This window comes from Micrococcus sp. 63XJN7_6_ISO-PGPR-S23-444 (genome assembly GCF_058072765.1).
Genome location: NZ_CM176516.1, coordinates 225,165 through 338,593, shown reverse-complemented (window position 1 = coordinate 338,593; position 113,429 = coordinate 225,165). Strand labels below are relative to the sequence as shown.

93 protein-coding genes, 6 tRNA genes, 1 other RNA gene, 1 pseudogene and 1 riboswitch (2 of these 102 cut by a window edge) are annotated in these 113,429 nt (G+C 73.8%); of the genes and pseudogenes, 61 read left to right on the top strand and 40 right to left on the bottom strand.

Annotation, left to right across the window (positions count from 1 at the left end; translation table 11 throughout):
• On the bottom strand, positions 1-1,117 hold the 5' portion of the coding sequence (locus AC3RJ9_RS01565) for a sensor histidine kinase (protein ID WP_144826599.1). 113 nt of this gene lie to the left of the window's left edge; only the first 1,117 of its 1,230 coding nucleotides appear in the window; it begins with the start codon at positions 1,115-1,117; its stop codon lies beyond the left edge, outside the window.
• A gap of 163 nt (positions 1,118-1,280) precedes the next feature.
• On the opposite strand from AC3RJ9_RS01565, the gene phoU reads away from it, so the two are divergent.
• Positions 1,281-1,949 (top strand): phosphate signaling complex protein PhoU, encoded by a 669-nt coding sequence (gene phoU / locus AC3RJ9_RS01560; RefSeq protein WP_036316039.1) that lies wholly within the window; start codon positions 1,281-1,283, stop codon positions 1,947-1,949.
• A gap of 62 nt (positions 1,950-2,011) precedes the next feature.
• Here phoU and AC3RJ9_RS01555 read toward each other — a convergent pair whose 3' ends face one another.
• Positions 2,012-2,770, bottom strand: coding sequence for a phosphoglyceromutase (locus tag AC3RJ9_RS01555; protein WP_123244285.1), 759 nt, complete (start codon positions 2,768-2,770; stop codon positions 2,012-2,014).
• A gap of 49 nt (positions 2,771-2,819) precedes the next feature.
• Here AC3RJ9_RS01555 and AC3RJ9_RS01550 point away from each other — a divergent pair, with 49 nt between their 5' ends.
• Entirely contained in the window at positions 2,820-3,662 is an 843-nt protein-coding gene (locus AC3RJ9_RS01550; RefSeq protein ID WP_123244286.1) for a class I SAM-dependent methyltransferase, read from the top strand.
• 25 nt (positions 3,663-3,687) lie between these two features.
• On the opposite strand, the gene AC3RJ9_RS01545 is transcribed toward AC3RJ9_RS01550, so the two are convergent.
• The gene (locus AC3RJ9_RS01545) at positions 3,688-3,984 is read right to left on the bottom strand and encodes a DUF2516 family protein (protein WP_063189348.1); all 297 of its coding nucleotides are present in this window, start codon (positions 3,982-3,984) and stop codon (positions 3,688-3,690) included.
• A gap of 140 nt (positions 3,985-4,124) precedes the next feature.
• Between AC3RJ9_RS01545 and AC3RJ9_RS01540 the strand changes: the two genes are divergently transcribed.
• Genes AC3RJ9_RS01540 through AC3RJ9_RS01530 form a run of 3 tightly spaced genes read left to right on the top strand, consistent with a single transcriptional unit; the run spans position 4,125 to position 7,034 of the window.
• Positions 4,125-5,132, top strand: a complete 1,008-nt coding sequence (locus AC3RJ9_RS01540; RefSeq protein ID WP_123244287.1) for an IS481 family transposase — start codon at positions 4,125-4,127, stop codon at positions 5,130-5,132.
• Between the two features lie 55 nt (positions 5,133-5,187).
• Entirely contained in the window at positions 5,188-5,847 is a 660-nt protein-coding gene (gene tmk / locus AC3RJ9_RS01535) for a dTMP kinase (protein ID WP_002858064.1), read from the top strand.
• Entirely contained in the window at positions 5,844-7,034 is a 1,191-nt protein-coding gene (locus tag AC3RJ9_RS01530; RefSeq protein WP_123244288.1) for a DNA polymerase III subunit delta', read from the top strand. The genes tmk and AC3RJ9_RS01530 overlap by 4 nt, the downstream gene beginning before the upstream one ends.
• A gap of 29 nt (positions 7,035-7,063) precedes the next feature.
• On the opposite strand, the gene AC3RJ9_RS01525 is transcribed toward AC3RJ9_RS01530, so the two are convergent.
• Entirely contained in the window at positions 7,064-7,798 is a 735-nt protein-coding gene (locus AC3RJ9_RS01525) for an HAD family hydrolase (RefSeq protein WP_489727672.1), read from the bottom strand.
• A gap of 182 nt (positions 7,799-7,980) precedes the next feature.
• Between AC3RJ9_RS01525 and AC3RJ9_RS01520 the strand changes: the two genes are divergently transcribed.
• Positions 7,981-8,054, top strand: a tRNA-Thr gene (locus AC3RJ9_RS01520).
• Positions 8,055-8,128: 74 nt separating this feature from the next.
• Here AC3RJ9_RS01520 and AC3RJ9_RS01515 read toward each other — a convergent pair.
• Positions 8,129-8,578 carry a hypothetical protein gene (locus tag AC3RJ9_RS01515; protein ID WP_063189344.1) on the bottom strand — a complete coding sequence of 150 codons (450 nt, stop codon included), beginning with the start codon at positions 8,576-8,578 and terminating at the stop codon, positions 8,129-8,131.
• Positions 8,575-9,636: an NAD(P)H-quinone oxidoreductase gene (locus tag AC3RJ9_RS01510; protein ID WP_081097720.1), complete on the bottom strand. Its 1,062-nt coding sequence runs from the start codon at positions 9,634-9,636 to the stop codon at positions 8,575-8,577. The genes AC3RJ9_RS01515 and AC3RJ9_RS01510 overlap by 4 nt, the downstream gene beginning before the upstream one ends.
• A 136-nt stretch (positions 9,637-9,772) precedes the next feature.
• On the opposite strand from AC3RJ9_RS01510, the gene AC3RJ9_RS01505 reads away from it, so the two are divergent.
• The 3 genes from AC3RJ9_RS01505 to AC3RJ9_RS01495 all read left to right on the top strand — a co-directional run bounded on the left by AC3RJ9_RS01505 (position 9,773) and on the right by AC3RJ9_RS01495 (position 15,039).
• Positions 9,773-9,860 (top strand) — tRNA-Ser (locus tag AC3RJ9_RS01505).
• A gap of 142 nt (positions 9,861-10,002) precedes the next feature.
• Positions 10,003-12,267: a bifunctional metallophosphatase/5'-nucleotidase gene (locus tag AC3RJ9_RS01500; protein ID WP_063189342.1), complete on the top strand. Its 2,265-nt coding sequence runs from the start codon at positions 10,003-10,005 to the stop codon at positions 12,265-12,267.
• 27 nt (positions 12,268-12,294) lie between these two features.
• The gene (locus AC3RJ9_RS01495) at positions 12,295-15,039 is read left to right on the top strand and encodes an ExeM/NucH family extracellular endonuclease (RefSeq protein WP_186315069.1); all 2,745 of its coding nucleotides are present in this window, start codon (positions 12,295-12,297) and stop codon (positions 15,037-15,039) included.
• Between the two features lie 84 nt (positions 15,040-15,123).
• Here the strand turns inward: AC3RJ9_RS01495 and AC3RJ9_RS01490 are convergent, their stop codons facing one another.
• The gene (locus tag AC3RJ9_RS01490; RefSeq protein WP_123244402.1) at positions 15,124-17,079 is read right to left on the bottom strand and encodes an FAD/NAD(P)-binding protein; all 1,956 of its coding nucleotides are present in this window, start codon (positions 17,077-17,079) and stop codon (positions 15,124-15,126) included.
• A gap of 291 nt (positions 17,080-17,370) precedes the next feature.
• On the opposite strand from AC3RJ9_RS01490, the gene AC3RJ9_RS01485 reads away from it, so the two are divergent.
• Positions 17,371-18,249 carry a PRC and DUF2382 domain-containing protein gene (locus AC3RJ9_RS01485; RefSeq protein ID WP_123244401.1) on the top strand — a complete coding sequence of 293 codons (879 nt, stop codon included), beginning with the start codon at positions 17,371-17,373 and terminating at the stop codon, positions 18,247-18,249.
• A 197-nt stretch (positions 18,250-18,446) separates the two neighbouring features.
• Positions 18,447-18,538: transfer RNA gene (locus tag AC3RJ9_RS01480), tRNA-Ser, on the top strand.
• Between the two features lie 77 nt (positions 18,539-18,615).
• Here the strand turns inward: AC3RJ9_RS01480 and AC3RJ9_RS01475 are convergent.
• A complete protein-coding gene (locus AC3RJ9_RS01475; RefSeq protein WP_489727671.1) occupies positions 18,616-19,467 on the bottom strand; it encodes a hypothetical protein in 852 nt (283 codons plus the stop codon).
• A gap of 350 nt (positions 19,468-19,817) precedes the next feature.
• Here AC3RJ9_RS01475 and AC3RJ9_RS01470 point away from each other — a divergent pair, with 350 nt between their 5' ends.
• Positions 19,818-20,843: a polysaccharide deacetylase family protein gene (locus AC3RJ9_RS01470; RefSeq protein WP_233569933.1), complete on the top strand. Its 1,026-nt coding sequence runs from the start codon at positions 19,818-19,820 to the stop codon at positions 20,841-20,843.
• Between the two features lie 45 nt (positions 20,844-20,888).
• Here the strand turns inward: AC3RJ9_RS01470 and AC3RJ9_RS01465 are convergent, their stop codons facing one another.
• A complete protein-coding gene (locus AC3RJ9_RS01465) occupies positions 20,889-22,040 on the bottom strand; it encodes an MFS transporter (RefSeq protein WP_255419543.1) in 1,152 nt (383 codons plus the stop codon).
• 141 nt (positions 22,041-22,181) lie between these two features.
• Between AC3RJ9_RS01465 and AC3RJ9_RS01460 the strand changes: the two genes are divergently transcribed.
• On the top strand, positions 22,182-23,657 hold the full coding sequence (locus AC3RJ9_RS01460) for a phosphomannomutase/phosphoglucomutase (protein ID WP_123244170.1): 1,476 nt from the start codon (positions 22,182-22,184) through the stop codon (positions 23,655-23,657).
• Between the two features lie 10 nt (positions 23,658-23,667).
• Here AC3RJ9_RS01460 and AC3RJ9_RS01455 read toward each other — a convergent pair whose 3' ends face one another.
• Positions 23,668-25,863, bottom strand: a complete 2,196-nt coding sequence (locus AC3RJ9_RS01455; RefSeq protein ID WP_159832833.1) for a RecQ family ATP-dependent DNA helicase — start codon at positions 25,861-25,863, stop codon at positions 23,668-23,670.
• 71 nt (positions 25,864-25,934) lie between these two features.
• Between AC3RJ9_RS01455 and AC3RJ9_RS01450 the strand changes: the two genes are divergently transcribed.
• Together AC3RJ9_RS01450 and AC3RJ9_RS01445 are read left to right on the top strand one after the other, a co-directional pair.
• Entirely contained in the window at positions 25,935-26,393 is a 459-nt protein-coding gene (locus AC3RJ9_RS01450; protein WP_041102859.1) for an RrF2 family transcriptional regulator, read from the top strand.
• Between the two features lie 95 nt (positions 26,394-26,488).
• The gene (locus tag AC3RJ9_RS01445) at positions 26,489-27,679 is read left to right on the top strand and encodes a globin domain-containing protein (protein WP_041102857.1); all 1,191 of its coding nucleotides are present in this window, start codon (positions 26,489-26,491) and stop codon (positions 27,677-27,679) included.
• Positions 27,680-27,747: 68 nt separating this feature from the next.
• Here AC3RJ9_RS01445 and AC3RJ9_RS01440 read toward each other — a convergent pair whose 3' ends face one another.
• Positions 27,748-29,592, bottom strand: a complete 1,845-nt coding sequence (locus AC3RJ9_RS01440; protein WP_123244172.1) for a phosphoenolpyruvate carboxykinase (GTP) — start codon at positions 29,590-29,592, stop codon at positions 27,748-27,750.
• A 244-nt stretch (positions 29,593-29,836) separates the two neighbouring features.
• On the opposite strand from AC3RJ9_RS01440, the gene AC3RJ9_RS01435 reads away from it, so the two are divergent.
• Positions 29,837-29,910, top strand: a tRNA-Arg gene (locus AC3RJ9_RS01435).
• Between the two features lie 79 nt (positions 29,911-29,989).
• On the opposite strand, the gene AC3RJ9_RS01430 is transcribed toward AC3RJ9_RS01435, so the two are convergent.
• The 3 genes from AC3RJ9_RS01430 to upp all read right to left on the bottom strand — a co-directional run bounded on the left by AC3RJ9_RS01430 (position 29,990) and on the right by upp (position 32,483).
• Positions 29,990-30,514, bottom strand: coding sequence for a SixA phosphatase family protein (locus tag AC3RJ9_RS01430; protein ID WP_002854135.1), 525 nt, complete (start codon positions 30,512-30,514; stop codon positions 29,990-29,992).
• Positions 30,515-30,584: 70 nt separating this feature from the next.
• Positions 30,585-31,373, bottom strand: a complete 789-nt coding sequence (locus tag AC3RJ9_RS01425) for a winged helix-turn-helix domain-containing protein (RefSeq protein ID WP_036316068.1) — start codon at positions 31,371-31,373, stop codon at positions 30,585-30,587.
• A 474-nt stretch (positions 31,374-31,847) separates the two neighbouring features.
• Positions 31,848-32,483, bottom strand: coding sequence for a uracil phosphoribosyltransferase (gene upp, locus AC3RJ9_RS01420; protein WP_119217943.1), 636 nt, complete (start codon positions 32,481-32,483; stop codon positions 31,848-31,850).
• 83 nt (positions 32,484-32,566) lie between these two features.
• Between upp and AC3RJ9_RS01415 the strand changes: the two genes are divergently transcribed.
• Together AC3RJ9_RS01415 and AC3RJ9_RS01410 are read left to right on the top strand one after the other, a co-directional pair.
• Positions 32,567-33,073, top strand: coding sequence for a nucleoside deaminase (locus tag AC3RJ9_RS01415; RefSeq protein ID WP_123244173.1), 507 nt, complete (start codon positions 32,567-32,569; stop codon positions 33,071-33,073).
• Positions 33,074-33,147: 74 nt separating this feature from the next.
• Positions 33,148-33,238 (top strand) — tRNA-Ser (locus AC3RJ9_RS01410).
• A gap of 66 nt (positions 33,239-33,304) precedes the next feature.
• Here the strand turns inward: AC3RJ9_RS01410 and AC3RJ9_RS01405 are convergent.
• The gene (locus AC3RJ9_RS01405) at positions 33,305-34,393 is read right to left on the bottom strand and encodes an alpha/beta hydrolase (protein ID WP_123244174.1); all 1,089 of its coding nucleotides are present in this window, start codon (positions 34,391-34,393) and stop codon (positions 33,305-33,307) included.
• Between the two features lie 105 nt (positions 34,394-34,498).
• Here AC3RJ9_RS01405 and AC3RJ9_RS01400 point away from each other — a divergent pair, with 105 nt between their 5' ends.
• From AC3RJ9_RS01400 to AC3RJ9_RS01365, 8 genes are all read left to right on the top strand, one after another.
• On the top strand, positions 34,499-34,957 hold the full coding sequence (locus AC3RJ9_RS01400) for a 23S rRNA (pseudouridine(1915)-N(3))-methyltransferase RlmH (RefSeq protein ID WP_174232859.1): 459 nt from the start codon (positions 34,499-34,501) through the stop codon (positions 34,955-34,957).
• On the top strand, positions 34,954-40,008 hold the full coding sequence (locus tag AC3RJ9_RS01395; protein ID WP_123244175.1) for an ATP-dependent helicase: 5,055 nt from the start codon (positions 34,954-34,956) through the stop codon (positions 40,006-40,008). Before AC3RJ9_RS01400 ends, AC3RJ9_RS01395 begins: the two co-directional genes overlap by 4 nt.
• Before the next feature lie 137 nt (positions 40,009-40,145).
• The gene (locus AC3RJ9_RS01390) at positions 40,146-40,658 is read left to right on the top strand and encodes a VOC family protein (RefSeq protein WP_230260187.1); all 513 of its coding nucleotides are present in this window, start codon (positions 40,146-40,148) and stop codon (positions 40,656-40,658) included.
• A gap of 14 nt (positions 40,659-40,672) precedes the next feature.
• Positions 40,673-41,614, top strand: coding sequence for a DNA-formamidopyrimidine glycosylase family protein (locus AC3RJ9_RS01385; RefSeq protein ID WP_237069367.1), 942 nt, complete (start codon positions 40,673-40,675; stop codon positions 41,612-41,614).
• A gap of 76 nt (positions 41,615-41,690) precedes the next feature.
• Positions 41,691-42,941, top strand: coding sequence for a glucose-1-phosphate adenylyltransferase family protein (locus tag AC3RJ9_RS01380; RefSeq protein WP_206495905.1), 1,251 nt, complete (start codon positions 41,691-41,693; stop codon positions 42,939-42,941).
• 46 nt (positions 42,942-42,987) lie between these two features.
• Complete coding sequence (locus tag AC3RJ9_RS01375) at positions 42,988-44,034, top strand: pseudouridine synthase (RefSeq protein WP_095353565.1); 1,047 nt, start codon at positions 42,988-42,990, stop codon at positions 44,032-44,034.
• Positions 44,031-44,636 (top strand): DedA family protein, encoded by a 606-nt coding sequence (locus tag AC3RJ9_RS01370; RefSeq protein ID WP_036316081.1) that lies wholly within the window; start codon positions 44,031-44,033, stop codon positions 44,634-44,636. The genes AC3RJ9_RS01375 and AC3RJ9_RS01370 overlap by 4 nt, the downstream gene beginning before the upstream one ends.
• Before the next feature lie 2 nt (positions 44,637-44,638).
• Positions 44,639-46,834 (top strand): TspO-related membrane protein, encoded by a 2,196-nt coding sequence (locus tag AC3RJ9_RS01365; protein ID WP_206495906.1) that lies wholly within the window; start codon positions 44,639-44,641, stop codon positions 46,832-46,834.
• A 12-nt stretch (positions 46,835-46,846) separates the two neighbouring features.
• Here AC3RJ9_RS01365 and AC3RJ9_RS01360 read toward each other — a convergent pair whose 3' ends face one another.
• Entirely contained in the window at positions 46,847-47,170 is a 324-nt protein-coding gene (locus tag AC3RJ9_RS01360) for a hypothetical protein (RefSeq protein ID WP_036339857.1), read from the bottom strand.
• 125 nt (positions 47,171-47,295) lie between these two features.
• Here AC3RJ9_RS01360 and AC3RJ9_RS01355 point away from each other — a divergent pair, with 125 nt between their 5' ends.
• The 11 genes from AC3RJ9_RS01355 to AC3RJ9_RS01305 all read left to right on the top strand — a co-directional run bounded on the left by AC3RJ9_RS01355 (position 47,296) and on the right by AC3RJ9_RS01305 (position 59,799).
• Positions 47,296-48,423 (top strand): NADH:flavin oxidoreductase/NADH oxidase, encoded by a 1,128-nt coding sequence (locus AC3RJ9_RS01355; RefSeq protein WP_206495907.1) that lies wholly within the window; start codon positions 47,296-47,298, stop codon positions 48,421-48,423.
• Between the two features lie 56 nt (positions 48,424-48,479).
• Positions 48,480-49,019 carry an NUDIX hydrolase family protein gene (locus tag AC3RJ9_RS01350; RefSeq protein WP_036316089.1) on the top strand — a complete coding sequence of 180 codons (540 nt, stop codon included), beginning with the start codon at positions 48,480-48,482 and terminating at the stop codon, positions 49,017-49,019.
• Between the two features lie 2 nt (positions 49,020-49,021).
• A complete protein-coding gene (locus tag AC3RJ9_RS01345; RefSeq protein WP_225941407.1) occupies positions 49,022-49,921 on the top strand; it encodes a DUF6707 family protein in 900 nt (299 codons plus the stop codon).
• A gap of 117 nt (positions 49,922-50,038) precedes the next feature.
• On the top strand, positions 50,039-50,611 hold the full coding sequence (locus AC3RJ9_RS01340; RefSeq protein WP_489727670.1) for a GNAT family N-acetyltransferase: 573 nt from the start codon (positions 50,039-50,041) through the stop codon (positions 50,609-50,611).
• A 74-nt stretch (positions 50,612-50,685) separates the two neighbouring features.
• Positions 50,686-51,480: a glutamine amidotransferase gene (locus AC3RJ9_RS01335; protein WP_100059247.1), complete on the top strand. Its 795-nt coding sequence runs from the start codon at positions 50,686-50,688 to the stop codon at positions 51,478-51,480.
• Between the two features lie 31 nt (positions 51,481-51,511).
• Positions 51,512-52,471 carry an ornithine cyclodeaminase family protein gene (locus tag AC3RJ9_RS01330; RefSeq protein ID WP_152744311.1) on the top strand — a complete coding sequence of 320 codons (960 nt, stop codon included), beginning with the start codon at positions 51,512-51,514 and terminating at the stop codon, positions 52,469-52,471.
• A gap of 200 nt (positions 52,472-52,671) precedes the next feature.
• Positions 52,672-55,944: a type ISP restriction/modification enzyme gene (locus tag AC3RJ9_RS01325; protein WP_206495909.1), complete on the top strand. Its 3,273-nt coding sequence runs from the start codon at positions 52,672-52,674 to the stop codon at positions 55,942-55,944.
• Positions 55,944-56,480 (top strand): hypothetical protein, encoded by a 537-nt coding sequence (locus tag AC3RJ9_RS01320; protein ID WP_036316098.1) that lies wholly within the window; start codon positions 55,944-55,946, stop codon positions 56,478-56,480. The genes AC3RJ9_RS01325 and AC3RJ9_RS01320 overlap by 1 nt, the downstream gene beginning before the upstream one ends.
• Before the next feature lie 97 nt (positions 56,481-56,577).
• The gene (locus AC3RJ9_RS01315) at positions 56,578-57,105 is read left to right on the top strand and encodes a DUF3800 domain-containing protein (protein WP_012750724.1); all 528 of its coding nucleotides are present in this window, start codon (positions 56,578-56,580) and stop codon (positions 57,103-57,105) included.
• 179 nt (positions 57,106-57,284) lie between these two features.
• Positions 57,285-58,610, top strand: coding sequence for a tRNA guanosine(34) transglycosylase Tgt (tgt, locus tag AC3RJ9_RS01310; RefSeq protein ID WP_078025372.1), 1,326 nt, complete (start codon positions 57,285-57,287; stop codon positions 58,608-58,610).
• A gap of 247 nt (positions 58,611-58,857) precedes the next feature.
• A complete protein-coding gene (locus AC3RJ9_RS01305) occupies positions 58,858-59,799 on the top strand; it encodes an endonuclease domain-containing protein (protein WP_123244220.1) in 942 nt (313 codons plus the stop codon).
• Between the two features lie 100 nt (positions 59,800-59,899).
• On the opposite strand, the gene AC3RJ9_RS01300 is transcribed toward AC3RJ9_RS01305, so the two are convergent.
• A complete protein-coding gene (locus AC3RJ9_RS01300; protein ID WP_020624825.1) occupies positions 59,900-61,114 on the bottom strand; it encodes an acyl-CoA dehydrogenase family protein in 1,215 nt (404 codons plus the stop codon).
• A gap of 126 nt (positions 61,115-61,240) precedes the next feature.
• Between AC3RJ9_RS01300 and AC3RJ9_RS01295 the strand changes: the two genes are divergently transcribed.
• Positions 61,241-61,846 (top strand): TetR/AcrR family transcriptional regulator, encoded by a 606-nt coding sequence (locus tag AC3RJ9_RS01295; RefSeq protein WP_036384906.1) that lies wholly within the window; start codon positions 61,241-61,243, stop codon positions 61,844-61,846.
• Positions 61,847-61,856: 10 nt separating this feature from the next.
• Here AC3RJ9_RS01295 and AC3RJ9_RS01290 read toward each other — a convergent pair whose 3' ends face one another.
• The 3 genes from AC3RJ9_RS01290 to AC3RJ9_RS01280 all read right to left on the bottom strand — a co-directional run bounded on the left by AC3RJ9_RS01290 (position 61,857) and on the right by AC3RJ9_RS01280 (position 63,376).
• Positions 61,857-62,492, bottom strand: a complete 636-nt coding sequence (locus AC3RJ9_RS01290; RefSeq protein ID WP_044659065.1) for a GNAT family N-acetyltransferase — start codon at positions 62,490-62,492, stop codon at positions 61,857-61,859.
• Between the two features lie 99 nt (positions 62,493-62,591).
• Complete coding sequence (locus AC3RJ9_RS01285; protein ID WP_010079505.1) at positions 62,592-62,915, bottom strand: putative quinol monooxygenase; 324 nt, start codon at positions 62,913-62,915, stop codon at positions 62,592-62,594.
• Positions 62,912-63,376 (bottom strand): DUF4126 domain-containing protein, encoded by a 465-nt coding sequence (locus tag AC3RJ9_RS01280; protein WP_044659066.1) that lies wholly within the window; start codon positions 63,374-63,376, stop codon positions 62,912-62,914. The genes AC3RJ9_RS01285 and AC3RJ9_RS01280 overlap by 4 nt, the downstream gene beginning before the upstream one ends.
• A gap of 131 nt (positions 63,377-63,507) precedes the next feature.
• Between AC3RJ9_RS01280 and AC3RJ9_RS01275 the strand changes: the two genes are divergently transcribed.
• The 3 genes from AC3RJ9_RS01275 (at position 63,508) to AC3RJ9_RS01265 (ending at position 66,041) form a co-directional block, all read left to right on the top strand.
• Complete coding sequence (locus AC3RJ9_RS01275; RefSeq protein ID WP_020624820.1) at positions 63,508-64,353, top strand: hydroxymethylpyrimidine/phosphomethylpyrimidine kinase; 846 nt, start codon at positions 63,508-63,510, stop codon at positions 64,351-64,353.
• A 56-nt stretch (positions 64,354-64,409) separates the two neighbouring features.
• A complete protein-coding gene (locus AC3RJ9_RS01270; protein ID WP_020624819.1) occupies positions 64,410-65,465 on the top strand; it encodes a hypothetical protein in 1,056 nt (351 codons plus the stop codon).
• Positions 65,466-65,555: 90 nt separating this feature from the next.
• The gene (locus AC3RJ9_RS01265; RefSeq protein WP_020624818.1) at positions 65,556-66,041 is read left to right on the top strand and encodes a hypothetical protein; all 486 of its coding nucleotides are present in this window, start codon (positions 65,556-65,558) and stop codon (positions 66,039-66,041) included.
• 250 nt (positions 66,042-66,291) lie between these two features.
• Here AC3RJ9_RS01265 and AC3RJ9_RS01260 read toward each other — a convergent pair whose 3' ends face one another.
• Together AC3RJ9_RS01260 and AC3RJ9_RS01255 are read right to left on the bottom strand one after the other, a co-directional pair.
• Positions 66,292-67,551 (bottom strand): sensor histidine kinase, encoded by a 1,260-nt coding sequence (locus AC3RJ9_RS01260; protein ID WP_123244236.1) that lies wholly within the window; start codon positions 67,549-67,551, stop codon positions 66,292-66,294.
• Positions 67,552-67,572: 21 nt separating this feature from the next.
• On the bottom strand, positions 67,573-67,746 hold the full coding sequence (locus AC3RJ9_RS01255; protein ID WP_002856694.1) for a hypothetical protein: 174 nt from the start codon (positions 67,744-67,746) through the stop codon (positions 67,573-67,575).
• Between the two features lie 151 nt (positions 67,747-67,897).
• On the opposite strand from AC3RJ9_RS01255, the gene AC3RJ9_RS01250 reads away from it, so the two are divergent.
• Complete coding sequence (locus AC3RJ9_RS01250) at positions 67,898-68,581, top strand: response regulator (RefSeq protein ID WP_002856693.1); 684 nt, start codon at positions 67,898-67,900, stop codon at positions 68,579-68,581.
• An 11-nt stretch (positions 68,582-68,592) separates the two neighbouring features.
• Here AC3RJ9_RS01250 and AC3RJ9_RS01245 read toward each other — a convergent pair whose 3' ends face one another.
• From AC3RJ9_RS01245 to AC3RJ9_RS01230, 4 genes are all read right to left on the bottom strand, one after another.
• Positions 68,593-69,426, bottom strand: coding sequence for a thermonuclease family protein (locus AC3RJ9_RS01245; RefSeq protein ID WP_020624816.1), 834 nt, complete (start codon positions 69,424-69,426; stop codon positions 68,593-68,595).
• A gap of 117 nt (positions 69,427-69,543) precedes the next feature.
• Complete coding sequence (gene gcvT, locus AC3RJ9_RS01240) at positions 69,544-70,710, bottom strand: glycine cleavage system aminomethyltransferase GcvT (protein ID WP_113914151.1); 1,167 nt, start codon at positions 70,708-70,710, stop codon at positions 69,544-69,546.
• A 13-nt stretch (positions 70,711-70,723) separates the two neighbouring features.
• On the bottom strand, positions 70,724-73,660 hold the full coding sequence (gene gcvP / locus AC3RJ9_RS01235) for an aminomethyl-transferring glycine dehydrogenase (protein ID WP_113914150.1): 2,937 nt from the start codon (positions 73,658-73,660) through the stop codon (positions 70,724-70,726).
• A gap of 162 nt (positions 73,661-73,822) precedes the next feature.
• Positions 73,823-73,939, bottom strand: a riboswitch (glycine riboswitch).
• Between the two features lie 218 nt (positions 73,940-74,157).
• Positions 74,158-75,429 (bottom strand): Nramp family divalent metal transporter, encoded by a 1,272-nt coding sequence (locus tag AC3RJ9_RS01230; RefSeq protein WP_080694971.1) that lies wholly within the window; start codon positions 75,427-75,429, stop codon positions 74,158-74,160.
• Positions 75,430-75,628: 199 nt separating this feature from the next.
• Between AC3RJ9_RS01230 and AC3RJ9_RS01225 the strand changes: the two genes are divergently transcribed.
• Together AC3RJ9_RS01225 and AC3RJ9_RS01220 are read left to right on the top strand one after the other, a co-directional pair.
• Positions 75,629-76,000: an ectoine synthase gene (locus tag AC3RJ9_RS01225; RefSeq protein ID WP_036338798.1), complete on the top strand. Its 372-nt coding sequence runs from the start codon at positions 75,629-75,631 to the stop codon at positions 75,998-76,000.
• Between the two features lie 83 nt (positions 76,001-76,083).
• Complete coding sequence (locus tag AC3RJ9_RS01220) at positions 76,084-76,824, top strand: YoaK family protein (RefSeq protein WP_036338795.1); 741 nt, start codon at positions 76,084-76,086, stop codon at positions 76,822-76,824.
• On the opposite strand, the gene AC3RJ9_RS01215 is transcribed toward AC3RJ9_RS01220, so the two are convergent.
• Positions 76,799-78,007 carry an acyl-CoA dehydrogenase family protein gene (locus AC3RJ9_RS01215; protein WP_123244235.1) on the bottom strand — a complete coding sequence of 403 codons (1,209 nt, stop codon included), beginning with the start codon at positions 78,005-78,007 and terminating at the stop codon, positions 76,799-76,801. The two genes, AC3RJ9_RS01220 and AC3RJ9_RS01215, sit on opposite strands and share 26 nt — an antisense overlap.
• A 150-nt stretch (positions 78,008-78,157) precedes the next feature.
• On the opposite strand from AC3RJ9_RS01215, the gene AC3RJ9_RS01210 reads away from it, so the two are divergent.
• Positions 78,158-79,939 (top strand): AMP-binding protein, encoded by a 1,782-nt coding sequence (locus tag AC3RJ9_RS01210; RefSeq protein ID WP_123244234.1) that lies wholly within the window; start codon positions 78,158-78,160, stop codon positions 79,937-79,939.
• A gap of 78 nt (positions 79,940-80,017) precedes the next feature.
• The gene (locus AC3RJ9_RS01205) at positions 80,018-80,575 is read left to right on the top strand and encodes a MarR family winged helix-turn-helix transcriptional regulator (RefSeq protein WP_115165445.1); all 558 of its coding nucleotides are present in this window, start codon (positions 80,018-80,020) and stop codon (positions 80,573-80,575) included.
• Positions 80,576-80,604: 29 nt separating this feature from the next.
• Here the strand turns inward: AC3RJ9_RS01205 and AC3RJ9_RS01200 are convergent, their stop codons facing one another.
• A complete protein-coding gene (locus AC3RJ9_RS01200; RefSeq protein WP_123244233.1) occupies positions 80,605-81,378 on the bottom strand; it encodes an SDR family NAD(P)-dependent oxidoreductase in 774 nt (257 codons plus the stop codon).
• Positions 81,379-81,557: 179 nt separating this feature from the next.
• On the opposite strand from AC3RJ9_RS01200, the gene AC3RJ9_RS01195 reads away from it, so the two are divergent.
• From AC3RJ9_RS01195 to AC3RJ9_RS01180, 4 genes are read left to right on the top strand one after another with little or no spacing between them, the layout of a single operon-like run.
• Complete coding sequence (locus AC3RJ9_RS01195; protein WP_123244232.1) at positions 81,558-83,084, top strand: CoA-acylating methylmalonate-semialdehyde dehydrogenase; 1,527 nt, start codon at positions 81,558-81,560, stop codon at positions 83,082-83,084.
• A 34-nt stretch (positions 83,085-83,118) separates the two neighbouring features.
• Positions 83,119-84,036, top strand: coding sequence for a 3-hydroxyisobutyrate dehydrogenase (gene mmsB, locus AC3RJ9_RS01190; RefSeq protein ID WP_041102792.1), 918 nt, complete (start codon positions 83,119-83,121; stop codon positions 84,034-84,036).
• Positions 84,033-84,830, top strand: coding sequence for an enoyl-CoA hydratase (locus AC3RJ9_RS01185; protein WP_041102790.1), 798 nt, complete (start codon positions 84,033-84,035; stop codon positions 84,828-84,830). The genes mmsB and AC3RJ9_RS01185 overlap by 4 nt, the downstream gene beginning before the upstream one ends.
• Positions 84,827-86,014 (top strand): enoyl-CoA hydratase/isomerase family protein, encoded by a 1,188-nt coding sequence (locus AC3RJ9_RS01180; RefSeq protein ID WP_061867544.1) that lies wholly within the window; start codon positions 84,827-84,829, stop codon positions 86,012-86,014. Before AC3RJ9_RS01185 ends, AC3RJ9_RS01180 begins: the two co-directional genes overlap by 4 nt.
• Before the next feature lie 88 nt (positions 86,015-86,102).
• Here the strand turns inward: AC3RJ9_RS01180 and AC3RJ9_RS01175 are convergent, their stop codons facing one another.
• Positions 86,103-87,236, bottom strand: coding sequence for an acyl-CoA dehydrogenase family protein (locus tag AC3RJ9_RS01175; protein WP_159833663.1), 1,134 nt, complete (start codon positions 87,234-87,236; stop codon positions 86,103-86,105).
• A gap of 165 nt (positions 87,237-87,401) precedes the next feature.
• On the opposite strand from AC3RJ9_RS01175, the gene AC3RJ9_RS01170 reads away from it, so the two are divergent.
• On the top strand, positions 87,402-88,346 hold the full coding sequence (locus AC3RJ9_RS01170; RefSeq protein WP_061873266.1) for a PaaI family thioesterase: 945 nt from the start codon (positions 87,402-87,404) through the stop codon (positions 88,344-88,346).
• Positions 88,347-88,482: 136 nt separating this feature from the next.
• Here the strand turns inward: AC3RJ9_RS01170 and AC3RJ9_RS01165 are convergent, their stop codons facing one another.
• Genes AC3RJ9_RS01165 through AC3RJ9_RS01155 form a run of 3 tightly spaced genes read right to left on the bottom strand, consistent with a single transcriptional unit; the run spans position 88,483 to position 92,028 of the window.
• Complete coding sequence (locus AC3RJ9_RS01165; RefSeq protein ID WP_240335710.1) at positions 88,483-90,159, bottom strand: cytochrome b/b6 domain-containing protein; 1,677 nt, start codon at positions 90,157-90,159, stop codon at positions 88,483-88,485.
• 52 nt (positions 90,160-90,211) lie between these two features.
• A complete protein-coding gene (locus AC3RJ9_RS01160; RefSeq protein WP_144879291.1) occupies positions 90,212-91,249 on the bottom strand; it encodes an electron transfer flavoprotein subunit alpha/FixB family protein in 1,038 nt (345 codons plus the stop codon).
• Positions 91,246-92,028: an electron transfer flavoprotein subunit beta/FixA family protein gene (locus AC3RJ9_RS01155; protein WP_144879293.1), complete on the bottom strand. Its 783-nt coding sequence runs from the start codon at positions 92,026-92,028 to the stop codon at positions 91,246-91,248. Before AC3RJ9_RS01155 ends, AC3RJ9_RS01160 begins: the two co-directional genes overlap by 4 nt.
• Positions 92,029-92,207: 179 nt before the next feature.
• On the opposite strand from AC3RJ9_RS01155, the gene AC3RJ9_RS01150 reads away from it, so the two are divergent.
• From AC3RJ9_RS01150 to AC3RJ9_RS01140, 3 genes are all read left to right on the top strand, one after another.
• Positions 92,208-93,122, top strand: a complete 915-nt coding sequence (locus AC3RJ9_RS01150) for an NUDIX hydrolase (RefSeq protein ID WP_206495840.1) — start codon at positions 92,208-92,210, stop codon at positions 93,120-93,122.
• 184 nt (positions 93,123-93,306) lie between these two features.
• Positions 93,307-94,725 carry an L-serine ammonia-lyase gene (locus AC3RJ9_RS01145; RefSeq protein WP_036336757.1) on the top strand — a complete coding sequence of 473 codons (1,419 nt, stop codon included), beginning with the start codon at positions 93,307-93,309 and terminating at the stop codon, positions 94,723-94,725.
• A 107-nt stretch (positions 94,726-94,832) separates the two neighbouring features.
• Entirely contained in the window at positions 94,833-95,930 is a 1,098-nt protein-coding gene (locus AC3RJ9_RS01140) for a YihY/virulence factor BrkB family protein (RefSeq protein WP_227717929.1), read from the top strand.
• Positions 95,931-96,023: 93 nt separating this feature from the next.
• Here AC3RJ9_RS01140 and AC3RJ9_RS01135 read toward each other — a convergent pair whose 3' ends face one another.
• Positions 96,024-97,007: a thermonuclease family protein gene (locus tag AC3RJ9_RS01135; RefSeq protein WP_206495841.1), complete on the bottom strand. Its 984-nt coding sequence runs from the start codon at positions 97,005-97,007 to the stop codon at positions 96,024-96,026.
• Between the two features lie 150 nt (positions 97,008-97,157).
• A complete protein-coding gene (locus AC3RJ9_RS01130; protein ID WP_102708205.1) occupies positions 97,158-98,090 on the bottom strand; it encodes a TspO-related membrane protein in 933 nt (310 codons plus the stop codon).
• A 114-nt stretch (positions 98,091-98,204) separates the two neighbouring features.
• On the opposite strand from AC3RJ9_RS01130, the gene AC3RJ9_RS01125 reads away from it, so the two are divergent.
• Both AC3RJ9_RS01125 and poxB read left to right on the top strand, forming a co-directional pair.
• Entirely contained in the window at positions 98,205-99,101 is an 897-nt protein-coding gene (locus AC3RJ9_RS01125) for an HAD family hydrolase (protein ID WP_152744008.1), read from the top strand.
• A gap of 129 nt (positions 99,102-99,230) precedes the next feature.
• Positions 99,231-100,946, top strand: coding sequence for a ubiquinone-dependent pyruvate dehydrogenase (gene poxB, locus AC3RJ9_RS01120; protein WP_049146688.1), 1,716 nt, complete (start codon positions 99,231-99,233; stop codon positions 100,944-100,946).
• A gap of 87 nt (positions 100,947-101,033) precedes the next feature.
• On the opposite strand, the gene AC3RJ9_RS01115 is transcribed toward poxB, so the two are convergent.
• Both AC3RJ9_RS01115 and AC3RJ9_RS01110 read right to left on the bottom strand, forming a co-directional pair.
• Positions 101,034-102,596 (bottom strand): alanine/glycine:cation symporter family protein, encoded by a 1,563-nt coding sequence (locus AC3RJ9_RS01115; RefSeq protein ID WP_061867552.1) that lies wholly within the window; start codon positions 102,594-102,596, stop codon positions 101,034-101,036.
• A gap of 217 nt (positions 102,597-102,813) precedes the next feature.
• Positions 102,814-102,899, bottom strand: a tRNA-Ser gene (locus AC3RJ9_RS01110).
• A gap of 155 nt (positions 102,900-103,054) precedes the next feature.
• Here AC3RJ9_RS01110 and ffs point away from each other — a divergent pair.
• Positions 103,055-103,151: signal recognition particle sRNA small type (ffs, locus tag AC3RJ9_RS01105), an RNA gene on the top strand.
• A 16-nt stretch (positions 103,152-103,167) separates the two neighbouring features.
• Positions 103,168-104,154: pseudogene (gluQRS, locus tag AC3RJ9_RS01100) on the top strand (tRNA glutamyl-Q(34) synthetase GluQRS).
• A 39-nt stretch (positions 104,155-104,193) separates the two neighbouring features.
• Here the strand turns inward: gluQRS and AC3RJ9_RS01095 are convergent.
• Complete coding sequence (locus tag AC3RJ9_RS01095) at positions 104,194-104,859, bottom strand: malonic semialdehyde reductase (protein WP_049146682.1); 666 nt, start codon at positions 104,857-104,859, stop codon at positions 104,194-104,196.
• Positions 104,860-104,937: 78 nt separating this feature from the next.
• On the opposite strand from AC3RJ9_RS01095, the gene AC3RJ9_RS01090 reads away from it, so the two are divergent.
• Positions 104,938-108,366, top strand: coding sequence for a DNA polymerase III subunit gamma and tau (locus AC3RJ9_RS01090; protein WP_480221452.1), 3,429 nt, complete (start codon positions 104,938-104,940; stop codon positions 108,364-108,366).
• A 115-nt stretch (positions 108,367-108,481) separates the two neighbouring features.
• Positions 108,482-109,081, top strand: a complete 600-nt coding sequence (recR, locus tag AC3RJ9_RS01085; RefSeq protein ID WP_480221451.1) for a recombination mediator RecR — start codon at positions 108,482-108,484, stop codon at positions 109,079-109,081.
• A gap of 43 nt (positions 109,082-109,124) precedes the next feature.
• On the opposite strand, the gene AC3RJ9_RS01080 is transcribed toward recR, so the two are convergent.
• Both AC3RJ9_RS01080 and AC3RJ9_RS01075 read right to left on the bottom strand, forming a co-directional pair.
• Positions 109,125-110,381, bottom strand: a complete 1,257-nt coding sequence (locus AC3RJ9_RS01080; RefSeq protein ID WP_377681074.1) for an ABC transporter permease — start codon at positions 110,379-110,381, stop codon at positions 109,125-109,127.
• A complete protein-coding gene (locus AC3RJ9_RS01075) occupies positions 110,378-111,391 on the bottom strand; it encodes an ABC transporter ATP-binding protein (RefSeq protein WP_377681073.1) in 1,014 nt (337 codons plus the stop codon). The genes AC3RJ9_RS01080 and AC3RJ9_RS01075 overlap by 4 nt, the downstream gene beginning before the upstream one ends.
• A 228-nt stretch (positions 111,392-111,619) precedes the next feature.
• Between AC3RJ9_RS01075 and AC3RJ9_RS01070 the strand changes: the two genes are divergently transcribed.
• Positions 111,620-112,906 carry an aspartate kinase gene (locus AC3RJ9_RS01070; protein ID WP_095347647.1) on the top strand — a complete coding sequence of 429 codons (1,287 nt, stop codon included), beginning with the start codon at positions 111,620-111,622 and terminating at the stop codon, positions 112,904-112,906.
• Between the two features lie 238 nt (positions 112,907-113,144).
• Here AC3RJ9_RS01070 and AC3RJ9_RS01065 read toward each other — a convergent pair whose 3' ends face one another.
• Positions 113,145-113,429 carry the final stretch of a S8 family serine peptidase gene (locus AC3RJ9_RS01065; RefSeq protein ID WP_440314672.1) on the bottom strand. It continues 2,700 nt past the right edge of the window, so only the last 285 of its 2,985 coding nucleotides appear in the window; its start codon lies beyond the right edge, outside the window; its stop codon occupies positions 113,145-113,147.

The window sequence follows — 113,429 nt, the reverse complement described above, 5'->3', positions numbered from 1 at the left end:
CCCACTCGGGCAGGCGGATGGTGAAGGTCGACCCGCGGCCCGGCTGGGACCAGAGGGTGACCTCCCCTCCGTGGTTGATGACGACGTGCTTGACGATGCTCAGCCCCAGGCCCGTGCCGCCCGTCTGACGCGACCGCGCCGCGTCCACGCGGTAGAAGCGTTCGAAGACCCGCTCCTGCTCCTCCGGACTGATGCCGATGCCCTGGTCCGTGACGGTGACCTGGGCGAGCCCGTCCACGGAGCTCAGGCCGATGCCCACCGTGGTGCCCTCCGGGGAGTAGCGCACCGCGTTGTCCACCAGGTTGCGCACCGCGGTCATCAGCTGGTCCTGGTCCCCGTGCACCACCGCGTCCACGCGGCCGCCCACGCGCAGCGCGATGCCGCGGTCCTCGGCGGTCAGGCGCAGGCGGTCCACGGCGTCGGCGACGACGGCGTTGAGGTCCACGGGCCCCCCGTCCTGGACCACGTCCTTGGCCTGCAGCCGGGAGAACTCGATGATGTCCTGCACGAGGGCCGAGAGCCGGCGGGACTCGACGCCCAGGCGTGCGGCGAAGCGACGCACCGCCTCCTCGTCCTCCGCGGCGTCGCCGATGGCCTCGGAGAGCAGGGAGATGGCGCCCACCGGCGTCTTGAGCTCGTGCGAGACGTTGACGACGAAGTCGTGGCGCATGGCCTCGGTGCGGGTCACGTCCGTGCGGTCGTCGGCGAGGATCAGGATGTACTCCTCGTCCAGCGGGGCCACGCGCAGCTCGACGACGAGGCTCGACTGCCCGAGGGGTCCTCGGGACAGCTCCATGCGGCGCTCGACGATGACACCGTCGGCCCGCACGGTCCGCGTGAGCTCCCGCAGCTGGTCCTGGACGAGCGAGTGCCCCCGCACGAGACCCAGGGCGTAGGCCGCGGGGTTCGCCCGCACCACGCCGTCGACGTCGTCCACCACCGCGTACGCGCGGCCGACCACGGAGAGGACCTCGGCGGCGCCCGGGGCGAGGGTGGGCTCGCCGACCGTCAGGTCCACCGTCCGCGAGCGCTCGGACGCCCGGAAGGCCAGCATGGAGGCCACTCCGGTGAACAGTCCGACCGCTCCGCACAGCAGGCCGATGATGACGGGATCCACGGCACCAGACTAGCCTCTGGCGGCCCGGAGACGGGCTGCCCCGGCGTCGCCAGACGCCGGACGATCGGCGTTCATGGGCCGTTCATCTTGCCCTGCCAGGGTGGACCGTTGCCCCGGGGAGTCGGGGGCGGCGGCGCACGGGCGTCGCCGGGGAGAGGAGACCATGCGCGAGCTCTACCGAGCCGACCTCGAACGGCTGGGCCGCGACCTGACCGAGATCGCCCGCCTCGTGCACCGCGCCATGATGGACGCGCAGGCCGCCCTCGAGGCGGCCGACGTGCACGGCGCCGAACGGGTCATCTCGGAGGACGCGCGGATCGACCAGCTGCAGGAGTCCCTCGACGAGCAGGCCGTGCGCATCCTGGCGCTGCAGGCGCCCGTGGCCACGGACCTGCGCACCGTCGTCGCCACGCTGCGGATGAGCTCCTCGCTCGAGCGCATGGGCGACCTCGCCCGCCACGTGGCCCAGCTGACCCGGCTGCGCTACCCCGAGCACGTCATCCCGGAACAGGTCCGGACCGTGATCACCGCGATGTGCGACGCCGCCGTGGAGGTGGCCGAGGAGGTCGTCCTGCTGCTCGAGACCCAGGACCTGGCGCACGGGGACCGGATCGACGCCCTCAACGAGGACGTCAACGCGCTGCACCTGTCCGTCTTCCGCGCGATCGCCGCCCCGGACTGGAGCGCGACGCCGGCCACCACCACGGACGTCACGCTGGCCTCGCGCTACCTCGAGCGGTTCACGGACCACGGCCTGTCCGTGGCCGCCAAGGTGCGCTACCTCGTCACGGGCGAGTGGGCGACCCACCGCCCGGACGCCACCGGCTCCTGACCGTCCCCGACGCCACGGGCCGGGCCCCCAGGCGGGGTCCCGGCCCGTCGTCGTCGGGCGCGTCAGTGCGCGGAGCCCTGGGCGGCCACGGCGGCGGCGCCGGCCGCGGCGGCCTCCGGGTCGAGGTAGCGGCCGTTCGCGGTGATCGGCTTGAAGTTCTGGCCCAGCTCGTAGACCAGCGGGATGCCCGTCGGGATGTTCAGGCCCGCGATGTCCTCGTCCGAGATGCCGTCCAGGTGCTTGACCAGCGCGCGCAGCGAGTTGCCGTGCGCGGCGATCAGCACGGTCTTGCCGGCCTTGAGGTCGGGCAGGACCTGCTCCTCCCAGTAGGGCAGCAGGCGGTCGATGACCTGCTTGAGGGCCTCGGTGCGGGGGGCGTCCTTGCCCAGGTCCGCGTAGCGCTCGTCGCCGACCTGGGAGAACTCGGAGTCGTCGTCCAGGGCGGGCGGCGGGGTGTCGAAGGACCGGCGCCAGACCATGAACTGCTCCTCGCCGAACTCCTCCTTCACCTGGGCCTTGTCCTTGCCCTGGAGGGCGCCGTAGTGACGCTCGTTCAGGCGCCAGCTGCGCTTGACCGGGATCCACTGGCGGTCCGCGGCCTCGAGGGCCAGGTTGGCCGTGGTGATGGCGCGCTTGAGCAGGGACGTGTGGACCACGTCCGGGCGGATGCCCTCCGCCTCCAGCAGCTCACCGCCGCGGGCGGCCTCGGCGCGCCCCTTCTCGGTCAGCGGGACGTCCACCCAGCCGGTGAACAGGTTCTTCTCGTTCCATTCGCTCTGACCGTGCCGCAGCAGGACCAGCGTGTACGTGGTGTTCGCCATGTCACCATCCTAGGCGGACCCGTCCCGCCGCTCCCCTACGCTGGAGCCCATGGTGGAGAAGGCCCGGCGGCTGCGCGCGCGCACGACGCCCGGCCCCGGCCCCGCCCGGGGCCCGCAGGGCCACATCACCCGCGGCACGACGGCGGCGCAGCGGATGCGCCGGGTGGACCGCTGGCTCACGGACGTGCACGGCCCCCTGCTGCGGCGCACGCCCCGCCCGCTGGCCGTGGACCTGGGCTTCGGCGCGGAGCCGGTGACCGCCGTCGAGATGGCCCAGCGGCTGCGCGTGCAGAACCCGGCCCTCGAGCTGGTGGGCCTCGAGATCGACCCCGCTCGGGTGGCCCGGGCGCGGGAGCGGGCCGGCGGCCTGCCGGGGGTCACCTGGGCGGTCGGCGGCTTCGAGCTGCCCGTGCCGCGGCCGCCCACCGTGGTGCGCGCGTTCAACGTGCTGCGCCAGTACCGGGAGGAGGACGTGCCCGCGATCTGGTCCCTGCTGCGCGCGGGGCTCGCCGACGACGGCGTCCTCGTGGAGGGCACCTGCTCCGAGGACGGCCGGCGGGCGGCCTGGGTGGACCTGCGTCGGGACGGGCCGGCGAGCCTGACCGTGGCCCTCCGGCTGGGGTCCTTCGCCCGCCCCTCGGACGTGGCGGCGCGCCTGCCGAAGGTCCTCATCCACCGGCACGTGCCCGGGGAGCCCGTCCATCGGCTCCTGGCGGAGGCCGACGCCGCGTGGGCCGCGCACGCCCCGCTCGCGGCCTACGGGACGCGGCAGCGGTGGCTGGCGACGGTCGGCACGCTGCGCGCGGCGGGCTGGCCCGTGCTGGGCGGCCCGCACCAGTGGCGGCGCGGGGAGCTGAGCGTGCGCTGGGCGGCGGTGGCGCCGTCGTCATGAGGGCCGCGCCGGCGGCGCGGGGTCCTCAGCGGCGCAGGGCCGGGCCCATGTCCTGGCGGGGGCCGGCGAGGTAGACGCACGCCACGCACGCGGCCACGAGGCCGAACATGCCCATCCCGCCGCCGGCGAGCACGCCGAGGAGCCCGACGACGGCGGCGACGCCGGTGAGGATCAGCCAGAAGCTCCTGTCCCGGCCCCCGATGCGGGCGAAGTCGTCGGGGCGGCGCCGGACGACGTCCACCAGCGCCCAGACCTCGAGCACGAGCGCGGCGATCGCCAGGACGCGGAACAGCCAGTGGTCGACGAGCAGGGCGAAGTGCATGGGGGCGCTCATGCCGGTCAGTCTAGGTGTTGTGGGTCATGAGGTTCTTGGCACGAGGCCCGGGCTGAGATGAGACGAGCGGGCCCCGCCCGGCAGGATGGAAGTTCCTCAACAACCCCTCCGCTGGAAAGAGCCCGCTCATGACCCACGCTAACGCACCCCTGACCCCCACCGGCCGTCTCAGGATGGTCCACCGCCACCTGAACGACGGGATCCCCCAAGCCCATGTCGCCGCCGAGTTCCGCGTCAGCCGCCCCACGGTGGCCACCTGGGTGGCCCGCTACCGCGCCGAGGGCGAGGCAGGACTGCAGGACCGCTCCTGCCGGCCACGACGCTCTCCCGCCCAGCTCGACCCCGAGGTGGTGGCCCAGATCCAGACCCTGCGTCGCAGGGAGAAGTGGTCAGCCCGCCGCATCCATCACCACCTCGTCTCTGAAGGCCACCGGGTGTGCCTCCGAACGGTGGGCAGGTGGCTGCACCGGCTGGGCATCTCCCGGTTGCCAGACCTCGCGCCCACGGGTGAGGACCTGCGCCAACGACCCCAGAAGATCACCGCGAGAGGGCCGGGGCACATGGTGCACCTGGACGTGAAGAAGATCGGGCGCATCCCTGACGGGGGCGGCTGGCGTGCTCACGGCCGGGACTCCGAGAACGCGCGAGCGGCCAAGCGCGGGCCTGGCCGACGGGTCGGGTACACCTACCTGCACTCGGCGATCGACGGGTACACCCGGCTGGCCTACACCGAGGCGTTGGAGGATGAGCGGACGGTGACCACGATCGGGTTCTTCTGCCGGGCGAGGGCGTTCTTCGCCGCCCACGGCATCACCGTGGACCGGGTGGTCACGGACAACGGGAACAACTACCGGGCCGTGGACTTCACCGCGAAGGTGGTCTCGCTCGGGGGCCGGCACCACCGGATCCGCCCATACACCCCGCGCCATAACGGGAAGGTCGAACGGTACAACCGGCTGATGGTGGACGAGGTCCTCTACGCCCGCCCGTATACCTCAGAGACAGCTCGGCGTGAGGCGCTGGCCGTGTGGGTGAACCACTACAACTACCATCGGCCTCATACCTCCTGCGGGGACGCCCCTCCGGCCTCGTTGGCCCCGGCCCGAGTCAACAACGTCATGACCTCTTACATCTAGGCGGTCGGCCCGGCCGGGTTCCCTCCCCGTCCGGGGCGGCGTCTAGGCTCGAGGCGTGAGCACCCAGACCGAGCATCGCGGCCTGTTCGTCGCCGTCGAGGGACCGGACGGATCCGGCAAGTCCACCCAGGCCCGCGCCCTGACCGAGGCCCTGCGCGCCGCGGGCCACGAGGTGGTGCTCACGCGCGAGCCCGGCGGCTCGGACCTGGGCGAGACGCTGCGGGAGCTGCTGCTGGACCCCGGGCACGCCCCCGTGGACCCCCGCACCGAGGCGCTGCTGTTCGCCGCGGCCCGGTCCGCCCACGCCGTCCGCACGCTGCGCCCCGCGCTGGCCCGGGGCGCCGTCGTCGTCACGGACCGGTATGTGGACTCGTCCGTGGCCTACCAGGGCGCGGCGCGCGGGCTGGGCGAGGCGCGGATCGCCGCCCTGAACGAGTGGGCCACGGACGGCCTCGTCCCCGATCTGACGGTGCTGATCGACGTGGACGCGGCCACCGCCGCGGACCGGCGTGACCGGCGCGCGGCGGGGGGCGAGGGCACCCCCGACCGCATGGAGCGGGAGACGGCGGACCGGCACGAGGCCCTGCGCGCCGCCTTCCTCGCGCGCGCGGCGGCCGCGCCCGAGCGGTACCTCGTGCTCGACGGCGCGCTGCCGCCGCAGGAGCTCACCGCCCGCGCGCTGGCCCGCGTCACCGCCCAGGCGGCCGACCGATGACGGCCCCCGCCCCCGCCGTGTTCGCGGACCTCGCGGGCCAGGAGGCCGCGGTGGCCCAGCTGCGCCGCGCCGCGGCCGAGGACCGTCCCACCCACGCCTGGATGTTCACGGGCCCGCCCGGCTCCGGCCGGTCGACGACGGCGCGTGCGTTCGCCGCGGCCCTGCAGTGCGAGGTCGCAGACCCGGCGGCGCGCGGCTGCGGCGAGTGCCACGCGTGCCGCACCGTCCTCGGCGGCACCCACCCGGACGTGACCGTGTTGGCCACCGAGGCGGTGAGCTATCGGATCGAGGACGTCCGCGCCCTCGTGGAGGCCGGCCAGTCCACCCCCGCCACCGGGCGCTGGCGGATCTTCCTCATGGAGGACGCGGACCGCATGACGGAGCGCGCCACGAACGTGCTGCTCAAGGCCATCGAGGAGCCGCCGGCCCGCACGATCTGGATGCTGTGCGCCCCGTCCCCCGCGGACGTGCTCCCCACCGTCCGCTCCCGCTGCCGGCTGATCACGCTGAGCATCCCCGCCGTGGAGCAGGTGGCGGAGCTGCTGCACCGCCGCGACGGGCTGGACCGCGAGACGGCGCTCACCACCGCCCGGATCTCCCAGTCGCACGTGGGCATGGCCCGCCGCCTCGCGCGGGACCCGGAGGCCCTCGAACGCCGCGAGCGCATCCTCTCCCTGCCGCTCCAGGCCACCGCCGTCTCCGACGCGATGGCCCTGGCCGCCACGTTGGCCGAGGTGTCCAAGGCCGAGGCCGAGTCCGCCGCCGAAGCCCGGGACGCCGAGGAGCTCGAGGCACTGCGCCGCTCCCTGGGCCTCGAGCCCGGCGAGCCCGTCCCGCCCAAGCTCCGCCACCACGTCAAACGGCTCGAGGAGGACCAGACCCGCCGGCGGCGCCGCGCCGTCCGGGACTCGCTGGACCGGGCCATGATCGACGTCATGGGCCTGTTCCGGGACGTGCTGCGCGTGCAGCTGGGGGCCGACGGCGAGCTCATCAACGAGCACCGTCGGGACGAGATCGAGGCGTACGCCCGCGGCGCCGCCGGCGACTCGGCCGAGGTGCTCGCCCGGATCGACGCCGTCACCACGGCCCGGGAGCGCATCGCCGCCAACGTGCCGGAGCAGCTGGCCCTCGAAGCCATGATGCTGGCGCTGCTGCCCCGCCGGGTGCGCACCCCGCGACGTCGCTGAGCGGCCGCGCGGGGCGGGCCGGCGCCGGCTCAGCGGGTGCGGACCACCAGGTCCGGCACGGCGGCCAGGCCCGGCACCACCCGGTCCGCGCCCGCCGCCAGCAGGACGTCGTCCGCGTCGCGACCCGTGCGCACGCCGACCACGAGTCCGGCCCCCGCGCGGCGCCCGGCCGTCATGTCCTCCGCGGTGTCCCCGACCACCAGGACGCTGCGGACGTCGTCGAGGTCGAGACCGAGCAGGGCGGTGAGGATCATGTCCGGGTAGGGGACGCCGCGGCCGGCGTCGTCCGGGGAGAGGCTCAGATCCGCCAGGCCCATCCACCCCAGCGACTCGAGGATCATGTTCTGGGTGTGGCGGGCGTAGCCGGTGCAGAGGCACACGTGGAGGCCGAGGGCGCGCAGGCGGACGAGCGCCTCCTCCGCGCCCGGGACGGCCTGGACGCCGTGCTCGGCCAGCAGCGCGTCGAAGGCCGCCTCGAACGTGCGGGTCGCCGCCGCGGCCACCGCCCGGTCGGCGAACACGCGGGGGAACACGGCCGTGCGCGAGGTGGGCCGGAGCGCGCGGAACCGCCGAGCGGCGTCGTCGTGCTCCGGCGTGCCCGCCGGGACGCCGTGCTGGTCCAACGTGCGGGCGAACGCCGTGTCCTGGAGCCCGTGCTCCACGATGGACGTGCCGGACATGTCCACCACGGCCAGGCGGAGGGGCGCGGCTGACGAGGCCGCGGCGGGGGGTGCCGGGGTGCGAGGGGCGTGGGGCAGGCTCATGCGTCTCCCGTCGACGGTGTGTGCCCACCAGGGAACCGTCCCCGTCTGGCCGCGGCGTGGCCTGGGGGTGAACGCCTGCGGAAGGCGCGGGCCACAGTCGGTGGCCCGCGCGCCCGGCCGCGCGGTGGAATCGGGGCCGCGAAACCGGTATGCTCGTCAGCCGTGGCCGTTCACGGTCACGTGCCTCCTTAGCTCAGCTGGCCAGAGCAGCTCCCTCGTAAAGAGCAGGTCGCCGGTTCGAATCCGGCAGGGGGCTCCCCCGGACCCCGCCGCGTGATCACGCGGCGGGGTCCTCTCGTCTTCGGGCCGGCCGTCCGGGGCGCGCCGCCGTCAGAGCCCGGCTCCCAGCTCCTCCGCCCGGTCCAGGTGGCCGAGGGTGCGTTCGGCGTGCCGGCCGACCGACTCCGCCGAGCCCTGGCCGAGCCGGTACAGGGCGAGGGCCTGGGCGGTGGCGGCCAGCTCGTGCGCGGCGCGGGAGAGCTCACGGTGGACGTCGGCGGCCTCGGCCGGGATGTGCTCGCCGTCGCCCTCGTGGTCCCGGTGCAGGCGGACGCACAGGGCACGGACCGCGGGGAGCCGTTCCGTGAGGACGTTGCCGGCGTGGACCACGCCGTTGCGCTCCTCGGGGCTCAGCACGTCCGTGCCCCGCTGGCCCTCCAGCACCTGCCAGTAGCGGTCCAGGGCCCGGCTGAGTCGGTCGTGGGCACGGCGCCACAGCCCCGTGCCGAGCTCGCGGTCGTCGGCACGCTCCTGACGGAAGCGTGCGAAGGGCCCCCTCATGCGCGGTCGCCGGACGGCCGGCGCGCGTCGGCGGGGTCGGTGACGAGCACGACCTTGCCCGTGCGGGTGGCGGAGTCGAACCAGTCGAACGCCTCGGCGGCCTCGGCGAGCGGGAAGCACGCCCCGACGCTCGCGTCGATGCGGCCCGCCGCCACCAGGGGCCACACGGCACGTTCGGCCGCGGCCACGATCCCGGCCTTGTCCACGACCGAGCGGGAGCGGAGCGTCGCCCCCGTGAGCCAGCCGCGCTTGACCACCAGCTTCATGATGTTGAAGTCCTCCGGGACGGCGCCGCCCTGGACCGCGAGCGTCACGATGCGTCCCTCGGGGGCGAGCGCGGACACGTTGGGCGCCAGGTACGGGGCGCCGACGACGTCGAGGATGACGTCCGCGCCGTGGCCGTCCGTGACCTCCTTGACCCACGGGGCGAAGGCACCGGACTCGGCGGCGCGGTGGTCGAACATGTGCTCGGCGCCCAGCCGCCGACCGAGCGCCACCTTCTCCGGGCCGCCGGCGGTGCCCAGCACCCGTGCACCGAGCGCGGCGAGGAACTGGACGGCGAAGGAGCCGATGCCGCCGGTGGCGCCGTGCACGAGCACCCGGTCCCCGGCCTGCACGCCCGCACGGCCCACGAGCGCCGAGTGCACCGTGCAGGCGACCTCCGGCAGGGCCGCCGCCTCGACGAGGCCGACGCCGTCGGGGACGGCCATGAGCTGGCCCGCCGGCACGGCGACGTACTCGGCGAAGCCCCCGCCGGCCAGGAGAGCGCACACCCGGTCACCGACGGCGAAGCGCCCCTCCCCCGGCATCCCGGCCTCGGGTCCCAGCGCCGCCACGGTGCCGGAGACCTCGAGCCCGGGGATCTCGGAGGCGCCGCGCGGCGGCGGATAGCGGCCCTCGCGCTGCGCGATGTCCGCGCGGTTGAGACCCGCGGCGGCCACGTGCACCAGCACCTCGCCCGGGCCGGGGTCCGGCACGGGCTCGTGGCCCACGCGGACGACGCCGTTGTCGCCGGCACCGGTGAATCGCACGGCGCGCATCTGTGCGGGGACGTCCATGGGGGTCTCCTCCTCTGGTCGGGGGTCGAGGGTCCATCCTCGCGCGCGGGGGCCGGACTCGCCACCGGCCGCCCGCCGGGCCACGGGCTAGAGTGGGTCCTCGACGCGGCGGCCCACACCGTCGCGGTCAGGCCCGGGATGGTTGTCCGAGCGGCCGAAGGAGCCGGTCTTGAAAACCGGTGCGCGGTGACCCCGTGCCGAGGGTTCGAATCCCTCACCATCCGCGTGCACACGACGAGAGGCGGCGGGCCGGACGGCCCGCCGCCTCTCGTTCACCTGGAGGCCACCTGGATGTGATGGACTCCCCGCGTCACCCCGCCGTCCACCGGCGGCGCACCTCTGTCATCACGCATCCCGGGGAGAGCCATGCCCAGCCTGTTCCGCCGCCGTGCCGTCACCACGGCCGCCTGCACCGTCCTCGTCCTCGCGCCCGCGAGCGCGGCGCCCGCCCTGGCCGTCGAGACGGCCGCCGCGGACGAGACCACCATCTCGATCCTGTCCTTCAACGACTTCCACGGCGCGCTGTCCGCGGACTACATCGGCACGCAGTTCGCGGACACCGTGGAGGACTACCGCACCGCGTTCGAGGCCGAGCACGGCGCCGGCTCCACGCTGCTGACCAGCGCCGGCGACCTGATCGGTGGCTCGAAGTCCGTGTCCAACGTGCAGCAGGACAACCCGACGATCGACGTGATGAACGCGCTCGGCCTGGACGCGCTCACCGCCGGCAACCACGAGTTCGACAAGGGCCTGGACGACCTGCAGGGCCGTGTGGAGTCCCGGGCCCAGTTCCCGGTGCTCTCCGCCAACCTGGTGGACCCGACGAGCAAGGAGCCCGTCCTCACCTCGCACGCCGTCTTCGACGTCGACGGCGTGCGCGTCGCGGTCATCGGCGCCTCCCCCAACGAGCTGTACGCGACCACCACCGGCGCGGGCCTGAAGGGCAACGAGGTCCTCGACGAGGTCGCCGCCGTGAACGCGGTCGCGGACGAGCTGGAGGCCCAGGACGCCGCCGACGTGATCGTGGCCTCGTACCACGACGGCGCCGCCGGGGCGGGCGAGCTGGCCGCCGAGCGGGCGGCCCGGGCCGAGTTCGACCGCATCGTCGGCGAGACCTCCTCCGCCGTGGACGTCATCTTCAACGCCCACACCCACCAGCTCTACCAGTACGACACCACGGCCGGCGGCGCCCACCGCCCCGTGATCCAGGCGGGCGCCTCCGGCAGCCACCTGGCCGCCGTCGAGCTGACCGTGGGCGCCGACGGCGAGGTCACCGGGCTCACCCCGCGCCTGCTGGCCCGGTCCACGCAGGCCCCCGCCGAGGCCGCCGCGGAATCCCCCGTCACCGCCCAGGTGTACGCGATCGAGCAGGAGGCCGTCGCGGTCTTCGAGGACCTGCAGGGCGAGGTCGTGGCCGACCTGTCCGCCTCCATCACCACCGACTACCAGAAGCTCATCGACGCCGGCGGCTCCTGGAAGGCCGGCGGCACGCGCGCCGCCGAGACCACCCTGGGCACCTGGGTGGGCGACGCCGTCAAGCACGCCGCCGAGCAGGCGAACCCCGAGGTGGACCTCGGCGTGACCAACCCCGGCGGCCTGCGCTCCGAGCTGCTGACGGACCGCTTCACCGACGGCGGCGCGTTCCCGGCCAAGCCGGCCGACCTCGTCGGTCGCCTCACCCTGGGCGAGCTGCTCGACATGGCGCCGTTCGGCAACACCATCACCTACTTCGACATCCCGGGCTCCTCCATCAAGCTGGCCCTCGAGGAGAACTGGCGGAACGACGTGCGCAAGTTCACCCTCGGCTGGTCCGAGGAGCTGACCTGGACCTACGACGAGTCCCGCCCGCAGGGGGACAAGGTGACCGGCGTGTGGATCGACGGCGAGCCGCTCCAGGCGGACCGCATGTACACGGTGGCCAGCCAGTCGTTCCTGGCCGACGACACCTGGACGACGCTCGGGGACCCGACCAAGGCCCCCGACGGCTACACCGCCTTCGCGACCGGCCGCCAGAACTTCGTGAACATGGGCCTGTTGGACTCCCAGGCGATCACGGACTACGCCCGCGCCCAGGACGCGGCCCACGGCGCCGTCGCCCCGGACTTCGGCAAGAACGGCGTGCCGGTCACCGACGCCCCCGCCTCGGTCGAGGCCGGGCAGGCCGTCGGCCTGACCCTCGGGGACCTCGTGGTGGACTCCGACGGCGCCCCCGCGGCGACCGCGGTCGACGTCGCCTTCCGCACGGCCGACGGCACCGAGACCGCCCTGGGCACCGTGGCCGTCCCCGCGGGCTCCGAGACCGTCACGCTCTCCGGGATCACCGCCCCCGCCGCGGCGGGCACGGGCGAGCTCGTGATGACCGTGCGCTACGCCGACGGCAGCACGACCGTGGTGCGCCATGCCCTCGAGGTCACCGCGGCCCCGTCCCCCACCGAGCCGGAGCAGCCCGCCCCGACCCACCCGGGCAAGGGTCATGGCAAGGGCCATGACAAGGGCGCCGACCACCCGGGCAAGGGCCGCGTGAAGGGCGAGGACCACCCGGGCAAGGGCCGCGGCGTGCAGCGCGGCGCCGCCACGCACCCCGTCTTCTCCGCCCATGCCTGGCTGACCGCCGCGGGCCTGCCGCGCTGACCCATCGAGAACGAGACCGAGGACGACATGACCCCCCTGCCCCGCTTCGCCGCGCGCACCGCGGTGACCACCGCCGCCCTGGCCCTGCTCGCCCCCGCCGTGGCCCTGCCCTCCCAGGCCAGCCCGGCCGGCGACTCCCTCGTCATCAACGAGGCATACACCAACGGCGGCTCCGCGAACGCCGTGTACACCCACAAGTTCGTGGAGCTCTACAACCCCACCGACCAGCCGATCAACCTCGACGGCTGGTCCTTGCAGTACCGCTCCGCCGCCGGCACGGCCGCGACCCAGGGCACGGTCGCGCTGTCCGGCACGGTGCCCGCGAAGGGCCACTTCCTGGTCTCCGGCGGCTCCAACGGCACCGCGGGCGCGGCCCTGCCGCAGGCAGACCTCGTGGCCGGCGGGGCGTTCAACCCCGCGGGCACCAAGGGCACGATCGTGCTCGCGCGCCAGGCGGGCACCGTGACGGACCTGCCGGTCGGCTCCGTGGTGACCGGCCAGGTGCCGGGCGTCGCGGACGTGCTCGGCTACGGAGCCACGAACACCTTCGAAACAGCGGCTGCCGGCGCCCCCTCGGCCAACTCGGACCCGAAGTCCCTCACCCGCACGAACGGCGTGGACACGGACGACAACAGCGCCGACTTCACCGTCACCGACCAGGTCACCCCGACCAACGCCGCCGCCACCGGCGGCGAGCCGACCCCGGAGCCCGAGCCGCAGCCGACCCCGGCCGAGCGGATCACCATCGCCCAGCTCCAGGGCACCGGCACGGCCACCCCGTACGCCGGGCGCCAGGTGACCACCACCGGCGTCGTCACCGCCGTGTACTCCACGGGCGGCTACGACGGCTACTACATCCAGACCGCCGGCACCGGCGGCGACACCCCCGACGCCACCCCGGGCGCCTCCGACGGCGTGTTCGTGTACTCGCCGGACACGGTCGGCTCCGTGACGCTCGGCGACCACGTCCAGGTCACGGGCGAAGCGGCCGAGCACTACGGCCTCACGCAGATCAAGGTCGCCGCCGGCGGCGTGCTGCCGGTCGCCGAGCCCGGCGCCGTGGCCCCCACGCCGGTGGAGTTCCCGCTGGAGGAGGCCGACCGTGAGGCGCTCGAGGGCATGGTCCTCGCCCCGCAGGGCGACTGGACGGTCACGGACAACTACTCCCTCAACCAGTACGGCTCCCTCGGCATCGTCCCCGGCACCACGCCGCTGGACAACCCGACGTCGGTGGCTCGGCCCGGCGCCGAGGCCCAGGCCGTCGCGGCCGCCAACGCGCAGCAGCTGATCGTGCTCGACGACGGGGCCACCACGAACTTCATGCGCTCGCCGGGCAACCAGAATCCGCTGCCGTACCTGGACGCGGACCAGCCGGTGCGCGTGGGCGCGGGCCTGGAGTTCACCACCGGAGTCATCCTCGACTGGCGCTTCGACGCGTGGTCCTTCCAGCCGCTGGGCCACCTCACCGATGCCACGGCGGCCGCCGTCCAGCCCGTGACGATCGAGGACACCCGCCCGGCCGAGGCCGCCCCCGAGGCGGTCGGCGGCAACGTCACCGTCGGCAGCTTCAACGTGCTCAACTACTTCACGACCCTGGGTCAGGACGTGGCCGGCTGCAGCGCCTACCGCGACCGCGCCGGCAACCCCGTCACCACGAACGGCTGCCTGCCGCGCGGCGCCTACACCTCCGAGGCGTTCGCCCGCCAGCAGGAGAAGATCGCGGCCGCGATCAACGGCCTCGGCACCTCGGTGGTCGCGCTAGAGGAGATCGAGAACTCCGAGAAGTTCGGCCTCGACCGGGACCACGCGCTGGCCCACCTCGTGGAGGCCCTCAACGCGCAGGCCGGCGAGCAGCGCTGGGCCTACGTGGCCTCCCCGGCCACCCGTCCCGCGCTCGCGGACGAGGACGTCATCCGCTCCGCGTTCATCTACCAGCCGGCCGAGGTCACCCCGGTGGGCGAGTCGGTGATCCTGGACGACCAGACGAACTTCGACAACGCCCGCGAGCCGATGGCCCAGCTGTTCCGCGCCGCCGACGGCACGTCCGAGGGGGCGGCCGGCACCGACTTCGTGGCGATCACCAACCACTTCAAGTCCAAGGGCGGCTCGGGTGCGACCGGGGACAACGTGGACGCGGGCGACGGCCAGGGCGCGTACAACGCGGACCGCGTGGGCCAGGCCGAGGCCCTCGTGGCCTTCGCCGAGCGCATGAAGGCCGAGACCGGCACCGACCGCGTCCTGCTGATGGGCGACTTCAACGCCTACGAGAAGGAGGACCCGATCCGCGTGCTCGAGGCGGCCGGGTACCTCTCGCAGGGCGCGCTCACGGGCGAGTACTCGTACGCGTTCGGCGGCGCCGTCGGCAGCCTGGACGGGATCTACGCCTCGCCGTCGGCGGCGACGGCGATCACCGGCCAGGACATCTGGATGATCAACGCGAACGAATCCGTGGCACTGGAGTACTCGCGCCACAACTACGTGGCCGAGGACCTGTACTCCGCGGACCAGTGGCGGTCCTCGGACCACAACCCGATCCTGGTGGGCCTCCAGCTCGACGCGCCCGTGACCGAGCCGACCCCGGAGCCGGAGCCCTCCCCGCGCGAGACCTGCGACGGCGTGACCGATCCGCGCGGCGTGCCGGGCAAGCCCGCGAACTCCGTGCGCGAGTGGCTGCGCTGCGTCGGCGCGACCCCGGGTCACGGCGGCGACCACCCGGGCAAGGGCCACGGCCCGGAGCACCCCGGCAAGGGCCGCGGGCCGGTCCGTCCCTGACGGGACGCGGGGCGCCGCACCCGGCATGACGACGGCGGGGCCGTCCGGGAGCCACCCGGACGGCCCCGCCGTCGTCGTGGGGGCTCAGCCGGCGAGCACGGCCGTCGCGGCGGCGTCGGCGTCGGCGAGGAAGAGGGCACGTCCGGCCGGATCGGCCCCGGCCTCGGCCGCGATCGCGGTGCCCCACTGCACGCCCGAGAGCTGCAGGCCCAGCACGAACACGTCCGCGTGGACCGTGCCGTCCGCGGCCCGCAGCCGGTACGGGCGGGCCGTGACGTCGAAGCCGGTGGCGGGCACGCGCACACCCTCCTCGTCCTCCCACGTCCCGGCCGCGGCGACGCCGTCCGCCAGCATCTGACGGACCAGCGGGGAGGCGGCGGCCTGCACGCGGTTGGGCGGCATCATCGCCTCCACCAGCCAGGCCCCCTCGACGACGGCGGGCCCCAGCGAGTCCTGCGCTCCCACCTGGGGGCTGTGGGCGGTGAACCCGTGGTCCTCGGCCTCGACCACGGGCGCGGGGCCGGCCCAGGTGAGCAGGCCGGCCCGGTGCACCGCCAGCATCTGCTCGACGCGCCACAGGGGCGGGCCGGAGGCGAGGCCCTCGACCAGCGGCTCGAACCAGCCCTGGACGTCCCGGATGCGGGAGGCCTCGGCGATCCGACCCTCGGCGATCCACGCCTTGATCCGCAGTCGGCCGGCATGGAGCGCGCCGACGGCCATCATGAACGGGGACTCCTCCCCGAGGGCGGCCTCCACGCAGGCCTGCTCCATGAGGTCCGCGACGGCCCGCTGATAGTCCTCATGGGAGGCGAACACGGCGTCCTCGAACGGGGATCCATAGGCCAGGATGTCCAGGAAGCGGCGGCCGGGGGCGTACCGCTGGAGGAGCTCCTCGGCGTGCGCGGAGGTCACGGGGGCGCCGCGGCCGGCCTCCTCGAGCTGGCCGACGAGCTCCCCGAGGAACCGGCGCGCCTCGACGGGGCCGCCGAGGATCTCGGGCTGGGCCCGGACGAGCGTGGCGTAGTAGTGCCGGACCACGTCGCGGTGCAGCAGCGGCCAGAGGTGCTCGGCGAGGTCCAGGGCCCCGTGCCGGGCGGCGAGGGCGTCCACGGCGGCGTCGGAGAGGTAGCTGAGGGTGACGCCGCGGGGCACGAAGGCGTCCACCTCGGCCTTGGGCAGGTACGGGATAGCGCGGCGGGACATCAGGTGCAGGCGGGGCTCGTCCCCCGACGGCTCGTACCGCAGGGCCCGGCCGGGTCCGTCGCCGGTGCGGCGGTACACCCCGCCCCGGCCCTGGGTGAGCTGGGCCAGCAGGTCGAACGCGTTCAGGCCCATGCCCCGCACGAGGACGTCCGCCCCGGCCTCCACGGTCTCCCAGTCCACGTCCGAGGGGATCTGCGGGCCCTGGTAGTGCAGCGCGTCCCGGCCCCGCGCGGCGGCGGCCATCCGGTTCTGGCCGGGGCTGAGCTCCGCAGGCTGATGGCCCAGGCAGAGCACGACGGCGTCCGCGTCGAGCGCGGAGACCGCACCGTCGGCGTCCCGCAGCTCCAGGCGGGCGCCGCCGTCGGGCCGGGGGTGCAGGGCGGTGGCCTCCGCGCGGTGCTCGACGACCTCGACGACCTCGGGGCGGGCGCGCAGCCCCGCGACGACGTCCTTGTACAGGTGCCGGAGGTAGCGCCCGTAGACCGCTCGGGCCGGGTACTGGTGGCGGCGCACGCCGAGGCTGGCCTCCGGGTGCACGCGACGCCACTGGTCGAAGGTCTGGGCGGCGGTGGAGGGGCGCAGACCGGGGTTGTCGGCGGCGCACGCGGTCGGGAAGAACGCGGGGGTGTTCATGAGGTACAGCTCGGACTGGTCCGTGCGCCACACCCGCCCTGGCCCGGGCGGATAGGGGTCCACGACGTCGATGCGCAGCCGCCGGGGGTGTGCGTCCGGGGCCGCGCCCTCGAGTCGGGCGAGGATCCGCTCCAGCAGCATGACGCCGCGGGGGCCGGCTCCCACCACTGCGAGGCGGCGCTCGGCCACCAGGGGCTCGGACATGGGGCCTCCACTCTCCTCGGGATCGTTTTCACGCCTGCGGCGCGCGTATTCCACACAATATCGGTGGCCGTCAAGGGTCGCGGACCGCATGCGCCACACTCCCACCGATCCCCCAGGATCCACAGCAGGCCCGGACGAAGAATCCGCGGAATCATGCGGATCACACCGAGATTCTGGGAGAAGTCTGGGAATTGGGAATCTGGGGGGCCGATGGTTGACGCCACTCGGGCCCATGGGGAATTGTGAATGAGCGTAAGGCAACAAAACACCAATTCAGAAGGAGAATTCCTCATGGACCGCAACGCTCTCGACCAGCTGCAGAACTCCACCGTCTTCGCCACCGACGGCGACAAGATCGGCTCCGTCGGTCAGGTCTACCTCGACGACGTCACCAACGAGCCCACCTTCGTCACGGTGAAGACCGGCCTGTTCGGCGCCCGCGAGACCTTCGTGCCGCTGCAGCAGGCCCAGACCACCGCCGACGGCATCACGGTGCCCTTCGAGAAGTCCTTCGTGAAGGACGCCCCGAACGTGGACGCGGACGGCTCGCTGACCCCCGAGGAGGAGCAGCGCATCTACGAGTACTACTCCATGGAGTACTCCGCCGCGGATCACGACGGCGACGTGCGTCGTGACGACGTGCGCACCGACGCCGGCGCCGCCGGCGTGGCCGGCACCGCGGGTGTGGCCGGCGTGGCCGACCGCCGCGACGAGGCCGTCGTGGACGGCGACCGCCGCGACGTGGCCGATCGTGACCGCCGCGAGGTGACCGACGCCGACTCCGTCGTCGTCAAGGACGAGCACCTGAACGTCGGCACCGAGCGCCGCGCCTCCGGCCGCGTCCGTCTGCGCAAGCAGGCCTACACCACCACCGAGACCGTCGAGGTGCCCGTCACCCGCGAGGAGGTCGTGGTGGAGCGCGAGTCCGTCGACCCGAACTCCGCCGAGGCCCGCACCGCCGGCCGCGACGGCGACGTCGAGGTCACCACCTACGAGGAGACCCCGGTCGTCGACAAGACCGTGGACGCCGAGAAGGTCTCCCTGGGCAAGCGCCAGGTGCAGGACACCGAGACGGTGACCGAGGAGGTCCGCCACGAGGACGTCAAGGTCGACGGCGACGCCACCGATCGCGACCTCGACGGCCGCAAGGACCGCAAGGACCGTATCTGATCTGAACGGACGCGTCGGCCTCAGGCCGGACGGCTGACAGATCACGCGGGGCCCCGGATCCATGGATCCGGGGCCCCGCTCGTGCGCGGTGGGGATCCCGCCCGTGAGCACGGCGTTCCTTTGCCCTGCCCTGGCTCGGCGCGCTAAGCTGGACCGGTCTGACCGCGCGTCGCCCCGTGCGAGGCGCGCCGGATGGAGGAGACGTGCCAGAGCGGCCGAATGGACTTCACTGCTAATGAAGGGCTCGACGAAAGTTGGGCCGGGGGTTCAAATCCCCCCGTCTCCGCCAGAGAGGGCCGGAATCCACGCGATTCCGGCCCTCTTCGCGTCTGCGCGCGGCGACCTGATGTGCCGACCGACCGGTGACTAGCCCTCCCCGCGGCGCTCCCGCATGCGGCGCAGCAGCTCGTACGCCTCCGGCAGGGAGAGCTCCGAGTGGCTGGACAGCTGGACGGCGGCGGACTCGAGGTTGCCGTCCCGCACCATGGCGGCGAGCTGGTCGCGCAGCCACGGCGGCAGGTCCTGCGAGGAGAGCCGGACGGACTCCGTCCCCCGCATCACCTCGACCTCGAAGGGGAGCTCCTCCTCGGCGGGGGCGGCGGTCCACTCGGCCGGGACGGTCAGGGTCGTCAACTCGTCGGCGGACGGCGCCGTCGGACGCGGCGCGGCCGAGGCGTGGTCGGTGTCCTGCCGGGCGTCGTCCTCGGCCACGGCGTCAGAGGTCTCGCGATCGGGCGTCTGGGCGTCCGGCTCCCCCCGCCCGCTCGAATCCTGTCCGGGCCGCTTCGGCCCGGGGGTGTCGGCCGGGGCTGCGTCGTCCCGGTGGGGCTCCCCATGGTCGCCGGGAACGGGCCCCGCGACTCCGGCGGACGTGGCGTCCGGTTCCTGCACCGGCGCGGAATAGACCTGCGGATGCACGGCGAGGGACTGCACGTCCATGACGGCGTCCTTCAGGCCGCGTCCCGTGTGGGCGCGGTAGTCGCGCACGGCCTCCATCACGCGGCTCTGGGCGATGTGCCCGTACACGCGCCGATGGGCGTCCTCGTCCAGCAGCCCCGCCGCCAGACGCGCCCGCTCCGGTCCGATGTCCAGCCCGCGACCGGACGGCGTGCGCTGATCCGCCGCCTGACGCGCTCGACCAGCCGACATCCACCGGGCGGCGGCGAACGCGAGGGCGCCGATGACGACCACCGCGAGGACAGGGACGAGATATTCCATGCCACCAGTCTAGGTGTGGCCCACAAGGGCCATGCCGGCAGCCGCGGCGCCACATCACAACCTGGTCACAGTTCTGCCAGGGCTCCAGAGCCACCGGGGGCCTCCCCTACGGTGGAATGTGGAGTCCTCCGTGTCTGGTCACGGCGGCCGGGTCCTCCGGCGCCACGGACGCGGCCGCCTCGTCGCCCGCATCTGCGGACGGATCCGAGGCCTCGTCGTCGCAGGGACGGTCCTCGGATGCGGCCTCCTCGCCGGCTGCGACGTCGTCCGGTGAGGGCTCGCCGTCGGCCGCCGCAGACCCCGCGGACCCCGCGCTCCCCCTGGCCGCCCGCTCCCACGAGGGCGTGCCGATGCGGGCCTTCACGGCGGAGGAGCGCCCGCCGCAGTTCGTCCTCTTCTCCTTCGACGGCGGCCGTCAGGACGCGCGCTGGAAGACCTTCCTGGACGCGGCCGCGGACTCCGACGCGAAGTTCACGGTGTTCCAGTCCGCGATCAACCTCATCGAGACCGCCAACCGGGAGAACTACGCGGCGCCCGGCAACGAGCCCGGCTACGTGGGCACGGAGTTCGGCGGCGACGAGGCCGAGGTGGCGCAGCGCATCGAGAACATCAACACGGCCCACGCCGCCGGCCACGAGATCGGCACCCACTACGCGGGTCACCTGTGCGCGCCCACGAGGTACGGCGCAGACCAGTGGTCCACGGCCGAATGGAAGCAGGAGTACGGCTCGTTCACGGACATCCTCTCCGACCCCGGCGCCTACAACCCGGGCAGCTCCCTGCCGGCGCTGGAGGTCACCCCCGACGACGTCAAGGGCGGACGTCTGCCCTGCCTCGACGGGGAGTGGGACCAGCTCGTCCCGATGTGGAAGGACAACGGGCTCGAGTACGACACGTCGCGTGCCGCGGCCGCCTCCGGCGTCGCCTGGCCCTACCAGGAGGACGGGATCTGGGAGTTCGAGATGCCGATGGCCTGGTCCCCCGTGCTCGCCGAGAAGGACGCGGCCAGCCCGTTCGTGATGGCGATGGACTACAACTTCTGGATCTCCGGCAACGGCGGCAAGGACATCCCGGAGGACGTCTCCCGACTCACCGACTTCCAGTACCGCACCTACCGCTACATGTACGACTCGGCGTTCGCGGGCAACCGCGCCCCGCTGGTGTTCGGCAACCACTTCAACGACTGGGGTCTCAACGCGTTCAACCCGGCTGTGGAGAAGGTCATGCGCGAGGTGTGCGTCGAGGAGGACACCTACTGCGTGACCTACCAGCAGATGATCGCGTGGCTCGAGCTGCAGGACCCGGAGGTCCTCGCCGCCTGGCGCGACCAGGCCCGGTCCGCCACCGGCACGGATGCCGAGAACCTCGGCTGGTGACCCGCCGGGCGGCCCGCTCACACCCGCCCCCATGACGGCCCCGGCTCAGCGCGCCGGGGCCGTCTCGCGTCCGCGCAGCACGACGACGGCGCTCGCCAGGGCGGTCAGCACCAGGGCCAGGACCATCAGCACCGTCCCCGGCCACCCGTGGGACTCGTGGAACACGCCGCCCAGCCAGCCGAAGAGGCTCGAGCCGGCGTAGTACGCGAAGTTGTACAGGGAGGTCGACTGGGCGCGGCCCGTGGGGGCGGCCGTCCCGGACCACGCGGAGGCCACGGCATGGGCGGCGAAGAACGCGCCCGTCACGAGCACGAGGGCAGGCACCAGCACCGCCGGATGCGGGACCAACGTGAGGGCGACGCCCGCCGCCATGGCCGCCGTCGCGCCGGCCAGGACGGGCAGCCGTCCCACCCGCGCGGCCAGCCGACCCGCGCGCGGCGACGACCACGTGCCCGCGAGATAGGCGAGGAAGACGAGGCCGGCCGCCGTCGGCGTCCAGGAGAACGGCGGGTCGAGCAGGCGGTACCCCACGAAGTTGTACAGCGCCACGAACCCGCCCATCAGCAGCGCCCCCTGCAGGTAGACGGCGACGAGCTCCGGCGAGCGCAGGTGACCGCGCACGATGCGCACGAGCGTCGCCGGGGAGGTGGGCGACGGCGTGAAACGCCGGGCGCGCGGCGTGATCGCCAGGAAGCCGACCGTGCACAGCACCCCGACCACGGTGACGGTCAGCATCCCGCCGCGCCACGAGGACGCCTCCGCGACGGGCAGGGCGAGGAGCCGGCCGGAGAGCCCGCCGAGGGTGGTGCCGGCGATGTAGGTGCCGGCGGCAGCCGCGACCGCGTGCGGGACCACCTCCTCCGCCAGCAGCGCCACGGCGAGTCCCGCGACGCCCCCATGCGCCATGCCCTCGAGCAGGCGCAGGCCCAGCATGGCCTCGAACGTGGGTGCGAGGACGCCCGTGAGCGCGCACGCACTGGCGGAGACCATCGAGACCACCATGGCGCGTCGGCGGCCCCACCGGTCCCCGGCCACGGACCACGGCACCACCGACACGGCGAGGCCGAGTGTGCTGGCGGAGACGAGCAGGGCGGCACGGTCCGCGGGGACGCCCAGGTCGTCGCTGACGAGCGGCAGCAGGCCCTGCGGGGAGTAGAGCTGGGCGAACGTGGCCACCCCCGCCAGGAACAGCCCGATCAGCAGCCTGCGGTACGCGGGCTCCCCGGGAGCGGCCGGCGCGGGTCCCGACGGCGGGACGGCCGGGGGCCCCGCGCTCGGGGGCGGAGTGGTCGGGGGCACGCCCTCACTGTATCCAGGCTGTCCACTACGATCGGTCGGGTGACTACCTCGACCCCCTCCCTCGACCTGCACGACTCCTTCAAGGCGTACGACGTCCGCGGCATCGTGGGCGAATCCATCACGGCGGAGAGCGTCCGCGCGGTGGGCGCGGCCTTCGTGGACGTGCTGGGCCTGGCCGGTCAGACCGTGCTGGTCGGCGGGGACATGCGCCCCTCCTCGCCCGCGTTCATGACGGCCTTCGCCGAGGGTGCCACGCGCCGCGGCGCCGACGTCGTCACCCTGGGGCTGATCTCCACGGACATGCTCTACTACGCGGCGGGCGTGAAGCAGGCCGCGGGCGTGGTGTTCACCGCCTCGCACAACCCGGCCGAGTACAACGGCATGAAGATGGCCCAGGCCGGCGCCGTGCCGGTCTCCTCGGACACCGGGCTGTTCGAGATCCGCGACGCGGCCCAGGCCTACCTCGACGCCGGTGAGATCCCCGCGGCCGAGACCACCGGCACCGTGACGGAGGAGGACATCCTCCCCGGCTACGCCGCATACCTGCGCTCGCTCGTGGACCTGACGGGGGTGCGCCGCCTGAAGGTCGTGGTGGACGCGGGCAACGGCATGGCGGGCAAGACCACCCCGGCCGTCCTCGGCGACGCCGAGACGGCCGCCCTGCCGCTGGAGATCGAGCCGCTCTACTTCGAGCTGGACGGCACCTTCCCGAACCACCCGGCCAATCCTCTGGAGCCGGAGAACCTGCGGGACCTGCAGGCCGCCGTCGTGGAGCACGGTGCGGACATCGGCCTGGCCTTCGACGGCGACGCCGACCGCTGCTTCGTGATCGACGAGCAGGGCGCTCCGGTCTCCCCCTCCGCGGTCACCGCCCTGGTGGCCCGCCGCGAGATCGCCCGCGCGAAGGCCGACGGCGAGCAGACCCCCGTGGTCATCCACAACCTGATCACCTCCCGCGCCGTCCCCGAGCTCGTGGCGGCCGACGGGGGCCGGGCCGTGGAGACCCGCGTGGGCCACTCCTTCATCAAGGCGGTCATGGCCGCCGAGTCCGCCGTGTTCGGGGGCGAGCACTCCGCGCACTACTACTTCCGCGACTTCTTCAACGCGGACACCGGCATGCTCGCGGCCATGCACGTGCTGGCGGCCCTGGGCGGCCAGGAGCAGCCGCTGTCCGAGCTGGCCGAGGAGTACGAGCCGTACGTGGCCTCCGGCGAGATCAACTCGCAGGTCGAGGACAAGGACGCCGCCGTGGCCGCGGTGGTGGCGCAGTTCGCCCCCGCCGTGGGCGAGGGCGTCGGCGAGGGCCAGGCCGTGCACGAGGACTTCGCCGGGGTGGCCACCACGGTGACCCGCATGGACGGCACCACGGTCGCCGCCCAGGACGGCACGTGGTGGTTCAACCTCCGCCCGTCCAACACGGAGCCGTTCCTGCGCTACAACGGCGAGGCCCGCACGGCCGCCACCATGGAGGCGCTCCGCGACGCCGTGCTGGCGATCGTCCGCGCGGAGCGCTGACCTCGGCGGCTCATCCGGCCTGGGCCAGGACGAGCGGCAGCACCCCCTGGGCGCCGGCCTCGCGCAGCACCCGCGCAGCCTCGGCGAGCGACCACCGCGAGTCGACGAGGTCGTCGACCAGCAGCACGGGGCCGTGGCGGCCGGCGTCCGGGGCGGTGCGCAGCATCTGCGCCATCGCCTCGGGGACGGCGAACCGGCCGTACACGGACCCGAGCCGGTAGGCGCTGTTGCCGCCCGGCCCGGCCGTGGGGCCGCCGCGCGCGTGCTCGAGCGAGCCGAGGAACGGCAGCCGGCCGATCCGGGCGATCCCCTCGGCGAACGACCCCACCAGCTGCGGGCGGGTGCGCGAGGGCATCGCGACGACGGCGATCGGCCGCGTCCGCCACCCCCAGCCGGCCAGGACGTCGACGGCGCCCCGCAGGACCTCCTCCGGCACCGGGGCGTCCTCCCGGTCCAGCAGGTCCCGCAGGACGGTGCCCCACCCGAGGTCCGTCAGGCGGGCGAGCGCGCGACCCTCCTCGGCCTGTGACTCGGGCGCGATGCGCCCCTTCACGGGCACGCCCAGCCGGTCCATGCCCGAGGGCCACATGCGACGGGGCTCGATCGGCACGCCGGTGCGGCGCAGGGCGGCCTCCGCGCGCTCCCCCGCCGCCCCGTCCGATCCCGTCGGGTACCAGGGGCCGGCGCAGACGTCACAGCGGCCGCACGGCGCGGCGGTGGGGTCGTCCAGGGTGCGGGCCAGGAACTCCATGCGGCACCGGTCCGTGGTCTGGTAGTCGAGCATGAGCCGCTCCTCGGCCCGGCGCGCCTCGGCCACGCGGGCGTACCGCTCGGCGTCGTACGTCCACTCCCGCCCGGTGGCGCGCCAGCCGCCGCCCACCCGCTCGACCGCCCCGTCCACGGCGAGGACCTTGAGCAGCAGCTCCAGGGTGGTGCGCTTGATCCGCACGGCCGGCTCGAGCGCCGCCACGGAGAGGGCCCCGCCGTGGTCCGCGAGCGCCCCCAGCACGGCGCGCGCCTGCTCCTCGTCCGGCATGGAGGCGGTGGCGAAGTACTCCCAGATGCGACGGTCCTCGGGCCCGGGCAGCAGGAGCACGTCCGCGTGGTCCGTCCCGCGGCCGGCACGGCCGACCTGCTGGTAGTACGCCACGGGCGAGCCCGGCGCGCCGAAGTGCACCACGAACGTCAGGTCCGGCTTGTCGAAGCCCATGCCGAGCGCCGAGGTGGCCACGACGGCCTTCACCCGGTTGGCCTTGAGGTCCTCCTCGATCTCGGCGCGCCGCTCCGGGTCCGTGCGGCCCGTGTAGGCGACCACCTCGTGCCCCGCCTCGCGCAGGGCGCGCGCCGTGTCCTCGGCGGCGGAGACCGTGAGGGCGTAGACGATCCCGGAGCCCGGCAGGTCCGCGAGGTGGTCGAGGAGCCAGGCCAGGCGCGCGGCCGGGCTGGGCATGCGCAGCACGCCCAGGCGCAGCGAGGCGCGGGCCAGGGGGCCGCGGAGCACGAACACGTCCTGCTCGGAGGCGACGCCGAGCTGCTCCACCACGTCCGCCACCACACGGGCGTTGGCCGTGGCGGTGGTGGCCAGCACGGGCACCGCGCGCGGCCCCTCGGCGGGAAGCAGCCCGATCAGGTCCCGGATGCGGCGGTAGTCCGGCCGGAAGTCGTGGCCCCAGTCGGAGATGCAGTGGGCCTCGTCCACCACGAGCAGGCCCATGCGCGCCACGAGGTCCGGCAGCTGCTCGTCCCGGAACCGGGGGTTCGTGAGGCGCTCGGGCGAGATCAGCAGCACGTCCACCTCGTCCGCCGCGAGCCGGGCCCGGACCTCGTCCCACTCCGTGGCGTTCGCCGAGCTCACGGACACCGCGCGCACGCCCGCCCGGGCGGCGGCCGCGACCTGGTCCCGCATGAGCGCGAGCAGCGGGGAGACGATCAGCGTGGGCCCCGCGCCGCGGGCGCGCAGCAGGAGGGAGGCCACGAAGTACACGGCGGACTTGCCCCAGCCGGTGCGCTGCACCACCAGGGCGCGGCGGCGGTGGGCCACGAGCGCCTCGATCGCCTCGAACTGCCCGTCCTTGAATCGCGCGTCCGGCCGGTCCACGAGCCGACGCAGGACGGCCAGGGCCTCCTCGTGCAGCGCGGCGTCGCCCCCCGGCACGGAGGTCTCGGGGAGGCGGGGGCCGGCGTCGGGGTGCGAGGTGGCGTCCATGGCGTCAGTATGCCAACCGGCCCGGACACCGCAGGCGCGGCGGCGCCGTGCACCGGTGGGATGATGGCGGGATGAAGCTGAGCGCCTACACCGACGTCTGCCTGCGTGTGCTGATGACGCTCGCGGCCGCCGAGGGGGAACGGCTCACCAGCCAGCAGATCGCGGACCGGATCCAGGTGCCCTACAACCACGTGATCAAGGCGGTCGCCGAGCTGCGTCGCCGCGGGACCATCGAGGTGCTGCGCGGTCGGCACGGCGGGGCCATGATCGCCGCGGCCGGTCTGGACCAGCGTGTGGGCGAGCTCGTGCGCTCGCTGAGCAGCCGCGACGAGGTGATCGACTGCGCCGGGCGCGACTCCGGGGTGGCGTGCCCCTACGCCGGCGACTGCCGCCTGCGCGGCGCCCTGCACCGCGCACGCGAGGCCTTCCTCGCCGAACTCGACACCGTGCGGATCCGGGATCTGGTGAGCGCCGGGCCTGTCGGCGGACCCGTGCTGCTGGGCCTGCCGGAGATCCCCGTGACGCACTGAGGGAACGGGCCGGGGGGCGAGTTCCCGACGGCGACGGCCGGGTGTAATCTGGCAAAACCAGCGCAAGATTCGCCACCGAAGAGACGGAGACCCCCGTGCTGTCCGAGAAGTCCCACCCCGTCATCGAGGCCACCGCCGCCGTCGTCGCCGAGCACATGCCGGAGATCACGCCCCTGTTCTACGCCCACATGTTCGAGGCCCACCCCGAGCTCCTCGACGGCGTCTTCTCCCGCGCCAACCAGCGCAACGGCGAGCAGGCCCAGGCCCTCGCCGGCTCGATCGTGAAGTTCGCGGTGCACCTGCTCGAGAACCCGGGCACCCTGCCCGAGGCCGTCCTGTCCCGCATCGCCCACAAGCACACCGCCCTCGGCATCGTCGAGGAGCAGTACCCGATCGTCTACGAGAACCTCTTCTGGGCCATCGGCGAGGTGCTCGGCGACGCCGTCACCCCCGCGGTGGCCGACGCCTGGACCGAGGTCTACTGGCTCATGGCCGACGCCCTCATCAAGATCGAGAAGGGCCTCTACTCCCAGCAGGCCAACGACAGGATGTGGACGGACTGGAGGGTCGTCGCGAAGGAGCCCACCGGCAACGCGGCCGTCACCTTCCGCTTCGAGCCGGCCGACGACACCCCGCAGTCCCGCGGCAGGGCCGGCGGCTACGTGTCCGTGCGCCTGAAGGTAGAGGACGGCCTGCGCCAGTGCCGCCAGTACTCCCTCTCCGAGAAGGCCGAGTCCACCACCGAACGTGTCATCACCGTGAAGCTGGACGAGGGCGGCGAGGTCTCGCCCATGCTCATCCAGAACGTGGAGGTCGGCGACGTCATCGAGCTGTCCAACCCCTACGGCGACATCACCCTCGAGGACGAGGACTCCACCGCTCCCCTGGTCCTGGCGACCGCCGGCATCGGCATCACCCCGGCCGCCGCGATCTTGGACGCGCTCGCCCAGCAGGGCTCGGACCGCCAGGTCCTCTTCTTCCACGGCGACGCGTCCTGGGAGGCGGTGGCCCTGCGCGAACAGGTGACGGAGTCCCTGGCGGCGTTGCCGCACGGCGACGCCCGCCTCTTCCTCGGGGTGCGGCCGGAGCAGGACCCCGAGGGCGTCACGACCGTCGAGGGTGTGATGCACTTCGACGACGTCGAACTGCCCCGCGACGGGCACTACATCCTGTGCGGCCCGCTCGCGTTCATGCAGTCCACCCGCTCGAAGCTGATCGACGCCGGCGTGCCCGCGACGTCCATCCGCTACGAGATCTTCGGCCCGGACCTCTGGCTCGCCGCCTGATCCGGCCCCGGAACGCGGAACGGCCCGCACCCCTCACGGGGTGCGGGCCGTTCCGCGTGCGGCGGGGCTCAGGCCTGCGCGAAGCGCTGCTTCTGCGCCTCGAAGCGGTCGCGGATGGCCTGCGGCAGGGACTCGCCGAACCGGCCGAGCCACTCCTCGATGAGCTCGTTCTCCTCGGCCCATTCCGCGGCGTCGACCTTGAGGGCGTCCTCGAGGTCCTCGGCCGACACCTCGAGGCCGGACAGGTCGAGCGAGCCCGCGGCCGGCACGAGGCCGATCGGGGTCTCCTCGGCCTCGGCCTTGCCCTCGAGGCGCTCCACGACCCACTTCAGGACGCGGGAGTTCTCGCCGAAGCCGGGCCAGGCGAAGCCGCCGTCGCGGTTGCGGCGGAACCAGTTGACCAGGTAGATGCGCGGCAGCTTCTCCGGGTCGGCCTTGCCGGACTCCCTGACCCAATGGGCCAGGTAGTCGCCGGCGTCGTAGCCGAGGAACGGCAGCATGGCCATCGGGTCGCGGCGCACGACGCCCACGGCGCCGGCGGCGGCCGCGGTGGTCTCCGAGGAGAGGGTGGCGCCCTTGAGGATGCCGTCCTCCCAGTCGAAGGCCTCGGTGACCAGCGGCACGGTGGTCTTGCGGCGGCCGCCGAACAGGATGGCGTCCAGCTTCACGCCCCGCGGGTCGCGGTACTCGTCGGCCAGCATGTCCGTCTGCTCGATGGGCGTGCAGAACCGGGAGTTCGGGTGAGCGGCCGGGGTGCCGGACTCGGGCGTCCAGTCGTTGCCGCGCCAGTCGGTGAGGTGCTCGGGGACCTCGTCCGTCATGCCCTCCCACCACACGCCGCCGTCGTCGGTGAGGGCGACGTTGGTGAAGATGGAGTTGCCCTTGGAGATCGCGCGCATGGCGTTCGGGTTGGTGGACCAGCCGGTGCCGGGGGCGACGCCGAAGTAGCCGGTCTCCGGGTTGATCACGCGGAACTCGCCGTCCTTGCCGGCGCGGATCCAGGTGATGTCGTCGCCCAGGGTCTCGGCCTTCCAGCCCTCGATCGTGGGGTCGATGAGGGCGAGGTTGGTCTTGCCGCAGGCCGACGGGAAGGCGCCGGTGATGTGGTAGGACCGGCCCTCGGGGTTGGTCAGCTTGAGGATCAGCATGTGCTCGGCGAGCCAGGCCTCGTCCCGGGCCATCACGGAGGCGATGCGCAGCGCGTAGCACTTCTTGCCGAGCAGGGCGTTGCCGCCGTAGCCGGAGCCGAAGGACCAGATGGAGCGCTCCTCGGGGAAGTGCACGATCCACTTGGTCTCGTTGCACGGCCACGGCACGTCCTGATCGCCCGGCTCCAGCGGGGCGCCCACGGAGTGCACGGCCGGCACGTAGAAGGCCTGCTCGCGGGACATCTTGTCCAGCACGTCCTGGCCGATGCGGGCCATGATGCGCATCGACAGGACCACGTAGGCGGAGTCGGTGATCTCCACGCCGTACTTCGGGTCCTCGGCGTCGAGGTGGCCCATCACGAACGGGATCACGTACATGGTGCGGCCACGCATGGCGCCGGTGAACGCGTCGTCGAGGATGCCGTGCATCTTCGCCGGGTCCATCCAGTTGTTGGTGAAGCCGGCGTCCTCTTCCTTCTCGGAGCAGATGAAGGTGCGGTCCTCCACGCGGGCGACGTCGGCGGGATCGGAGAACGCGGCGAAGGAGTGGGGGAACTTGTCCTCGGCCAGGCGGGTCAGGGTGCCCGCCGCCACGAGCTCGTCCGCGAGGCGGTCGCGCTCCTCCTCGGAGCCGTCGACCCACTGGACGGAGTCCGGCTGCGTCAGCTCTGCGATCTGAGCGACCCACTCGCGCAGCTGGGCGTAGTCCGTGGGCGCGTCCGCCAGGGCGCGATCCGCGAACGAGGTGGTGGCGTTGTCAGCCATGGTGGAGAGTCCTCCCATTGGGGTCCGGGGCCGTTCCGTCCCGTCCACTCCGATGCGTGCACCGCCGAAGCGCGCACCACATCGTTGTGGCCGCACGGTCCTGCCATGGTACCCGAGCCCGGCTATCATGGCCGCGCCCCCGCCACACCCCCGACACAGGCCGCCGCAGACCGTCGATTTGCACTCCGCCGGAGAGGTCCTGTAATGTTCTACGAGTTCGAGCCGCTCCGGCGGATCGGATGATGCGCCCATAGCTCAGCTGGATAGAGCGTCTGTCTACGGAACAGAAGGTCAGGGGTTCGAATCCCTTTGGGCGCACGATCAGAAGGCCCCGCTCCTGCTGGAGCGGGGCCTTCGTCGTGTCGGCGTGCCTCTGCCACGCGCGCCGCCGCGGAGGTCAGCGCCCCGGAACCACGAAGTGCGTCAGGGCGGCGTCGCGGCCGTCGAGCTCGGCCCACGGCTTCTCCACCCGGAACACCTGCATCCCGAGCGTCGGGTAGTGCTCGCTCATGCGCAGCGCCGCGTCCTGGTCCGAGTCCAGGCTCATCAGCCGCATGCCCAGCTCCTGCACCCACGGCATGTGGCCCACCACCAGCAGCCGTCGCGTGGTCTCCTCCGTCTCGTTGACGACGGCCAGGGCCCGCGCCGCGTCGGCGCCGTAGAGCCGCGGGTCCAGGTAGGGCGTGGGTGCCAGCTCGCCCAGGCGCTCGCACACCCACACGCACGTCTGACGGGTGCGCAGCGCATCGGAGCACACGACGGCGTCCGGGACGAGGTCGTGCTCGCGGAGCCAGTCGCCGGCGGCGGGCGCCTGGGCGTGGCCTCGCTCGGCGAGCGGGCGGGCATGGTCGTCGGCCGCGTCGGGCCAGCCGGCCTTGGCGTGCCGGAGGACGATCAGGGTCTTCGCGTCGGCGGTGCTCATGCGGCCAGGCTACGGCGACGGCCCCCGCTCGGGTGAGCGGGGGCCGTCGTCGGACACGGGCGGGCGCGGGTCAGATGCTGTACTCCGGCGCCGCCCACACGACCACCTCGGGGTGGCGGTAGAAGCGGTAGCCCTGGCCGCGCACGGTGCGCACGGTGTTCGCGAGGCGGCCGAGCTTGGCGCGCAGTCGGCGGATGTGCACGTCGATGGTGCGCTCGTTGGGCACCTCGTCGGCGTTGCGCCACAGGGCGTCGAGCAGCTCCTCGCGGCCGACGGTGCGCTCCCCGTTCTCCACGAGGTAGTTCAGGAGCTCGAACTCCTTGAAGGTGAGGTTCAGGGACTCGCCGTCCAGCTGCACCTCGCGCCGGGACAGGTCGATCAGCACACCGGGCTGGCGCGTGGACACGGGGGCCGGCGCCTGCGCCAGGTCGGGACGGGTGCCGCCCTGCACGGTCGGGTCGCCGAGCACCTGGCGCACGACCTCGATGTCGCGGCCCTCCGCGCCGGCGGGGGCCAGGGCGACGGCGGCGTGCGACTCCGCCCCGGGGACGAGGGACTCCACGTAGTGGCGCAGCTCGTTGGCCAGCCGCGTGAGGGAGGTGCCGGCGGCCGAGGCGGCCAGCTCGTCCATGCCCACGTAGATGACGAACCCGCGGGCCTCGTTCTCCCGGGCCACCGCCTGGGGACCCGGGATGCCGTTCGGCGCGAGGACCGGCGTCGGGGCCGTCTGGGAGTCGGGGGCGTCGGTGCCACCGGCCAGGCGCAGGCCTGCGCGGGCCTGGCCTCGGCGGGACATGCCGTCGGCCCGGCGCTGCGCGTTGCGGACGGAGATGTGCACGTATCCGGCGGACTGACCCATGGCCACCACTCCTCTTTCGGCTCATGGCTCCTCCACCGCTCGGTCGGCGCGGCGGACGAGGCGTCACATGACAAGAATGTGACTTCGCCGAGGGGGCTGGCAAGTAACGTTCGCACTTTTGTCTCACTATTTGAGAAAAAGAGTCCTGAATGTGCTCAACATCACTATTCGCGGATCGGAATAGCGTCGCGCGACCGGTCGGCTCGCCCGCGTGACTCTTTCATTGTTCAACAGGGCAGGGCGCGCCGCAGGACGAACGAGTATGCGGAATATTTATGCAGGCGACTTCCAGGCATTCCATATGACGCCATGATGACGGGTCACAGCGGGCCATGACGTCCACTAAATGGACGACACATTCGCGGCTCCGCTTGACGTCCCCGCCGGAGACGCTCCCGTGAGACGACCACGGTCCCCGCCGGGTGGGGGCGGGGGCCGTGGTCGTCTCGTGGCGGACGCGGAGGTCCGTTCAGGTCATTCCGCCAGACCGTAGAGCCGGTCGCCGGCATCGCCGAGGCCGGGGACGATGTAGGACCGCTCGTCCAGGCGCTCGTCGACGGCGGCCAGGTACAGGTCCACCTCGACGTCGCCCAGCGAGGCCTCCAGCCGCCCGATGCCCTCGGGCGCTCCGAGCAGGCAGAGGCACGTGACCCGCGCCGCGCCGCGCTGGTAGAGGAAGCGGATGGCCTCGATCAGCGTGCCTCCCGTGGCCAGCATGGGGTCCAGGACGAACACGTGACGCCCGGACAGGTCGGCGGGCAGCCGCTCCGCGTAGGTGACGATGTCCAGCGTCTCCTCATTGCGGGCCATGCCGAGGAACCCGACCTCGGCGGACGGCGCCATCTTGGTCATCCCCTCCAGCATCCCGAGCCCCGCGCGCAGGATCGGCACGACCAGCGGACGCGGGCGGGCCAGCCGGAAGCCGGTGGTCTCGGTCACCGGGGTCTCGATCCGCACCTCCTCCATGGCCACGTCGCGCGTCGCCTCGTAGGCGAGCAGCATCACGAGCTCCTCCGTGAGCTGCCGGAAGATCATGGACGGGGTCTTCTTGTCCCGCAGGACGCTGAGCTTGTGGGCCACGAGCGGGTGGTCGACGATGTGGACGCGCATGGCGCCCACGGTACCGCCCACGCGCGCCCCTGCGCCCGTCCCCGCGCCCGCGGGGGCGCCGACACCGCCGCTAGGCTGGCCGCGTGTCCGCCCCCGTCCCCTCCCCCGCGCCCACGGCCGAGCAGGAGCACGCGTGGATGGGCCTGGCACTCCGGGCCGCCCGCGTGGCCGGAGCGGCCGGCGACGTGCCGATCGGAGCCGCCCTCGTGGCCGGCGACGGGGCCGTCCTGGCCGTCGTCGGGAACGAGCGCGAGCAGCACCACGACCCCACCGCCCACGCCGAGGTCCTCGCGCTGCGCCGCGGGGCGGAGCTGCGGGCCGCCGCCGGGGCGGGCGACGGCTGGCGCCTGACGGACTGCACCCTCGTGGTGACCCTGGAGCCCTGCCCCATGTGCGCCGGTGCGCTGCTGCTGGCCCGCATCCCGCGCGTCGTGTTCGGGGCATGGGACCCGAAGGCGGGCGCGTGCGGCTCGGTGCTGGACGTGGTCCGCGACCCCCGCTTCAACCACCAGGTGCAGGTCCGCGCCGGCGTCCGCGCCGAGGAGAGCGCGGCGCTGCTGCGGGGGTTCTTCGCGGCACAGCGCGGCTGAACGCGCCCGCGCCCGACGACGGCGGGCGGCCGGTTTGGGCGCGCCGCCGCGGCTCGGGTAGGGTGTCCTGGTCTGGTGACGTGTCCGAGCGGCCGAAGGTGCAGCACTCGAAATGCTGTGTACGGTAACCCCGTACCGTGGGTTCAAATCCCACCGTCACCGCCAGATGTGCAGCCCGGGGGCCTCGTGCTCCCGGGCTTTCGCCATGCCGGGGCGGGTCCGGCCGCCGGCTCAGCGCGGCAGGACGGCGTCCAGGAACGAGGCCACCGCCGACCACGAGATGGTGGCGTGCACGGCGCTGGCCGGCGCACCGTTGCGGAGCACCTCCGCGCTGCGGGTCTTCGCGGTCATCATGCCCAGGTCGTGGCCACCCTCGGCCACCGAGTAGAACGCGGTGCGCAGTCCGGCGGCCTCGGCGGCCCGGTACAGCTCGAGGCTCTGCCCCCACGGCACCGTGACGTCCTTGCGCCCGTGGACGACCAGCAGGGGCGGCGAGTCCGGGCGCAGGTGCGCGATCGGGGAGGCCAGCCGGGTCAGGCCGCCCGAGGCCAGGACCGGCACCCCCAGCATGTCCGACTTGGTGCTGCGGTCGTCGAGGTGGCAGTGCTTCAGCCGGTTCGCGCGGTTGTAGTCCGCGCACGCGCCCGGGAGCATCTGGCGGTTCATCGTCAGGAAGTCCGTGGGGCCGAAGAAGTCCACGATCGCGTGGACGCGGTCCTCCTCCGGGATCGCGTGGCCGCCGTCGGGCACCTCCCGGCCGGGCAGCGGCACCTGCTCGCGGTCCAGGTCCTGTCCGCCCGTGAGGCCGGCCATGAGGGCGTTCCAACCGCCCGACGACGAGCCGGCCACGGCCACCCGCCCCGCGTCCAGCTGCAGGCCCGGGGCGTTGCGCCGCACCCAGCGGACCGCCGCCGTCGCGTCCTCCACCTGGGCGGGGAACGTGCCCTGCTTGGAGCTGCGCACCGAGAACGCGGCGACGGCGTAGCCGTGCGGGACCAGGCCGCGGGCGACGTCGACACCGTCGCTGTAGCCGCGATCGCTGCGCCAGCCGGAGCCCGCGTTCCACACGAGGACCGGGAACGGGCCCTGGCCCGGCGGCCGGTACACGTCGATGCGTCCGGCGCGCCCGGGCAGGGCCGCGTACGTGTGCCCGGTGGAGCTGCGCATGCCGTACAGGGCCGTCGCGTTGGCGCCCAGCGGCCCGGCGGGCGCGCCGGCCAGGTCGGTGACGACGGCCACCCCGCCCACCGCGAGGGCGCCGACCCCGAGGCCGAGCGCGGCGCGGCGGGACACCCGCGGGGACCGTGCGGTCGACGTCATGGCCCCCCTTCCGGTGCGGAGCCAGGCACCCCGCCCCGGCGAGCGTAACCGAGCGGCGGGGGCCGACCCCCGTACCGTGTCCGCGGCCGGTGCGATCATGGGGCCATGTCTGTTCGGGTGCTGGCCATCGGCAAGAAGCATGAGGCGTGGGTCGTCGACGGGATCGACCGCTACGAGCGGCGCCTCAAGAAGCCCTACGACCTCTCGTGGCGTCTGCTGCCGCACTCCGCGCGGCAGGAGGAGGCGGCGCGCACGGAGGAGTCGGACCGGATCCTGGGCGCGGTCGGCGCGGACGAGCACCTGATCCTGCTGGACGAGCGGGGGACGGCGTTCGACTCGCCGGGTCTGGCGCGGCACCTGCAGAGCCGGTTCGACGTCGGCGCCCCGGTGACGATGGTGATCGGAGGCGCGTACGGGGTGGACGCCCGGGTCCACGCCCGCGCGGACCGCGTCTGGTCCCTGTCCCCGCTCGTCTTCCCGCACCAGCTCGTGCGGCTGATCCTGGCGGAGCAGGTCTACCGAGCCCAGGAGATCTCCGCCGGCCGACCGTACCACCACGCATGAGCGGGCCCGCGGAGACCGCAGCGGGCGCGCCCACGCCCGCGGCCGACGTCGTCCTGGGCCGGTTCACCGAGCCCACGCGCGCCTGGTTCACGGGCGCGTTCGAGGCCCCGACGCCGGCCCAGCTCGGCGCGTGGGACGCGATCTCCTCGGGGCGGCACGCGCTGGTGATCGCGCCGACCGGCTCGGGCAAGACCCTCTCCTCCTTCCTCTGGGCGCTCGACTCGTTCGTGCGCGAGCCCGCCGCCGAGGGGACGGCGGCCACCCGCGTCCTCTACGTCTCGCCGCTGAAGGCGCTCGGCGTGGACGTGGAGCGGAACCTGCGGGCCCCGCTGGTGGGCATCACGCAGACCGCCGCGCACCAGGGCCGGCCCGTGCCGCGCGTCCGGGTGGGTGTGCGCTCCGGAGACACCCCGGCGGCCGAGCGACGGCGCCTGCAGCAGGATCCGCCGGACATCCTCATCACCACGCCCGAGTCGCTGTACCTCATGCTCACCTCACAGGCCCGCGCGGCGCTGGCCGGGGTCCGCACGGTGATCGTGGACGAGGTGCACGCCGTGGCCGGGACCAAGCGCGGCGCCCACCTGGCCGTCTCCCTCGAGCGCCTGGACACCCTGCTGGACACGCCGGTGCAGCGGATCGGCCTGTCCGCCACGGTCGAGCCGGCCGCCGAGGTGGCCCGGTTCCTCGGCGGCACGCAGCCGGTGACGGTGGTGCGGCCCGCCTCGGCCAAGCGCTGGGACCTCACGGTCACGGTGCCGGTGCCGGACCTGACGGACCTCTCCTCCCCCGCCGCCGCCCACGACCTGGGCCCCGGCTCCTCGACGGGCGGGCTCGGCGACGAGGGCGCGGTGACGGGCGGGTCCATCTGGCCGCACGTCGAGGAGCGGATCGTGGACCTGGTGGCCGAGCGGCGTTCCACGCTCGTGTTCGCCAACTCCCGGCGCCTGGCCGAGCGCCTCACCGGCCGGCTCAACGAGATCTGGGAGGCCCGCGCCGAGGCGGCCGCCGCGGCCGAGCACCCGGACGCCGTCCCCGGCTTCCGCACGCCGGACCCGACCGGCTTCCACGGCCCCGCCCAGGTGGCCGGGCAGACCGGCACCGGATCGGGCACCGTCTCCGACTTCGCCCGCGCCCACCACGGCTCCGTGTCCAAGGAGCAGCGCGCCATCGTCGAGGAGGCGCTGAAGACCGGCCAGATCCGCTGCGTCGTGGCCACGAGCTCGCTCGAGCTGGGCATCGACATGGGCGCGGTGGACCAGGTGATCCAGGTGGAGTCCCCGCCCTCGGTGGCCTCCGGTCTGCAGCGCGTGGGCCGCGCCGGCCACCAGGTGGGCGAGGTCTCCCGCGGTGTGTTCTTCCCCAAGCACCGGGGCGACCTCGTGGACACCGCCGTCGTGGCCGAGCGCATGACGGCCGGGCGCATCGAGTCGCTGCGCATCCCCGCCAACCCGCTGGACATCCTCGCCCAGCAGACCGTGGCCGCCGTCGCCGTCGCGGACCTGGACGCACAGGAGTGGTTCGACCTCGTGCGCCGGTCCGCGCCGTTCGCCACGCTGCCGTTCTCCGCCTACGAGTCCGTGCTGGACCTGCTGGCCGGCCGCTACCCCTCGGACGAGTTCGCCGAGCTGCGCCCGCGCATCCTGTGGGACCGGGAGAACGGCACGCTCGCCGCCCGCCCCGGTGCCCAGCGCCTCGCGGTCACCTCGGGCGGCACCATCCCGGACCGCGGCCTGTTCGGGGTGTTCCTGGCCTCCGACGGCGGCGCGGACGGCACCCCCGGCGGCGCGGCGGCCGGGGACACGGCCGAGTCGGCGGGCACCGCGTCCGCGGGCTCGGCCCGCTCCGGCGGGCGCCGGGTCGGCGAGCTCGACGAGGAGATGGTCTACGAGTCCCGCGTGGGGGACGTCATCCTGCTGGGCGCCACGAGCTGGCGGATCGTGGACATCACCGCGGACCGCGTCCTGGTGCTGCCCGCCTACGGGCAGCCCGGCAAGCTCCCGTTCTGGCGGGGCGACGCCGCAGGCCGGCCGGCGGAGCTGGGCGACGCCGTCGGGCGCTTCCGCCGCGAGCTGGACGCGGACCCCGAGGTAGGCCGCACCCGCCTGGCCGCCGCGGGCCTGGACACGTGGGCGCAGGACAACCTGCTGGCCTACCTGAAGGACCAGCGCGAGGCCACCGGGGTGCTGCCCACCGAGCAGACGCTCGTGGTGGAGCGGTTCACGGACGAGCTCGGCGACTGGCGCGTGGTGCTGCACTCCCCCTACGGCATGGCGGTGCACGCCCCGTGGGCGCTCGCGGTGGGGGCGCGGCTGGCGCAGCGGTACGGGCTGGAGACCGGCTCGGGCGCGGCGATGGCGGCCGACGACGGGATCGTGCTGCGCATCCCGCTGATGGACGCGGAGCCGCCGGGCGCGGAACTGTTCGAGTTCACGGCCGAGGAGCTGGACGAGATCGTCACGGCGGAAGTCGGCGGGTCCGCGCTGTTCGCGGCCCGGTTCCGGGAGAACGCGGCCCGGTCCCTGCTGCTGCCGCGCCGTGACCCCGGGCGACGGACCCCCCTGTGGCAGCAGCGGCAGCGGTCCGCGCAGCTGCTGGACGTGGCACGGAAGCACCCGCGGTTCCCCGTGATCCTGGAGACCGTGCGCGAGGTGCTCCAGGACGTCTACGACCTCCCGGCGCTCAAGGAGCTCGCGGGGCGGGTCTCCTCACGGGCCGTCCGGCTCGTGGAGGTCACGACGACGGCGCCCTCGCCGTTCAGCCAGTCCATCCTGTTCGGCTACATCGCCCAGTTCATCTACGAGGGCGACTCCCCGCTGGCCGAGCGCCGCGCCGCCGCGCTCTCCCTCGACCCGGCACTGCTGTCCGAGCTGCTGGGCACGGAGGAGCTGCGCGAGCTGCTCGACGCCGAGGTCATCGCGGAGGTCGAGGCCCAGCTGCAGCGGCTCGCGCCCGACCGGCGCGCCCGCGGGGTCGAGGGCGTGGCGGACCTGCTGCGCCTGCTGGGACCGCTGTCCGTCGCCGAGGCCGCGCGGCGCACACGGGCCGAGGGGGAGGCGGAGGAGGCCGCGGACGAGGACGCCGTCGCCGGGATGCTGGCGGAGCTCGAGCGCGCCGGCCGCGCGTTCCGCCTGCGCCAGGACGGGGTCGAGCGGTTCGCCGCCGTCGAGGACGCCGCCCGCCTGCGGGACGCGCTCGGCACGCCGATCCCGCACGGAGTGCCCACCGCATTCCTCGACCCGGTCGACGACCCGCTCGGGGACCTCGTGGGCCGCTACGCCCGCACCCACGGCCCCTTCACCGCCGCCGAGGCGGGGGCTGCGCTGGGGCTAGGGGGCGCCGTCGTGCTCTCGGTGCTGCAGCGCCTGGCCACCGAGCGCCGCGTGAGCACGGGCGCGTTCCGGCCGGAGGGCACCCCCGGAGCCACCGGCCTGGACGCCGAGTGGTGCGACGCCGAGGTGCTGCGGCGGATCCGCATGCGCTCCCTCGCCGCGCTGCGCGCCGAGGTCGAGCCGGTGGACCAGGCCGCGTACGCCCGGTTCCTCGCCGACTGGCAGCACCTGCGGCCGCGGACGGGGCGCGACGGGGCCTGGCGGCCGCCGGCCACGCTCGAGGGCGTGGACGGGGTGGCCACCGTCCTGGACCAGCTGGCCGGCACGCCCCTGCCCGCGAGCGCGTGGGAGTCCCTCGTGCTGCCCGCCCGCGTGCGGGACTACGCCCCCGCCCTGCTCGACGAGCTGCTGGCCACGGGCGAGTACGTGTGGTCGGGCGTCGGGGAGGCCGCCGGCAACGACGGCTGGGTGGCCCTGCACCCCGCCGACGCCGTGGACCTCACGCTGCGCCTGCCCGAGCCCGCCGAGGCGACGCCGGCCGACGCCGGCCTGCGCACGGCCGTGCTCGAGGTGTTCGCCGGCGGCGGGGCCTGGTTCTTCCCCCAGCTCGTGGAGCGGGTGCGGGCGGCGCAGGCGGCGGCCGGCGACGGCGGCACGGGGACTGCGGGCGGGGCGGGCGGGCCCGACCCGCACCGCGACCCGGCCGACCTGGCCCGCGGCCCCGCGGTGCTGGCCGCGCTGTGGGGCCTGGTGTGGGACGGCCGGGTCGGCAACGACACGTTCGCCCCCGTCCGCGGCCTGCTCTCGCTCGGCAAGACCGCGCACCGCACCGGCCGGCAGACGCCGCGGGCCCGCACCGCGCGGACGGGCGGGGCCGCGGGGGCGGCGGCCGGGCGCGGGCTCGGCGGGCGACTGGCCGGGGTGCGCGGGCGTGGCCGGTACGCGGGGCTCGCCTCGCCCGAGGGCGGCGCCCGGGGCTCGGCCGGTCTCACGGCGGGGACCGTCGGGCTCTCGGCCGCCGAGCAGGCCCGCTCGGCCGGCCGCTGGTCCCTGCTGCCGGCCGCCGAGCAGGACCCCACGATCCGCGCCCACGCCACCGCCGAGTTGCTGCTGGACCGGTACGGCGTGATCACGCGCGGCTCCGTGGTGGCCGAGGAGGTCCCCGGCGGATTCGCGGGGCAGTACCGGCTGCTCACCCGGATGGAAGACGCGGGCCAGGTGCGCCGCGGCCACTTCGTCGACGGGCTGGGCGGCGCGCAGTTCTCCACCGGCGCGGTCGTGGATCGGCTGCGTGGGTTCCAGCGGGACGAGGAGGACGCCGCCGTCGACGCCGCTCCGCTCGCCCTCGCCCTGGCCGCGACGGATCCGGCGAACCCCTACGGCGCCGCGCTGGACTGGCCGTCCGTGCCGGCCGGGCGGGACGGCGTCGTGCCCACGGGCCATCGCCCGGGCCGGAAGGCGGGCGCCGTCGTCGTGCTGATCGCGGGGCGGCTGGCCCTCTACATGGAGCGTGGCGGGCGCACGCTGCTCGCGTTCACGGAGGAGCCGGGCGAGCTGCGGGCCGCGGCGGAGGCGCTCGTGTGGGCGCTGCGGACCGGCCGGACCGAGCGGCTGAGCCTGGAGAAGGTCAACGGCGGGCCCGTGCTCGGCACGCCGCTGGCCGAGGCGCTGCTGGCCGCGGGGTTCTACTCGAGCCCGTCGGGCATCCGGTTCCGGAACTGAGAACCCACGCCCGTCCGCCCGTCCGCAACGCGGGTTGAGTTGTCACGGGTCCCGCCGTCGAACACCCGCGACAACTCAACCCGCGTTGCCCGGGGTGGCCCTGTCGCGGAGGCGGGGCCCGGGGGTAGGTTCGGCCCATGAGCATCGACGCCGCCCCGCCCGAGGACGTGGGCACCGCCCCCACGGGCACGTCCCCCGCCCCCGAGGCCCTCGAGGACTCCCTGCCGCACCCCTCGGACCCCTCCGTCACCCCGTTCCTCCTGTTCGAGGGTGACGCCGGTGCGGCCATGGACGCCTACCTCACCGCGTTCGTGGAGCACCTGCCGGTCACCGAGGTCCGCCGGGACCTCTTCGACGACTCCTCCCCGCGCGGCGCCGAATGGGCGGGCAAGGTCCTGCACGGCGAGCTCGAGATCGCCGGCCAACGGCTGCGGTTCTTCGACTCCTTCATCCCGCACGGGTTCACGTTCACCCCGGCCATCAGCCTGTTCGTCGAGCTGCCGGACGCCACCGCGGTGGACGCGATCCACGACGCGCTCCTCGCCGGCGGTGGCCGTGACTACATGCCGCCCGACGACTACGGCTTCTCCCGCCGCTTCGCGTGGGTCGGGGACCGCTTCGGCGTGACCTGGCAGCTCAACGCGGCCTGAGCCGGTGACGGCCCGTGCCTGAAGGCGACTCCCTCGTCCGCGTCGCGCACCGGCTCCGCCCCGTGCTCGAGGGCCGGGTTCTGACGCACGCGGACCTGCGCGTGCCCCGCCACGCCACCGCGGACCTGACCGGCTGGACGGTGGCCGAGGTCCTGCCGCGCGCCAAGTACCTGCTGATGCGGCTGACCCCGCCCGCGGCCCGTCCAGGGGCCCGGCCGCTCACGCTGATCTCGCACCTGAAGATGGAGGGGCGCTGGCTCGTCTCGGCCGTCGACGCGCGGTGGGGCGCCCCCGCCTGGCAGGTGCGGGCGGTGCTGGAGACGGCGGAGCACCGTGTGCTCGGCGCCCAGCTGGGCCTGCTCACCCTCGTGCCCACCGCCGACGAGGCCGCCGTCCTCGGCCACCTCGGCCCCGACCTGCTGGACCCGGCCTGGGACACGCCCGACGACGGCGCCGCGCTGCTCGCCGAGGGCATGCGGCGGCTCACGGCCCGGCCCGAGCGGCCGGTCGGCCTGGCCCTGCTCGACCAGCGGCTCGTCTCCGGGATCGGCAACATCTACCGCTGCGAGACCCTCCTGCTGGCCGGCATCGACCCGCACCGGCCGATCGGCGAGGTCGAGGACGTCGCCGGACTCGTGCTGCTCGCCCGGGACCTCCTGCGCGCCAACGTCCCGCCCGCCGCCCCCGCCGCGGGCGCCCGGCGCCGGACCACGGGCGTGCGTCCGAACCCGGCGCGACCCTTCGGGGTCGAGGTGCTGGTCCCGGCCGGTCCGTCACCCGACACGGCACCCGGCCGGACGCCCGGCGCGCGTGGCGGGGGGACGCCGTCGTACTGGGTCTACGGGCACGACCGCACCCCGTGCCTGCGCTGCCGCGGCCCCGTCCGCCAGGAGGACTACGGCTCCCCCGAGGACGACGCGCGGCGGCTGTGGTGGTGTCCGCACTGCCAGCGCTGACCCGGACGCGCCCGAACGGTGGCCGCGTGTCCTCCCCGCTCCCTACGCTGAACCCGCCCCGACCCGAGGAGGAACCATGGCCGACCCGTTCCCGAAGGACCCGGAGGGCGCCGTCGTCGCGCTCGTGCTGGCCGGCGGCACCGGCGGCCGCCTCATGCCGCTCACCGCGGCCCGCGCCAAGCCGATGGTGCCGCTGGCGGGCCAGTACCGGCTGATCGACGTCGTCCTGTCCAACCTGGCCCACTCGCGCCTGCGGGACGTGTGGGTCGTGGAGCAGTACCGCCCCTTCACGCTCAACCAGCACCTGGCCGGCGGCCGGCCGTGGGATCTCGACGGCACCCGCCACGGCCTGCGGCTCCTGCCCCCCGCGCAGGGCCGCGCCGAGGAGGGCTTCGCCCGCGGCAACGGCCACGCGATCGCCCAGCAGCTGCCCCTGCTGGAGCAGTTCGGCGCCGAGACCGTCGTCGTGCTCTCCGCCGACCACCTGTACCAGCTGGACCTGCGCCCCGTGCTGGCCGAGCACACCCGCTCCGGCGCCGAGCTCACCGTGATCACCACCGAGACGGACGAGGACCCCTCGCGCTTCGGGGTCGTGCAGGTGGACGACGACGGCGCCGTCACCGACTACGCCTACAAGCCGGAGGACCCGGCGGGCACACTCGTGGCCACCGAGGTGTTCGTGTTCGACGTCGCCGCGCTCTCCGAGGTGGTCGGCGACCTCGTGGCGGGCGAGGACGAGGCGGCCACCAAGGACGAGGGCGAGACCAATGAGGACGGCGACCCCGTGGGCTCCTCCCTCGGCGACTACGGGGAGAGCATCATCCCGGCGTTCGTGGCGCGGGGACGCGTGCGGGAGCACCGCCTCGTCGGGTACTGGCGGGACATCGGCACCCTGGACGCGTACGTCCGCGCCCACCGGGAGATCCTCGACGGCACCGGCCTGGACCTCGCCGCCGAGGGCTGGCCGCTGATCACCAACCCCCACCAGGCGCCGCCGGCGTGGGTGGCCCCGGACGCCCGCGTCTCCGGCTCGCTGCTCAGCCCGGGGTGCCGGATCGCGGGCGAGGTATCGGACAGCGTGGTCGGCCCCGGGGTGGTCGTGGCGGCCGGCGCCACGGTGCGCGGCAGCCTCCTGCTCGGCGACTGCGAGGTCCCCGCGGGCGCGGTGCTGGACACCGTGGTGGTCGACGTCGGCGGGGCGGTCCCGGCGCGCGAGGTGACGGGGCGCGCCGCGCCGGCCGAGGAGGTCGTGGTGCTCACCCCGCAGGACCGCGGCCCGGCCGAGGACGAGACCACCGGCTCCGGCCGGCCCGGCCGGTCGGACTGAGCGGCGCCGGTCGGACGCAGCCGCGCCGGGCTGGGAGGATGGGCCCGTGGCCGTCCCCTCTCCCCTCCCCCCGCGCAACGGCGTCAACGCCACGCGCCTGCGCCTGCCCGCCGCCGGCTGGCCCACCGCGCAGGACTACGTGCTCCACCGGTTCGGTCACGTGGACCCGGACGGCATCCGCGCGCGCTTCGCCCGCGGCGAGGTCGTGGCGGCGGACGGCACCGCACTGACGCCGACGACGCCGCTGGGCGTCCACGAGGACCTCTGGTACTACCGGGACGTCCCCGACGAGGCCCCGCTGCCCGTGACGCACACGCTCCTGCACCGCGACGAGCACCTCGTGGTCATCCACAAGCCGCACTTCCTGCCCACCACCCCGGGCGGCCGCTTCGTCCAGGAGACCGCGCTGGTGCGGCTGCGCAACGAGCTCGGCCTCGACGACCTCGTGCCCCTGCACCGGCTCGACCGGGCGACGGCCGGCGTCGTGATGTTCTCCGCGAACCCGGCCACCCGCGGCGCCTACCACCTGCTCTTCGAGCGGCGTGCCGTGGCCAAGACCTACGAGGCCGTGGCGCTCCTGCCGGACGCCCCCGACGACGGCGCCCGCGGCCCCGGCGCCCCGGCCGACCCCGTCCTGGGGCGATTCCCGCTGACCGTGCGCAGCCGGATCCGCAAGGACAAGGGGGTCCTGCGCTCCGTGGTGGAGGAGATCCCCGCGGCGGCCTCCGGGCGGCGCGCGGGCGCGCCGGTGCGGACCCGGCGGTCGAACCGGCCCCACGCCGGGGCGAACGCGGAGTCCCGCGTGGAGCTGCTGGGCGTCGGCGTCTCCGCCGGGACGCTGGCGGGGCGGCGCGTGGCGCACCTGCGGCTCACCCCGCGCACGGGCCGCACCCACCAGCTGCGCATCCACCTGGCCGCCCTGGGCCTGGGCATCGCGTTCGACCCGTTCTACCCGGACCTGCTCGACCTCGCCCCGGACGACGTCACGCGTCCCCTGCAGCTGCTCTCCCGGTCGCTGCGCTTCACGGACCCGGTGACGGGCGAGGAGCGGGAGTTCACCTCCCCCGCTGAGCTGCAGGAGCGACCGCGGTGACGGGCGGGGACCCGGCCGCCCTGATGGACGCGCTCGGAGCGTGGTTCCACCCGCTCACCGCGCTCCTCGTGGCCCTGGACGCCCCGATCCCGCCCGTCCCGTCGGAGGTGGTGGTCATCGGCTCGGGGGCGCTCGCGGCCGAGGGCCGGGTCTCCCCCGTGGCCGCGGTGCTGGCGGCGTGGCTGGGCTGCTGGGCCGGGGACGTCGGCCTCTACGCGCTGTTCCGCCACGGCCTCGCCGACCGCCTGGACCGCTGGGCGTGGTGGCGGCGGATCCACCGGGGGATCCGGACTCTGCTGGTGCGGGTGGGCCCGGCGGGCAGCCTGGCGGGGCTGTCCGTGCTGCGGTTCGTCTCGGGCGGACGGACGGCGTCGATGGCGGCGGCCGGGATCGGCGGGATCCGCTGGCCCGTGTTCCTGTGGCTGTCCGGGGCGGGCTCGCTCGCGTGGTCCGGGTCCATGGTGGGGCTCGGCTGGCTCACCGGCCGGGCCACCGGCCTGCCGTGGTGGGCGTCCGCGGTGGTCGGCATGGTGTTCGGTACCCTTGCAGGGTTGATGATCGCGGGGATCATGGCCCACCGTCGCCGGGGCCGGAAGGGGTGAGCATGCAGGACGCGTCCTCCGAGTCCCGTGCCGCCCTCGAGCGCCTCCGGGACGCCTCGGCGCCCCGTCCCGACGACGACGCGACGCGTGCCCCCGCCGAGCGCCCCCGCCGCGCCCTGGCCGCGCCCGGGGAGATCTCCCGCCGCGATCTGCGCCGTCACGAGCGCGCCCTGCGCTCGGGCCGACCCGAGACCGCCGCCGAGCGCCGCGTGCGCGAGGACCGCCGCGCGGATGTGCACCGCGCCATGGACCGACTGCGCACTCCGGGCGCTCCCGCCCAGCAGCGCCCACGCCGCGACCTCAGCGAGATCCTGGACCGCCTCGGCAGCCCGGACCTCGCCCGTTTCACCGACCCACTCGTCGGCACGGTCGAGCGCATCCTCCCCGCCCCGGGGCGGGACCCGGAGAAGGCCGCGGAGGCCGCACGCCGCCGCACTGCGGCCGAGGAGCGCCGGCGGGCCCGCCTCGACGAGGAGGCCCGCCGGGCCCAGGCCGCGCGGGTGGCCCGCCGCCGCCGCGAGGAGGAGAAGCAGCGCCGTCGGCGTGAAGCCGAGCGGCGCCGTCGGGTGGCGGCCGAGGAGAAGGCCCGTGCCGCCGCCGAGGCGGACGCCCGCCGCCGGGAGCGGGAGGAACGGCGCCGCCGGGAGGCGGAGGTCGCCGCCGAGCGCGCCCGCGTGCAGGCGGAGCGGCGGGCCCGCGAGGAGGCCGCGCTCGCCGAGCGGGAGCGGCTCCGGCTCGAGGCGGAGGCGGAGGCGGAGCGCCGTCGGCAGGCGGCCGAGGCCGAACGCCGTCGCCTCGAGGCCGAACGCGTCGAGGCCGAGCGGCGCCGTCGGGCCGAGGAGGCCGAGCGGCGCCGTCGCGAGGCGGAGGAGGCCGCCCGCCTCGAGGCCGAGCGACGTCGTCGCCAGGCCGCACGCGTCCGCGCCCACACCGTGCTGCACGCCGAACGCGCCCTCGCCCAGGCCCGGCTCCTCGAGGACCGCGCCCGGGAGGCCGAGCGCCGTGCGGCGGAGGACGCCGCCCGCCGCCGTCGCGAGCACGAGGAGCGGGAGTCCCGCGCGCTGGCCCGGGCCGCGCGCGAACTCGAGGGCCCCGAGGTCTTCCCGGCCGCCGCCGACCGGCCGCTGCTGTCCGACCCGGAGGAGGGGCTCACCGATGAGGAGCTGTTCGCCCGGGCCCGGGTGGCCCTGCCCGAGTGGCGGCGGCGGCAGCGGCTCTCCACGAAGGCGCAGGCCGTCCGGGCCGAGGCCATCGCCCACTCCCCGGCGGGGCCGGTCACGGGCGCCCTGCCCCTGATCCCCGGCTACACCCCCGCTCCGCCCGAGGAGCCGGCCGGCTCACCGACCGCTGCGGACCGACGCGGCCAGGCGCTGCTGACCGTCGTGTGGGCGCTGTTCGTGCTCTCCGGCGCGTGGGGCCTCGGTCTGGCCGGCCGCGTCCCGGGGCTCGCCGCGCTCGACGCCGGCGCCTACCCGCTCACCGCCGACGGCCGACACGGCCCCGACGCGAGCGTGTTCGGGCTGTCCCCGCTGCACCCGGCGATCTGGCCGGTGCTGTGGCTGCTGACCGGCATGTACGTGCTGCGGCAGTGGGGGCGGGGCCAGGGCGCGTCGCCGCGGCACCGCCGCATCCGGGGCGCGATCGCGGGGGCCCTGCTGGCGCTGGCGCTGTGGTTCCCCCTGGCCGTCCTGGCCCCCGGGGGCCTCGACGTCGTCCCGTGGCTGCTCGCCCTCGTCCTCATGCTCCGTGTGGTCCGGCGGCTCGGCGCACGCCCGGCGGCCCGCCGCGTCGCACGGGTGGCCGAGGACGGCGCGCTCGGCGTGCTGCTGGGCACCCTCCTCGCCGGCGCACCCACCGCGGTGGGCGCCGCCCTCCACGCCTGGGGTGTGCACGTCGGCTGGTTCCCGACCGAGCTGCTCGCCCTGCTGGTGCTGGTGGCCCTGCTGCTGGCGGCCCTGCGCCTCGTGTTCGGGGGGCGCGGCCGCATGGGTGTGGCCCTGGGCATGGCCTGGACCCTGCTCTGCCTCGCCCTGCCCCGCCTGCTGCCCAGCCCGCTCGGGGCGCAGCAGAGCGTGTGGGTGGGTCTCGCGGCCGCCTTCGGGGCGCTGCTGCTGGTCACCGCCGCGGCCGTGCGCCGCTCCTGGGCCCGCCAGATCGAGCGCGACGCCGCCCGCCGGCCGCACCCGGCCGGCGCCTGAGCCCGGCCCCGTTCAGCGCCCGAGCCCAGCGGGCACCGGGACCCACCGGCCGCCGTCGCGCCGGAGCACGTCCAGCCGGCCCGTCACGGCGACGCCGGACACCGCCTCCGCCATCCGCCGCGCCACCTCGGCGGCCTCGGCGTCCTCGCCGGCCCGGTGCGAGCCGGGCACCGTGAAGCGCAGCACGATCCGCGGGACGCGCGCGACGACCTCGATGTCCTTGGCCGCGAGCACGTGCGTGGCCTGGACGGCGGCCTCGGCCAGGTCCATGACCTCTTCGGGCCGGTGGCCGGGCAGGAGGTCGCCGATCTGCAGGCGGGCGCGGTAGGAGGGCATGGGCCCAGGGTAGGGGTGGACGCAGCAGCGGTGACGACTTCTCTCGTCGCACGGGCCGGCCCGCCCTTCCGCCCGCGGCGGACGCGAGCCCTCCCGTGTCCGGACCCGCTCGTAGGGTGGGGTGCATGACTCAGACCGCCACCCCGCAGACCGACGCCCCCGCCGTGCCCGCGATCTTCGAACCGATCGAGATCAACGGCGTGCGCGTGCGCAACCGCCTGATCCTGCCGCCGATGTGCCAGTACTCGTGCGAGGCGCGCGACGGCGTCCCCCACGGCTGGCACTTCCAGCACCTGGGCGCCCGCGCGGCCGGCGGCTTCGGGATCGTGGTGGCCGAGGCCACCGCCGTCACCCCCGAGGGACGCATCTCCGCGTGGGACACCGGCCTGTGGAACGACGAGCAGCGGGACGCGTGGGCGCCGATCGCCGAGTTCATCGCCTCCCAGGGCGCCCTGCCCGCCATCCAGCTCGGTCACGCCGGCGCCAAGGCCTCGACCGTCCCCATGCACCCGGGCGCGCCCGCCGGGCAGCCGATCCTCGAGGGCCCCGACTCCTGGGAGACCCTCTCCCCCTCCGGCGTGGCCACCAGCTCCATGGAGATCCGCACCCACGCGATGCGGGTGGACGAGATCCGGGAGACCGTCCAGGCCTTCGCCGACGCCGCCGAGCGCGCCGACCGTGCCGGCTTCGGCGCCGTGCAGCTGCACGCCGCCCACGGCTACCTCATCCACCAGTTCCTCTCGCCGCTGACCAACACCCGGACCGACGAGTACGGCGGGGACTTCGAGGGCCGCACCCGCTTCCTCAAGGAGGTCGTGGCGGCCGTGCGCGAGGTGTGGCCCGCGGACAAGGTCCTCGGCATCCGCATCTCCGGCTCGGACTGGGTCGAGGGCGGCTGGAGCATCGAGGAGACCGTCCGCCTGGCGCAGGAGCTGCAGGGGCAGGTGCACTGGTTCGACCTGTCCTCCGCGGGCATCGGGGACACCTACGAGGGCCCCCAGGGCCCGGGCTATCAGGTGCCGCTGGCCACCGCCGTGAAGGAGGGCACCGAGGGGATCGTGGTGTCCGCCGTCGGTTCGCTGACCGGCGCCGAGGAGGTCGCGGCCGTGGTGGACGAGGACCGCGCCGACGCCGTCTGCGTGGGCCGCGCCGCCCTGGCGAACCCGAACTGGCCGACCGCGGCCGCCCTCGCCCTCGACGTCCCCTCGGAGCAGGTGCCGATGGCCCGGCAGTACTTCCGAGCCAAGTGGTGAGCGGAACACGCGGGACCCGGTGTGCCCCCGGCGCGGAACTCCGGTAGAACAGAACCATGAGCGTGCGCACCCCCGACCCGAATCCGGGCTGGCTGTCCGACGAGGACCTCTACGAGGCCCGGCGCCGGCTGCCCATGGTGTATGTGGAGGCCATCCCGGTGCGGCTGGACTCCCTCGGCTACGTCACCGAGATCGGCCTGCTCTACGTGGCGGACGAGACCGGCACGTTCCAGCGGACGTTCGTCTCCGGCCGCGTCCAGTACCGGGAGACCATCCGCGCCGCGCTGATGCGCCACCTGGAGAAGGACCTCGGCCCGCTCGCCTTCCCGCAGCTGCCGCCGTCGGTGGTCCCCTGCACCGTCGCCGAGTACTTCCCGGCACCGTCCGAGACCGGGCTGACGGACGACCGCCAGCACGCCGTGGCCCTGGTCTACGTGGTGCCGGTGACGGGTGAGTGCCAGCCGCGCCAGAACGCGCTCGAGCTGACCTGGCTCACCCCCGAGGAGGCCCTCGGCGAGGACATCCAGGCCGAGTTCATCGGTGGCCGCGGGGACCTGGTGCGCCAGGCCCTCGCCCACGTGGGATGGGGGCGCTGAGCATGGCACCGGTCGTCGGCGGCTACCTCCGCCATCTGAAGTCCCAGGACGTGCAGCCCGGGGACAGCTTCCTGACCCGCCGCGGCGAGCCCGCCCCGCCCGTGGCCTCGACCCGGGTGATGCGGGACGACTTCGGCACCCCCGCGCTCGTGATCGCCACCCTCGAGGGCGGCCGCGAGGTCAAGATCGCCCACGGCTCCGTGATCCGGGTCCGCACGGACCGCCCGGAGGAGCGCAGGGCCGTCCCGGACACCACCTTCTCCCCCGTGGACGCGGGGTCCCCCGAGGAGCGGATCGTCGCCGTCGGCAAGCGCCACCTCGAGGACACCGAGCTGACCGCCACCGCGGCCCGGCTCTCCCACGGGTTGAACCTGCGCTCCGGCTCCCAGCTGGAGGACGTGTTCGGCATGGCCGAGCGGCTCTACCTGCTGCACGAGGACACCGAGGGCACGCTCGCCACCCTGGGCCTGCTGACGAACCTGCCGTGGGACGGGGCCGTGGGGCGGTGGAAGTCCATCCAGGCCGCGCTGTCCCTGGCGTCGCTGATCCTGCGCGAGGAGGGCGAGCACATCGCCGCCGCCAACCTCGGTCGGCGCCTGCTCGAGGCGGACGAGGTCCCCTCCGAGCCGGGCCGGGCGGCCCGTGTGCTTGAGGTGCGCCAGCGTCAGCTCAACGAGCCGCCGCTCTACGACCGGGAGATCTCCCGCGCCCTGCAGGCCCGCGACGCCGAGGCCGAGTATCAGTGGCGCCGCGCCCGGTTCGACCAGCTGCTGTACCTGCGCGCCCGCGGCGGGTCTGAGACGCTCACGGACGCGGACCTGGATTCCCGGATCGCCCGCGAGCTCGGCACGCTGCGCACCCTCGCCGACGAGCTCGAGGCGAAGGCCGCCACGCGCCGGTGAGGTCCGGCCGCGAGACGGGCGTCGGGAGCCGACCCCGTCCCCGGTGACACGCCCTCCGAGGTGCGGTTCGTGTGGCGCACCTCACTTTCCAGCCCCTGTCGGGGCTGTGCTCCCGGCATGACCGGCTCCGCACCCGTCCAGCTCCGCCTCCTCCGCGCCACGGACGCGCCCGCCGTCCTGGCGGCCTTCCACGCGGGCACCGTCGGCATGGCCGATCCCGCAGAGGTCACCGACGAGGCCTCCGCCCGCGCCTACGTCGACGGACTGGTCCAGGCGGAGGGGACGGACGCCGTCGCCGTGGTGGAGCGCGGGACGGACACGCTGATCGGCCTGGTCGCCGTCGTGCGCGACGAGGCGCACGGCACTGGCGCGCTCACCGCCTGGCTGCATCAGGGCTGGCGCGGGGACGCGATCATGTCGCGTGCGGCGACCACCGTGGCGGACGCCGAACTGGCCGAGGGCGGGCTCGAGCGGATCGAACTGGCCCACCGGGCGGACAGCCCGACGGCGGGGGCCGTCGCCCGGGCCGCCGGGCTCCGTCACGAAGGCACGCAGCGCGGCCGCCTCCGCGCGGGCGGGCGGCGGCTCGACGTGCACCTCTACGGCCGGCTGGCCGCGGACCCGCTGCCCGAGGAACGCGTCCGTCCCCTGCCGTGGGCCTCCGACGCCCGCCCCTGGGCCGACCGCTGACCGCGACCCGCCCCCGACGACGCCCCGCGACGCCGTCACGCCCTCCCGGCCCGATGCCCCGCTAGTCTGCCGAGATGACCACCCCGACCGGCGCCGTCCCGAGCCCGCATCCGCGGCCGTTCCTCCTCGTCCAGACGCGCCCCGAAGACGACGCCGCGGCCGCCGAGGTCGAGGCCGTCCAGCGACTGGGCGGCTATCCGGAGGGCCGGCTGCGGGTGCTGCGCCTGGACCGCGTCGTGCAGCGCCCGGACGTGGCCACGCACGGCCTGGACTGGGAGGCGGAGCTCGCGGACGTCGCCGCCGTGATCCTGCCCGGCAGCCCGTTCACGGGCACCGATCCCGAGGAGACCAAGTCCCCCGTGCAGCGCGCCGTGGAGGCGGAGCTGGGCCGGATGCTCGACGTCGTCCGGCGCCGCGACCTGCCGTTCCTCGGCTGCTGCTACGGCGTCGGCACACTGGGCCGGCACGCCGGCGGCGTCGTGGACAACGCGTACGGCGAATCGGCCGCGCCCGTCGAGGTCACGCTCACCGACGAGGGTGCCGCGGATCCGTTGCTGGCCGGGGTCCCGCGCACGTTCGCGGCGTACGTCGGCCACAAGGAGGCGATGAGCGCGCTGCCGCCCGGCGCGGTGCTGCTCGCCGAGGGCGCCGACTGCCCCGTGCAGATGTTCCGGCTCGGCACCCGCCAGTACGCCACCCAGTTCCACCCGGAGCTGGACCAGGCCGGGATCCTCGAGCGCCTTGAGATCTACCGCGAGCACGGGTACTTCGCGCCGGGCGAGTACGAGCCCACGGTGGCGGGGCTGGCCGCCGTCGACCCCGAGCACCCCCGCCGGATCCTGGCGAACTTCCGCACGCTGTTCGGGTGAGCCCGCCCGGCCCACCCCGTAGCGTGGCCGCATGGACACGCACCGCGCCACCGCTTCCCTGCCCTGGATCGACGGCCCCGCCGTGCGCGCCGCCCTGAGCCCGCGCGCCGCCGTCGACGCGCTGGAGGCGGCCCTCGCCGCCGGCCTGGACCCGGAGGCCGACGCCCCCCGCACCCGCGTGTCCACCGCCGCCGGGCAGCTGCTGCAGATGCCCTCGACGCGCGGGAGCGAGGTCGGCACCAAGCTGCTCACCCTCACGCCGGACAACCCGGAGCGCGGACTGCCGGTCATCCAGGGCGTCTACGTGCTGTTCGGCGCCCCGGGCACCCCCGGCCAGGCACCGCGGGCCGTGCTGGACGGCGTCGAGCTGACGGGCCTGCGCACCTCCGCGGTGTCCGCGCTCGGGGTGCGGCTGCTCGCGGACGCCTCGCCCCGGCACCTGGTCGTGTTCGGCACGGGCGTGCAGGCGTGGGAGCACGCGCTCACCTTCCAGGACGTGTTCGGGCTGGAGTGGGTGTCCGTGGTGGGCCGCGACGCCGACCGGGCCGCCGCCCTGGCCGCGCGCATCGAAGCGGAGCTGGGCGTGACCGCGAGCGCCGCGGGCCCGGAGGCCGTGGCGGAGGCGGACGTCGTGGTGACGTGCACGGCCGCGACGGCCCCGCTGTTCGACGGGACGCTCGTGCCGGAGCACGCGACGGTCGTGGCGATGGGCTCGCACACCACGGACGCCCGCGAGACCGACGACGCCCTGGCCCGCCGCGCGACCGTGGCGGTGGAGTCGCGGGACTCGGCCGCCCGCGAGGCCGGCGACGTCACCCTCGCGATCGACTCCGGCGCCCTCGCCGGGATCGAGGACACGGTGACGCTGGCCGAGCTCGTGGCCGGGACCGCGCGTCGTCGGGAGGGCGCGCCCGCCCTGTTCGTCACCACCGGCATGCCCTGGCAGGACCTGGTGGTGGCGAGCGCGGTGGCGCGGGAGGTGCTGGGCTGAGCCGGGGCGGCCGGGTCCAGCTGGCGGACCGAGGGCGTGTCCCGGCGACTGACGGCGAGGAGGACGAGGGCGCCGGCGAGCCCGACCAGATTTCTCGCCACGAGCGGGGCGCGGCCGGCCTCCGCGGTGTCGGCCCAGTCGAGCACGCCCCGTCTGGATAGAGTGACTCGCGCCACCCTCTTCACTGCAAGGCAGGACACATGATCGACGCACCCCTCGCCCAGCTCGCTGAGACGTACGCCCGTGACGTGCGGCTCGCCTCCACGAGCGGGGTCTCCGCCGAGCCGGAGGCGCAGCTGACGGTCCCGGTCTCCGAGTTCCTGCGCGCGTTCTCCTCCGTCACCGGGATTGGGGACCTCAGCCTGCTGCGAGAGGCCCAGCTCGACGGCGTGCGCCCGGACTTCGCCGCCCTGATCGACGGTCGCCCCTGCGGATGGGTGGAACTCAAGGCACCCGGCCACACGGTCATCGGAGAGAAGTGGCGCGGCCGGGAGAAGGGCCAGTGGGACCTGCTCTCCCAGCTGGACGCGCTGCTCGTCTCGAACGGAGACGAGATCGCCCTCTATGTCTCCGGCTCCCTTGTGGACACCGCGTTCCTGCCCGTCGACGGCGTCGCAGGCTGGGACGCGGACCGCCTGCGCACCGTCCTGGAACAGTTCACCCTGGCCCAGCCCCGGCCGATCACCCGAGTGAGCCAGCTCGCGGACCGCCTGGCCCCGCTGGCCCGCTTCCTTCGAGAGCGCCTCCAGGAAGGCCTGTCCAACAACTACCGCTCGGTGCGGGAGGCGAAGGCGGCCTGGGACCACACGGTGCACCACACAACCACGGACGCCCAGTTCGCCGGCGACGTCGCCCAGGTGGTGGCCTACTCCATGGCCATCGCCGGTCTCTCCGGCCAAGCGGACCGGAACGCCGACGGCGTGGTGACGCTTGAGGAGGCCAAGCACGCCCTGGAGACGGCCCACCGCAATGTTCTGGCGGCGTCCCTCGGACCGATCATCGGCATCCCGGCGCTCATGGAGTACATCGCCCCGGAGGTCGGGGCCATCATGCGGCTGGTGTCCAGCATGGACGTGGCCGCCATCGAGCGCTCCACGGACTCCCGTGGTGAGCCGTGGCTGTGGTTCTACGAGGACTTCCTCCAGCGCTACGACCCGGCCGCCCGTAACCGCGCGGGTGTCTACTACACGCCGATCAGTGTGGTGCAGTGCCAGGTGCGCGTGGTGGACGCGCTGCTGCGGGAACGTTTCGGTCAGACCCTGGGCTTCGGCGCCCCCTCGGTGGTGACGCTGGACCCCGCGACGGGCTCCGGCACCTACCCGCTGGCGGTCATCGACCGCGCGGAGGCAGCGGCCCGGGAGGAACGCGGCCCGGCGGGGGTGGCCCAGGTGGCCAAGAACCTCACGAAGAACCTGCTGGCCTTCGAGCTGCTGCCCGGCCCATACTCGGTGGCGCACCTGCGCATCGGCCAGCGGCTCGCTGAGGCGCAGGGTCACGCCTTCCAGGCGGAGGAGATCGGCGTGTACCTGACGGACACCCTGGAGGACCCCTCGGCGGGCATGGAGGCGGGACTGTTCGGCGACGCGCGGGTCCTCGCCGAGGCCGCCGAGGCGGCCCGCCAGATCAAGCGGGACCGGCGCATCACCGTGGCCATCGGCAACCCGCCCTATGACCGGGTGACCTCCGGCACCGGCGGCTGGGTGGAGCACGGGGACGGCGAGGACGCGCTGTTCGACGACGTGATCGGCCCCGCCCAGGAGCAGGGAGTGATCTTCTCCGCCCAGGCCTCGCTGTACAACCTGTACGTGTATTTCTGGCGGTGGGCCATCTGGAAGGCGTTCCAGCAGGACCCCGGGGACCAGGCGATCATCTCCTTCATCACGGCATCCTCGTGGTTGACCGGCCCGGCCTTCGTGGGTCTGCGCGATCTGGCCCGTCGGACGGCCAGTGAGATCTGGGTGATGGACCTTGGCGGCGAGGGCCGCGGGGCCCGCCAGGAGGAGAACGTCTTCGACATCCAGACCCCGGTCGCGATCGTGACTTTGGTGCGCACCGGCAAGGCCGCCCGGGAGGCATCGGTGTACTACCGGCGCTTCCGGGGCACGCGCGCGGAGAAGTTCGCGGCCCTGGACGAGGTGGCCCGGTTGGATCCCGGCGACGCCCTGTGGGAGCGCCTGCCCGGTTCGGCGGGCGACCCCTTGGCACCGGCCAGCGGCGGGGAGGACTGGGCGGCCATGCCCGCCCTGGCGGACCTCTTCCCCTGGCAGCAGCCGGGGATGATGTACAACCGCGCCTGGCCCGTGGCATCCGATCAGGAGACCCTCCGCCGGCGGTGGCGAGAGCTGTTGGCCGACCCGTCCGCGGACGCCCGCGCGGAGAAGTATGTGACGGGCAACTCTGGGCGCACCGTCCACACCGCCGTGAACGGCATGACCCCACTGGCGGAACTGCCCACCGACGCCCCGCACCGGCCGATCGTCCGCGTGGCCTGGCGCTCCTTTGACCGCCAGTGGACCTTCGACGATCCTCGATTGATCAACCTGGAACGCCCCGCTTTGTGGCAGGCGCTTTCCGACCGGCAGCTCTTCCTCGTCTCCCCTATGACCGCACGCACCAGCGGCGGGCCGGCGGTGACCGTGGCCACGGCCGTGCCGGACAAGCACTACTTCGTCGGCTCCTACGGCGGCAAGGACGTCATCCCCCTCTACCGGGACGCTGAAGCCGCTCAGCCCAACGTCACCGGCGGGCTGCTCCCGCTGCTGGGGGAGCGCTACAGGCAGGAGGTCACACCGGAGGACCTGGCCGCCTATGTCATGGGCGTCGCCGGCCACGACGCCTACGTCCAGCGGTTCGACGAAGCCCTCGAAGGCAGCCCCGTCCGCGTGCCGCTGACGGTCGACCCGGCCCTGTTCGCCCGTGCCGTGGAGCTGGGTAAGCGTCTGCTGTGGCTGCAGACCTACGGGGAGCGGTTCACTGGTGTAGACCGCCCCGCCGGCCGCGTACCCCGCATTCCTGGCCTGGGTTGGGAAGCCCCCGTGACGGCCTTGCCTGCCTCCCCGCGGGCCGTGTCCTACGACCCTGCAACCCAGCGGCTAAAGGTGGGGGACGGCGTCGTCACCGGCGTGAGTCCGGAGGTCAGGGCCTTCGCCGTGTCCGGCATGAACATCCTGGACAAGTGGCTCGGCGCCAGGACGGCCACCGGCATCGGCCGCGCCGCCGGCAAGGCAGCCACCCCGCTGGACCGTATCCGCCCCACCGAGTGGGCAGACGAGTGGAACGACGAGCTGCTCGATCTGCTCCGAGTGCTGACCGAGACCGTGTCACTGGGTGGCGACCAGGCAGACCTCTTGGACGAGATCCTCGCCGGGGACCTGATCCCGGCGAACGAACTCCCGGAACCGACCCCGGCCGAACGGAAGGTTCCCAAGACGATCAAGCGGGACTTCTCCACTGCGCAGGAGGAGATGTTCTGATGGACGCTGCGAACGTCATCGCCCTCGTGGTCTCCGTGTTGGCGCTCCTGGCCGCGGCATGGTCCGCCGTGGAGTCGTGGCGGTTGCGCCAGATCGAGAAGGGCCGCGACGAGCGGCAGGACCTGCGCGAAAAGCAGGAACAGGCACGCCAGGTCGCCGCGTGGATGTGCGTCGCCGCCCGGATCAATGACGAGTTCGGCGCCCCACCCACGCGGCGCTGGTTCCTCGCCGTGGAGAACTCCTCCCAGGTCCCGGTCTACGGGGCACGGGCCACGGTGGCGTCGAAGTATCCCGTTCCCGATCTCACCGCCGCCATGCTGCCTCCAGGACGCACCTACTTCGAACTGAGCAAGAACGAGTGGGGCTACGGCGTCCAGGCGGATGAACTGGACGTGGTCCCCCGGCCGCTGACCAACGCCGAACGGTTCCGGGTGACCGCCTTCACCTTCACCGACGCCGCTGGCGACCGCTGGTCCCGCGACCACCAGGGTCGGCTCTCAGCGACAAGTGGGAAAGAGTCTGAAGCGACTGATTGAGGGACAGGCAGGCAAGGGACCTGGACCAGCTCCATGCACAGCTCCGAGCCGACCACCTGCAGGCGGTGCCGGAGCAGCTCGAGTTCCATGGCCTGCGGTGTTTAACGGCAAGGACGACTGGACTGCCGCCCCCGTCGGCGTCCGCGCATGGGCCAGCCAACGCGCCGTCGAACTCATCGCCGCGCACACCCCGTGGTTCGGCTTCCAGGGTGTCGACGTCGACAGGCTGCGTCAGCGGCCTGGATGGGAAGACGCCAAACCGCACATCGTGGTGTCCGCTCAGCTCTTGAACCGCGTGCACCGGAGGACGTCCCTGCGTGCGGACGGCCTCCTGGTGATCGCCGATGACCACCACCTCCGCGATGACAGCCGTCTGACCTACCGACGCATGCGAGCCGCCTCGGTACAGGGCCTCTCCGACGGAGCACTCGACCACCTGTTGGACACGATGTACTTCGGCCCTTCGAACCAGAGCCGCCTGCTGCAGGCCGTGGACGTCCTGACGTACTTCGAGCAGCGCCGCCGCCATGTCACTGAGCGCCACCGCGATGCCGTTCGCCGAATGAACGCCATCGGCCGATCGCTGAACAAGATCCGTCAGCACTCTTACGTCTGGACCCCTTGAACGCAGACACACGAAACCCCCGCTCGAAGGCGGGGGTCCGGTTGGACGGAAGACGCCGAAGCGCGTCCCGTGATGTCCAGTGTACTCGCCTCTGAGGACTCCCGACAGGGACATCCCGTTCGGGACCACGCCGCTCCACCCCGCCTCCCCGCTTGGACGCCCCCACTACCCTGGATCCCATGCCCGACACCCCGCAGCCCCCCGCCGTTCCCGCGCACCCGGACCACTTCGGCTTCGAGGTGACCCACCGCCTGGAGACCCCCGGGCACGACGGCGCCCCGCTGGGCCGCACGGGCGTCATCACCACGCCGCACGGGCGGATCCAGACGCCGGCGTTCATCCCGGTGGCCACGCAGGCCACGGTCAAGGCGGTGCTGCCGGAGTCGATGAAGGACCTCGGCGCGCAGGCGCTGCTGGCCAACGCGTATCACCTGTACCTGCAGCCCGGTGACGACCTCCTGGACGAGGCCGGCGGCCTCGGCGCGTTCATGAACTGGCCCGGGCCGACCTTCACGGACTCGGGCGGCTTCCAGGTGATGAGCCTCGGCTCGGGATTCAAGAAGGTCATCGACATGAAGGGCCCCGGCGCGCCCGAGGGGCAGGGCGCCGACGACGCCGTCGCCCCCGGCAAGGAGCGCCTGGCCAACGTCGACGACGACGGCGTCTGGTTCAAGTCCCACCTCACCGGGGACCGACACCGGTTCACCCCCGAGGTGTCCGTGGGCATCCAGCACAACCTCGGCGCGGACATCATGTTCGCCTTCGACGAGCTGACCACCCTGCACAACTCCCGCGGCTACCAGGAGGAGGCGCTCGAGCGCACCCGCCGCTGGGCCCAGCGCTGCCTCGACGAGCACGCCCGCCTCACCGGGGTCCGCGCGGCGCGGCCGTACCAGGCGCTGTTCGGCGTGATCCAGGGGGCCCAGTACGAGGACCTGCGCCGCAAGGCCTGCCGCGACCTCGCGGGGATGCGGGCCGAGTTCCCGGCCGCGGGGGAGCTCGACGGCGTGACCTCCGGCTTCGACGGCTATGGCGTCGGCGGGGCCCTGGAGAAGGAGAACCTCGGGACCATCGTGGGCTGGTGCGCGCAGGAGCTGCCCGAGGACAAGCCGCGCCACCTGCTGGGCATCTCCGAACCCGATGACCTGTTCACCGCCGTCGAGAACGGCGCCGACACCTTCGACTGCGTCTCCCCCACCCGTGTGGCCCGCACCGGCGCGTTCTACACCCGCGACGGGCGCTACAACCTGCCCGGGGCGAAGTACCGCCGCGACTTCGGCCCGCTGGACCCCGAGTGCGACTGCTATACGTGCGCCCACTACTCCCGCGCGTACCTGCGGCACCTGTTCAAGGCGAAGGAGATGGTGGCGCACACGCTCCTCTCCATCCACAACGAGCGGTTCACGGTCTCGCTCGTGGACCGGATCCGTGCGGCCATGCAGGACGGCACGCTCGCCGAGCTCAAGGCCGAGACCCTCGGCCGGTACTACGCCCCGAAGGGCTGAGGGGCGCTGGGTGCGCCGGCACGCTGCGGGGGGGAGCCAGCACGCTGCGACGGGCGCGAGCCAGACGTTTCTGCTGTTCTGAGGGGGCTGTCACGACCGATTCGTCTGGCTCGGCGCCGCTCGGACGCGTGGAAGACGTGAGCCAGACGATTCAGCGGCTCCTGCACAGGGCCGCGGGCGCAGCTCGCCCTCCACGGCCCTCGCGGTCGCGGCGCCGGGTCCGCTGGTGGAAGGGGAGGCTGGCGGCATGGTCGCCCCTCCTCCGCACCACGACGCCGCCCCCAGCCCCGTCTTCCCGGTCGCCGCGGGGCTGCAGGCCGGCCTGACGGCCTCGCAGCTGCGCGGCCCCCGATTCGACGCCCCGCACCACGGGCTGCGGCACACCGCCGGGGGTCAGCCCTCACTGGCCGACGCCGTCCGCGCCCTCCAGCGGACGAACCCCGGCACCGCGGCCACCCACGCCACCGCCGCTCGCCTCTGGGGGATGTGGCTGCCGCGGCAGTGGGAGCGCGGCCCCATCCATCTGGCGCGCACGCGGGCCGAGGGCGGGGCGCCGCGCCGCAGCGGCGTCGTCGGGCATGAACTGCACCCGCAGGACCCCGTGCTGGTGCGTGCCCGGGTGCGGATCACGACGCCGGCCGCCACCTGGGCGGCGCTGGCGCAGCTGGGTCTGCCGTTGGCCGACGTCGTCGCCGCCGGGGACAGCCTGCTGCAACGGGCTGACGGCCCGGCGGGCCGACGTCGTCCCGGCGACCATCCACGGTGCACCGTGCGTGATCTGGAGGCGGAGGTGCTCCGGGTGCGTGGGCGGCGAGGGACGCGGACCCTGCGGGCGGCCCTGCCGCTGCTCAGGGACGGCGCGGATTCGCGGGCCGAGACGCTCCTGCGACTGGCGCTGGCCGACGCGGGTGTGCCGGAGCCGGAGGTGAATCCGCTGCTGATGCTGAGCGACGGGTCCACCGTCCGGCCGGACCTGGTGTGGCGCGAGGCCCACGTCTGCGTGCAGTACGAGGGCGATCATCACCGGACGGACCCGCGGCAGTGGCGCCGTGACATCGAGCGCGACCGCCGGATGCAGGCCGAGGGGTGGATCGTGCTGCGCGTGACCGCCAGCGTCTTCACTCGGCGCGGTCTCGACGCCCTGCTGCGCGACCTCGCCGCCCACCTGCGGCTCCCTCTGCCTGCGTGAGCCAGACGAATCGGCCGCCGAGCCAGACGAATCGGCGGCAGGGGGGCGTGCGCACCAGCAGAAATCTCTGGCTCACGCCGCCGCCCCCGCTCGCGTCATCTCACACGAACGCGCCGACCCCCGTGATCTCGCGGCCGATGATCAGCCCCTGCACGGTCTCGGTGCCCTCGTAGGTGTGGATCGCCTCGATGTCCGCGAAGTGGCGGGCCACCTCGTTCTGGATGAGGATGCCGTTGCCACCGAGCAGGTCGCGCGCGTTCGCGGCGATGGACCGCGCGGCGCGCGTCGCCGAGTACTTGGCCATGGACGCCATCGGCCCGGTGAGCCGTCCCTCGTCCTCGAGCCGGGTCGCACGCAGCACGAGCAGCTGCACCTGGGTGAGCTGGGAGAGCATCTCGGCCAGGCGGGTCTGCACGCTCTGGGCGGCGGCCAGCGGTCGGCCGAACTGGACGCGCTGCCCCGCGTAGTGCACCGCCGCCTCGTAGCAGCCCACGGCCTTCCCGAGGGCGGACCACGCGACCCCCACGCGCGTGGCGAAGAGGACGCGGGAGGTGTCCTTGAAGGAGCGGGCCTCGGGCAGGACGTCGGCGTCGGGCACGAACACGCCGTCGAGGGTGATGTGGGCCTGGTCGATGGCCCGCAGCGCGACCTTGCCCTTGATGACCTCGGCCGTGTAGCCCTCGGACTCCTGGCGCACGATGAACCCGCGGACCTTCTCGTCCTCGGCGCTGCGCGCCCACACCACGGTCACCCCGCCGGCGGCCCCGTTGCCGATCCACTTCTTGTGCCCGTGCAGCCGCCAGCCGCCGTCGACGCGCTCGGCGCGGGTCTCCAGCGAGACCGAGTCGGAGCCGTGGGTCGGCTCCGTGAGCGCGAAGGCGCCGTAGAGCTCGCCGCGCGCCATGGCCGGCAGGTGCTCGGCGCGCTGCTCCTCGCTGCCGCACAGCTGGATCGAGCGCATGGCCAGACCGCCCTGCACGCCCGTCATCGTGGCGATCGAGCCGTCCAGGCGCGAGAGCTCCATCATGGCCAGGCCCGCGGCCACGCGGGAGATCTCGGGCAGCCCGTCCACGGGGACGCCGTCGCGCAGCAGGTCGGCCTGGCCCAGGCGGGCCACGAGGTCGAGCGGGTACTCGTGACGGTCCCACGCCTCCCGGATCCGGGGCAGCACGTCCGGCTCGAGCGCGAAGGCGCGGGCCCGACGCCACACGTCCTTCTCGGCGTCGGAGACGTCCGCGAGCGCGAGGTAGAAGTCGGTGTCCAGCGGCGTGGCGACGTCGTACTCGGGCTCGACGGTGGGCAGGGTCTCGGTCATGGTGGCCTCCCGGGCGGGGTCGGAGAGATGGGTGTGTCCGTCATCACCCTACACCGACTGACACGCCATCTCACAGAATCAGACGCAGTCTCACCTCCTCTCCGCGCCCGTGGCACCATGGCCCGCATGACGACGCCCGCCGAGGACACCCTCACCGCCCTGATCCACCTGCTGGACCGCGAGGGCTACGACGCCGTCACGGCCGACCAGCTCGCCCGCCAGGCCGGCATGAGCCGGGCCAGCTTCTTCCGCCACCTCGGCGGGAAGGAGGAGGTGGTCTTCGCCGACCACGCGGCGCTGCTCGCCCGCCTGGACGACTTCCTGCGCGGCACCTCCCTCGGCGTGCGGGAGGCCCTGGAGGAGGCGGTCCTCCAGGTCTTCCGGCATCACACCGCCGATCCGGACCGGGCCCGGGCGCGCTCCCGCCTGCTGCGCGGCTCCCAGTCGCTGCGCACGCGCGAGCTGCTCACCTCGCACCGCTACACGGAGCTGTTCTCCGGCTGGCTCGCCACGGCCCTGCCGGACACGCCCGCGCGCGGCGGGGTCGCCGTCGGGCTGGCGGCGGCCGTGGTGGCCGTCCACAACCGCGCCCTGCGGGCGTGGCTCCACGCCCCGGCCGACGACGCCGAGGCCGGCCTGCGCGCGGACCTCGCGGAGGTCATCGCGCGGCTCACGGCCGAGCCGGCCGAGGCCGAACGAACGCTCGCCGCCGTGCGCCGACTCCTGGGCTGACGCCCCGCCCTCAGCGGCCGGCGACCTGCGCGTTCTCCGCCCCGAACGCGGGCGGGTAGCGGAACTCGCCGGCCGGCACCTCGGCCCCGTCCTGGAGCGTGAGGACCTGCAGCGCCTCGGGCTGCCGGGCGAAGGCCGCGTGCACGCCGTGCTCGGAGGCCCGGTGGAAGCCGAACTTCGCGTAGTACTCGGGCCAGCCGTAGACCACCACGACCTCCTCGCCGTCGGCCTGCGCCTTCTGCAGCAGGGCGTTGACGAGCGCGGTGCCGGCGCCCTCGCCCTGATGCTCGGGCAGGACGCCGTGAGGGGCGAGGGCGAGCACTTCGGCGTCGTCGATGTGGGCCCGGACCAGGGTGCCGTAGCCCATCGGGTCCGACTGCAGGTCCGTGCCGGGGATCGCGGCCGTCATGGCCACGAGGGAGTACTGGGGCAGCCAGCCCTCCGCGCCGCCGGCGAGCTCCTCGACGAGGTCGGCCTCGGCCGTGGACGCGAAGGCGAGTTCGGCGATCTGGCGGACGGCGCGGCGGTCCGCCGGATCGTCGTGATCGGCCTCGCGGGTGGACCAGCGGTGACCGAGATCCTGGCCGGCGGGGACGTGGGCGGCGCGGTAGCCGGGGGTCTGGATGCTGTTCTGCTCGGCGCTCATGCGCTCACCGTAGCCAGGGTGTGACCCCGGATACAGGGACGGCGCCCTGCGTCACGCTCGTGACGCGGGCGCCGTCGCCTCCTCCGGCCGGGGGCGGGCTCAGTCGATCTGCAGCTCGCCCATCGGGCCGAAGCCCTCCGCACCGACCTGCTCGGAGATGATCTGGGGCGTGCTCGCCAGCAGCGGGCGCATCGCGTCCAGGCCCTCCTGGAAGTGCGGGGACGCGACGTGGGCCTGCGCACCCTCGTCCGTGAACCCCTCGAGCAGGAAGTACTCGTTCGGGCCGCCTTCCACCGGGCGGTACCACTCGAAGAACAGGTTGCCGGGCTCGGAGCGCACGTCCGCGGTGTACTTCGCGACGGCGTCCATCCACTCGTCGGCACGCTCGGGCTGGACGGTGAACTTCAGGTTGATGAGGATCATGCCGTCCATTCTGGTCCACCCGGCACGGCCGCGGCACGGCCTCGCGTCCGCCGCGCGCGGAACCGCCGGGCCAGCAGCCACAGGCCCACGACGACGGCGACCACCAGCACGGCGACCAGCACCGGCAGGAACAGCGCGGCCGCGACGAGGCCGGCCGCCGAGACGTCCTCGGCCGCCGAGAGCACGGGCGCGGCGGCCCCCACCGTGACCGTGTCGGCTCCCACGACCGTCTGGACGACGTCGTTGACCGCGTCCACCCCGGGGATCTTGTCCGCGACGAGCTCGAGCGCGAGCAGGGCGCCGAGGATCCAGAGGGAGGCGTCGGCGGAGAGCCACGTCCACCCCGCGGGCAGGTCGACGAGCCCCGTGAACCGGTCCAGCAGACCCAGGGCGAGCAGGGGGATGTAGGCGTTGAGCCCGGCCGAGGTGGCCAGGCCCGTGCCGGTGAGGAACTCGAGCACGTCCGTCCCCGTCCTTCGCGGGTCGCTCGGGGCGCCCGGGCGGACGCTCCGGGTCCGAGGACCCTCGTTCCCCGGTGAACACCGCCGGCCGTCGGGCGCTTCCCGTCCGGGGTCGGTCCTACCATGGGCGCATGCCCCAGACCGCTCACTCCCCCCAGCACTCCGCCTCCGCCCCCGCGCTCGCCCTGACCATCGCCGGGTCCGAGGCCACCGGCGGCGCCGGCGCCCAGGCCGACCTCAAGACGTTCCAGGAACTCGGCGTCTTCGGCATCGTGGCGCTGACCTGCATCGTCTCCTTCGACCCGGAGGACGACTGGAACCACCGCTTCTTCCCCGTGCCCACCGAGATCCTCCAGCAGCAGCTCGACGCCATCCAGGGCGACTACCCGGAGCGGCTGCGCACCGTGAAGCTGGGCATGCAGGGCTCCCCGGAGGTCATCCGCACCTCGGCCGCGGCCCTGCGCCGCGCCGAGTGGGACCACGTGGTCCTGGACCCCGTGCTCATCTGCAAGGGCCAGGAGCCGGGCCACGCCCTGGACACGGACCAGGCGCTCAAGGCCGAGCTGCTGCCGCTGGCCACCTTCACCACCCCGAACCACTTCGAGACGGAGCAGCTCTCCGGCATGACCGTGCGCTCGGTCGAGGACCTGACGGCGGCCGCTCGGCGCATCCACGAGATCTCCGGCGCGGCCGTCCTGGCCAAGGGCGGGATGCACCTGCCCGGCCCGGACGCCGTGGACGTGTTCGTGGACGGGGACACCGTGGAGGTGCTCTCCGCCCCGAAGATCGGCCAGTCCGGCGTCTCTGGTGCGGGCTGCTCGCTCGCCGCCGCCGTCACCGCCGAGTTGGCCAAGGGTGCCACCACGCTCGAGGCCGCGCGCCGCGCCAAGGAGTTCGTGCGAGCCGGCATCGCGCAGGCGGTGGAGGGCCGCACGCCGTTCGCCGCCCTGTGGCAGGGCGGCCTGCGCTCCGCTTGAGCGCGCACGTGGGCCGCTGACTCGTCCTGAGCCGGGCGGTGCGCCACACTGGGGGCATGAAGCTCCCCTCCCCCGCCCCTTCCGCCCCCGGCGAGGTCCACCACTCGGCGTCGTCCGTTCCCGTCGACGGCGTCGAGGCCGTCTTCCCCGCGCTGCGCCAGCGCGCCCTCGCCCCGGGCGGCCGGCTCTACGGGCTGGCGGCGGCGGCCGCGGTCGGCGGGCTCACCCTGCTGGATCCGCACGCCCGCCGAGGGCGCGAGCGTCGGGCCCTCGCAGAGCTCGAGGCCGCCGTCAGCGGCACGGTCCTCGCGGCCGAGACCGCCAACGCCCTCCACACCGCCGCGATCGCCGACGGCGAGGTGGCCCCCTCCCCCGCCGCGCGTGCCCTGCGCGGGCTCGGCGGGCTGGCCGTCGGCGGCGCGGTCGCGGCGGTCACGCTGCGTGCCACCGGCCTGAACGACCGGATCGACGGTGCCCTGGTGCGCGGGCTCCAGCGGGTCGGCGTCCCCGCCCCGCGCGTCGCGCTGGCCGCAGCGGCCTCCCTGGCGATGCTGCTGGCCAACGAGGACGCCCGCCGGACCCGCCGCGACGCCGTCGAACTCGCCGTCACCGGACCCGCCGGCCTGGACGAGGACCCGGTCGACGAGGTCGAGCCGGAGGCCACCGCCGAGCTGCCGGTCGAGGTGCGCGTGCTGCTCGAGACCCTGCTCGACCCGGCGCTGGCCGAGGGCCGGGACCTGCCCGGGGCTGAGGCGCTGCGCTCCCAGCTGCCGCACGCGCGCACCGTCGCATCGGTGGCCGAGGCCATCCGTGAAGCCGGCGAGGTCCCGGACTGGGTGCCGCTCGTCGTCCAGACCGACGACGACGTCCGGCGCGCGGTGCCGAACGACTGCGTCTGGCCCGTCCGCGGCCGCTTCGCCTCCGGATCCGCCGGAGGACACGAGCTCGAGCTGCGCCTGCAGGTGATCGACGGGGAGATCGGCGCCCTGACGGTGACCCTGCCCGCGGACGCCGAGGCGGACAGCGACGCCTGGGACGCGTTCCAGGAGATCGAGTCCTTCCCCGGCGTCGAGGACCTGGCCTTCCACGTGGACGGCGACCGGCGCGCCTGACCGGGAACTCTCCCGGGGCCCGTCCAGCCCGGCCCACTACAGTGGGGACCCGCCCGACGTCGTCGATCCCCCTCCCGGAGAGTTCCCGCCATGACCACCCCCGCCCCGGTCGCGTCCGCCGCCCGTGCCCGTCGCCGCGCGGCCCGTTCCGGCCCCCGCCCGCAGCTGCGCATGGGACTGAACGGGTTCCTCGTGGCCTGGCTGCTGCCCAACCTCGTGATGGCCGCCGTGGTGGCGATCCTGGCCGTGGTCCCGGGCCTGCAGGCCTTCGGCAGCTTGACACCGCTGCTGACGGTGGTCGGGGTCGCCGGGCTGGTGGTGGGGCTGCCGCTGTGCCTGCTCGTGAACTGGGCGTTCCGGCACGTGCTCAACCAGTGGGTCCACGTGCTGGCGTACGCGCTGATCGGCATGCTCTACGGCCTGGTGGTGCTCACGCAGGGCGCGGCGGGCATCCTGCCGATGCTCATCCCGGTGATCGGCTTCCCGGCCGCCGTGCTCATGGCCCTGGGCCGGACGGCGGCCCGTCCCCTCGTCCGCACGGTCACCCCGGAGCCGTCGCCCGCCGAGCCGGCCTGAGCACGCCCGACAACGAGAAAGGACGATGGCCGGATGGCCATCGTCCTTCTCGGAACCGCGTCCGGGGCCCGCATCCCCTCAGGCATGTATCCCGGCTCGTGATTCGCACTGTGCACCGTCTCAATGGGGCATGACCCACTCTAGGAGGGACGACGGCGCCCCCGACAGTGGCGGAAGGTGCAGACTTTCGGGCCCTGATGTGATGCAGGTCACATGGGTCTGGTCCGCCGCTGCGACGGCGTCGGCCTCGTCAGACGGACCTGGGGAGCACCGCGCGCACCCGCCACCCCCAGCCCCCCGGCCCGGCCTCGATCGTGCCGCCGAAGGTGGCCACGCGATCCCGCATGGAGTTCAGGCCCACACCGGAGGAGTTCCACTGCGGCGGGCCGGACCGCTCGGTGACGGTGTTCTCCACCTCGAGCACCACGTCCGGCCCCGCGTCGCGGAGTTCGATGCACACGCGCGCGCCCTCGCCGGCGTGCTTGGCGACGTTCGTGGTGGCCTCCTGGAGCACCCGGTGCAGGGTGGAGCGCACGGAGATCGGCATCGCGTTCTGGTCGCAGCGGACGTCCGTCTCCACCGTCATTCCGAGACTGCGCAGCTCCTCGGCCAGTTGGGCCACGGACAGCACCGGATCCGCGGACGTCGCCCCGTCCGCGCCCCCCGCGGCGCCCGGCTCACCGCTCGGGTCCACGATCCCGTCCTCCTGGAGGATGGAGAGCATGCGCCGCAGGTCCCGCAGCGCGTCCTTCGCGGAGTCCCCCACCACGTCCAGCACGCCCTGAGCCGCCTCCGGGGCGCCGAGGTAGCGTGCCGTCCGAGCCTGCATCGAGATGATCGTGAGGTTGTGCGCGACCACGTCGTGCAGGTCGCGGGCCAGGGAGCGACGCTCGGCCTCGGCGGCCAGCCGGGCCCGCTCCTCCGCCTCGAACACCCGGCGGCGATCCCGCTCCCGCCGGGTCAGGCTCTCGCGGATGAAGAGCCCGCCGCCGAGGCCCATGGACATGAGCAGCAGGATGAACCACGTCGCGTTCGACTGACCCACCGCGAACGGCTGGGCGACGCCCCAGGTCAGTGCCAGGACGGCGGCCGTGACGACGAACCCCCAGGAACGGGCGGTCGCCGCGACGGCCCCGAGGACCACGGGCGCGACGACGGCGAAGAGCACCTCGGAACCGCCGACGACGGTCGCGACGGCCCCGGGCAGGAGCAGGGCGAAGCCCACCGTGCTGCGCCACCACTGGGCGAGGAAGGCGCTGGTCGCCGACGCGATGGCGATCCCGTCCAGGACCGGGATGACGCCGTGGCCCGGGCCGAACAGACCGATGTCGGACGCGGTCGAGGCGAGCAGGAACGCCGACCCGAAGGCGAGATAGAGGCGGCTCAGCGGCGCCGCGGCCCAGAACGCGCGCCACCGCAGGCTGCGCGCCTGACGCCACGCCGAAGAGCGGCGCGCCCGGGAGGGCGCGCCGCTCCGGACGGAGGGGGTCGATGGGCTCGAATCAGGCATCGGGGGCGGACCGCCCCGGGGTCAGTCGCACCAGATGCCGAAGTGGCGGCACGTCCACTCCGCAGTGCCTTTGCCGAGGCCCAGGGTCGTGACGACGTCGTCCTCGGCCGAGGCCGCCGAGGCGGCGGCGGCCGGAGCGCCGACGAGGGTGGAGGCGAGAAGGAGAGCGGAAGCGAGGAGAGCGCGAGTCTTCATGGCCCCAGTATGTATGACGCCCGTCACAAATGGTGCACGCCGCGCACAGGCCGCGCCGCGGCATGGCGCAGATGACGGCCGGCGGGCACCCCGGCCTCGCCCCGACGCCGACAAGGTGGCATGCGCCACAGCACCGGTTACGCTGACGTGCGTGTCCGAAGAGCTGCGCATCCTGATCGCCGACGACCAGCCGCTCATGAGCGGCGCGCTCCGCGTGCTCGTCGACTCTGCCCCCGGCATGACCTGCGTGGGTGTGGTCGCCAACGGCGTCGAAGCCGTGGAGGCGTGCGCCGCCATCGAGCCGGACGTGGTCCTGATGGACATGCAGATGCCCCTGATGGACGGGGTGGAGGCCACACGCCGGATCAAGGACACCCACCCCGCGATCCGGGTCCTGGCGATCACCACGTTCACGTCCGAGGACTACCTCGTGCCGGCCCTGCGCGCCGGAGCGGGCGGCTACCTCCTCAAGGACGCGGAGCCGCCGGCCATCCTGGGCGCCATTCAGGCCGTCCATCGCGGCGAGTCCGTGCTCTCCCCCGCCGTGGCGACCAAGCTGCTCGCCTCGATCGAGCGGGACCGGCCGACGGTGGGCCCCACCTCGGTGCAGCCCGGCAGCCCCGACGGCTCCGACCTCACCGAGCGGGAGCTGGGCGTGCTGCGGCTGCTGGCCAGGGGTCAGTCGAACCCGGAGATCGCCGCGAACCTCTTCGTCTCCGAGTCCACGGTCAAGGCCAACCTCACGCGGATCATGGCCAAGCTGGAGGTCCGCGACCGCGTCCAGCTGATCATCCGGGCGGCCCAGCTCGGGCTCGTCACCCTCGCCCTGGACTGAGCGCGGCGGGGTCAGCCACGGGCCGCGATCTCGTTGCGCCGCGTGTTGAGGTCCTTCAGGACTTGCATCCCGTGCTCCACCACCGGGTCCGCCTCGGCCAGGAGCGACTCCTTGGCCGGCCCGTAGGCGAGGTCGGCGAACGTGCCGTTCTCCGGGTCGAGGGCCCGTATCTCCTGCTGCACCAGGCGCACCTGGTCCAGGCCGGCCGCGTACTCCACCGCTCGCTCGTCGATCTTCGTCAGGGACGCCTCCGCGTCCTCCGGGATCTGCTCCAGGGCGAACTGGGCCTCGTAGAGCCGGTTCTGGTACGTGCAGGGCTCCTCGATGTCGTAGAGCCCCACGCCGCGACCCACGGCCTCCTGATTGGCCTGGGCGATCTCCTCCGCCAGGCGCTTGCCGACGGCGACCTCCGTGGGGGCGGCCATGCCGGCCTCCGCCATGGCCACGTTGACGGTGCCGCCGCCGATCGAGATGACCGCGCTCTCCATCCCCTCGGGCGCGCCCTCGTCCGAGGTGGTCATGCTCGCGGTCGCCCCCTGCGGGAGCCGATCACGCAGCCAGGAGTAGGACTCCTCCCCCATGCAGAGGTTGGGGCCGACCTTGAGGCCCTCCGGGTTGCGGCCCGCGCTCGTGACGCCGGCGAGGACCACGGTCCGCTCGGTGCCGCCTTGGTTCACCACCACGGTGTTGCCGTCCAGCACGGTGACGATGTCCACGCGGGCGGCGTCGGCGGCCACGCCGCGGAGGACGGTGACGATGCCCAGCAGGAGCAGGACGGCGGCGACGGCGAGGAAGACCAGCAGCCCCTTCAGGGGGACCCGGGCACGGGCGGCGACGTGAGTCATGCGGACTTCCTGCAGGTGGACGGCGGGACGGGGGGCCGCGACGACGGCCCGGAGCCCGAGTCTAGCGAAGGGCCCCGGGACCGCCGAGCGGCGGGCCGAGGGACGGCTGCGTCGGGCTCAGCGCTCCCGGCGGTAGAACGGCGTGGCCACCACGGTGAACGGCTCGCCGCGGCCGCGCAGGTCCACCTGCAGGGACGTGCCCTCGGCGGCCACGTCGCGGCGGACACGGGCCAGGGCGATGGGGTGTCCGAGGGTCGGGCTGGGGGCGCCCGAGGTCACCTCGCCCACCCGCTCGCCGGACTCGTCCAGCACGGCGTAACCGTGCCGGGCGGCACGCCGACCCGCGCCCTGCAGCCCCACGAGGACCTCCTCGACGTCGTCCCTGCCGACCAGCGCGGATCGTCCGACGAAGTCGGCCTCCTTGCTCGCGGGCACCGCGAAGCCGACGCCAGAGGCGTGCGGCTGGTGCCCGGTGTCCAGCTCGTTGCCGTAGAGCGGCATGCCCGCCTCCAGGCGCAGCGAGTCCCGCGAGGCGAGCCCGCACAGCGTCAGCTCCACGCCCGCCTCGTCCGCGGCCGAGAGCATCGTGTTCCACACGGCGGAGCCGCGGTCGCCGGCCTCGGCGGTGGAGGCGGCGGGCAGGAACAGCTCGAAGCCGTCCTCGCCGGTGTAGCCGGTGCGGGCGACGACGGCGATGACGTCACCGGCGTCCGTGGGCACGGTCAGGGTCAGGTGGCCGTAGTACTTCAGCTCGGCCAGCTGCGCCGCGGCCTCCGGCATGGCCCGGGCGAGGATCTTCTCGGCCTGCGGGCCCTGCACGGCCACGAGGGCGGTGGTCGAGGACTCGTCCTCGACGACGGCGTCCCAGCCCGACGCCCGCTGGTTCAGGGCGGTGTGGACCGCGGCGATGTTGCCGGCGTTGGGCACCACCAGGTAGTCGGGCTCGGAGCCGGCCTCGCCGTCGTCCATCCGGTAGACGATCGTGTCGTCGAGGATGGTGCCGGCGTCCGTCAGGCACAGGGCGTACTTGGCGCGGCCGGGCTTCAACGTGGAGAGCACGCTCGAGAGGGCGTGGTCCAGCATGGCCCCGGCCTCCGGGCCGGTGACCCGGATCTCGCCCATGTGGGAGAGGTCGAACAGGCCTGCGGAGGTGCGGACGGCCTTGTGCTCGGCCAGCTCGGAGCCGTACTTCAGGGGCATGTTCCAGCCGCCGAAGTCCGTGAACGTGGCGCCCGCGGCCTCGTGGACCGGGTGCAGCGGGGAGTTGCGCGTCGAATCGCTCATGGGGGTGATCCTCTCAGTCCTCGTCGGCGGTGTCGGCCACGGCGCCCTCGAACGCCTCGGGCGGCGGGCACGAGCACACGAGGTTGCGATCGCCGTAGGCGCCGTCGATGCGGCCCACCGGCGGCAGGTACTTGTCCAGACGCAGGCTCGGCACCGGCGTGCCCGCCTGGGCGCGCGAGTAGGGGCGATCCCACTCGTCGGCCATCAGGACGTTGAGGGTGTGCGGGGCGCGACGCAGGACGGAGTCCGCCACGGTCTCCGGGGTGACGGCGGTGATCTCGGCGTGGATGGCCTCCATCGCCTCGATGAACCGCTCGATCTCCTCGAGGTCCTCGGACTCGGTGGGCTCCACCATGAGCGTGCCGGCCACGGGGAACGCCAGGGTGGGGGCGTGGAACCCGTAGTCGATGAGGCGCTTGCACACGTCCTCGGCGGTCACGCCCGTGCGGGCCGTGAGCTCGCGCAGGTCGAGGATGCACTCGTGCGCCACGAGGCCGTCGTTGCCCGTGTACAGCGTCGGGTAGAGGGGCGCGAGGCGGCGGGAGATGTAGTTGGCGCCCAGCAGCGCGTGCGCGGTGGCGGAGCGCAGGCCCTCGGCGCCCATCAGGTGGATGTAGGCCCAGGAGATGGGCAGCACGCCGGCCGAGCCGTGCGGGGCCGCGGTCATCAGGGCCTCGCGGGAGGGCAGGTACGGCACCAGGTGCTCGCCCACCGCCACGGGGCCCACGCCCGGGCCCCCGCCGCCGTGCGGGATGCAGAACGTCTTGTGCAGGTTCAGGTGGGAGACGTCTCCGCCGAACTCGCCCGGCTGGGCCAGGCCCACGAGCGCGTTGAGGTTGGCGCCGTCGATGTACACCTGGCCGCCCGCGGCGTGCACCGTGGCGCAGACCTCCTTGACGTCGGCGTCGTACACGCCGTGCGTGGAGGGGTAGGTGATCATGATGGCCGCGATGCGGCCCTCGTTGGCCGCGATCTTGGCGCCCAGGTCGGCGGCGTCGATCGTGCCGTCGTCGGCGGTGGCGACGACGACGACCTTCAGCCCCGCCAGCACGGCCGAGGCCGCGTTGGTGCCGTGGGCGGAGGCCGGGATCAGGCAGATGTCCCGCTCGCCCTCGCCGCGGGCCAGGTGGTACTGGCGGATGGCCCACAGGCCCGCGAACTCACCCTGCGAGCCGGCGTTCGGGGCCACCGAGACGCCCGCGTAGCCGGTGATCTCGGCGAGCTTGGACTCCAGGTCCGCGATCAGGAACCGCCAGCCCTCGGTCTGGTGGTCGGGCGCGAACGGGTGGATGGAGCAGAACTCGGGCCAGGAGATGGCCTCCATCTCCGCGGTGGCGTTGAGCTTCATGGTGCACGAGCCCAGCGGGATCATGGTGCGGTCCAGCGCCAGGTCGTAGCCGGAGAGGCGGCGCAGGTAGCGCAGCATCTTCGTCTCCGAGTGGTGGGTGTTGAACACCGGGTGCGTCATGAACGCGGAGGAGCGGCGCAGCGACTCCGGCACGGCCGGGGTGGCCACGGCGCCCTCGTGCGCGGAGGCCGGCAGGGAGCCCGCGTCCAGGCCGAACGCCGTCAGGACGGCCACGAGGTCGGCGTCGACGGTGGTCTCATCGGCGGCAATCCGCAGGGTGTCCGCGTCCACCAGGCGCAGGTTCACGCCGTTCTCCTCGGCGGCCTGCAGGACCTGCTCGGCCCGGCCGGGCACGCGGACGGTGATCGTGTCGAAGAAGTGCTCCTCGGCGACCTCGACGCCACCGGCCCGCAGCGCCTCCGCCAGGCGGACGGCCTGGGCGTGGGCGTGGCGGGCGATGCGGGCGATGCCCTGGGGGCCGTGGTAGACGGCGTACATCGAGGCGACGATCGCGAGCAGCGCCTGGGCGGTGCAGATGTTGGAGGTGGCCTTCTCGCGCCGGATGTGCTGTTCGCGCGTCTGGAGGGCGAGGCGGTAGGCGGGCTTGCCGGCGTCGTCGTGGGAGACGCCCACGAGGCGGCCCGGCATGCTGCGCTGCAGGCCCTCCTTCACGGCCATGTAGGCGGCGTGGGGGCCGCCGAAGAACAGGGGCACGCCGAAGCGCTGCGTGGAGCCGACGGCGATGTCCGCACCCTGCTCCCCGGGCGGAGTGATCAGGGCGAGGGAGAGGATGTCCGCGGCGACGGTCACGAGGGCGCCGGCCTCCTTGGCCTGCGCGATGACGGCGGCGTGGTCGTGGATGCGGCCGGAGTCGCCGGGCTGCTGCAGCACGACGCCGCACAGGCCCTTCTCCTCGACCTCGGCGCGGACGTCCTCCGGGATGCCTGCGGAGAGGTCGGCCACGCGCACGTCGATGCCCACGGCCTCGGCGCGCAGGCGCACCACGGAGAGGGTCTGCGGGAAGAGGTCCGCGTCGAGGAGGGTGACGCCGTCGGTCCTGCGACGGTTGGCACGGTGCATGAGGAGCACGGCCTCGGCGGCGGCGGAGGCCTCGTCCAGCAGGGAGGCGTTGGCGATGTCCAGGCCGGTGAGGTCCTGGACCATCGTCTGGTAGTTCAGGAGGGCCTCGAGGCGGCCCTGGGAGATCTCCGGCTGGTACGGCGTGTAGGCCGTGTACCAGGCCGGGTTCTCCAGCACCTTGCGGAGGATGACGCCCGGGGTGACGGTGTCCGAGAAGCCCTGCCCGATCATCTGGGTCTTCATGACGTTGCGGCCGGCGATCTCGCGCAGCTGCTCCAGGACCGCGGACTCGGTCAGCGGGGCGGGCAGCTCGAGGGGCTTCGGCTGGCGGATGCCGGCGGGGACGGCGGTGTCCACGAGGGCCTCGAGCGAGTCGTAGCCCAGGGTCTGCAGCATGTGCTCGACGTCCGCGGGGCGCGGGCCGATGTGGCGGGCCACGAAGGGGGCCGAGGCGGCGTCCTTGGGCTCGACGCGCTCGTGGGGCAGCGCGGTCGTGCTCTCGGTGGTCTGGGGGCTGGTCACGGGGTACCTCCGGGGGGATCCTGCCGTGGTCACGGCGTGGGTCTGCTCCTCCCCGCTCTGTCATGGACCTGAGAGTTTCCGACGCCCGGGTGGGCGGCTTGCACCGTCGGTGGTCTCGGTCCGGACGCGGGCGCGGCGGAGTGAGACGCTTTCCAGAGCGCCTGACCCCACGCGGTACGGATGCCTGAGAGATTCCCGGGGAGGGTTTGCTCCTTCGGCGGCCTGCTCACGCGGCCGGCCGGGGCAGGACGCGCGCCGACGCTCTCCCGCGCGGGGCATGCGGCGTGCCGCCAGTATCCCACACGTGTAGGCCGCGTCACAGGGCGACCGGGAGGGGCCGGACGGGGCGTGTCGAGGTCTTTCGTTGATGAAACGGCGGCGTGTCGAAGCGCTTTCGTTCAGGAAACGGGTGACGGGAGGAATGACTCAGTCGCATGCCGTCGGCTCACGACAGTCGGTAAGGGACGTCATTCGGCGGCGCGCGTCATCGCCGGGCCTCAATCCCACAGCCCGGCAAGCCCGCCCAGCTGGTAAACCGCGAGCCCGATGACGACAAGACAGACAAGCCCTCCCAGGGCGTTGGCCAGTGGGCCGTTCCGATGCGAGCCCATCAGCCGACGACTGTTCATCACGACCATCAGGAATACGGCCACGATGGGCAGGAGAAGCCCGTTCGCCGCCTGTGCGATGACGATGACCTCCGTGGGATTCGTTCCCGTCAGGGCAATGAGGGCACCGATCGCAAGGACTGCGCCCCACACGATGCGAGCAGGGACGCTGCGCAGATCGGTGTCCTGGCCCAGTGTGCCGGCAATCGCGTACGCCGCGCCGAGCGGGCCGGCTACGGCGGACGTGAACCCGGCCGCGAACATGCCCGCCGCGAACACCCAGCCAGCCGCGTCCCCGAGGAGGGGTTCCAGGGCGGAGGCGAGGTCCCGACCGGTCTCGGCCTGCATGCCCTTGACGTACATCCCACCGAACGCCGTCGCCATCACGGCCAGAGTGATTACACCTCCGACGGAGATCGACACCGCCGTGTCCGTCCTCGCCGCTCGGAGAGATTCCCGCGAATCCAGACCCGGCCCCCATTTCTCCTGCACCAAACTCGCGTGCAGGAAGAGGTTGTAAGGGACCACGGTGGTCCCGATCAGTGCGACCGCCAGCAACGCCGTGCCTGGTGGCAGCCGGGGAATGAACATGCCCATCAAGAGGTCGCCGATCGGAGGCTGAACTAGGACAGCTGTGACGATGAACAGCAGCCCCAATAACCCGACCATGACGGTCAGCACCCGCTCGATCAGTTTGTAGCTGCCTGTCCAGAGCAGAATGCCGATCGTGAGGACGATCCCGATGACGACCACGGGCTGACTGAGTCCGGTCACACTAGTCAAGGCGAGGGCGGTGCCGACTGTGTCACCACCGGCGTAGGACGCCCCTCCGATGCCGATCGCCGCGACGACGAGGATCGCCATGACAAGTCGTGCCGGCACCGAGGAGAACACCTCGCGCAGAGCGTGTCCGAGACTCATGCGGGTCGCGAGGCCCAACCGTCCCGACATCTCCTGCAAGACGATGGTGGCCAAAATTGAGAAGACGACAGCCCAGGCCAGGACGAATCCCTGCTCGGCTCCGGTAACGATGGAGGTTGTGATGGTCCCCGGCCCGATGAAGGACGCGGCGATGATTAGCCCCGGACCGAAACGACTAGGCCTCTCGTCTTGGGGCAACACCTCATTGGAGAACCGGCCATCCCTCGCCTGCGTTGCCATCGCGTCTCCTCCATCTCCGGCCCGCATGGGTCAAGATGAAGCGTATGCCGGGTATGATGCACATCATAGTGGATCTGGACTATTTCATCCCATATGAGCCCCCACGTGTTGCCCCTTATGGTCTGAGACGGGCATCCCTACGATGGAGCCAGGGCTACGGCCCTTTGCCCGACCCGCAGAGCTCGCCGAAAGGAACGCCATGTACACCCGTAGCCGGAACGACGTCGAGAAGGTCGAGTGGGGCGGAGGCACCTCCGAACGCCTCATCACCGCGAAGGACGAGATGGGTTTCGCCGTCGCCCACACGATCGTGCGCGCCGGATCGTCCTCGAAGCTCCAGTACCGCAACCACAAGGAGGCCTGTTACTGCATCGCGGGCAACGGCTCCGTGGTGGAGCCGGACGGCACCGTCCACGAGATCACGCCGGGTGTCATCTACGTCCTGCCGGACCACGAGCCGCACGACCTGCGCGGCGGCACCGAGGACATGCACCTGATCTCGGTGTTCAACCCCGCCATCACCGGCGACGAGAAGCACACCCTGTCGGAGGACGGCTACTCCAGCTACTGAGCCCGGGCACGGTGACGGGAGGCGTCGACGACGGCGCCTCCCGCGTCGGCGCCGACGGCGGCGTCCGGTCGTAGGGTGGCGGGGTGCTCAACCTGTGCGCCCCCGAGCGCACCGTGCGCCGCAACACCCACCTGGCGCTGGTGCTGACCGCGATCGCGGGGATCCTCAACTCCGTGGGCTTCGTCGCCGTGGCCACGTACACGTCCCACATGACGGGGATCGTGGCGTCCATGGCGGACGCGGCGGTCCTCCACGCCCCGGGTCTGGTCGGCACGGGCCTGCTCGCGCTGGCCATGTTCATCCTGGGCGCGGTCGTCTGCGCGCTGGTGTTCAACTGGGGCCGGGTCAACGGCCTCCGCTCGCGCTACGCCAACATCCTCCTGCTCGAGGGCGTCGGCATGCTGGTGTTCGGCCTGCTCGCCGAGCACGTCCGCGATGCGCACCGGCCGCTGGTCGTGGTGGCCGTGCTGTGCTTCACCATGGGCCTGCAGAACGCCTTGATCACCCGCATCGGGGCGTGGCCGATCCGCACCACGCACGTGACGGGCATGGTCACGGACATCGGCGTCGAGCTCGGCAAGATCCTGTACCGCAACGGCCCCGGGGCCGCGGCCCCCGTCGTCGGGGAACCGCGGCGCGTGGGACTGCTGGCGCTGCTCGTGGCCCTGTTCTTCCTGGGCGGGGTGGCGGGCGCGGCCGGCTACCTCTGGCTGGGCTTCGAGGTGGTCATCCCGGTGGCCGGCGTGCTGCTGCTCATCGCCCACCGCCCGCTGATCCAGGACCTGCAGGACGCGTGGCTCACACGAAAGCCGAGACGCCGGTGAGGGCCCGCCCCACGATCAGGGTGTTCATGCCGTAGGAGCCCTCGTAGGAGTAGATGGCCTCCACGTCCCCCATGATCTTGGCGATCTCGTGCTCCGTGAGCAGGCCGTTGCCGCCGAGGGCGTCGCGGGCGAGCGCCGCCGAGGACCGGGCCAGCCGGGTCGAGGTGGCCTTGGCCATCGCCGCGTGCATCATCTCCATCCGCCCCTCCTGCCGCAGGGCGTCCACCTGGAGCATCATCCCGGCGGAGGCGGCCAGGTTGCCGGCGACCTCGGCGATCTGGGCCTGGATCAGCTGGAACGCGGCCAGCGGGCGGCCGAACTGCTCCCGCCGCAGCGCATAGGAGCGCAGCACGTCCAACACGCCCATCTGCGCGCCGACGCCCTGCCAGCCGACCCACATGCGCGAGTCGCGCAGCAGGGCGCGGGTGGCGGCGAAGGTGGTGGCGCCGGGCAGGATCGCGTCCGTGGGCAGGCGCACGTCCAGGGTGATGTCCGCGTTCTGCATGATCCGCAGGCCCATCTTCCCGCTGATCTTGGTGGCCTCGTAGCCGGGGGTTTCGGTGGGCACCACGAAGCCCTTGATCTCGCCGTCGGCGGTGTCGCGCGCCCAGACGAGCGCGACGTCGGCGATCGTGCCGGCCCCGATCCAGCGCTTGGCGCCGCGGATGACCCACTCGTCGCCGTCGCGGGTGGCGGTGGTGGCGAGGCCTCCGGCGATGTCCGAGCCGTGGTCCGGCTCGGTGAGGCAGAACGCGCCCAGGGCGTCGAAGGATTCGAGGCGCCCCTGCCACGTGGCCTTCTGACGCTCTGAGCCCAGGCCGGTGATCATGCCGAGGTTGAGCTCGTTGTGGATGCCCACGAGGGCGGACAGGGACAGGTCCACACGGGCGATCTCCGCGTGCACGAGCTGCTGGAACAGCGAGGACGAGCCGTCCAGGACGAGGCGCCCCAGACCCAGCTCGGCCAGGCCCGGCAGCAGGTCGAACGCGAACTCCTCGGCGTCCCAGTAGCGGCTCAGGTGCGGCCGCACGCGGGTCTGCAGATGGTCCTCGATCGCGTCGAGCCGGGCACGCTCGGCCGGCTCGAGGCGGTCCCGCAGGCGCAGCAGGTCCACGTGGGGCAGGCCGGGGGTGACGGCGGGCGCGCCGGAGGCGGGGACGGGGCGGTCGGCGATGGCGGTCATGGCTCTCCTTCGGGGGCGGTCCGACGACGGCGGGCGGTTTCGCCGCGAATCCGACTGTAGGACTTCCAACTATCCAGGTCTGCCAGTAGTGTTCCAGATCACAGGCCCCCGGCCAAGGATCCGTTCAGCAGCCATCCCGAGGAGGGACCCATGACCGTCCAGGACCCCACCGCCGTCGCCGCCCCGTCACCGACGGAGGTGTTCCGCGCGGCCCGCGACCTGCTGGTCGAGTGCCAGACCGACGACGAACGCGCCCGCGCCGAGTTCGAGTGGCCCCGCTTCGAGCACTTCAACTTCGGCTTCGACTGGTTCGACCGCCTGGCCCAGGACCCGGCCCGCGCGGACGTGCCGGCGCTGATCATCGCCGAGGACGACGGGCGCAGCACCGAGCGCACCTTCGCCGAGCTCTCCGCGGCCTCCAACCGGGTGGCGAACTGGCTCTCCGCGCAGGGCCTGCGCCGCGGCGACCGCCTCATCCTCATGCTGAACAACCAGGTGGAGCTGTGGGAGTTCATGCTCGCCTGCATCAAGCTGCGGGTGGTCATGGTGCCCACCACCACACAGATGACCTCCGGGGACCTCGAGGACCGGGTGACGCGCGCCGGCGCCGCGTGGGCCGTGGCCGGCGCCGAGGACCTGGCCAAGTTCGCCGGCGTCGGCGAGGACCTGCACCTGGTGCACGTGCCGGGCGTCTTCGCGGAGGGCCCGGCGCGCCGCGCCCCCGAGGTCGCCGGCCACACCGTGCTCTCCTACGACGACGCCGACGACGCCGCCACCGAGCTGACCCCGGCCGAGCCGACCCCCGCCGACGAGACGCTGCTCTTCTACTTCACCTCGGGCACCACCTCGAAGCCGAAGCTCGTGGAGCACACCCACACCTCGTACCCGGTCGGCCACCTCACGACGCTCTACTGGATCGGTCTGCAGCCGGGCGACGTGCACCTCAACGTGGCCTCCCCGGGCTGGGCCAAGCACGCGTGGTCCAACTTCTTCGCCCCGTGGATCGCGGAGGCCACGATCTTCGTGCACAACGCCCGCAAGTTCGACCCCGCGGCCCTGATGGCCAACATGGCGCGCTACGGCGTCACGAGCTTCTGCGCCCCGCCCACCGTGTGGCGCATGCTCATCAAGGCGGACCTGGCGCAGCTGACGACCCCGCCGACCAAGACCATCTCCGCGGGCGAGCCGCTCAACGCCGAGGTGATCGACCAGGTGCACAAGGCGTGGGGCACCACGATCCGCGACGGCTTCGGCATGACCGAGACCACCCTGCAGGTCGCGAACACCCCCGGCCAGAAGGTCGTCATCGGCTCGATGGGCCGCCCGCTGCCCGGCATGGACGTCACCCTGCTCGACCCGCTCACGGGCCAGGAGGCCGAGGAGGGCGAGATCTGCCTGCGCCTCGACCCGCGTCCGGTGGGCCTGCTGAAGTCCTACTACGGCAACCAGGAGAAGACGGACGAGGTGTTCCGCGACGGCGTCTTCCACACCGGCGACATCGCCCGCCGCGACGAGAACGGCGTGCTGACCTATGTGGGCCGCGCGGACGACGTCTTCAAGTCCTCCGACTACAAGGTGTCCCCGTTCGAGCTGGAGTCGGTGCTGGTCAAGCACCCGGCCGTGATGGAGGGTGCGATCGTCCCCACCCCGGACGAGCTGCGCCTGGCCGTGCCGAAGGCCTTCGTCACCCTCGCCCCGGGCCATGAGCCCACCGCGGAGACCGCCCGGGCGATCCTGCAGTTCACGCTCACCCAGCTGCCCCCGTACAAGCGCATCCGGCGCATCGAGTTCCTCGAGCTGCCGAAGACCATCTCGGGCAAGATCCGCCGCGTGGAGCTGCGCAAGGCCGAGGTCGAGCGCGCCCAAACGGGCGCCGCCCCGGACGGCTACGGCACCGAGTTCCGGGAGGAGGACCTGGACCTGCAGCGCTGACCGGCCGTTCCCCGCCGCCGCCCCGTCCGTGTCCGGTAGTGGCGGGGGACCCCCGGTGCGCCGCTAGTCTGGAGCGCCATGAAGAAGCCACCCCTCGCCCAGGACCCCATCCGGGAGGCCGCCCGGAACTGGGAGCGTCACGGATGGGGTGACGTCGCCCGCCCGATGGCCGCCATCACCTCGATCATGCGGGCCCAGCAGATCCTGCTGGGTCGGGCGCAGGCCGCGCTCAAGCCCTACGGGCTCACCTTCGCGCGGTACGAGCTGCTGGCGCTGCTGAACTTCTCGCGCGAGAAGCGGATGAGGATGTCCAAGGCGTCCGCGCTCCTGCAGGTCCACCCCACCTCGGTGACCAATGCGGTGGACCGGCTCGAGGCCGCCGGGCTGGTGGAGCGCACCCCCCACGAGTCGGACCGCCGCGCGCTCGTGCTCGCCCTCACGGACGAGGGCCGGCGCGTCGCCGTCGCCGCCACGGAGACGCTCAACGCCGAGGTCTTCGGCCGCTCCGGCTTCGACCCGGCGGACGTGGACACCCTCATCGACGTCCTCGGCCGGTTCCGCGCCGAGGCCGGCGACTTCCAGGCCGACGGCCCCGACGCCGGCGCGCCCGCGACGGCGGAGCACACCTCCTCCTGACGCGCCCTCCGGCCTCCGGACCGTCCGGCTCAGCGGGGCTCGAGGCGCACGGCGCCGTCGAGCCGGATGACCTCGCCGTTCAGGAACGGGTTGGACACGATCTGCTCGACGAGCAGCGCGTAGTCCTCGGGTCGGCCGAGCCGGGCCGGATGCGGGGTCTTGGTGGACAGCGCCTCGCGGGCGGCCTCGGGCAGGCCGGCCATCATGGGCGTCTCCATCAGACCGGGGGCGATCGTGACCACGCGGATCTGCGAGGAGGCGAGCTCGCGGGCCGCGGGCAGGGTCAGCGCAACCACGGCGCCCTTGGAGGCGGAGTACGCGATCTGGCCGATCTGCCCGTCGTAGGCCGCCACGGAGGCGGTGTTCACGATGACGCCGCGGTCCTCGCCGAGCGGCTCCTGCGCCTTCATCGCGGCGGCGGCCTGGGCCATCATCGACACGGTGCCGACCGCGTTGATCGCCAGGACCCGGCCCAGCACCTCGGCGGACAGCGGCCCGTCGCGACCCACGAGCTTGCCCGGCGTCGCCACCCCGGCGCAGTTGACCAGCACCCGCAGCGGCCCGGCCTCCAGCGCGGCGGCCACGGCCTCCCGGGCGGTGTCCTCGGCGGTGACGTCGCCCGTCACGAAGCGCGCACGGGGACCGAGGGCGGCCACAGCGTCCGCGCGGACGGTCTCGCCCTCGCGGTCCGGCAGGTCCACCACCACGACGGCGGCGCCCGCGTCCGCCAGGCGGCGGGCGGTGGCATGGCCGAGGCCCGAGGCCCCGCCGGTGACGATCGCGCTCTGGTTCGACAGGTCCATGGGCGGACCCTCCCTTCCTCCTCGGGATACCCCCCGAGTTCGATAGTTGCATGTCCTACGTTCTCATCCTAGATTAGCGGAAGAGTAACCCAGATCACACGCACGGCCGGGCCCGTCACGCCCGCCGTGGGCGGCGCCGCCCGGCGTCCGCCTGCCGCCTGGACCCGCGAGGAGCCCCCATGTCCGAGAAGACCGCGCCCACCGAGACCGCCCCCGTGATCCCCCACTTCGTGCACGGCGAGCGGCGCGAGGGCGCCTCCGGCCGGCACGGCGACGTCTACCACCCGGCCACGGGCGGCGTGGCGGGGCGCGTGCCGCTGGCCTCCGCCGAGGAGATCGACGCCGCCCTGGCCTCCGCCGAGGAGGGCTTCGCCGCGTGGTCGAGGCTGAACCCGCAGCGCCGCGGCCGCATCCTGCTGCGCTGGGTCGACCTGATCAACGAGAACATGGACGAGCTGGCCACCGTGCTCGCCCAGGAGCACGGCAAGACCTTCCCGGACGCCAAGGGCGACATCCAGCGCGGCATCGAGGTCGTGGAGTTCGCCGCGGGCGCCCCGCACCTGCTCAAGGGTGAGTTCACCGCCGACGCGGGCACCGGCATCGACGTGCACTCCATCCGCCAGCCGCTCGGCGTGGCCGTGGGCATCACGCCCTTCAACTTCCCGGCGATGATCCCGCTGTGGAAGGCCGGCATCGCCCTGGCGGCGGGCAACGCCTTCGTCCTCAAGCCCTCCGAGCGCGACCCCTCCGTCCCGGTGCGCCTGGCCGAGCTGGCCCTCGAGGCCGGCATGCCCGCCGGCGCCCTCAACGTGGTGCACGGCGACAAGGCCGCCGTGGACGCGCTCATCGAGGACCCGCGCGTCAAGGCCGTCGGCTTCGTCGGCTCCACCCCGATCGCGCAGTCCATCTACGCGCACGCCGGCCGCATGGGCAAGCGCGCTCAGTGCTTCGGCGGGGCCAAGAACCACGCCGTGGTCATGCCGGACGCGGACCTCGAGATGACCGCCGACGCCCTGGTGGGCGCCGCCTTCGGCTCCGCGGGCGAGCGCTGCATGGCGATCTCGGTGGCCGTCCCGGTCGGCGAGGAGACCGCCGACCGCCTGATCGCGCTGCTCCGCGAGCGCGTGAAGGACCTCAGGGTCGGCCCGTCGCTCGAGGCGTCCTCGGACTTCGGCCCCGTCGTCTCGAAGGAGGCGAAGGAGCGCATCGAGGGCTACATCGCGGCCGGCGTCGAGGCGGGCGCCGACCTGGTCGAGGACGGCCGGGGCGTCGTCGTCGAGGGCCACGAGGACGGCTTCTACGTGGGCGCCACCCTGTTCGACCGCGTCACCCCGGAGATGAGCATCTACCGCGAGGAGATCTTCGGCCCGGTGCTCTCCGTGGTCCGCGCGAAGGACTACGAGGAGGCGCTGACGCTCGTGAACGAGCACGAGTTCGGCAACGGCGTGGCCATCTTCACCCGCGACGGCGACGCCGCCCGCGACTTCTCCACCCGCGTGGACACCGGCATGGTCGGCGTGAACGTGCCGATCCCCGTGCCGATCGCCTACTACACCTTCGGCGGCTGGAAGGCCTCCGGCTTCGGCGACCTGAACCAGCACGGCACGGACGGGCTGAAGTTCTACACCAAGACGAAGACCGTCACCACGCGCTGGCCCTCCGGCGTGCGCGAGGGCGCCAGCTTCGTGATGCCGGCCGGCTCGTGACCGCCCCGCAGCCCGTCCCGACCAGGAGGACCCCATGACCACCGTTCTGTTCCTCGGCCTCGGCCACATGGGCGGCCCCATGGCCGCCAACCTCGCCGCCGCGGGTCACCGCGTGCTCGGCTTCGACCTCGTCCCCGAGGCCCTCGAGAAGGCCCGTGCGGCCGGCGTCGAGACCGTCACGGACACGGCCGCGGCGGCCGCGGAGGCCGACGTCGTGCTGACCATGCTCCCCCACGGACGCCTGGTGCTGGACGTCTACCGGGGTGAGGACGGCGACGGCGGCCTGCTCGCCGCCGCCCGCCCCGGCACCGTGTTCCTGGACTGCTCGACCATCGATGTCGCCGAGGCCCGCGAGGCGGCCGCGGCGGCGGAGGCGGCGGGCATGCGGGCCGCCGACGCGCCGGTCTCGGGCGGCCAGGTGGGCGCCGAGGCCGGCACCCTCGCCTTCATGGTGGGCGCCTCGGACGAGGTGTACGCCGAGGTGCTGCCGCTGCTCGAGGTCATGGGCGCGCGGATCGTGCACTGCGGGGCCGCCGGCCTGGGCCAGGCCGCGAAGATCTGCAACAACATGGTGCTGGGGGTCACGCAGATCGCCGTCGCCGAGGCCTTCGTCCTGGGCGAGCGCCTGGGCCTGCAGCACCAGGCCCTGTACGACGTGATGAGCAAGGCCTCCGGGCAGTGCTGGTCCCTGACCACCAACTGCCCGGTGCCCGGCCCCGTCCCCGGCTCCCCCGCGAACCGGGACTTCCAGCCCGGCTTCGCCGGCGCCCTGATGGCCAAGGACCTCGGGCTCGCGCTCGCGGCCCTGGACGAGCAGGGCGTGGCGGCCGACCTGGGCCGCCTCGCGCAGGCCAAATACGCCGAGTACGCCGCCGGAGAAGGCGCCGCCCGCGACTTTTCCGGCATCATCGAGGACATCCGAGCATCACACACGGACAGGAGCGAGGCATGAGCGAGCAGACCACCCCGGACGGCGCCGAGTCGCCGATCATCGTGGAGCGGCAGGGCCGGGTCGGCCACATCCGGCTGAACCGGCCGAAGGCCCTGAACGCGCTGAACGAGGCGACGATGCGTGCCGTCGTCGCGGCGGTGCAGGAGCTGGACACCGACCCGGAGATCGGGGCGATCCTGCTCTCCGGCTCCCCCAAGGCGTTCGCCGCCGGCGCGGACATCAAGGAGATGGCCACCAAGGAGTTCTCCGAGATGTACGCGGCCGACTGGTTCGCCGGCTGGGACGGGCTCACCCGTGCCCGCACCCCCATCGTGGCGTGCGTGACCGGCTACGCCCTCGGGGGCGGCTGCGAGCTGGCCATGATGGCCGATGTGCTCGTGGCCGGCGAGGGCGCGAAGTTCGGCCAGCCCGAGATCAACCTCGGCGTCATCCCCGGCATGGGCGGCTCCCAGCGCCTGACCCGCGCCGTGGGCAAGGCGAAGGCCATGGACATGATCCTCACCGGCCGCATGATCGGGGCGGAGGAGGCCGAGCGCATCGGACTCGTCTCCCGCGTGGTGGCCGACGAGAATGCCCTCGAGGAGGCGCTGGAGGTGGCCGCGACCATCGCGTCCAAGTCCAAGCCGGCCTCCTGGATGGCCAAGGAGGCCGTCAACGCCGCGTTCGAGACCACGCTCGCCCAGGGCATCGCCTTCGAGCGCCGCGTGTTCCACGCCGCGTTCGCCACGGCGGACCAGAAGGAGGGCATGGACGCGTTCGCGGCGAAGCGCGAGGCGGGGTGGCAGCACCGATGAGCGACGCGCAGACCACCGCGACGACGGCCCCCGCGGCCGGGCAGGACGGCGCGGCGGACGAGGTGCTCCTCGAGGTCCGCGACGGCCTCGGCCGCATCACGCTGAACCGTCCGCGCGCCCTGAACGCGCTGACGCAGGACATGGTCCGGGCGATCGACGCGGCCCTGACCGACTGGGCCGCGGACCCCGCCGTGCGCGGCGTGCTGATCCGCGGCGCCGGGGAGAAGGGACTGTGCGCCGGCGGCGACGTCGTCTCCCTGCGCTCCTCGCTCCTGGCCGGGCGGTTCGCGGAGGCCGAGGAGTTCTTCCGCGACGAGTACGCGATGAACGAGCGCATCGCCACCTACCCCAAGCCGTACGTGGCCTTCATGGACGGCGTCGTCCTGGGCGGCGGCATGGGCGTGTCCGTGCACGGCTCGCACCGCGTGGCCACCGAGCGGACCCGCGCCGGCATGCCCGAGACGGCGATCGGGTTCACCCCCGACGTCGGCGGCTCCTTCCACCTCGCCCGCGCACCCTTCCAGGCGGGCCGGCACCTGGCCGCGACCTCGGCGCATGCCTCCGGGTCCGACGCGGTGGCCCTGGGCCTGGCGGACGTCTTCGTGGAGTCCGCCCGGCTGGACGAGCTCGAGCAGGCCCTCGCCGCGGCGTTCGGCGCCCTCGGCTCGGCCGCGGACGCGGGCGCGCGCGACGAGGCCGCCTTCGCCGCCGCCGACGAGGTGCTGGCCCGGTTCGCGGTGGCCGAGGACGCACAGCCCGCCTCCGCGCTGGTGGCCGGCCGGGAGTGGATCGAGGACGTCTACGACCGGGAGACGGCCGCCGAGGTCCTCGCCGCCCTGGACGAGCGCGCCGCCGCGGGCGGGGAGCACGCCGAGGCCGCGGGGCAGGCCGCCGAGGCCATCCGCACCAAGTCCCCGACCGCCGTCGCCGTGGCCCACGAGGCCCAGCGCCGGCTGGCCGCGCGCGGAGCGGACCTGACCGTGGCCGACGCACTGCGCCAGGAGTTCACGATCGCCACCCACCTGATGCGCGAGCCGGACATGGCCGAGGGCATCCGCGCGCTGCTCGTGGACAAGGACAAGGATCCGACGTGGAGCCCGGCCCGGCTCGAGGACGTCTCGACCGAGGACGTGGCCGGGCACTTCGAGCCCGTGTCCGGGGTGGACCCGCTGCAGCTCGGCTGAGCCCGCCCCGACGGACCGCGCCCCGTGGTCCCGTGTGGGGACCGCGGGGCGCCGTGCTGGGTGGGGCGACCGGGTGGGGCCCCGGACGTCAGGCGATCAGGCCGCGACCCACGATCATGCGCATGATCTCGTTGGAGCCCTCGAGGATCCGGTGCACGCGCAGGTCCCGGACGAGCTTCTCCACGCCGTACTCGTGCAGGTAGCCGTAGCCGCCGTGCAGCTGCAGGGCGGTGTCGGCGGCCTCGTAGCCGTGTTCGGTGGCCACGAGCTTGGCCATGGCGCACAGGCGCACGGTGTCCGGGTCGTTGCGGTCCAGGGCGTCCGCGGCGCGCATGAGCATCGTGTGGGCGGTCTCCAGCTTCACGGACATGTCCGCGAGCTCGAAGACGAGGGCCTGCTTGGTGGTGAGCGGCTCGCCGAACGCGCTGCGCTCCTTGAGGTAGCGGGTGGCCTTGTCCAGGGCGGCCAGGCCGCCGCCGATCGAGCAGGCGCCGATGTTCAGGCGGCCGCCGTTGAGGCCCTTCATGGCGATGCGGAAGCCGTCGCCCTCCTCGCCGAGGCGGTCGGCCACGGGCACGCGGACGTCCTCGAAGATCACCTGGCGCGTGGGCTGGGTGTGCCAGCCCATCTTCTTCTCGTTGGGGCCGAAGGACAGGCCGGGGGTGTCCTTGTGGACCACGACGGCGGAGATCCCCCGGGCGCCCGTGTCCGCGGTGCGGCACATCACCACGTAGCAGTCGGACGCGCCGGCGCCGGAGATGAACTGCTTGACGCCGTTGAGGACGTAGTGGTCGCCGTCGCGGACGGCGCGAGTCTTCAGCGCGGCCGCGTCCGAGCCGGCGCCGGGCTCGGTGAGGCAGTAGCTGGCCAGGTGCTCCATGCCCGCGAGGTCGGGGATCCAGCGGGCGCGCTGCTCGTCGCTGCCGAAGGAGTCGATCATCCAGGCGACCATGTTGTGGATGGAGATGTAGGCGGCGAAGGCCGGGTCCGCCTTGGCGAGCTCCTCGAAGATCAGGATCGCGTCCGTGCGCTCCAGGCCGGTGCCGCCGTGCTCCTCCCCCACGTAGATGCCGCCCAGGCCGAGCTCGCCCGCCTCGGCGAGGACGTCCACCGGGAAGTGCTTCTCGGCGTCCCAGTCGAGGGCGTGCGGGGCGACGCGCTGCTCGGCGAAGTCGCGGACGGCGTCGACCAGGGCCTTCTGGTCGTCGGTGATGGGGAACATGGGTTCGTCCTCCTGGGGCTCGGGCCGGCCGCGCGGGCGGTCCACGACGGGGTGGTGCGGGGGTGACACCGCGGGCGGCGACAGGGTGTGACTGTCGTCACCACGATAATAGGACATCCAATGATCAGCCGTGTCGCCGCCGGGCCGTGGGCTAGCGTGCTCCCCGTGCAGACCACCACCAGCCCCACCGCGGACTCGCCCACCGGCCCCCGCTCCCACCCCTCCGGCCGCACGGAACAGCTGTTCGGCATCCGCCGCCATGCGCTGATGACCGAGCGGAACGGCGCCCTCAACCCGGCCGCGTTCGAGGTCGGCCCGTGGTGCCTCGACCTGGACGGCCGGCCCACCGGCGCGGCGGCCACCGTGATCATGGACAACGCCACCGCGGTGGCCGTGCACCACGCGGCCCGAGACATCGAGACCGTGGTCACCACCGAGCTGCAGGTCAACGTGCTCGGCCCGCTGCCCGCCTTCGACGCGGCGGTCGCGGCCGGGGACGAGGACGGCCCGCTGCTGGAGTGCTGGACCCGCCCGCTGGCCTGGGATGCCGCCGGCGGCGTGGCCCGCGCGTGGCTCGAGGACGCGGACGGGCGTCGCGTGGTCGAGGCGACCGGCTGGTTCCAGTCGGTGCCGGCCGGAGCGCCGGAGCGGATGGCCGCGTTCGTCGCGGCCGGGCGGCTGCCCCGCAGGGCCGAGACCCGCGTGCCCATGCCGGGGCTGCTGGCCGCCCGCCCCGAGTCGCTGCCGACGGCCGATCCGGACGTGCGCCCCGCCGTCGCTGCCGCGGCGAGCGCGGGCGCCCGCTTCGCCCCGAAGCCGGAGCTGGCCAACCCGTCGGGCGCGGTCCACGGCGGGGCCATGACGCTGCGGGCGGTCACCGCCGCGCAGGCGGCCATGCCGGACCGCGAGCGCTACGACGTCCAGGCCGTGCGCGTGGTGTTCGTGCGCCCGGGCCACGGCGAGATGGTCGCCCTCACGCGGGTGCGGCACGCGGGCCGGTCCCTGCGCCTCGTGGACGTGGACCTCGTGCCGGTCGGCGCCGACGGCGTCCCCGTGGCCGACAAGCCGATGGTCCAGGTGCAGGTCACCTTCCGAGCTGCCCGGAGCTGACGCCCCGCACGCCCGAGCACCCGAGCGCTTTCGAACGTGAGAAAGGGCCTATCTCACGTTCGAAAGCGCTCATTCCCCCGAGATCACGTTCGAAAGTCCCGGGTGGAGGAGGAGGGGCCGTCGTCGTGCGGCCGGCTCAGCGGCCCACGGTGCCGAACCGGGAGGCCACGGGGGCCGTGAAGGCGGGCTTCAGGAAGAACCACGCGGCGGCGGTGACCGCCACGCTCACGAGGAACACCACGAGGCCCCACGCGTCGGTGGCACCGCCCCGCGAGGTGTACATGTGGTTCAAGTTCGTCAGCAGGCCCGTGAAGGCCACGAGGAACACGTGCACCACGATGAACGCCACGAAGAAGACCATCACCGGGAAGTGCACCTTGCGGGCCACCTCCATGGGGAACGCCTTGTTCAGTCCCTTGGCCTCCGTGGGGAACCACGAGGACATGCGCCAGCCCGTGAGGGCGGCGAGCGGGGCGGCCACGAACACCACCAGCGCGTAGGAGAGCATCTGCAACGCGTTGTAGTGCACCCAGCCGTTCTCCGTGGGCCAGTCCAGGGACAGGTACTGGATGCCGGCGGACAGGGCGTGCTGGAACACGTGCGGGTCCGTGGGCACGATCCGCGCCCAGTGGCCGGTGACGATCAGCAGCACCACGAAGATCACGCCGTTGAGCAGCCACAGCGCGTCGAGGGCCTGGTGCGTCCAGATGGTGAGCGAGAACTTCTTCGGGGTGTTGCCCCGCGCGGAGAACAGGCCGTCCTTCGTCGGAGTGAAGTTGGCCGGCGGCCGCGTCTCGTGACGGATCTGCAGGCCCGTCCGGATGATCAGCACCATCAGGAACATGTTCAGGAAGTGCTGCCAGCCCATCCACCAGGGCATCCCCTCGGGGGTGCCCTCGGGCAGGACCGGGTGCCCGTCGTAGGTCGCGATGAAGTCCGCCACCGGGTCGAGGCTCCGCAGCCAGCGTCCGGCCAGCACTGCGAGCAGCGCCAGCACGACGACGCCGGCCACCGCCGGCAGCGCCTTGCGCAGGCGGGACGGGGCGGCGGATTCGGCGGCGTCCGTCTCCGCGGCCCGAGCGGGCGTGCCGGTGGCGGCCCCGGGGGCGGCCCGGGGCGGCTGCGCGGTGGAGGCCGGCGGGGCCGAACGGGTGTCCGGCGCGGTGGGAGCCGGCTCCGCAGCCGGCGCCGCGGCCACGGGGGCGGCGACGGCCGGTTCCGCATCGGCCGGCTCCGCGGCGGCGGGCTCGGCGGTGGCCTGCTCCGGTGCGTCGACCTCCTGCGCCACCGTCTCCGGCGCGGTGGGGGCGCCCACGGCGGCCAGCTCGGTGAACCACTCCCCCTCCCGGGCGAACGGCACGTACCCGGCCATGCGTCGCCGCTCCGCGAGCGGCACGAGGTCGGACTCCACGGGCGCGCCCACCCCGGACGCGGCGGGCGCACCGGCCGCGGCGGCCGCGACGGCGGCCGCCACGTCCGGCACGACGGGCTCGGTCTCCGCGGGTGCGGGGGCCCGCGTCGGGGACGCTGAGGCGGCAATCGGCTCGGGGGCGGCGGCCGGGGTCGATCCCACGGCCGGGGCGGGGGCGCCGCCGAGCCACTCGGCCTCGCGGGCGAACGGGACGTACCCGGCCATGCGGCGTCGCGCGGACAGGGGCGTCGGGGCCGACGCCGGCGCGGACGGCGCCACCGGCACGGCGGGCGCGACCACCGGGGCCGCCGTCGTGGTGTCCTGCGCCGGGGCGGGGGCGGGCTCGTTCTCGGCCGGGGCGCCCCTCAGGGGGACGTAGCCGGCCATTCGCTGCTTGGGCATGCTTCTCCTCGTCCGAGGGGCGCGGTCCGCTGCGGACCGCGCCCGCACCGGTTCAGCCGCGGCGGGTGCGCAGCTGCTCGATGACCTGCGGGACCACCTGGAAGATGTCCCCGACCACGCCGAAGTCGGCGTGCTCGAAGATCTCGGCGTCCTCGTTCTTGTCGATCGCCACGATGGTCTTGGCGGTCTTCATGCCGGCCAGGTGCTGGATGGCGCCGGAGATGCCCAGGGCGATGTACAGGTTCGGGGACACGATCACGCCGGTCTGGCCCACCTGGCGCTCGGCCGCGGTGTAGCCGGAGTCGACGGCGGCACGCGAGGCGCCCACGGCGGCGCCGAGCTCGTCGGCGAGCTGCTCGACGATCGCGAAGCCCTCCTCGGAGCCCACGCCGCGTCCGCCGGCGACGACGGTCTTGGCGCCGCGCAACGGCGGACGGGCGGAGTTCTGCGTGCGGGCGTTCACCTCGAGCACCCGGGCGCCGGCGGTCACCGGGCCCAGCTCGGCGGCGGCCAGCTCCACGACCTCGGGCGCCTCGACGGCCGGAGCCCGATCCGCGACGGCGCCGGGGCGCACGGTGATGATCCGGGGGCCGCCCTCGCCGGTGGACTCGCTGAGGTAGTCGCCGCCGAACACGGAGTGGCGGGCGATGACCTCGTCGTCAGCCCAGCGCAGCCCCACGGCATCCGCGCAGACGGGGCCGCGGGCGCGGACGGACAGGCGGCCGGCCACCGCGCGGGACTCGGGGCTGCTGGAGATCAGCACGGCCACGGGCGCGGTGCGGGCGGCCGCGGCGGCGAGGGCCTGCACGGCGGCGTCGCCGAGGGTGGTGGCGGCGTCGTCGGCCACGAGGACGTGGACGCGCGTGGCGCCGTACTCCCCCAGACGGGCTACGGCGGCGTCCCTGCCCTCCGCGCCGGTCACGAGGACGGCCTCGGGCACGCCCACGGTTGCGGCGGCGCCGAGCAGCTCGGCCACGACCGGGCGGAGCGCGCCGTCCGCGCCGATCTCGGCGTGCACCAGCACGGTCTGACCGCTGTTCGCGGCGTCGGTCTGCGTCGTCATCTCGGTCTCCTCCACGTTCGCGCTCACACGAGCCCCCGACCCGCGAGGAACTCCACCAGCCGCTCGGCGGCGGTGCCGTCGTCGGTGATCTTCTCGCCCGCGGCACGCTCGGGACGCGTGTCCGCCGAGACCATCACGGAGCGGTAGGCGGCCTCGGCCGGGCCCGCGGCGATGCCGAGGTCGGCCAGGGACAGCACGGTGAGCGGCTTCTTCTTGGCCGCCATGATGTTCTTGAAGTTCGGGAACCGCGGCTCCGCGGTCTTCTCCGTCAGGCTCGCCACGGCGGGCAGGGCGACGGCGGCGCGCACGTCCGCGTCCGAGGTCGCCACGGTGCCGGTCAGCTCGCCGTCGGCCAGCTCGGGTGCCTCGGCGTGCGGCAGGTAGGGCCGGTCCAGGAGCTCGGCGACCATGGCCGGCACCACGCCGGTGCCACCGTCCGTGGACAGCGTGCCGGCGAGCACGAGGTCGGCGCCCTCCTTCTCGACGGCCGCGGCGATCACGCGGGCCGTCTCCACGGCGTCCGAGCCGACGAGCGCGTCGTCGGTGATCTGCACGGCGGAGTCCGCGCCCATGGCCAGCATCTTGCGCAGGGTCTTCGAGGAGTCCTCGGGGCCCACCGTCAGGGCCACGACCTCGACGTCCGCGCCGGCGTCCCGCCAGCCCAGGGCGACCTCCATGACGCGCTCGCTGATCTCGTCCGGCACGGGCTCGGCCGCGCCGTCGCGCACCACCCAGCCGGTCTCCAGGCTCAGCTCACGCTCCTGCCACGTGTCCGGCACCTGCTTGGCCAGCACCAGGATCTTCACGGCCTCTCCTCCTTGGGTCGCGGTCTCGCCCCGGGGCTTCCGCCCCGAGCACGGTGACTTACGCTACAGACTACGGGTCCGCGCACGTCCGGGCCGCATGACCCCCGCGCGGGAGCGGCCGGGGCCGCCGTCGTCGGCCCGTGCGTCCGGACCATGATCGCCCGAACCGAGGAGGCACCGTGAGCCCCGCCGCCCCGCCCGCCGAGCCGCCGGCCGCCGAGGACCGGCCCCGGGTCCCGGCGGTGCCCGCCTCCTCCCTCGTGCTGGTCCGGCCCGGGGCCAGCGGCGAGATCTCGGTGTTCACCGTCCGCCGCGCCGGGACCATGGCCTTCAGCGCCCACGCCACGGCCTTCCCCGGCGGCCGCGTGGACCCCGCGGACGACCTGCCGGACCGGCTGTGGGAGGGCACGGATCTGGCCGACTGGGGCCGGCGCCTGGGGCTGCCGCGCGAACCCGTGGACGCCCACGGCACCCTCACGGAGCTCGACCCCGCCGAGGGCGCCGGCCGCGTGCTGGCCGCCGCCGTCCGCGAGACGTTCGAGGAGACCGGAGTGCTCCTGGCCCGGGACGCCGTCACCGGCACCCCCGTGGACCCGGCCCGGGTGGCCGCGTTCCCCGACGAGCTGCGCGACGCCGTCGAGCGCCACGAGGTGGACTTCGGGGAGCTGCTCGACCGCGAGGGGCTGCGCCCCGACGCCGGCGCGCTCGTGCCGTGGTCCCGGTGGATCACCCCGCACGGGGGCCCGCGCCGCTACGACACGTTCTTCTTCGCCGTCCACCTGCCGCAGGGCCAGTCCCCCGAGCGGATGTCCTCCGAGGCGGCCAGCCACGGCTGGGCGTCCCCCGCCGAGCTGCTGCGCCGCTTCCGGGCCGGCAAGGTCAACCTGATGGCCCCCACGTGGTGGCAGCTGCGCACCCTGGTCGACGCCGGCGAGGACATCCACGCGGGCCGCTCCCGGTTCGAGCCCCTCGAGGGGGTCATGCTCGTGGCCGGGCAGGGGCCCGTGTTCCCCCACGCGGACGAGTATCTGCGTGACCTGACGGCGTTCCGCGCGGCCGCGCAGGTGGAGGAGTCCAAGGACAACATCCTCTGAGCGCTCCCGGCTCCGGTCCGTGCGGCGGGCGACGGGCCGGAGAGCACCGCGGACCTCGACCCGCGACCCCATGGCCTGCAGGGCCCCGTGCCCCTAGTCTGGTCTGCACCGGATCACCCGGCTCCGCGCGTCCGGCCCCCACCCCCGGCCGCCGCGCGTCCCGCTCGCACCCTAGGAGCACTGCATGGCGCTCAGCGTCCTCGACCTGTTCTCGATCGGCATCGGCCCGTCCTCGTCCCACACCGTGGGTCCCATGCGCGCCGCCCGCCGCTTCACGGACAGCATGGGCCAGCACGGCGTCCTCGAGCGCACGGCCCGCGTGCACGCCGAGCTGTTCGGCTCGCTGGCGGCCACCGGAGTGGGCCACGGCTCGGACACCGCGGTGCTGCTCGGCCTGGCCGGCCAGGACCCCGAGACCATCGACCCGGACGCCTGCACCGGGCTCGTGGAGGAGATCGTCACGGGCGGTCGACTGCCCCTGGACGGGCGCCACGAGATCGCCTTCGACCGGCAGGCGGACCTGACCCTCCACATGCGCGAGTCCCTGCCCGGGCATCCGAACGGCATGCGCCTGACCGCCTACGACGACGCCGGCGAACAGCTCCACACCCGCGACTACTACTCCGTGGGCGGCGGCTTCGTGGTCACCTCGGACGAGCTCGAGGCCGAGCTGGACGCCACCAAGGACGTCAACCGCACCGACGACGGCGACACCGGCGAACCGTACCCCTTCTCCACGGGCGCCGAGCTCGCCGCCCGCTGTCACGAGGCGGGCCTGAGCATCGCGGAGCTCATGCTCGCCAACGAGGCCACCCGCCACGACCTCGACGAGCTGCGCACCCAGCTGCTGGCCATCTGGGCCGTCATGGAGGAATGCGTCCACAACGGCGTGTCCCGCACCGAGCCGATCCTGCCCGGCGGACTGCAGGTCCGCCGTCGGGCCCCCGCGCTGCGGGAGCACCTGCTCCAGACCACCGACCGCACCGACCCTATGTGGGCCATGGAGTGGGTCAACCTCTTCGCGCTCGCGGTGAACGAGGAGAACGCCTCGGGCGGGCGCATCGTCACCGCGCCCACGAACGGCGCCGCGGGCATCATCCCGGCCGTCATGCTCTACTACATGCGCTTCGTGCTCCCCGAGGGCGCCACGCAGCAGGAGCGGGACGACAAGGTGGTCGAGTTCCTGCTCACCGCGGCGGCGATCGGCATCCTGTACAAGCGCAACGCCTCCATCTCCGGCGCCGAGGTCGGCTGCCAGGGCGAGGTCGGCTCGGCCTGCTCCATGGCGGCGGGCGCCCTGTGCGCCGTGCTCGGCGGCACCGTGGACCAGGTGGAGAACGCGGCCGAGATCGGGATCGAGCACAACCTCGGGCTGACGTGCGACCCCGTGGGCGGCCTCGTCCAGGTGCCGTGCATCGAACGCAACGCGATCGCGTCGGTGAAGGCCATCAACGCGGCCCGGCTGGCGCTGCTGGGGGACGGCTCGCACCGGGTGACCCTGGACCAGGCCATCACGACCATGCGCGACACCGGCGCGGACATGAAGTCCAAGTACAAGGAGACCTCGCGCGGCGGCCTGGCCGTGAACGTCATCGAGTGCTGATCGCCCGGGTCCGCGGCCCAGCGCCGCTCCGGTCGGGACGGACGGGGCACCCGTCCGCTACCGTGGGGCCCGACCCGCACCCTGCCCCCGAGCGCGAGAGGACCGACGTGGCCATTCATCCTGTGGACGCGACCCTGGAGGCCGCGAAGATCGATCCCGACCAGCGTGCCGAGAGGCTCAAGGGCGTGAAGCTCGACGGCGCCGGCTGGAAGTACGCGCTCACGCGTGCGCTCAAGGAGTTCGGCAACGACGGCGGCACCGACCTGGCCGCGAAGCTCACCTACTACCTGGTGCTCTCGCTGGCTCCTTCCCTGCTGGCCGTGTTCTCCATCCTGTCCCTCGTGCTCGCCTCCAACCGCGGGGCCATCGACGATCTGCTGGGGGAGCTGACCGGCCTGGTCCCGAGCGACTACCAGCCGCTCGTCACGAACCTGGTGACCACCATGAGCGACTCGGCCGGCTCAGGCGGCGGGATCATCGCCCTCATCATCGGCATCGCGACCGCCCTGTGGTCCGCCTCCGCGTACGTGAAGGCGTTCAACCGCTCGGCCAACACGGTGTACGGCTACGAGGAGGGCCGCGGCCTGGTGAAGCTGACGCTGACCAACCTGCTCACCACGCTCATCCTGATCGTGGGCATCGTGGTCGTGCTGCTCTCGCTGGCGCTGAACCGCTCGCTCGTGGACGGCTTCCTCCAGCCGATCGCCGGGCCGCTCGGCATGACCGGCGTGGTGAACTTCCTCTCGGACACGTTCCTGCCGGTGTGGGCGTGGGCGAAGTGGCCTGTCGTCGTCGTGATCCTGCTGGTGCTGATCGCGACCCTGTACTACACCACCCCGAACGTCCAGAAGCCGCGCTTCCACCTCTTCGGCCCCGGCAACATCGTGGCGCTGGTGGGCATGGTGCTGGCCGCGGTGGCCCTGTCCGTGTACTTCACGCAGTTCGCCGGCTACTCGGCGTACGGTGCGATCGGCACGGTCATGGCGCTGCTGTTCGCCCTGTGGATCTTCAACATCGTGCTGCTGCTCGGCCTGGAGGTCGACGCCGAGGTGGAGCGTGCCCGCCAGCTCGAGGCCGGCCTGCCCGCCGAGGCTCGGGTGCAGCTGCCCCCGAAGGACGTGGCCGGGGTGGAGAAGCGCGCCGAGAAGCAGACGGCCGTGGAGGAGCGCGGCTACGAACTGCGGGCGGTCCACGAGGGCCGCTGACCGCGCCCGGCGCGGCGCCGAGCGCACGTTCCGCACCGACAACGACGGCCGCTCACCTGGCGAGGTGGGCGGCCGTCGTCGTGCGCGGGGCCCTCAGCGCTGGGCCGCGCGGTAGCCGTCCGCCTGGGCCGCGGCGGCGGAGGCGTAGCAGTGGCGCGCGTTGGTCCTGCCGTAGTGCTGCTGACCGGGCACGTGGTAGATGCCCGAGTTGTCGTTGGCCTTGACCGGGTGGGAGTCCGGGCACACGGAGTCGGCTCCGCTCACCGGCCCCGCGTCGCCGGACGCGGGGGCCGCCTCCGGGGCGGGGGCCGGGGCCGCCTCCGGGATGGGCTCGGCCGCGGTGCCGCACTCCCCGGAGAACCTGCCGACGCCGTTCGCCCGGGCCTGCTCCCACGCCGCCTCGACCTCGGGCAGGAAACGGTCGTTGCCGTCGAAGACCGCCGGCTCGCCGTAGCCCAGGCGGGCCATCTCGGCGTTGAGCAGGACGCCCTCGGCGTACACGCCGGCGAGGAGGCGGTCGTAGCGGTCGTAGAGCCGGCGATCGTACCGCAGCACCACCGTGTCGCCGGGGCTGATCATCGACTTCAGCGCCGCCGTCGCCTCCGGTCCCATGCACTCGACCGGCTTCGAGGGGTGGTGGGTCTCGGGGGTGTCGATGTTGAGCAGGCGCACCCGCGTGGACACCTCGCCGAGGGTCACGCGGAGCGTGTCGCCGTCCGAGATCGACTCGACCGTGACCACGTCTCCCTCGACGTCGGCCGGGGCGGCGGGCGCCGCCGGCTCGGCACTGCGGGAGCCCTCAGCGGCACGCGACTCGGCGGCCCCGCTCGAGGACGACGCTGCGGCGCGCGAGCTCTGCGCGGCGGAGGAGGAAGCGGCCAGCGACGACGCAGCGGCACGGCTCGTCGCAGCCGCGTCGACGGAGGGGGTGGACGTGATCGGCATCGTGCTGACCGACGCGGAGGTGTCGGCATCGCTCGCCGGGGTGACGCCGTCGTCGGTGGCGGTGCAGCCGGTGAGCAGGAGCAGGGACAGTGCGGCCGCGGGGAGCGCCGCGCGCAGACGGGCAAGGGGCACGAGGATCCTGGAGGGGAAGGGACGGGGACATGACGAAGGCCCCGCCGTGAGGCGGGGCCTTCGGATCACCACATCATCGCAGGTGGGAGGCACAGGTGTTGCCGCACGTCACGACAACATCGGTCCCCGTTCCGTCAATGACGACGGGGGTCAGCGGCGGCCGTCGATGGGGTCGCCGCCGCCGTCGAGGGCGTCGAGGACGAGGTCGCGGGCCTCGCCCGTCGCGGACCGGCGGGAGAGCAGCAGCGCGGCCAGCCAGCACAGCAGGACGATCGCGGCGCCGCCCCACGCCAGGAGGGCGAGGCTGCCCGAGAGCAGCCCCGTGCCGTCCGCGCGGCCGACGCCGATCCACACCAGACCCCACGCGAGCGCGAACGCCGGAGCCGGGCGGCCGCCGTTGTACACGGCCGTGAACGCGCCGATCAGCACGGCCACCACGAGCATCACCTTCGCCCAGAAGGACGACTGCCCCGGATCGCCGACGACGCCGGTCGAGGCCAGCCACGCGGCCAGGTTCGCCACGGCGGCGATCGAGACCCAGCCCAGATGCAGGCCCTGCACCCCGTCCAGGAGGATCCGTTCGCCCCAGCTGTGCGCGCGGACGGATTCGAGGAGCACCAGGATCCACGCCAGGCACGCCAGCAGCAACGCGATCACCACGACGCTCAGCCCCAGCAGCCCGGCCTGCACCGTCCAGATCCACGCGGCGTTGAGCAGCACCGAGACCAGGATCCACGGTCGCAGGCGGTCGTGACGGGCGGACTGGGCCGAGGGGAGGAACTGCCACACGGCGTAGGCGAACAGGCCCGCGTAGATCACGGACCAGATGCCGAACGCGGGGGTCGCCGGGGACACCCAGGTGGCGTCCGGGCCGAGCCAGCCGCCCGCGGCCTCGGCCACGGGGGTCAGGCCGCCGACGACGCCGGAGCCCAGGAACGCGGCCACGATCGCGAGGATCACGACCACGAGCATGGCCACCCGGCCGCCCGTCGAGGCCAACCCCGTCCCCGAGCTGGGGACGCGCGCCGCGGCGTCGGGGCCGAAGGGGCTGCGGGACGGGCCGAGGTCGGTGGCGGTGCTCATGGGTGCTCCCGTGGGGTGATCGTCGGGGGTGCGCCCCGGGCGGGGCGGGTCTCAGGGTCAGCGTAGCCGCCGGGCCCATCGCGGGCACGGGCCACCGCGGCCTAGGGTGGGGGCATGCGCACTCCCTCCCCGATCGGACTCCTGCTGGACGTGGACGGCCCCGTGGCCTCCACCGAGACCCGGACCGTGCCGGAGGGGATCATCGACGTGCTCGTCCGCCTCGCGCGGCGCGGGGTGCCGGTCGGCTTCAACACGGGCCGCTCCACGGACTTCCTCCTGCACAGCGTGATCGCCCCGCTGCGCGACGCGGGCCTCCCGGACGACGCCCCCTTCCACGCGGTCTGTGAGAAGGGCGCCGTGTGGTTCCCGTTCTCCGCGGTGCCCTCCGGGGACCTGCCCGACGTCACCGTGGACGGCACCGCCCCGGACTGGCTCCGCACCGACCCGGACATGGCCATCGACGCGGACACCCGTGACGCAATCTGGGCCCTCAACGATGAGCGCGCCGGGGACCTGCAGTTCACGGACCACACCAAGCTGGCCATGGTCTCCCTCGAGAAGACAGTGGGCGCGGACCAGACGGAGTACGAGCGGGTGCGCGACGACGTCGCCGCGGGCGTCGAGGGCCTGCTCGCCGAGCGCGGACTCGCCGAGGAGGTGCGCGTGGCCCCTTCGGTGATCTCGGTGGACGTCGAGCACCGCTCCTCCGGCAAGGACCTGGGCGTCGAGCGCTGCTTCGGCCTGCTGGCGGAGGCGGGCACCCCGGTGCCCGAACGCTGGCTCACCGCGGGCGACTCGCGCAGCGACTACGCCATGGCCGACCGGCTGCACGAGCGTGGACTCACCGTGGAGCACATGGACGTGCGCCCCGCCGACGGCGTCCCCGAGAAACCCTACGGCGTGGTGACGGCGGCGATCCTCGCCGAACGCGGCATCGGCGACGCCGAGGACGTCCACGAGCGGGCGGGCGAGTCCCTGCTGCGCTGGGTCGAGCGCGACCTGCTGCGCTGACCAGGTCGGACGCCACCTGCGGGCGGCCGCCCCTCCCCGGGCCGGGACCTCGACCCCTAGCGTGGAAGGCAATGCGGCGCCCCTGCCGAACCGGCCCGGGCGCCTCCCGACCAGAGAAGAGGTTCCACCGTGGCCACTGTCGCCCAGAACATCGTCGAGACCCTCCACGCCTCGGGCGTGCGCCGCATGTACGGCGTGCCCGGGGACTCCCTCAACGGGCTGACCGAGGCCCTGCGCTCCCACGGCGGCATCCAGTGGGTGCACACCCGGCACGAGGAGACCGCGGCCTTCGCCGCCTCCGCCGAGTCCCAGCTCACGGACGAGCTCGCGGTCTGCGTGGGCTCGTGCGGTCCGGGCAACCTCCACCTGATCAATGGCCTGTTCGACGCGCAGCGCTCCCGCACCCCGGTGCTCGCGATCGCCGCGCACATCCCGTCGGAGGAGATCGGCTCGGGCTACTTCCAGGAGACCCACCCGCAGGACCTGTTCCGCGAGTGCTCCGTCTACGTGGAGCACGTCTCCTCGGCGGACCAGATGCCCCGTATGCTGCGCACCGCGATGCGGGCCGCCGTCGAGCAGCGGGGCGTGGCCGTGCTCGTGATCCCGGGCGACGTGGCCCTCACCGAGCTCTCCGCGAAGCCCGAGGTGATCCGTCACACGCCGTCCCGCGTCATCCCGGCCGACTCCGTGCTGCGCGAGGCCGCCGAGGCCCTGGACTCGTCCAAGCGGATCACCATCCTGGCCGGCGCGGGTGCGGCCGGCGCCCACGACGAGGTCGTGGCCCTGGCGGAGCGCCTGCAGGCCCCGATCGTCCACGCGCTGCGCGGCAAGGACCGGATCGAGTACGACAACCCGTATGACGTCGGCTTGACCGGCCTGCTCGGCTTCGCCTCCGGCTACCACGCGCTCAAGGAGGCCGAGACGCTGCTGATCCTCGGCTCCTCCCTGCCGTACCGGCAGTTCTACCCCGAGGACGCCACGGTCATCCAGGTGGACGTGCGCGGCGAGCAGATCGGCCGACGGGTGGCCGTGGACGTGCCGCTCGTGGGCGGCGTGAAGGAGACGGCCCAGGCCCTGCTGCCGCTGCTACGCGGGAACTCGTCGTCGGCGTTCCTGGACAAGGCGCTCAAGCACTACGCCAAGACCCGCAAGGACCTCGACCAGCTGGCCACCCCGGGCCGTGGACGCGTGCACCCGCAGTATGTGGCCCGCCTCCTCGACGAGCTGGCCGACGACGACGTGGTGTTCCTGCCCGACGTCGGCTCCCCGGTGGTCTGGGCCTCCCGGTACCTGACGATGAACGGGCGCCGCCGGATCATCGGCTCCCTGTCCCACGGCTCCATGGCCAACGCGGTTACCCAGGCGGTCGGCGCCCAGGCGGTCGACCCCACCCGCCAGGTGGTGGCGATGGCCGGCGACGGCGGGCTGGCCATGATGCTCGGCGAGCTGATGTCGTTCGTGCAGAACGGCCTGCCCGTGAAGACGCTCGTGTTCGACAACGACTCGCTGAACTTCGTGGAGCTCGAGATGATGGCCGCCGGGTTCGTCCCCTACGGGACGAGCCTGGAGAACCCGGACTTCGCGGCGATCGCGGAGGCGATCGGCATCAAGGGCTTCCGCGCGGACCACACGACGGACCTGCCCGCGGTGATGCGCGAGTTCCTCGCCCACGACGGGCCGGCGCTGCTGGTGGTCAAGACCGAGCGTCAGGAGCTGACGATCCCGCCGAGCATCGAGTTCGAGCAAGCCAAGGGCTTCGCGCTCTACGCCATGCGCACCGTCCTGGACGGCAAGGGCACCAAGCTGCTCGACCTCGCGAAGGCGAACCTGCGCCAGCTCTTCTGACCTGCCGCGCACGACGACGGCCCGGACGCTGGCGGCGTCCGGGCCGTCGTCGTGGTGGGGCGGGGAGAGCCCAGCCCCGCCGGTAGGTCAGGCGCGGTGGGCGCCGCCCTCGGCGACGATCGGGTGCTCGGCCGTGCCGGCGACGCCCTGGGTGATCAGGCCGTCGGCGCGGTGCTCCCAGAAGTCCGCGTTGCGGATGCCGAGCGGGCGCGGGTCGAACTGCGGGTCGAGACCCTGGCGCTTCTGTGCGCGGTAGTCCTTGAGGGCCTTGAGGGCCGGGCCCTGCAGCACCAGGATGCCGAGGATGTTCAGCCAGGCCATGGAGCCCACGCCGATGTCGCCGAGGCCCCAGGCCGCACCCGTGGTGGCGACGGCGCCGTAGGCCACCGACACGAGGATCAGGGCCTGCAGGAAGCGCAGCGCGACGCGGCGGACCATGCCGTTGCGCAGGTTGCGCGTGAGAAACACGATGTTGACCTCGGCCATGTAGTAGTACGCCACGATCGTGGTGAAGGCGAAGAACGCCAGCGCCACGGCCACGAACGTGGGGCCGAAGCCGGAGAACATGGCGTCGAAGCCGGTCTGGACGAAGGCCGGGCCCTCGGAGGCCGTCGGCGAGACGATGCCCTCGAACAGCAGGCCGGAGCCGGACCCGTCCGAGTACACCCGGTAGGCGCCCGTGGAGATGATGATGAACGCGGTGGCCGAGCAGACGAAGAGCGTGTCGATGTACACGGCGAACGCCTGCACGAAGCCCTGCTTGGCTGGGTGCGAGACCTCGGCGGCCGCGGCGGCGTGCGGGCCCGTGCCCTGGCCGGCCTCGTTGGAGTAGACGCCGCGCTTCACGCCCCACTGGATGGCGAGGCCGAGGATCGCGCCGAACACGGCGTGCACGCCGAACGCGCTGGCGAAGATGGAGCCGAAGACCTCGGGGATCTGGTCGAAGTTCAGGAACAGCACGATCAGCGCGAGGATGATGTACAGCACGGCCATCACGGGCACCACGTAGACGGCGAACGTCGCGATGCGCTTCACGCCGCCCAGGACGATGAAGGCCAGCAGGATGACCATGGCCAGGGCCACGACCCAGGCGGGCACGGCCCACGCCTCGCCCACGGCCGCGGCCACGCCGTTGGCCTGCACGCCCGGCAGGAAGTAGCTGGTGGCGAAGACGGTGACGACGGCGAACAGGATCGCGTACGCCTTGAAGGCGGGGGCGGCGGCCGTGTGCTTGTAGGCCTTCTCGAAGTAGTACGCCGGGCCGCCGCGGTACTCGCCGGTGTCCGGGTCGCGCTCCTTGTAGATCTGGCCGAGCGTGGACTCGATGAAGGATGTGGCGGCGCCGAGCAGGGCCATGACCCACATCCAGAACACGGCGCCGGGGCCGCCGAACGCGATGGCCGTGGCGACGCCGCCGATGTTGCCCATGCCGACGCGGCCGGCGAGCGACATCATGAGGGACTGGAGGGACGAGGTGCCGTCCGCGGAGTCCTGGCCCTCGCGGAGCTGCTTCACCATGTCCGGGATGTTCACGAACTGCAGGAACAGGGTCCGGATGGTGAAGTAGAGGCCGACGATCAGGCAGAGCCAGATCAGGGCCGGGGACCAGATGACGTCGTTCACGGCGGTGATGAGATCTGCGAAGGACATGGGGTCTCCAGATCGGGGTGGGGATGGCCGGTGCGGTGCGAGCTCCGAGCGGCGGCCGCCGGCGGTCCCGGACGACTGGGGAGAAGGATACGCGCAAATGTGACCCGCGTCTCGCATCCAGCGTGGCGGATCGGGAGTCCGGGCGCGCGGCCCGCGACGACAGCGGCCCCGGACATGCGAAAAGCCCCGGAACCACTGGGGTCCCGGGGCTTGCCCGCGGAGGATGGGGGATTTGAACCCCCGAGGGCTGTTAACCCAACACGCGTTCCAGGCGTGCGCCATAGGCCGCTAGGCGAATCCTCCTTGGTGCGCCCCCATGCGGCGGACCGCGCGAGGGCAGGTTCCATCATAACCAGATCGTCCTGGGCCGCGCCAATCCTCCGCGGGAGGCGCGAGCTCGGCCCGAGCCTCCCCGCGGCCCGAATCGCCGCGCCCGCCGCCACCCTGCTAGACTCTTCGACGGCCCCTCACGTGGTGTCATCTCGCTGAACTCCCCCAGGACCGGAAGGTAGCAAGGGTAGGTGGGCTCTGGCAGGTGCGTGAGGGGTCTTCACTTTCCCCAGGAGATCCCATGCCCGCCGGACGCTACGCCCCCTCCCCCACGGGAAGCCTGCACCTGGGCAACCTGCGCACCGCGCTCGTCGCGTGGCTCGCGGCGCGCGCCACGGACCGTGCCTTCCTGCTGCGGGTCGAGGACCTGGACCGCGTCCGCTCCGGGGCCGAGGCTGACCAGCGGGCGGACCTGGCCGCCGTCGGGCTGGACTGGGACGCCGAGCCGGTGCGCCAGTCCGAGCGCACCGCCCTGTACGACGCCGCCGTGGCCGCCCTGCGCGCCGCGCACGGCACGGACGCGGTCTAGGAGTGCTTCTGCTCCCGCAAGGACATCGCCGAGGCGACGTCGGCCCCGCACCCGAGGCCCGACGACGGTGCCCCCGCCTCCGGCGGCACCGTGCCGCTGCGTCCGCCCGGCTTCTATCCGGGCACCTGCCGCGGCCTGACCGAGGCCGAGCGGGCCGAGCGACGGCGGGTGCGCCCCGCCGCCCTGCGGATCGATGCGGCGAAGGTCGCGGGCCTGCCGGCGGGCGAGACCCCGCGCGCCACCGCCGTGGACGTGCTGCACGGCGAGGTCACGGGCCTGGTCGACGACCTGGTGCTGCGCCGGAACGACGGGGCGTACGCGTACAACCTGGCCGTCGTCGTGGACGACCTGGCGCAGGGCGTGGACCAGGTGGTCCGCGGCGACGACCTGCTCGACTCGGCCCCGCGCCAGCGCTGGCTGGCCGAGGCGCTGTGCGCCGCGCGCGGGGAGCCGACGCCCGCGGTGGAGTACCTGCACGTGCCGCTCGTGCTGAACGCGGAGGGGCGGCGGCTGGCCAAGCGGGACGGCGCCGTGACCCTCGAGGACCTCTCCGCGCAGGACCCGGCGTGGACCCCCGAGCGGGTGCGGGACCGGCTGCTGGAGTCCCTCGGCCTGCCCGCGGGACCGCTGGCGGCCGCCGTGCCCGCGTTCGACCCGGCCGCCCTGCCGCGTGTTCCGTGGGTGTTCACCGGGCTCTGAGCGGGCCGGCGCCCTGGTCCGCCGCAGGCCCGGCCCCGGTCAGAGGACCTGGGCGGCCTGGTCGAAGTCGAGGCGGCCCTGGCGGGGCTGCTGCGCCTTCTCGTCGTCTGCGGCGGCGTGGCCCACGTTGATCACCAGGAGGGACTTCCAGGCACGGTCCGCATGGAACTCGGCGTCCACGGCGGCGGCGTCGAACCCGGCCATGGGGCCGACCTCGAGCCCGTGGGCGCGCAAGGCCACGAGCAGGTAGCCCACCTGGATGAGCGCGTTCGTGCGGCCCATCCCCTCGCGCATGCCCGGCTTGCCCTCGGCATCCTCCTCGAAGCCCTCCCGGAACGGGGCGAGGTGGCCCATGTGGCGGTGCCAGTCGAGGTCGTAGGAGGCGATCAGCGTGAGCGGGGCGCGCTCCGTCTTCTCCCGGTTGAACTCGATCATCAGCGGAGCCAGGCGGGCGCGGGCCTCGGGGCTGTCCACGACGTCGAGCCGCAGCGGCTGGTTGTTCATGGCGGTCGGCGCCCAGCGGAGGTCCGCGTAGGCCCGCTCGATCAGCGCGAGGTCGACGGGCTCGTCCGAGAAGAGCTGCGTCGTGTGGCGGTCCGCGAAGAGGCGGTCGATCTCGGCCTGACTCAGCGGTCCCGCGTCCGGGGCCGGCTGCGTGGGGTGGATCGTGTCCTCGGCGTCGGTGTGCATGTGCGTGGTGGTCATGGGCCAGGGAACGGGCCGGTGGGTGGGCGCATTCCCCGGCTCCCTTAGCCCGTCCGCCCGCCGGATAGGCTTTCGAGGGTGAGCACCGCCCTGTATCGCCGCTACCGCCCGGACCGTTTCGAGGACGTGATCGGGCAGGACCATGTCACGGTCCCGCTGCGCACCGCACTGGCGAAGGACCGCGTGAACCACGCCTACCTCTTCTCCGGCCCGCGCGGCTGCGGCAAGACCACGTCCGCCCGCATCCTCGCGCGCTGCCTGAACTGCGCCCAGGGCCCCACGCCCACCCCGTGCGGCGAGTGTGACTCGTGCCGGGACCTGGCCACCGGCGGGCCGGGCTCGCTGGACGTGCTCGAGATCGACGCGGCCTCGCACGGCGGCGTGGAGGACGCCCGCGGCCTGCGCGAGCGGGCCACGTTCGCCCCGGTCCGGGACCGCTACAAGATCCTCATCATCGACGAGGCGCACATGGTCACGGCGGCGGGCTTCAACGCGCTGCTGAAGATCGTGGAGGAGCCGCCGGAGCACCTGAAGTTCATCTTCGCCACCACGGAGCCGGAGAAGGTCATCGGGACCATCCGCTCCCGCACCCACCACTACCCGTTCCGGCTCGTGCCGCCGGAGCCGCTCATCGCCTACCTCGAGCAGCTGTGCGCGGAGGAGGGCGTGTCCGTGGAGAAGGGCGTGCTGCCGCTGGTGGTGCGCGCCGGCACGGGCTCGGTGCGTGACACGCTCTCCGTGCTGGACCAGCTGATCGCGGGCGCCCAGGAGGGCCAGGTCTCGTACGAGCTCGCGGTGAGCCTGCTCGGCTTCACCCCGGAGGCGCTGCTGGACGACGTGATCGACGCCGTCGCCGCCGACGACACGCCCACGGTGTTCCGCGTGGTGGACCGCGTGGTGCAGTCCGGCCAGGACCCGCGCCGCTTCGTCGAGGACCTGCTGGACCGCTTCCGCGACCTCGTGATCGCGCGCGCCCTGCCGGAGGAGGCCGGGGCGATCCTGCACGGCATGCCGGAGGACCAGGTGCGGCGTCTCTCGGCGCAGGCCGCGCAGCTCTCCCGCGCGGAGCTCTCCCGCCTCGCGGACATCACCAACCTCGCGCTGACGGACATGGTGGGTGCCACGAGTCCCCGCCTGCACCTCGAGCTGCTCATGGCGCGCCTGTTGCTGCCCGCCTCGGACGAGACGCACCGCGGCCTGGCCGCCCGCCTCGAGGCCCTCGAACGGCGCCTCGAACTCGGTGGCGCCGCGCCCGTCGAGGACGGCACCCCGGAGGGCACGACGACGCCGGCCCGGTCCGGCACGCCCGCCGCGGACGGCGGCGGGTCGGCCGGGAACGCGGACGGCTCCGGCCCTCTGACCGGTGCCGCGCTCGCCCGGGCCGCCATGCGGCGGACGGAGGAGCCCGCGTCGACGGCGCCGACCGCCCCGCCGGAGCGCTGGGCACCGCCCGCCCAGCCCGCCGCGGCCGAGGCGCCGGAGGGGGACGCAGCCGCCGGGACCACGAGGTCCGAGCGTCCGCAGCAGCCGCCGCAGCCCGGACGACCCGAACCGGCCGAGGCCGGGGCCCGTGCCGAGGGCGCGCGTCGCCCGGAGGTCGGGAGCCGCCCCGAGCCCGAGGGCCGGCCCCAGGCCCAGGACAGCACCGGTGCCGCGCCGTCGAGCCCCGCTCCCGCCCCGGCGGCGAGCCAGGTGGAGATGATCCGCCGGGCCTGGCCGGACATCCTCTCGGCCCTCGAGGACGCCTCTCGGCTGGTGTGGATGCTGGTGAAGGACAACGCGAGCGTCGCGGGCTACGACGGCTCGTTGCTGACGATCGGCTTCCAGCAGGACGGGCCCCGCCAGTCGCTGCTCGGCCGGGGCGGTGACCGCGTGCTCGGCGAGGCCGTCCACCAGGTGCTCGGCATCCGCCCGCGGCTCGATCTGATCCTCGGTGGGGACGCGCCGACCGGGGACGCCCGCGCACAGTCCGGCGCTCGCCCGGCCGGCCCGGCGCGGACGGACCGGCCTGAGCGTCCGGCCCCGCAGCAGGGCCGGCCCGACCGACCGACGGCGCAGCCGAACCGGCCCGCTCCGGCACCGGGGCAGGCCCCACGCGAGCCGGAGTCCTCCCGCCCCACCCCGCCGCGCTCCGCCGCACCCTCCACCGCGGAGGACGATCCGGCGCCGCCGGCCGCTCCGCCCCGGGCCACGCAGCAGCGTCAGACGCCGGAGCCGTCCCCCGCCTGGACGCCCGCGGCTCCCGCCACCTCCTGGGGGCCGGCGCCGACGTCGTCGACGACGCCCGCCCCCGCCCCGCCGGCGGACGGCTGGGGCGGCCCGGACGAGGAGCCGCCCGCCTGGGACGACGCTCCCCCGCCCGAGGAGGACCCGTGGGACTCGCTGCCCGCGTTCGACCCGGACGCGGAGCAGGACGACTCGGACGGCCCCGAGGGCTGGACCCCGCCGGCCCGGGACGCCGAGGAGCGGCCCGTCGGCGCCGCCGGCTGGGACGGCCCCGTGCCGTCGGTCGAGGACTGGGGCGCGCCGCCGCAGGCCGCACCGGCCCCCGGCGGCGCCGCGCCGGACGCCGGCCAGGACTCCCCGGTCCAGCCCGACGCCCCGACCCCCGGCGAGAGCGAGCCGAGCGCCGAGGAGGTCCGTCGGGCCTACGACCCGGGGCCGCTGGTCCGCGAGGAGGAGCACTCTATCCCCGTGTTCGCCCGTCCGGAGGCGGAGCTGCGCGCCGAGTTCGCGAAGCGCTTCGGCGCGACCCGTCCCGCCGGCTTCGACGACGGCGCGGGCGCGGCCGCGGACGGTGACTCCGCCCGGCCTGCCACGCCGTCACCCGCCCCGGACGACGACGCAGCGGCCACGGAGCGACGCGATCTCCACCCGGCCGCCTCGGGCGCCGGCCCGTCCTCGGACGAGGAGCGGCGCCCCACGGGCTCGCCCACGGCCGACGCGACCCCTGACCCGGGCGTGCCCGCCGACGACGCAGACGCCGCGCCGCGCGCGGCTGCCGGCCCGACCGGTTCGGACTTCCCGGGTTCGGGCCATCCGGCGAGCATGTACCCGCGGCTCATGGAGCGGCTGCGGGCCGGTGGGCCCCTGGAGCCTCCGGTGAACGCGGGCTCGAGCGGCGGCGGGACGGGCGGCGGCCCCGGCGCTCCCGGTGGCCCCGACCCGGACGCCACGCCGGGCTCCCCCGCCGGGGGCCGGCCGAGCGCGGCCTCGCTCGGGGCGCGCCCCGCCGACGTCGAGCCTGCCGGGGGAGCCTCGGCGCCGCCCTCGTTGGACGCGCGGGCCGCGGCCATCCACGCCGCCCGCGAGGCCGCCCAGGGCCGCGGCCCGGCCCGGCCCGCCGACACCGGCCCCGCCGCCCCGGCGACGTCCGGTGTGGGGTGGGAGGACGAGGTCGCCAGCGACGACGACGTCCCGCTCGAGGACTCGGGCCTCGTGGGCCGAGCCGTCGTCGAACGGGTGCTCGGCGGCCGTCTGCTCGAGGAACGCCCCAACGACGCCTGAGGCGAACGCGCCCGTACGCCGTCCGGGGCCGCGGGCATGATGGACGCGGCGCCGGACCACGGCGCCGCGTCGGGGCGCACGGACCACGAGACGCACCATCGGACGAGGGAGACGGATGTACCAGGGCGCGGTGCAGGACCTGATCGACGAGCTCGGCCGCCTGCCGGGCATCGGGCCGAAGTCCGCCCAGCGCATCGCCTTCCACATGCTGGAGGCGGACCGGGAGGACATGCTGCGGCTGGCGGACGCCATCCGCACGGTCAAGGACAGGGTGCGGCTGTGCTCGGTCTGCTTCAACGTGTCCGAGGACGAGGTGTGCTCGCTCTGCCGGGATGAGCGCCGGGACCGCTCCCAGATCTGCGTGGTCGAGGAGTCGCAGGACGTCATGGCCATGGAGCGCACCCGCGCCTTCCAGGGCCGCTACCACGTGCTCGGCGGGGCCATCAATCCGATCGCCGGCATCGGCCCGGAGCAGCTGCACGTCCGCGAGCTGCTCACCCGGCTGCAGGACGAGGCCGTGCAGGAGGTCATCCTCGCCACGGATCCCAACCTCGAGGGCGAGGCCACGGCCACCTACCTCGGCCGGCTCCTCGGCGCCTCGGGCATCCGCGTCACGCGCCTGGCCTCCGGTCTGCCCGTCGGCGGGGACCTCGAGTACGCGGACGAGGTCACCCTCGGCCGTGCCTTCGAGGGACGCCGCCTGATCAGCGGCTGACTCCGGCCGGCGTCGAGCAGGTCCTGCCCGACGCCGGCCCGGCTCAGGCCACGCGCGTGCCGGCGGGCAGCCGCCCGGCCGGGGTGTCCAGGCGACGGTGGCCCCACCAGCCCAGCCCGGCCACCAGCACACCCTGCATCGCCAGGCCGAGCGGCCACACCGGCCAGGTGCCCTGCCGGTCCGGCACGCCGCTCTGGTCGAGACCGCGCAGCTCGCCGTCGAGGCACTCGACGTCCCGGACGGGGTCACGCTGGGTCCAGCGCAGCCCCACGGACAGCAGGTTGAGCGGCCCGGGATCCGCCCGGGTCCCGTTCTCGAGGAGCCCGCCCTCCCAGGGGGAAGCATCCGCGAGGACGGCGTAGGGGTTCGCCGCGAGCAGCCATCCGCTGCGCCGCGGGTCGGGGATCGTCCGGGTGGTCACCGGGCCGACGCACCGGTCGGCGATCCCGTCGACCAGCTCCGGGTGCGCCGCCTCCCACTCGGCCCAGGCCTGCTCCGCCTCCTCCGGGGTCATCTTCTCGAGCTCCGCGTCGGTGAACGGCTCCGCCGTCATGGAGCCGTACTCGGCGTCGTTGGCCCGCACCTCGGTCTGCAGGAACTGCAGGGACAGCCCGAAGGCCACCAGGGTGCCGATCGTCAGCGCCGCCACGATCAGGTACGTCACCACGACGGCGAACAGCGTGCGCCCGGCGATCGCCGAGACGGCCACGCCGATCCCCGCGATCATGCCGAACTCCACGAGGATCATCACGAGCCCCACCAGCACGGCCCACGGGGACACGCGCCCCACCACGGCCGCGACCGCGAGCCACGGCAGCGCGGCCGCGAGGAACGCGGCGGAGGCGATCCACGCGGCCAGCCACTTGCCCGCCATCAGGTGCCCGGTCCGCAGCAGGGTGACCTGGGTGATGGCCAGGGTGCCGCCGGCACGGTCGCCCGAGATCGCGTTGGCCGCCAGGGCGGGCGAGACCAGCAGCGAGAGGGTGAGGACGAAGAGCAGGACGCCGTCGAAGAGCGTCCGCCCCAGGGCGCGCATCTGCTGCTCCGCCAGCTCCGGCTCCAGGCCGGACGCCTCCATCTCCGCCACGCCCAGGCCGCGCAGCCCGAGGGCGCCGAGGGTCACCGCTCCCACCACCACGAAGAAGACGCCCAACAGCACGTACCAGCCGCGCGAGCGCAGCCGCTGACGCAGTTCCATGCCCACCACGGTGGCCACGGCCTGGGCCGCGCCGAGGCGTCCCCCCGGCTGCGGCTGCGGCGGGCGGCGGTCATGGATCGAGGTCGCGACGGCGGTGCTCACGGCCGGTCTCCTTCGGTGCGGGGGCCCTCCAGATGGAGGCCCAGGTAGGCGTTCTCGAGGCGGGAGCCCTCCGGGGCGAAGTGGCTGACGAGCACACCCTCGCGCACGAGGTCTGCGAGCAGCGCGGCCGCGGCGGCCTCACCCCGCAGCTGCACCACGACGCCGTCCCGGCGCTGGCCCGCGCCGGCGCCGGTGGCTGCGGTGACGGCGAGGCCGCGGGTCTCGAGGGCGCGGATAAGGGTGTCCCGGGCCGACGGGTCGGGCCCTGCGATCCGGTAGGGGCGGGCGAGGTCGTCGGCGGCGCGGAACTCCTGGGTGGCCACCGTGGCGCCCTCACGGAGGAACACGGCGCGGTCGGACATCTCCTCGAGCTCGGCGAGCACGTGGGAGGAGACGAGCACGGCGGTGCCGGCTGCGGCCATGGCGCGCAGGTCGTCCCGCAGCCGGATGCGGGCGGCCGGGTCGAGGCCGTTGGCGGGTTCGTCCAGGAGCAGGACGGAGGGCCGGTGCACGGTGGCCCGGGCCAGGGAAAGGCGCTGCTGCTGGCCGCGGGAGAGCACGCGGGCGGGCCGGTGGGCGAACTCCGTGAGCTCGACCCACGCGAGCTGCTCGTCCGCGCGCGCCGACGCCTCCGCCTTCCCCATGCCGTAGAGCCGGCCCAGGCTGGCGAGGATGTCGTGACAGGTCAGCTCCTCCCACACGCCCAGGGTGTCGGGCATCCAGCCGAGCCGCCGCCGGGCCTCGACGGGCTCGCGCACCGCGTCCACCCCGGCCACGGACACGGCGCCGGCGTCCGGGCGCAGCAGGGTGGCCAGGATGAGCAGGAGCGTGGTCTTGCCCGAGCCGTTCGGGCCGACGAGGGCCGTCACGGAGCCGGCGGGCACGGTGAGGGAGACGTCCCGCACCGCATGGACGGCGCCGAACGAGCGGGCGAGGCCGTGGGCCACGATCCCGTCGTGGGCGGCCACCCCCAGGACGGGTGGGACGGGCGGGGGTGCTGGAGCGGTCATGGCCCCATCCTTGCCGGGCCGTGCATGGACGCGGATCCACCCGGGGGATGATCCCGGCGCCGATCCCCGCTCGCCCGGGGTCGCAGGCGGGGCCGCGGGCGCCGTCGTCCTGCCCGGCCCTGGGCCGCGGGTCCAGCATCCGGAACAGGGGTTCACCTGGCGGACCCGCGCGGGTGCGCGCCCCTAGACTTGGCCCGAACCGACCCTCGATCCCGTCCGGAGCGACCCATGAGTCTCATCGTCCAGAAGTTCGGCGGCTCCTCCGTGGCCGACGCCGCCGGCATCCAGCGCGTGGCCCGCCGCGTCGCGGACACGGTCCGGGCCGGGAACCGCGTGTGCGTCGTGGTCTCGGCCATGGGCGACACCACGGACGAGCTGCTCGACCTCGCCGCCGAGCTCACGCAGGACGCGCCCGCGCGCGAGATGGACATCCTGCTCTCGGCCGGCGAGCGCATCTCCATGTCCCTGCTGGCGATGGCGATCCACGCCGAGGGCGTCGAGGCCCGCTCCTACACCGGCTCCCAGGCCGGCATGCTGACGGACACCTCGTACGGCCGGGCCCGGATCGTCAAGGTCAACCCCCACCGCGTGCAGGAGGCCCTCGATGCCGGCCGCGTGGCCATCGTGGCCGGGTTCCAGGGCATGAGCCCCGAGTCCAAGGACATCACCACCATGGGCCGCGGCGGCTCGGACACCACCGCCGTCGCCCTCGCCGCCGCGCTCGGCGCGGACGTGTGCGAGATCTACACGGACGTGGACGGCGTCTACTCGGCCGACCCGCGCGTCGTGCCGACCGCCCGCAAGCTCACCGAGCTCTCCTCCGAGGAGACCCTCGAGATGGCGGCCTCCGGATCCAAGGTGCTGCACCTGCGCTCCGTGGAGTACGCGCGCCGCTTCGGCGTGCCACTGCACGTGCGCTCCTCCTTCTCCGACCACGAGGGCACCTGGATCATGCCCGACCCGAACGACACCATCACCCTTCAGGAAGGCGCTCCCATGGAACAGCCCATCGTCTCCGGCGTCGCCCACGACCGCTCCGAGGGCAAGGTCACGATCGTCGGCGTCCCCGACGTGCCCGGCAAGGCCGCCGAGATCTTCCGCGTGATCGCCGTGTCCAACGTGAACATCGACATGATCGTGCAGAACATCTCCCGCGAGGGCTCGGGCCGCACGGACATCTCCTTCACCCTGCCGATCGTGGAGGGCAAGGACGCCATGGCCGCCCTGCGCGCCGCCCAGGACCGGATCGGCTTCCAGGACATCGTCTCGGACCCGGAGATCGGCAAGCTCTCGCTGATCGGCGCGGGCATGCGCTCCAACCCGGGCGTCTCCGCCACCTTCTTCAAGGCGCTCGCCGACGCCGGCGTGAACGTGGACCTCATCTCCACCTCGGAGATCCGCATCTCCGTGGTCACCGCCGAGGACAAGCTCGACGACGCCGTCCGCGCCGTGCACGCCGCCTTCGGCCTCGACGCCGAGGAGGAGGCCACGGTCTACGGCGGCACCGGCCGCTGACGCCGCATCCGCCCCTCCCCCACCGCCCGGGCGACTTTCGAACGTGAAATGGGGCGAATGGGCGCTGTCGAACGTGAGGTAGGGCCTATCCCACGTTCGAAAGCGAGGGGGCCGGGGTGCTTCCACCCTCCCCCACCCACCACGACGCCGGCCCCGCACCTTCAGCGTGAAGGTGCGGGGCCGGCGTCGTGCGGGCGGTTCCTCCCGTTCCGTCAGCGAGGACGGAGGGGGTCGGCGGTCACGGGACCTGGACGGTCACGTCGGTCGTGATGCCCGCGTCCCAGGTGACGAGGCCCTTCCAGGTGCCCGAGGTCAGGCCCGACCAGGAGAGGGTCGCCTCGGTGGCCTTGCCCGAGGTCACGGGCACCGGGTTCGGGGAGACGGTCAGGTTGCCCGCGTCCTCGCGCAGCTTCAGCGTCTCGAGGGTGCCGGTGTCCTTGCCGCCGTTGGCCGCGTACAGGTGGCCGACCACGGTATAGGCGCCCGGGGTGGGGTTCACGATCGTCAGCGTCTCGGACTCGTC

Coding starts and splice junctions, on each gene's coding strand:
- phoU (WP_036316039.1), top strand. CDS start 1,281: ATGCGCGAGCTCTACCGAGCCGACCTCGAACGGCTGGGCCGCGACCTG.
- AC3RJ9_RS01555 (WP_123244285.1), bottom strand. CDS start 2,770: ATGGCGAACACCACGTACACGCTGGTCCTGCTGCGGCACGGTCAGAGC.
- AC3RJ9_RS01550 (WP_123244286.1), top strand. CDS start 2,820: ATGGTGGAGAAGGCCCGGCGGCTGCGCGCGCGCACGACGCCCGGCCCC.
- AC3RJ9_RS01545 (WP_063189348.1), bottom strand. CDS start 3,984: ATGCACTTCGCCCTGCTCGTCGACCACTGGCTGTTCCGCGTCCTGGCG.
- AC3RJ9_RS01540 (WP_123244287.1), top strand. CDS start 4,125: ATGACCCACGCTAACGCACCCCTGACCCCCACCGGCCGTCTCAGGATG.
- AC3RJ9_RS01530 (WP_123244288.1), top strand. CDS start 5,844: ATGACGGCCCCCGCCCCCGCCGTGTTCGCGGACCTCGCGGGCCAGGAG.
- AC3RJ9_RS01525 (WP_489727672.1), bottom strand. CDS start 7,798: ATGAGCCTGCCCCACGCCCCTCGCACCCCGGCACCCCCCGCCGCGGCC.
- AC3RJ9_RS01515 (WP_063189344.1), bottom strand. CDS start 8,578: ATGAGGGGGCCCTTCGCACGCTTCCGTCAGGAGCGTGCCGACGACCGC.
- AC3RJ9_RS01510 (WP_081097720.1), bottom strand. CDS start 9,636: ATGGACGTCCCCGCACAGATGCGCGCCGTGCGATTCACCGGTGCCGGC.
- AC3RJ9_RS01500 (WP_063189342.1), top strand. CDS start 10,003: ATGCCCAGCCTGTTCCGCCGCCGTGCCGTCACCACGGCCGCCTGCACC.
- AC3RJ9_RS01495 (WP_186315069.1), top strand. CDS start 12,295: ATGACCCCCCTGCCCCGCTTCGCCGCGCGCACCGCGGTGACCACCGCC.
- AC3RJ9_RS01490 (WP_123244402.1), bottom strand. CDS start 17,079: ATGTCCGAGCCCCTGGTGGCCGAGCGCCGCCTCGCAGTGGTGGGAGCC.
- AC3RJ9_RS01485 (WP_123244401.1), top strand. CDS start 17,371: ATGGACCGCAACGCTCTCGACCAGCTGCAGAACTCCACCGTCTTCGCC.
- AC3RJ9_RS01475 (WP_489727671.1), bottom strand. CDS start 19,467: ATGGAATATCTCGTCCCTGTCCTCGCGGTGGTCGTCATCGGCGCCCTC.
- AC3RJ9_RS01470 (WP_233569933.1), top strand. CDS start 19,818: ATGCGGGCCTTCACGGCGGAGGAGCGCCCGCCGCAGTTCGTCCTCTTC.
- AC3RJ9_RS01455 (WP_159832833.1), bottom strand. CDS start 25,863: ATGGACGCCACCTCGCACCCCGACGCCGGCCCCCGCCTCCCCGAGACC.
- AC3RJ9_RS01450 (WP_041102859.1), top strand. CDS start 25,935: ATGAAGCTGAGCGCCTACACCGACGTCTGCCTGCGTGTGCTGATGACG.
- AC3RJ9_RS01440 (WP_123244172.1), bottom strand. CDS start 29,592: ATGGCTGACAACGCCACCACCTCGTTCGCGGATCGCGCCCTGGCGGAC.
- AC3RJ9_RS01430 (WP_002854135.1), bottom strand. CDS start 30,514: ATGAGCACCGCCGACGCGAAGACCCTGATCGTCCTCCGGCACGCCAAG.
- AC3RJ9_RS01425 (WP_036316068.1), bottom strand. CDS start 31,373: ATGGGTCAGTCCGCCGGATACGTGCACATCTCCGTCCGCAACGCGCAG.
- upp (WP_119217943.1), bottom strand. CDS start 32,483: ATGCGCGTCCACATCGTCGACCACCCGCTCGTGGCCCACAAGCTCAGC.
- AC3RJ9_RS01405 (WP_123244174.1), bottom strand. CDS start 34,393: ATGACGTCGACCGCACGGTCCCCGCGGGTGTCCCGCCGCGCCGCGCTC.
- AC3RJ9_RS01400 (WP_174232859.1), top strand. CDS start 34,499: ATGTCTGTTCGGGTGCTGGCCATCGGCAAGAAGCATGAGGCGTGGGTC.
- AC3RJ9_RS01395 (WP_123244175.1), top strand. CDS start 34,954: ATGAGCGGGCCCGCGGAGACCGCAGCGGGCGCGCCCACGCCCGCGGCC.
- AC3RJ9_RS01390 (WP_230260187.1), top strand. CDS start 40,146: ATGAGCATCGACGCCGCCCCGCCCGAGGACGTGGGCACCGCCCCCACG.
- AC3RJ9_RS01380 (WP_206495905.1), top strand. CDS start 41,691: ATGGCCGACCCGTTCCCGAAGGACCCGGAGGGCGCCGTCGTCGCGCTC.
- AC3RJ9_RS01365 (WP_206495906.1), top strand. CDS start 44,639: ATGCAGGACGCGTCCTCCGAGTCCCGTGCCGCCCTCGAGCGCCTCCGG.
- AC3RJ9_RS01360 (WP_036339857.1), bottom strand. CDS start 47,170: ATGCCCTCCTACCGCGCCCGCCTGCAGATCGGCGACCTCCTGCCCGGC.
- AC3RJ9_RS01355 (WP_206495907.1), top strand. CDS start 47,296: ATGACTCAGACCGCCACCCCGCAGACCGACGCCCCCGCCGTGCCCGCG.
- AC3RJ9_RS01350 (WP_036316089.1), top strand. CDS start 48,480: ATGAGCGTGCGCACCCCCGACCCGAATCCGGGCTGGCTGTCCGACGAG.
- AC3RJ9_RS01345 (WP_225941407.1), top strand. CDS start 49,022: ATGGCACCGGTCGTCGGCGGCTACCTCCGCCATCTGAAGTCCCAGGAC.
- AC3RJ9_RS01340 (WP_489727670.1), top strand. CDS start 50,039: ATGACCGGCTCCGCACCCGTCCAGCTCCGCCTCCTCCGCGCCACGGAC.
- AC3RJ9_RS01335 (WP_100059247.1), top strand. CDS start 50,686: ATGACCACCCCGACCGGCGCCGTCCCGAGCCCGCATCCGCGGCCGTTC.
- AC3RJ9_RS01330 (WP_152744311.1), top strand. CDS start 51,512: ATGGACACGCACCGCGCCACCGCTTCCCTGCCCTGGATCGACGGCCCC.
- AC3RJ9_RS01325 (WP_206495909.1), top strand. CDS start 52,672: ATGATCGACGCACCCCTCGCCCAGCTCGCTGAGACGTACGCCCGTGAC.
- AC3RJ9_RS01320 (WP_036316098.1), top strand. CDS start 55,944: ATGGACGCTGCGAACGTCATCGCCCTCGTGGTCTCCGTGTTGGCGCTC.
- tgt (WP_078025372.1), top strand. CDS start 57,285: ATGCCCGACACCCCGCAGCCCCCCGCCGTTCCCGCGCACCCGGACCAC.
- AC3RJ9_RS01305 (WP_123244220.1), top strand. CDS start 58,858: ATGGTCGCCCCTCCTCCGCACCACGACGCCGCCCCCAGCCCCGTCTTC.
- AC3RJ9_RS01300 (WP_020624825.1), bottom strand. CDS start 61,114: ATGACCGAGACCCTGCCCACCGTCGAGCCCGAGTACGACGTCGCCACG.
- AC3RJ9_RS01295 (WP_036384906.1), top strand. CDS start 61,241: ATGACGACGCCCGCCGAGGACACCCTCACCGCCCTGATCCACCTGCTG.
- AC3RJ9_RS01290 (WP_044659065.1), bottom strand. CDS start 62,492: ATGAGCGCCGAGCAGAACAGCATCCAGACCCCCGGCTACCGCGCCGCC.
- AC3RJ9_RS01285 (WP_010079505.1), bottom strand. CDS start 62,915: ATGATCCTCATCAACCTGAAGTTCACCGTCCAGCCCGAGCGTGCCGAC.
- AC3RJ9_RS01275 (WP_020624820.1), top strand. CDS start 63,508: ATGCCCCAGACCGCTCACTCCCCCCAGCACTCCGCCTCCGCCCCCGCG.
- AC3RJ9_RS01270 (WP_020624819.1), top strand. CDS start 64,410: ATGAAGCTCCCCTCCCCCGCCCCTTCCGCCCCCGGCGAGGTCCACCAC.
- AC3RJ9_RS01265 (WP_020624818.1), top strand. CDS start 65,556: ATGACCACCCCCGCCCCGGTCGCGTCCGCCGCCCGTGCCCGTCGCCGC.
- AC3RJ9_RS01260 (WP_123244236.1), bottom strand. CDS start 67,551: ATGCCTGATTCGAGCCCATCGACCCCCTCCGTCCGGAGCGGCGCGCCC.
- AC3RJ9_RS01255 (WP_002856694.1), bottom strand. CDS start 67,746: ATGAAGACTCGCGCTCTCCTCGCTTCCGCTCTCCTTCTCGCCTCCACC.
- AC3RJ9_RS01245 (WP_020624816.1), bottom strand. CDS start 69,426: ATGACTCACGTCGCCGCCCGTGCCCGGGTCCCCCTGAAGGGGCTGCTG.
- gcvT (WP_113914151.1), bottom strand. CDS start 70,710: ATGAGCGATTCGACGCGCAACTCCCCGCTGCACCCGGTCCACGAGGCC.
- AC3RJ9_RS01230 (WP_080694971.1), bottom strand. CDS start 75,429: ATGGCAACGCAGGCGAGGGATGGCCGGTTCTCCAATGAGGTGTTGCCC.
- AC3RJ9_RS01225 (WP_036338798.1), top strand. CDS start 75,629: ATGTACACCCGTAGCCGGAACGACGTCGAGAAGGTCGAGTGGGGCGGA.
- AC3RJ9_RS01215 (WP_123244235.1), bottom strand. CDS start 78,007: ATGACCGCCATCGCCGACCGCCCCGTCCCCGCCTCCGGCGCGCCCGCC.
- AC3RJ9_RS01210 (WP_123244234.1), top strand. CDS start 78,158: ATGACCGTCCAGGACCCCACCGCCGTCGCCGCCCCGTCACCGACGGAG.
- AC3RJ9_RS01205 (WP_115165445.1), top strand. CDS start 80,018: ATGAAGAAGCCACCCCTCGCCCAGGACCCCATCCGGGAGGCCGCCCGG.
- AC3RJ9_RS01200 (WP_123244233.1), bottom strand. CDS start 81,378: ATGGACCTGTCGAACCAGAGCGCGATCGTCACCGGCGGGGCCTCGGGC.
- AC3RJ9_RS01195 (WP_123244232.1), top strand. CDS start 81,558: ATGTCCGAGAAGACCGCGCCCACCGAGACCGCCCCCGTGATCCCCCAC.
- mmsB (WP_041102792.1), top strand. CDS start 83,119: ATGACCACCGTTCTGTTCCTCGGCCTCGGCCACATGGGCGGCCCCATG.
- AC3RJ9_RS01185 (WP_041102790.1), top strand. CDS start 84,033: ATGAGCGAGCAGACCACCCCGGACGGCGCCGAGTCGCCGATCATCGTG.
- AC3RJ9_RS01180 (WP_061867544.1), top strand. CDS start 84,827: ATGAGCGACGCGCAGACCACCGCGACGACGGCCCCCGCGGCCGGGCAG.
- AC3RJ9_RS01175 (WP_159833663.1), bottom strand. CDS start 87,236: ATGTTCCCCATCACCGACGACCAGAAGGCCCTGGTCGACGCCGTCCGC.
- AC3RJ9_RS01165 (WP_240335710.1), bottom strand. CDS start 90,159: ATGCCCAAGCAGCGAATGGCCGGCTACGTCCCCCTGAGGGGCGCCCCG.
- AC3RJ9_RS01145 (WP_036336757.1), top strand. CDS start 93,307: ATGGCGCTCAGCGTCCTCGACCTGTTCTCGATCGGCATCGGCCCGTCC.
- AC3RJ9_RS01130 (WP_102708205.1), bottom strand. CDS start 98,090: ATGAGCACCGCCACCGACCTCGGCCCGTCCCGCAGCCCCTTCGGCCCC.
- AC3RJ9_RS01125 (WP_152744008.1), top strand. CDS start 98,205: ATGCGCACTCCCTCCCCGATCGGACTCCTGCTGGACGTGGACGGCCCC.
- AC3RJ9_RS01115 (WP_061867552.1), bottom strand. CDS start 102,596: ATGTCCTTCGCAGATCTCATCACCGCCGTGAACGACGTCATCTGGTCC.
- AC3RJ9_RS01095 (WP_049146682.1), bottom strand. CDS start 104,859: ATGACCACCACGCACATGCACACCGACGCCGAGGACACGATCCACCCC.
- recR (WP_480221451.1), top strand. CDS start 108,482: ATGTACCAGGGCGCGGTGCAGGACCTGATCGACGAGCTCGGCCGCCTG.
- AC3RJ9_RS01075 (WP_377681073.1), bottom strand. CDS start 111,391: ATGACCGCTCCAGCACCCCCGCCCGTCCCACCCGTCCTGGGGGTGGCC.
- AC3RJ9_RS01070 (WP_095347647.1), top strand. CDS start 111,620: ATGAGTCTCATCGTCCAGAAGTTCGGCGGCTCCTCCGTGGCCGACGCC.